The 115343-nt window shown below is 71.3% G+C and carries 100 protein-coding genes, 7 tRNA genes, 1 other RNA gene and 4 pseudogenes (1 of these 112 running past the window's edge); 52 read left to right on the top strand and 60 right to left on the bottom strand.

What is annotated here, in order from left to right; genetic code table 11:
• Positions 1-115 carry the 5' portion of a hypothetical protein gene (locus ABZ464_RS29955; protein WP_359281694.1) on the bottom strand. It extends 728 nt beyond the left edge of the window, so the window shows 115 of its 843 coding nt (coding positions 1-115); its start codon is at positions 113-115; its stop codon lies beyond the left edge, outside the window.
• Positions 116-359: 244 nt separating this feature from the next.
• Between ABZ464_RS29955 and ABZ464_RS29950 the strand changes: the two genes are divergently transcribed.
• Both ABZ464_RS29950 and ABZ464_RS29945 read left to right on the top strand, forming a co-directional pair.
• Positions 360-1454: a Glu/Leu/Phe/Val dehydrogenase dimerization domain-containing protein gene (locus tag ABZ464_RS29950; protein ID WP_359281692.1), complete on the top strand. Its 1095-nt coding sequence runs from the start codon at positions 360-362 to the stop codon at positions 1452-1454.
• 311 nt (positions 1455-1765) lie between these two features.
• Positions 1766-2023, top strand: coding sequence for a DUF3073 domain-containing protein (locus ABZ464_RS29945; RefSeq protein WP_359281689.1), 258 nt, complete (start codon positions 1766-1768; stop codon positions 2021-2023).
• Between the two features lie 105 nt (positions 2024-2128).
• On the opposite strand, the gene purM is transcribed toward ABZ464_RS29945, so the two are convergent.
• The 4 genes from purM to ABZ464_RS29925 form a co-directional block, all read right to left on the bottom strand.
• On the bottom strand, positions 2129-3193 hold the full coding sequence (gene purM, locus ABZ464_RS29940) for a phosphoribosylformylglycinamidine cyclo-ligase (protein WP_359281687.1): 1065 nt from the start codon (positions 3191-3193) through the stop codon (positions 2129-2131).
• A 46-nt stretch (positions 3194-3239) separates the two neighbouring features.
• Complete coding sequence (gene purF, locus ABZ464_RS29935; protein WP_359281686.1) at positions 3240-4766, bottom strand: amidophosphoribosyltransferase; 1527 nt, start codon at positions 4764-4766, stop codon at positions 3240-3242.
• Between the two features lie 220 nt (positions 4767-4986).
• Positions 4987-5784, bottom strand: a complete 798-nt coding sequence (locus tag ABZ464_RS29930; protein WP_359281684.1) for a sterol carrier family protein — start codon at positions 5782-5784, stop codon at positions 4987-4989.
• Between the two features lie 189 nt (positions 5785-5973).
• Positions 5974-6618, bottom strand: a complete 645-nt coding sequence (locus tag ABZ464_RS29925) for a helix-turn-helix domain-containing protein (RefSeq protein ID WP_359281681.1) — start codon at positions 6616-6618, stop codon at positions 5974-5976.
• 112 nt (positions 6619-6730) lie between these two features.
• Here ABZ464_RS29925 and ABZ464_RS29920 point away from each other — a divergent pair, with 112 nt between their 5' ends.
• Positions 6731-8194: an MFS transporter gene (locus ABZ464_RS29920; protein ID WP_359281678.1), complete on the top strand. Its 1464-nt coding sequence runs from the start codon at positions 6731-6733 to the stop codon at positions 8192-8194.
• Positions 8195-8284: 90 nt separating this feature from the next.
• Here ABZ464_RS29920 and purL read toward each other — a convergent pair whose 3' ends face one another.
• Genes purL through purS form a run of 3 tightly spaced genes read right to left on the bottom strand, consistent with a single transcriptional unit; the run spans position 8285 to position 11480 of the window.
• A complete protein-coding gene (gene purL / locus ABZ464_RS29915) occupies positions 8285-10543 on the bottom strand; it encodes a phosphoribosylformylglycinamidine synthase subunit PurL (RefSeq protein WP_359281675.1) in 2259 nt (752 codons plus the stop codon).
• The gene (gene purQ / locus ABZ464_RS29910) at positions 10540-11220 is read right to left on the bottom strand and encodes a phosphoribosylformylglycinamidine synthase subunit PurQ (protein WP_359281672.1); all 681 of its coding nucleotides are present in this window, start codon (positions 11218-11220) and stop codon (positions 10540-10542) included. Before purQ ends, purL begins: the two co-directional genes overlap by 4 nt.
• Positions 11217-11480 carry a phosphoribosylformylglycinamidine synthase subunit PurS gene (gene purS / locus ABZ464_RS29905; protein ID WP_015659417.1) on the bottom strand — a complete coding sequence of 88 codons (264 nt, stop codon included), beginning with the start codon at positions 11478-11480 and terminating at the stop codon, positions 11217-11219. Before purS ends, purQ begins: the two co-directional genes overlap by 4 nt.
• A gap of 362 nt (positions 11481-11842) precedes the next feature.
• Between purS and ABZ464_RS29900 the strand changes: the two genes are divergently transcribed.
• The 8 genes from ABZ464_RS29900 (at position 11843) to ABZ464_RS29865 (ending at position 16492) form a co-directional block, all read left to right on the top strand.
• Complete coding sequence (locus tag ABZ464_RS29900; RefSeq protein WP_055631821.1) at positions 11843-12160, top strand: Lsr2 family protein; 318 nt, start codon at positions 11843-11845, stop codon at positions 12158-12160.
• A gap of 187 nt (positions 12161-12347) precedes the next feature.
• A tRNA-Gly gene (locus ABZ464_RS29895) sits at positions 12348-12419 on the top strand.
• An 80-nt stretch (positions 12420-12499) separates the two neighbouring features.
• Positions 12500-12575, top strand: a tRNA-Gly gene (locus ABZ464_RS29890).
• Positions 12576-12709: 134 nt separating this feature from the next.
• Positions 12710-13663: an ABC transporter ATP-binding protein gene (locus ABZ464_RS29885; protein ID WP_359281669.1), complete on the top strand. Its 954-nt coding sequence runs from the start codon at positions 12710-12712 to the stop codon at positions 13661-13663.
• 92 nt (positions 13664-13755) lie between these two features.
• Complete coding sequence (locus ABZ464_RS29880) at positions 13756-14520, top strand: ABC transporter permease (RefSeq protein WP_359281760.1); 765 nt, start codon at positions 13756-13758, stop codon at positions 14518-14520.
• A gap of 29 nt (positions 14521-14549) precedes the next feature.
• Positions 14550-15788 (top strand): histidine kinase, encoded by a 1239-nt coding sequence (locus ABZ464_RS29875; RefSeq protein WP_359281667.1) that lies wholly within the window; start codon positions 14550-14552, stop codon positions 15786-15788.
• Positions 15785-16393: a response regulator transcription factor gene (locus ABZ464_RS29870; RefSeq protein ID WP_359281664.1), complete on the top strand. Its 609-nt coding sequence runs from the start codon at positions 15785-15787 to the stop codon at positions 16391-16393. The genes ABZ464_RS29875 and ABZ464_RS29870 overlap by 4 nt, the downstream gene beginning before the upstream one ends.
• Before the next feature lie 23 nt (positions 16394-16416).
• Positions 16417-16492, top strand: a tRNA-Gly gene (locus ABZ464_RS29865).
• A gap of 156 nt (positions 16493-16648) precedes the next feature.
• On the opposite strand, the gene ABZ464_RS29860 is transcribed toward ABZ464_RS29865, so the two are convergent.
• The 6 genes from ABZ464_RS29860 to ffs all read right to left on the bottom strand — a co-directional run bounded on the left by ABZ464_RS29860 (position 16649) and on the right by ffs (position 26019).
• Positions 16649-17548, bottom strand: coding sequence for a phosphoribosylaminoimidazolesuccinocarboxamide synthase (locus ABZ464_RS29860; RefSeq protein WP_359281662.1), 900 nt, complete (start codon positions 17546-17548; stop codon positions 16649-16651).
• 92 nt (positions 17549-17640) lie between these two features.
• Entirely contained in the window at positions 17641-19158 is a 1518-nt protein-coding gene (locus ABZ464_RS29855; RefSeq protein ID WP_359281659.1) for a N,N-dimethylformamidase beta subunit family domain-containing protein, read from the bottom strand.
• Between the two features lie 295 nt (positions 19159-19453).
• Positions 19454-21637 (bottom strand): hypothetical protein, encoded by a 2184-nt coding sequence (locus ABZ464_RS29850; RefSeq protein ID WP_359281656.1) that lies wholly within the window; start codon positions 21635-21637, stop codon positions 19454-19456.
• A 324-nt stretch (positions 21638-21961) separates the two neighbouring features.
• Positions 21962-23215, bottom strand: a complete 1254-nt coding sequence (gene purD, locus ABZ464_RS29845) for a phosphoribosylamine--glycine ligase (RefSeq protein ID WP_359281653.1) — start codon at positions 23213-23215, stop codon at positions 21962-21964.
• A 221-nt stretch (positions 23216-23436) separates the two neighbouring features.
• Positions 23437-25875 (bottom strand): DNA polymerase III subunit gamma and tau, encoded by a 2439-nt coding sequence (locus tag ABZ464_RS29840; protein WP_359281650.1) that lies wholly within the window; start codon positions 25873-25875, stop codon positions 23437-23439.
• A 45-nt stretch (positions 25876-25920) separates the two neighbouring features.
• Positions 25921-26019, bottom strand: an RNA gene (gene ffs / locus ABZ464_RS29835) — signal recognition particle sRNA small type.
• A gap of 96 nt (positions 26020-26115) precedes the next feature.
• On the opposite strand from ffs, the gene ABZ464_RS29830 reads away from it, so the two are divergent.
• The 3 genes from ABZ464_RS29830 to ABZ464_RS29820 all read left to right on the top strand — a co-directional run bounded on the left by ABZ464_RS29830 (position 26116) and on the right by ABZ464_RS29820 (position 28379).
• A tRNA-Ser gene (locus tag ABZ464_RS29830) sits at positions 26116-26200 on the top strand.
• Positions 26201-26376: 176 nt separating this feature from the next.
• Positions 26377-26727 carry an ATP-grasp domain-containing protein gene (locus ABZ464_RS29825; RefSeq protein ID WP_359281647.1) on the top strand — a complete coding sequence of 117 codons (351 nt, stop codon included), beginning with the start codon at positions 26377-26379 and terminating at the stop codon, positions 26725-26727.
• 179 nt (positions 26728-26906) lie between these two features.
• On the top strand, positions 26907-28379 hold the full coding sequence (locus ABZ464_RS29820; RefSeq protein WP_359281646.1) for an ATP-binding protein: 1473 nt from the start codon (positions 26907-26909) through the stop codon (positions 28377-28379).
• A gap of 373 nt (positions 28380-28752) precedes the next feature.
• Here ABZ464_RS29820 and ABZ464_RS29815 read toward each other — a convergent pair.
• From ABZ464_RS29815 to ABZ464_RS29795, 5 genes and pseudogenes are all read right to left on the bottom strand, one after another.
• A pseudogene (locus ABZ464_RS29815) lies at positions 28753-28866 on the bottom strand (restriction endonuclease); the annotation flags it as partial.
• A 659-nt stretch (positions 28867-29525) separates the two neighbouring features.
• Positions 29526-29942 (bottom strand): roadblock/LC7 domain-containing protein, encoded by a 417-nt coding sequence (locus ABZ464_RS29810; RefSeq protein ID WP_359281644.1) that lies wholly within the window; start codon positions 29940-29942, stop codon positions 29526-29528.
• 9 nt (positions 29943-29951) lie between these two features.
• Positions 29952-31919 (bottom strand): nitrate- and nitrite sensing domain-containing protein, encoded by a 1968-nt coding sequence (locus ABZ464_RS29805; protein WP_359281643.1) that lies wholly within the window; start codon positions 31917-31919, stop codon positions 29952-29954.
• A 40-nt stretch (positions 31920-31959) separates the two neighbouring features.
• Complete coding sequence (locus tag ABZ464_RS29800; RefSeq protein WP_359281758.1) at positions 31960-32655, bottom strand: helicase-associated domain-containing protein; 696 nt, start codon at positions 32653-32655, stop codon at positions 31960-31962.
• A 276-nt stretch (positions 32656-32931) separates the two neighbouring features.
• On the bottom strand, positions 32932-33108 hold the full coding sequence (locus ABZ464_RS29795; protein ID WP_359281640.1) for a hypothetical protein: 177 nt from the start codon (positions 33106-33108) through the stop codon (positions 32932-32934).
• 14 nt (positions 33109-33122) lie between these two features.
• Between ABZ464_RS29795 and ABZ464_RS29790 the strand changes: the two genes are divergently transcribed.
• On the top strand, positions 33123-33290 hold the full coding sequence (locus ABZ464_RS29790; RefSeq protein ID WP_359281639.1) for a hypothetical protein: 168 nt from the start codon (positions 33123-33125) through the stop codon (positions 33288-33290).
• A gap of 249 nt (positions 33291-33539) precedes the next feature.
• On the top strand, positions 33540-33749 hold the full coding sequence (locus ABZ464_RS29785; RefSeq protein WP_359281637.1) for an aminoglycoside phosphotransferase: 210 nt from the start codon (positions 33540-33542) through the stop codon (positions 33747-33749).
• 92 nt (positions 33750-33841) lie between these two features.
• On the opposite strand, the gene ABZ464_RS29780 is transcribed toward ABZ464_RS29785, so the two are convergent.
• Positions 33842-37195 carry a S8 family serine peptidase gene (locus ABZ464_RS29780; RefSeq protein WP_359281634.1) on the bottom strand — a complete coding sequence of 1118 codons (3354 nt, stop codon included), beginning with the start codon at positions 37193-37195 and terminating at the stop codon, positions 33842-33844.
• Between the two features lie 96 nt (positions 37196-37291).
• On the opposite strand from ABZ464_RS29780, the gene ABZ464_RS29775 reads away from it, so the two are divergent.
• From ABZ464_RS29775 to ABZ464_RS29755, 5 genes are all read left to right on the top strand, one after another.
• The gene (locus tag ABZ464_RS29775) at positions 37292-38254 is read left to right on the top strand and encodes a LysR family transcriptional regulator (protein ID WP_359281631.1); all 963 of its coding nucleotides are present in this window, start codon (positions 37292-37294) and stop codon (positions 38252-38254) included.
• A 435-nt stretch (positions 38255-38689) separates the two neighbouring features.
• Complete coding sequence (locus tag ABZ464_RS29770) at positions 38690-41497, top strand: DEAD/DEAH box helicase (RefSeq protein ID WP_359281629.1); 2808 nt, start codon at positions 38690-38692, stop codon at positions 41495-41497.
• Entirely contained in the window at positions 41494-42729 is a 1236-nt protein-coding gene (locus ABZ464_RS29765) for an SWIM zinc finger family protein (protein WP_359281626.1), read from the top strand. Before ABZ464_RS29770 ends, ABZ464_RS29765 begins: the two co-directional genes overlap by 4 nt.
• Positions 42730-42924: 195 nt before the next feature.
• Entirely contained in the window at positions 42925-44346 is a 1422-nt protein-coding gene (locus ABZ464_RS29760) for a DUF234 domain-containing protein (RefSeq protein ID WP_359281624.1), read from the top strand.
• A 71-nt stretch (positions 44347-44417) separates the two neighbouring features.
• On the top strand, positions 44418-44975 hold the full coding sequence (locus ABZ464_RS29755; RefSeq protein WP_359281621.1) for a DUF4265 domain-containing protein: 558 nt from the start codon (positions 44418-44420) through the stop codon (positions 44973-44975).
• A gap of 79 nt (positions 44976-45054) precedes the next feature.
• Here ABZ464_RS29755 and ABZ464_RS29750 read toward each other — a convergent pair whose 3' ends face one another.
• From ABZ464_RS29750 to ABZ464_RS29740, 3 genes are all read right to left on the bottom strand, one after another.
• The gene (locus tag ABZ464_RS29750) at positions 45055-46026 is read right to left on the bottom strand and encodes an EamA family transporter (protein WP_359281618.1); all 972 of its coding nucleotides are present in this window, start codon (positions 46024-46026) and stop codon (positions 45055-45057) included.
• A 579-nt stretch (positions 46027-46605) separates the two neighbouring features.
• Positions 46606-46893 carry a hypothetical protein gene (locus tag ABZ464_RS29745; protein WP_359281617.1) on the bottom strand — a complete coding sequence of 96 codons (288 nt, stop codon included), beginning with the start codon at positions 46891-46893 and terminating at the stop codon, positions 46606-46608.
• Between the two features lie 238 nt (positions 46894-47131).
• Complete coding sequence (locus tag ABZ464_RS29740) at positions 47132-48157, bottom strand: LacI family DNA-binding transcriptional regulator (RefSeq protein WP_359281615.1); 1026 nt, start codon at positions 48155-48157, stop codon at positions 47132-47134.
• 264 nt (positions 48158-48421) lie between these two features.
• Between ABZ464_RS29740 and ABZ464_RS29735 the strand changes: the two genes are divergently transcribed.
• Positions 48422-49204 (top strand): TIM barrel protein, encoded by a 783-nt coding sequence (locus ABZ464_RS29735; RefSeq protein WP_359281613.1) that lies wholly within the window; start codon positions 48422-48424, stop codon positions 49202-49204.
• A 192-nt stretch (positions 49205-49396) separates the two neighbouring features.
• Here the strand turns inward: ABZ464_RS29735 and ABZ464_RS29730 are convergent, their stop codons facing one another.
• The 5 genes from ABZ464_RS29730 to ABZ464_RS29710 all read right to left on the bottom strand — a co-directional run bounded on the left by ABZ464_RS29730 (position 49397) and on the right by ABZ464_RS29710 (position 55627).
• Entirely contained in the window at positions 49397-51334 is a 1938-nt protein-coding gene (locus ABZ464_RS29730; protein WP_359281610.1) for a copper resistance protein CopC, read from the bottom strand.
• A gap of 159 nt (positions 51335-51493) precedes the next feature.
• Positions 51494-52306 carry an SDR family oxidoreductase gene (locus ABZ464_RS29725; protein ID WP_359281609.1) on the bottom strand — a complete coding sequence of 271 codons (813 nt, stop codon included), beginning with the start codon at positions 52304-52306 and terminating at the stop codon, positions 51494-51496.
• Complete coding sequence (locus ABZ464_RS29720; protein WP_359281756.1) at positions 52303-52770, bottom strand: cupin domain-containing protein; 468 nt, start codon at positions 52768-52770, stop codon at positions 52303-52305. Before ABZ464_RS29720 ends, ABZ464_RS29725 begins: the two co-directional genes overlap by 4 nt.
• Positions 52771-52791: 21 nt before the next feature.
• Positions 52792-53424 carry a GNAT family N-acetyltransferase gene (locus tag ABZ464_RS29715; protein WP_359281753.1) on the bottom strand — a complete coding sequence of 211 codons (633 nt, stop codon included), beginning with the start codon at positions 53422-53424 and terminating at the stop codon, positions 52792-52794.
• Positions 53425-53524: 100 nt separating this feature from the next.
• Complete coding sequence (locus ABZ464_RS29710) at positions 53525-55627, bottom strand: penicillin acylase family protein (protein ID WP_359281606.1); 2103 nt, start codon at positions 55625-55627, stop codon at positions 53525-53527.
• A 98-nt stretch (positions 55628-55725) separates the two neighbouring features.
• Between ABZ464_RS29710 and ABZ464_RS29705 the strand changes: the two genes are divergently transcribed.
• From ABZ464_RS29705 to ABZ464_RS29680, 6 genes are all read left to right on the top strand, one after another.
• The gene (locus ABZ464_RS29705) at positions 55726-56436 is read left to right on the top strand and encodes a siderophore-interacting protein (RefSeq protein WP_359281604.1); all 711 of its coding nucleotides are present in this window, start codon (positions 55726-55728) and stop codon (positions 56434-56436) included.
• 499 nt (positions 56437-56935) lie between these two features.
• On the top strand, positions 56936-57529 hold the full coding sequence (locus tag ABZ464_RS29700) for an HhH-GPD-type base excision DNA repair protein (RefSeq protein ID WP_359281601.1): 594 nt from the start codon (positions 56936-56938) through the stop codon (positions 57527-57529).
• Between the two features lie 106 nt (positions 57530-57635).
• Positions 57636-57956, top strand: coding sequence for a hypothetical protein (locus ABZ464_RS29695; protein WP_359281599.1), 321 nt, complete (start codon positions 57636-57638; stop codon positions 57954-57956).
• 46 nt (positions 57957-58002) lie between these two features.
• Positions 58003-58131 (top strand): hypothetical protein, encoded by a 129-nt coding sequence (locus tag ABZ464_RS29690; protein WP_359281597.1) that lies wholly within the window; start codon positions 58003-58005, stop codon positions 58129-58131.
• 513 nt (positions 58132-58644) lie between these two features.
• Positions 58645-58941 (top strand): type II toxin-antitoxin system VapB family antitoxin, encoded by a 297-nt coding sequence (locus ABZ464_RS29685; protein ID WP_004943146.1) that lies wholly within the window; start codon positions 58645-58647, stop codon positions 58939-58941.
• A gap of 134 nt (positions 58942-59075) precedes the next feature.
• Complete coding sequence (locus ABZ464_RS29680; RefSeq protein ID WP_359281595.1) at positions 59076-59726, top strand: LytR C-terminal domain-containing protein; 651 nt, start codon at positions 59076-59078, stop codon at positions 59724-59726.
• A gap of 131 nt (positions 59727-59857) precedes the next feature.
• Here the strand turns inward: ABZ464_RS29680 and upp are convergent, their stop codons facing one another.
• On the bottom strand, positions 59858-60493 hold the full coding sequence (upp, locus tag ABZ464_RS29675) for a uracil phosphoribosyltransferase (RefSeq protein ID WP_359281592.1): 636 nt from the start codon (positions 60491-60493) through the stop codon (positions 59858-59860).
• 131 nt (positions 60494-60624) lie between these two features.
• Between upp and ABZ464_RS29670 the strand changes: the two genes are divergently transcribed.
• From ABZ464_RS29670 to ABZ464_RS29655, 4 genes are all read left to right on the top strand, one after another.
• Entirely contained in the window at positions 60625-60831 is a 207-nt protein-coding gene (locus tag ABZ464_RS29670; protein ID WP_359281591.1) for a hypothetical protein, read from the top strand.
• Positions 60832-61165: 334 nt separating this feature from the next.
• Positions 61166-61699, top strand: coding sequence for a hypothetical protein (locus ABZ464_RS29665; RefSeq protein WP_359281751.1), 534 nt, complete (start codon positions 61166-61168; stop codon positions 61697-61699).
• 50 nt (positions 61700-61749) lie between these two features.
• Positions 61750-62181 carry a tRNA adenosine(34) deaminase TadA gene (gene tadA, locus ABZ464_RS29660; RefSeq protein ID WP_359281588.1) on the top strand — a complete coding sequence of 144 codons (432 nt, stop codon included), beginning with the start codon at positions 61750-61752 and terminating at the stop codon, positions 62179-62181.
• A gap of 69 nt (positions 62182-62250) precedes the next feature.
• A tRNA-Ser gene (locus ABZ464_RS29655) sits at positions 62251-62335 on the top strand.
• Here the strand turns inward: ABZ464_RS29655 and ABZ464_RS29650 are convergent.
• A complete protein-coding gene (locus ABZ464_RS29650) occupies positions 62330-62584 on the bottom strand; it encodes a hypothetical protein (RefSeq protein WP_359281585.1) in 255 nt (84 codons plus the stop codon). The two genes, ABZ464_RS29655 and ABZ464_RS29650, sit on opposite strands and share 6 nt — an antisense overlap.
• A 200-nt stretch (positions 62585-62784) precedes the next feature.
• Here ABZ464_RS29650 and ABZ464_RS29645 point away from each other — a divergent pair, with 200 nt between their 5' ends.
• The 4 genes from ABZ464_RS29645 to ABZ464_RS29630 all read left to right on the top strand — a co-directional run bounded on the left by ABZ464_RS29645 (position 62785) and on the right by ABZ464_RS29630 (position 65574).
• Complete coding sequence (locus ABZ464_RS29645) at positions 62785-62961, top strand: hypothetical protein (protein ID WP_099054080.1); 177 nt, start codon at positions 62785-62787, stop codon at positions 62959-62961.
• 33 nt (positions 62962-62994) lie between these two features.
• Positions 62995-63288, top strand: a complete 294-nt coding sequence (locus ABZ464_RS29640; protein WP_359281582.1) for a Dabb family protein — start codon at positions 62995-62997, stop codon at positions 63286-63288.
• 179 nt (positions 63289-63467) lie between these two features.
• Complete coding sequence (locus ABZ464_RS29635; RefSeq protein WP_359281580.1) at positions 63468-64301, top strand: RNA polymerase sigma factor SigF; 834 nt, start codon at positions 63468-63470, stop codon at positions 64299-64301.
• 370 nt (positions 64302-64671) lie between these two features.
• Positions 64672-65574: an RNA polymerase sigma factor SigF gene (locus tag ABZ464_RS29630; protein WP_359281578.1), complete on the top strand. Its 903-nt coding sequence runs from the start codon at positions 64672-64674 to the stop codon at positions 65572-65574.
• Between the two features lie 721 nt (positions 65575-66295).
• On the opposite strand, the gene ABZ464_RS29625 is transcribed toward ABZ464_RS29630, so the two are convergent.
• Both ABZ464_RS29625 and ABZ464_RS29620 read right to left on the bottom strand, forming a co-directional pair.
• Positions 66296-66496 (bottom strand): hypothetical protein, encoded by a 201-nt coding sequence (locus ABZ464_RS29625; protein ID WP_359281575.1) that lies wholly within the window; start codon positions 66494-66496, stop codon positions 66296-66298.
• A gap of 115 nt (positions 66497-66611) precedes the next feature.
• Positions 66612-67250 carry a hypothetical protein gene (locus ABZ464_RS29620; protein WP_359281573.1) on the bottom strand — a complete coding sequence of 213 codons (639 nt, stop codon included), beginning with the start codon at positions 67248-67250 and terminating at the stop codon, positions 66612-66614.
• A gap of 173 nt (positions 67251-67423) precedes the next feature.
• Between ABZ464_RS29620 and ABZ464_RS29615 the strand changes: the two genes are divergently transcribed.
• From ABZ464_RS29615 to ABZ464_RS29600, 4 genes are all read left to right on the top strand, one after another.
• Positions 67424-67975, top strand: coding sequence for a MarR family transcriptional regulator (locus ABZ464_RS29615; protein ID WP_359281571.1), 552 nt, complete (start codon positions 67424-67426; stop codon positions 67973-67975).
• Positions 67976-67988: 13 nt separating this feature from the next.
• Positions 67989-70529: an MFS transporter gene (locus tag ABZ464_RS29610; RefSeq protein ID WP_359281568.1), complete on the top strand. Its 2541-nt coding sequence runs from the start codon at positions 67989-67991 to the stop codon at positions 70527-70529.
• A 75-nt stretch (positions 70530-70604) separates the two neighbouring features.
• Positions 70605-71426, top strand: coding sequence for a YceI family protein (locus tag ABZ464_RS29605; protein ID WP_359281566.1), 822 nt, complete (start codon positions 70605-70607; stop codon positions 71424-71426).
• Between the two features lie 66 nt (positions 71427-71492).
• Positions 71493-71963, top strand: coding sequence for a PPOX class F420-dependent oxidoreductase (locus tag ABZ464_RS29600; RefSeq protein ID WP_359281563.1), 471 nt, complete (start codon positions 71493-71495; stop codon positions 71961-71963).
• A 101-nt stretch (positions 71964-72064) separates the two neighbouring features.
• Here the strand turns inward: ABZ464_RS29600 and ABZ464_RS29595 are convergent, their stop codons facing one another.
• The 11 genes from ABZ464_RS29595 to ABZ464_RS29545 all read right to left on the bottom strand — a co-directional run bounded on the left by ABZ464_RS29595 (position 72065) and on the right by ABZ464_RS29545 (position 84653).
• A complete protein-coding gene (locus ABZ464_RS29595; protein WP_359281562.1) occupies positions 72065-72841 on the bottom strand; it encodes a TetR/AcrR family transcriptional regulator in 777 nt (258 codons plus the stop codon).
• 85 nt (positions 72842-72926) lie between these two features.
• Positions 72927-73823 carry an RNA polymerase sigma-70 factor gene (locus ABZ464_RS29590; RefSeq protein WP_359281560.1) on the bottom strand — a complete coding sequence of 299 codons (897 nt, stop codon included), beginning with the start codon at positions 73821-73823 and terminating at the stop codon, positions 72927-72929.
• A 30-nt stretch (positions 73824-73853) separates the two neighbouring features.
• A complete protein-coding gene (locus ABZ464_RS29585) occupies positions 73854-75062 on the bottom strand; it encodes an FAD-dependent oxidoreductase (protein ID WP_359281557.1) in 1209 nt (402 codons plus the stop codon).
• Between the two features lie 76 nt (positions 75063-75138).
• Positions 75139-76536: an MFS transporter gene (locus ABZ464_RS29580; protein ID WP_359281555.1), complete on the bottom strand. Its 1398-nt coding sequence runs from the start codon at positions 76534-76536 to the stop codon at positions 75139-75141.
• Between the two features lie 119 nt (positions 76537-76655).
• Positions 76656-78878: a glycosyltransferase family 39 protein gene (locus ABZ464_RS29575; RefSeq protein WP_359281553.1), complete on the bottom strand. Its 2223-nt coding sequence runs from the start codon at positions 78876-78878 to the stop codon at positions 76656-76658.
• Positions 78875-80398, bottom strand: a complete 1524-nt coding sequence (locus ABZ464_RS29570; protein ID WP_359281551.1) for a bifunctional glycosyltransferase family 2/GtrA family protein — start codon at positions 80396-80398, stop codon at positions 78875-78877. The genes ABZ464_RS29575 and ABZ464_RS29570 overlap by 4 nt, the downstream gene beginning before the upstream one ends.
• Positions 80399-80412: 14 nt before the next feature.
• Positions 80413-82047, bottom strand: a complete 1635-nt coding sequence (locus tag ABZ464_RS29565; RefSeq protein WP_359281548.1) for a HAMP domain-containing sensor histidine kinase — start codon at positions 82045-82047, stop codon at positions 80413-80415.
• Complete coding sequence (locus tag ABZ464_RS29560; RefSeq protein WP_062701118.1) at positions 82044-82784, bottom strand: response regulator transcription factor; 741 nt, start codon at positions 82782-82784, stop codon at positions 82044-82046. Before ABZ464_RS29560 ends, ABZ464_RS29565 begins: the two co-directional genes overlap by 4 nt.
• A gap of 156 nt (positions 82785-82940) precedes the next feature.
• Complete coding sequence (locus ABZ464_RS29555; protein WP_359281546.1) at positions 82941-83294, bottom strand: antibiotic biosynthesis monooxygenase; 354 nt, start codon at positions 83292-83294, stop codon at positions 82941-82943.
• Positions 83295-83401: 107 nt separating this feature from the next.
• A complete protein-coding gene (locus tag ABZ464_RS29550) occupies positions 83402-84283 on the bottom strand; it encodes a DUF2797 domain-containing protein (RefSeq protein ID WP_359281544.1) in 882 nt (293 codons plus the stop codon).
• The gene (locus ABZ464_RS29545; protein ID WP_359281541.1) at positions 84240-84653 is read right to left on the bottom strand and encodes an HGxxPAAW family protein; all 414 of its coding nucleotides are present in this window, start codon (positions 84651-84653) and stop codon (positions 84240-84242) included. Before ABZ464_RS29545 ends, ABZ464_RS29550 begins: the two co-directional genes overlap by 44 nt.
• Before the next feature lie 114 nt (positions 84654-84767).
• Between ABZ464_RS29545 and ABZ464_RS29540 the strand changes: the two genes are divergently transcribed.
• Positions 84768-85274, top strand: coding sequence for a MarR family transcriptional regulator (locus ABZ464_RS29540; RefSeq protein ID WP_359281539.1), 507 nt, complete (start codon positions 84768-84770; stop codon positions 85272-85274).
• Here ABZ464_RS29540 and ABZ464_RS29535 read toward each other — a convergent pair.
• Positions 85264-86415 carry a hypothetical protein gene (locus ABZ464_RS29535; protein WP_359281537.1) on the bottom strand — a complete coding sequence of 384 codons (1152 nt, stop codon included), beginning with the start codon at positions 86413-86415 and terminating at the stop codon, positions 85264-85266. The two genes, ABZ464_RS29540 and ABZ464_RS29535, sit on opposite strands and share 11 nt — an antisense overlap.
• Positions 86416-86700: 285 nt before the next feature.
• On the opposite strand from ABZ464_RS29535, the gene ABZ464_RS29530 reads away from it, so the two are divergent.
• Positions 86701-87498, top strand: a complete 798-nt coding sequence (locus ABZ464_RS29530) for a hypothetical protein (RefSeq protein WP_359281535.1) — start codon at positions 86701-86703, stop codon at positions 87496-87498.
• A gap of 239 nt (positions 87499-87737) precedes the next feature.
• Positions 87738-88604, top strand: a complete 867-nt coding sequence (locus ABZ464_RS29525) for an AraC family transcriptional regulator (RefSeq protein WP_359281534.1) — start codon at positions 87738-87740, stop codon at positions 88602-88604.
• A 142-nt stretch (positions 88605-88746) separates the two neighbouring features.
• Here the strand turns inward: ABZ464_RS29525 and ABZ464_RS29520 are convergent, their stop codons facing one another.
• From ABZ464_RS29520 to ABZ464_RS29505, 4 genes are all read right to left on the bottom strand, one after another.
• Positions 88747-89217 (bottom strand): NUDIX domain-containing protein, encoded by a 471-nt coding sequence (locus tag ABZ464_RS29520; RefSeq protein ID WP_359281533.1) that lies wholly within the window; start codon positions 89215-89217, stop codon positions 88747-88749.
• A gap of 156 nt (positions 89218-89373) precedes the next feature.
• Complete coding sequence (locus ABZ464_RS29515; RefSeq protein ID WP_359281531.1) at positions 89374-90477, bottom strand: M23 family metallopeptidase; 1104 nt, start codon at positions 90475-90477, stop codon at positions 89374-89376.
• Between the two features lie 645 nt (positions 90478-91122).
• Positions 91123-91195: transfer RNA gene (locus tag ABZ464_RS29510), tRNA-Arg, on the bottom strand.
• A gap of 196 nt (positions 91196-91391) precedes the next feature.
• Positions 91392-91485: transfer RNA gene (locus ABZ464_RS29505), tRNA-Ser, on the bottom strand.
• A gap of 163 nt (positions 91486-91648) precedes the next feature.
• Here ABZ464_RS29505 and ABZ464_RS29500 point away from each other — a divergent pair.
• The 3 genes and pseudogenes from ABZ464_RS29500 to ABZ464_RS29490 form a co-directional block, all read left to right on the top strand.
• A complete protein-coding gene (locus ABZ464_RS29500; protein WP_359281530.1) occupies positions 91649-92182 on the top strand; it encodes an SSI family serine proteinase inhibitor in 534 nt (177 codons plus the stop codon).
• A 340-nt stretch (positions 92183-92522) separates the two neighbouring features.
• Entirely contained in the window at positions 92523-96905 is a 4383-nt protein-coding gene (locus ABZ464_RS29495) for a PAS domain-containing protein (protein ID WP_359281529.1), read from the top strand.
• Positions 96906-97175: 270 nt separating this feature from the next.
• Positions 97176-97898, top strand: a pseudogene (locus ABZ464_RS29490) (hypothetical protein); the annotation flags it as partial.
• A 96-nt stretch (positions 97899-97994) separates the two neighbouring features.
• Here ABZ464_RS29490 and ABZ464_RS29485 read toward each other — a convergent pair.
• The 6 genes from ABZ464_RS29485 to ABZ464_RS29460 form a co-directional block, all read right to left on the bottom strand.
• Positions 97995-99674, bottom strand: a complete 1680-nt coding sequence (locus tag ABZ464_RS29485) for a long-chain fatty acid--CoA ligase (protein WP_359281527.1) — start codon at positions 99672-99674, stop codon at positions 97995-97997.
• A 117-nt stretch (positions 99675-99791) separates the two neighbouring features.
• A complete protein-coding gene (locus ABZ464_RS29480) occupies positions 99792-100340 on the bottom strand; it encodes a SigE family RNA polymerase sigma factor (RefSeq protein ID WP_359281525.1) in 549 nt (182 codons plus the stop codon).
• A gap of 158 nt (positions 100341-100498) precedes the next feature.
• On the bottom strand, positions 100499-101668 hold the full coding sequence (locus tag ABZ464_RS29475; RefSeq protein ID WP_359281522.1) for a lipid-transfer protein: 1170 nt from the start codon (positions 101666-101668) through the stop codon (positions 100499-100501).
• Positions 101665-102114, bottom strand: a complete 450-nt coding sequence (locus tag ABZ464_RS29470) for a MaoC family dehydratase (protein ID WP_359281520.1) — start codon at positions 102112-102114, stop codon at positions 101665-101667. The genes ABZ464_RS29475 and ABZ464_RS29470 overlap by 4 nt, the downstream gene beginning before the upstream one ends.
• Positions 102111-103010, bottom strand: coding sequence for an OB-fold domain-containing protein (locus ABZ464_RS29465; protein ID WP_359281517.1), 900 nt, complete (start codon positions 103008-103010; stop codon positions 102111-102113). The genes ABZ464_RS29470 and ABZ464_RS29465 overlap by 4 nt, the downstream gene beginning before the upstream one ends.
• 289 nt (positions 103011-103299) lie before the next feature.
• A complete protein-coding gene (locus ABZ464_RS29460; RefSeq protein WP_359281514.1) occupies positions 103300-103614 on the bottom strand; it encodes a hypothetical protein in 315 nt (104 codons plus the stop codon).
• A 368-nt stretch (positions 103615-103982) separates the two neighbouring features.
• Here ABZ464_RS29460 and ABZ464_RS29455 point away from each other — a divergent pair, with 368 nt between their 5' ends.
• Positions 103983-104936: a bifunctional DNA primase/polymerase gene (locus tag ABZ464_RS29455; protein ID WP_359281511.1), complete on the top strand. Its 954-nt coding sequence runs from the start codon at positions 103983-103985 to the stop codon at positions 104934-104936.
• Here the strand turns inward: ABZ464_RS29455 and ABZ464_RS29450 are convergent.
• Positions 104926-105603 (bottom strand): hypothetical protein, encoded by a 678-nt coding sequence (locus ABZ464_RS29450; RefSeq protein WP_359281509.1) that lies wholly within the window; start codon positions 105601-105603, stop codon positions 104926-104928. The genes ABZ464_RS29455 and ABZ464_RS29450 overlap by 11 nt on opposite strands.
• A gap of 300 nt (positions 105604-105903) precedes the next feature.
• Between ABZ464_RS29450 and ABZ464_RS29445 the strand changes: the two genes are divergently transcribed.
• Positions 105904-106107 carry a hypothetical protein gene (locus ABZ464_RS29445; RefSeq protein WP_359281769.1) on the top strand — a complete coding sequence of 68 codons (204 nt, stop codon included), beginning with the start codon at positions 105904-105906 and terminating at the stop codon, positions 106105-106107.
• Between the two features lie 220 nt (positions 106108-106327).
• On the opposite strand, the gene ABZ464_RS29440 is transcribed toward ABZ464_RS29445, so the two are convergent.
• Positions 106328-107521, bottom strand: coding sequence for a hypothetical protein (locus ABZ464_RS29440; RefSeq protein WP_359281506.1), 1194 nt, complete (start codon positions 107519-107521; stop codon positions 106328-106330).
• A 650-nt stretch (positions 107522-108171) separates the two neighbouring features.
• Between ABZ464_RS29440 and ABZ464_RS29435 the strand changes: the two are divergent.
• From ABZ464_RS29435 to ABZ464_RS29425, 3 genes and pseudogenes are all read left to right on the top strand, one after another.
• A pseudogene (locus tag ABZ464_RS29435) lies at positions 108172-109400 on the top strand (DUF3631 domain-containing protein).
• 82 nt (positions 109401-109482) lie between these two features.
• Positions 109483-109667 (top strand): annotated as a pseudogene (locus ABZ464_RS29430) (helix-turn-helix domain-containing protein).
• Between the two features lie 3 nt (positions 109668-109670).
• Positions 109671-110177, top strand: coding sequence for a hypothetical protein (locus ABZ464_RS29425; RefSeq protein ID WP_359281503.1), 507 nt, complete (start codon positions 109671-109673; stop codon positions 110175-110177).
• An 809-nt stretch (positions 110178-110986) separates the two neighbouring features.
• On the opposite strand, the gene ABZ464_RS29420 is transcribed toward ABZ464_RS29425, so the two are convergent.
• Genes ABZ464_RS29420 through ABZ464_RS29405 form a run of 4 tightly spaced genes read right to left on the bottom strand, consistent with a single transcriptional unit; the run spans position 110987 to position 114073 of the window.
• Entirely contained in the window at positions 110987-112165 is a 1179-nt protein-coding gene (locus ABZ464_RS29420) for a site-specific integrase (protein WP_359281501.1), read from the bottom strand.
• On the bottom strand, positions 112165-112383 hold the full coding sequence (locus ABZ464_RS29415) for an excisionase family DNA-binding protein (protein ID WP_359281499.1): 219 nt from the start codon (positions 112381-112383) through the stop codon (positions 112165-112167). Before ABZ464_RS29415 ends, ABZ464_RS29420 begins: the two co-directional genes overlap by 1 nt.
• A complete protein-coding gene (gene repSA, locus ABZ464_RS29410; RefSeq protein ID WP_359281748.1) occupies positions 112377-113750 on the bottom strand; it encodes a replication initiator protein RepSA in 1374 nt (457 codons plus the stop codon). The genes ABZ464_RS29415 and repSA overlap by 7 nt, the downstream gene beginning before the upstream one ends.
• Before the next feature lie 47 nt (positions 113751-113797).
• Positions 113798-114073, bottom strand: a complete 276-nt coding sequence (locus tag ABZ464_RS29405; RefSeq protein WP_359281497.1) for a hypothetical protein — start codon at positions 114071-114073, stop codon at positions 113798-113800.
• A gap of 239 nt (positions 114074-114312) precedes the next feature.
• Here ABZ464_RS29405 and ABZ464_RS29400 point away from each other — a divergent pair, with 239 nt between their 5' ends.
• On the top strand, positions 114313-115047 hold the full coding sequence (locus ABZ464_RS29400) for a GntR family transcriptional regulator (protein ID WP_359281495.1): 735 nt from the start codon (positions 114313-114315) through the stop codon (positions 115045-115047).
• The last annotated feature ends 296 nt before the right edge of the window (positions 115048-115343 follow it).

The following is a 115343-nucleotide window of genomic DNA, read 5'->3' as shown; positions in this document are numbered from 1 at the left end:
GGCGGCGGGCGTAGCGCGTCCAGTGGGTGCGCTCGGGCTCGGGGAAGGCGGCCAGCGGCTCGTACACGCGCAGGTAGGTCGCATAGGGGACGATCACCGAGGACACCTTGGGCACGCCTGCTCCCTCCCCCGCCACCCGGCCGGGAAACCTGATCGACCCGCGCGCGGGGGACACGGGAAATGCCGCCGAATCGTCGCACGGGCGTACTCCGGGAGGAGGTGATCCGGCATCCGGACGGAGGTGATCCGCACCGGTGCGCCTTCGGCGGGCGACGCAGGCTCTACGCTCGTCCCACAGGCCCCGCCACCCCTTGGGAGCCTGCGTCCCGACCGCCGCCAGTTACCCAGGAGTCACCACCGTGACCGACGTAGACAACGGCGTCCTGCACACCCTGTTCCACTCGGAACAGACGGGTCACGAGCAAGTCGTGCTCTGCCAGGACCGCAAGAGCGGCCTCAAGGCCGTCATCGCCCTCCACTCCACCGCGCTGGGCCCCGCGCTCGGCGGAACCCGGTTCTACCCCTACGCGACCGAGGCGGAGGCCGTCGCCGACGCGCTGAACCTCGCGCGCGGGATGTCGTACAAGAACGCCCTGGCCGGTCTGGACCACGGCGGCGGGAAGGCCGTGATCATCGGCAACCCCGACACGATCAAGACCGAACAGCTGCTGCTCGCCTACGGGCGTTTCGTGGCCTCGCTCGGCGGCCGGTACGTGACCGCCTGCGACGTCGGCACCTATGTCGCCGACATGGACGTCGTGGCCCGTGAGTGCCGCTGGACGACCGGCCGCTCACCGGAGAACGGGGGCGCGGGCGACTCCTCCGTGCTGACCGCCTTCGGCGTCTACCAGGGCATGCGGGCCTCCGCCCAGCACACCTGGGGCGACCCCTCGCTGCGCGGCCGCCGGGTCGGCGTCGCGGGCGTCGGCAAGGTCGGCCACCACCTGGTGGACCATCTGCGCGCCGAGGGCGCCGAGGTCGTCGTCACCGACGTGCGCGAGGACGCCGTACGCCGCATCCTCGACCGGCATCCGCAGGGGGTGACGGCGGTCGCCGACACCGAGACGCTGATCAGGACCGAGGGGCTCGACGTCTACGCCCCCTGCGCGCTCGGCGGTGCGCTGAACGACGCGTCGGTCCCGGTGCTCACGGCGCGGATCGTCTGCGGCGCGGCCAACAACCAGCTGGCCCACCCGGGCGTCGAGAAGGACCTCGCCGACCGCGGGATCCTCTACGCGCCGGACTACGTGGTGAACGCCGGCGGGGTCATCCAGGTCGCCGACGAACTCCACGGCTTCGACTTCGAGCGGTGCAAGGCGAAGGCGTCGAAGATCTTCGACACCACCCTCGCGATCTTCGCACGTGCGAAGGAGGACGGGATTCCGCCGGCCGCGGCGGCGGACCGGATCGCCGAGCAGCGGATGCACGAGGCGGCGCAGACGCGCGGATGGTGAGGCTCCGGCAACGGGTCCGCCGGAGGCGCCCCGAGGGTTTGGTCGGTACCGCCGGGTGGAAAGTTAGAGAGAACTCTCACTCTTCCCGGCGGGTCGGCCGCCGATAAGTGGTTAAAATCGCCACTGACCAGCGAGGACGGGGCGTCTCACAGGTCCTGCGCACACGCGCGTGCTACGGGCGACGTACCGTACGGGCGTGGGCTCAGGTACCGTGGGAGCCCTACGACGGGCTCTCCGAGGAGAGACCGTTCTGGATCATGAACGCGTGTCAACCTGGGGCCAGCGAGCCCCGTCGTTGAGGGGGTCGAGCCATGGGGCGCGGCCGGGCCAAGGCCAAGCAAGCGAAGGTCGCCCGCCAGCTGAAGTACAACAGCGGCGGGACGGATCTCTCACGCCTGGCCGAAGAGCTGGGCGCATCGCCATCGAACATGCCGCCGAATGGCGAACCGTTCGAGGACGATGACGATGAGGAAGACGACGACCCGTACGCACGGTACGCCGATCTGTACGGGGACGACGAGGACGACGAGGACGACGATTCGTCCCACCAACATCGTCGCGGCGCTTGACCTCGCTTTGAGCATCCACCCGGTCGGTGACTTCGGTCACCGACCGGGTCTTGTGCTGTGCACGGGATCCCGCGCCCGCCGGGGCACTAGCTCCCGCGCCGGGGCTCAGGCGTAGTCGCCCACCAGGTCCGCACCGGTGGTGTGTTCGCCACGCTCGGTGATCTCGCCGGCGACCCATGCCTCGACACCACGGTCGGCCAGGGTGGCCAGGGCCACGTCCGCCGACTCCTGAGGCACGATCGCCATCATGCCGACGCCCATGTTCAGGGTCTTCTCCAGCTCCAGACGCTCGACCGAGCCGGTCCTGCCGACGAGGTCGAAGATCGGGGCCGGGGTCCAGGTGGAGCGGTCGACCGTGGCGTGCAGTCCGTCGGGGATGACGCGGGCCAGGTTGGCCGCGAGTCCGCCGCCGGTGATGTGCGAGAAGGCGTGCACATCCGTCGTCCGGGTCAGGGCCAGGCAGTCCAGCGAGTAGATCTTGGTGGGCTCCAGGAGCTCCTCGCCGAGGGTGCGGCCCAGGTCGTCGATCCGCGCGTCGAGGGCGAGGCCCGCCTGGTTCAGCAGGACGTGCCGGACCAGCGAGTACCCGTTCGAGTGAAGGCCGGAGGACGCCATGGCGATCACGGTGTCACCCGTGCGGATACGATCCGCGCCGAGCAGCCGGTCGGCCTCCACGACGCCCGTACCGGCGCCTGCGACGTCGAAGTCGTCCGCACCGAGCAGGCCCGGGTGTTCGGCCGTCTCACCGCCGACCAGGGCGCAGCCGGCCAGCACACAGCCCTCGGCGATGCCCTTGACGATGGCGGCGACGCGCTCGGGGTGGACCTTGCCGACGCAGATGTAGTCGGTCATGAACAGCGGCTCGGCACCGCACACCACGATGTCGTCCATGACCATCGCGACCAGGTCGTGGCCGATGGTGTCGTAGACGCCCAGCTGACGGGCGATGTCGACCTTCGTGCCGACGCCGTCCGTGGCGGAGGCGAGCAGCGGACGCTCGTAGCGCTTGAGGGCGGAGGCGTCGAAGAGGCCGGCGAAACCGCCGAGGCCGCCGAGGACCTCGGGACGCTGCGTCTTCTTCACCCACTCCTTCATCAGCTCGACGGCGCGGTCGCCCGCTTCGATGTCGACGCCCGCGGCTGCGTAGCTGGCACCAGTTGTCTCAGACATGGCCAAGGAGAACTTTCGTGTCGTACGGCAGGTGTTACGGGCCGTCTTACGGGCGGCGGATCGCGTCGGCGGCGGCCGTGGCGGCCGGGCCGGCGGCCAGCTCCGTCTCCAGCAGCTGCTTGCCGAGCAGCTCGGGGTCCGGGAGCTCCATCGGGTACTCGCCGTCGAAGCAGGCACGGCAGAGGTTCGGCTTGGCGATGGTGGTCGCCTCGATCATGCCGTCGATGGAGATGTACGCCAGGGAGTCGGCGCCGAGCGAGGTGCCGATCTCGTCGATGGTCATGCCGTTGGCGATCAGCTCCGCGCGCGTGGCGAAGTCGATGCCGAAGAAGCAGGGCCACTTCACGGGCGGGGAGGAGATCCGGATGTGGACCTCGGCGGCGCCTGCCTCGCGCAGCATCCGCACCAGCGCGCGCTGGGTGTTGCCGCGCACGATCGAGTCGTCGACGACGACCAGGCGCTTGCCCTTGATGACTTCCTTCAGCGGGTTCAGCTTGAGGCGGATACCGAGCTGGCGGATGGTCTGCGAGGGCTGGATGAACGTACGGCCGACGTACGCGTTCTTCACGAGACCCGCGCCGAACGGGATGCCGGAGGCCTCCGCGTAGCCGATGGCGGCGGGGGTGCCGGACTCCGGGGTCGCTATGACCAGGTCGGCCTCGACAGGGGCTTCCTTGGCGAGCTTGCGGCCCATCTCCACGCGGGAGAGGTACACGTTCCGGCCGGCGATGTCGGTGTCGGGGCGGGCCAGGTACACGTACTCGAAGACACAGCCCTTGGGCTTCGCGTCCGCGAATCGAGAGGTACGGAGGCCGTTCTCGTCGATGGCGACGAACTCGCCCGGCTCGATCTCCCGGACGAAGCTGGCGCCACAGATGTCGAGGGCGGCGCTCTCGGAGGCGACGACCCAGCCGCGCTCGAGGCGGCCGAGGACCAGCGGGCGGATGCCCTGCGGGTCGCGGCCGGCGTAGAGGGTGTGCTCGTCCATGAAGACGAGGCTGAAGGCGCCCCGGACCTGCGGGAGGATCTGGTGGGCCGCTTCCTCGATGGTGAGCGGCTTGCCGTCCTCGTCGACCTGGGCCGCGAGCAGCGCGGTCAGCAGGTCGGTGTCGTTGGTCGCCGCGACGCGCGGGCTGCGGCCTTCCTGCTTGGGCAGGTCGGCGACCATCTCGGCGAGCTGGGCGGTGTTGACGAGGTTGCCGTTGTGGCCGAGCGCGATCGAACCGTGCGCGGTGGCGCGGAACGTCGGCTGGGCGTTCTCCCACACGGAGGCACCGGTGGTCGAGTAGCGGGCGTGACCGACCGCGATGTGACCCTGGAGCGAACCGAGCGAGGTCTCGTCGAAGACCTGGGAGACGAGGCCCATGTCCTTGAAGACGAGGATCTGGGAGCCGTTGCTGACCGCGATACCCGCGGATTCCTGGCCCCGATGCTGGAGGGCGTAGAGCCCGAAGTACGTGAGCTTTGCGACCTCTTCGCCTGGAGCCCAGACACCGAAGACGCCACAAGCGTCCTGGGGGCCCTTCTCGCCGGGAAGCAGATCGTGATTGAGTCGACCGTCACCACGTGGCACGCCATCGAGTGTAGGCGAGATCGACCACTGGTCCGAATTGGGGATACCTGCCGGTAACTGGATCTTCGTTGGTCCGATCCATCCATGATCGACTTGTTTGCGCAGGTCAGAAGCGCTATACGGCGGCCCTGTGACGACTGGTGACGCAACCCGGACCGGTCCGCGCGGTCGCGTTCCGTAGGCGCGAGTGAGGTGTCGCACACCATTGGGTGGGGGCGGGTCAGGACATCAGCGGCAGAAGCGCTCCCAGATCGGCCCGCTCGCCGCTCGCGCTGACCTTCGCCGCGTCCCTGGCCTCGGCCCAGGTCTGCCGTCCGGTCGCCAGCCTGATCCAGGTCAGCGGGTCGGTCTCGACGACGTTCGGCGGGGTGCCACGGGTGTGCCTCGGGCCCTCTACGCACTGCACGACGGCGTACGGCGGGACACGCACCTCCGTCGCGCCGCCGGGCGCCTTGACGGCGAGGGCGTCCGCGAGGAGCCGGGTGGTGGCGGCGAGGGCCTGACGGTCCACGGGGACGGCGAGGCCGGGCACGGCGGCGTTGAGGTCGTCGGTGTGCACGACCAGCTCGACGGCGCGGGTGACGAGGTAGTCGGCGAGCGGGAGCGCGCCCGCGTTGGTCTTGAGCAGCCGGGTCCCGGGGTGGGTGTCGAGCTGCTCGACGAGGTTGCGCTCGATGACGGCGAGGTAGCCGTCGAGGTCGGGGTGTTCCTCGGTCAGCCGCCGGGTGAAGGCGTCGATGTCCGCGGAGCTCGCGGAGGTCGCGAACGGCCAGTCGAGCAGCACGGCGTCCTGCTTCGGCGGCTCCGGCAGGGCGAGGGCGCGCTCGATGGCGGTGAGCGCCATCCCGATGTGCGCCACCAGCTCCCGCACACTCCACTCCCCGAGCCGCGTCGGCAACGCGAGCTGCCCGGCTTCAAGCCCGGCAACGGCCTCCCGCACATTCCCGAACTGAGCGAACACCGCGGCCCGCGTCTTGGAGGGCTCATAGGTCCGCACACGCTTCTTGACCGGGGGCATGGCGGTGAGCCTAACCGTGGGTGGGGGTGGGCGTTTCGTGGAGGGGTTGATGGGTGGGGAGGGCGGCGCGGTCTGGATAGAGGCGTGGTCCGGGTGGGAGCCGGGGTCCGGGTGGGAGCCGGGGTCCGGGTGGGAGCCGGGGTCCGGGTGGGAGCCGGGGTCCGGGTGGGAGCCGGGGTCCGGGTGGGGTCAGGGTTTGCGGGCGAAGTCCTGTAGGCCGCCCTCCACCAGGGCGAAGGCGCTGCGGGCGCGGGCGGCGGCGTCGGCGGCGACCGCGTCGACGGTTTCGCCGGCGTCTATGCGGCGGTGGTGCTCCTCGACGAGGGCGTTGCGGGCGGCGGTGATCGTGGCTGCGGCGATCACGGCGAGGGTGGCGTCGCCGGTCTCCTCGGTGAGCAGGTCGGCGAGCTCGCGGGCGCCCTTCTCCGACAGGAGGTAGGCGCGCTCCCGCAGCACCGGCGTGGCCATGACGACCGAGCGGATCCGGCGGGCGAAGGGCTCGCCGTGCAGGCCGACCGCCGGGTCACGGGCCTCCACCATCTCCAGGAACTGCCGGCGGACGGCCTCCACGGCGGACTCCCCGGACGGCCGCTCGCGCACGGCCCGGGCGGCGTCGAAGAAGTGCTCCTCCATGGGCCGGAAGACCAGGTCCTCCTTCGTGCCGAAGTAGTTGAAGACGGTCATCTTGGAGACCTCGGACGCGTCCGCGATCTCCTGCACGGACACCTCGTCGAAGCTCCGCTCCATGAACAGCTCCACCGCGGTTCGGTAGATCCGCATCGCGGTCTGCAGCTTCTTGCGCTCCCGCAGCCCCATCGTCGCCTCAGCACCCATGCCACCACTGTACCAAGCCTAATTTTAGGTCAAGAAGAAATTTCAGCCGGACACAAAAATCATCCCGGAAAAAACATTGACCGGGTACACATCTCAGGTCCATGGTGGTGGCATGACCGAGACCCAGCGCAGAATCGGCTTCCTCGTCTGCCTCGTGACGATCGTCCTGGCCGTCCTGGACATGCAGATCGTCTCCGCGGCCACCGTCCCGATCGTCCGCGACCTGGACCCCGACCACGGCATCGACAAGATCCCCTGGCTGGTCAGCGCCTTCGCCCTGGCCTCGGCCGCGGTCCTCCCGCTGTACGGCAAGCTGTGCGACACCCTGGGCGCGAAACGCGTGTTCCTGAGCGCCGTCGGGACCTTCCTGCTCGGCTCCGCGCTGTGCGGGGCGGCCCAGTCGATCGGGCAGCTGATCGCCGCGCGCGCCGTGCAGGGCATCGGCGCCGGCGGTCTGATGAGCGTCACCATGGTGGTGATCGCCCAGCTCAGAGGACCGGGCGAGAAGGACGCCAAGGGCGCCGGCATGGGCGGGATCGTGGCCGGCGCCGGCATGGCGGTCGGCCCCTGGATCGGCGGCCTGCTCGCCGACCACGCGAGCTGGCGCTGGATCTTCTACGTCAACCTGCCGCTCGGCCTCGCCGTCCTGGCCCTGGGCGCCCTCGTCCTGAAACTGCCCCGGCACACCGAGCGGCACCGCATCGACTTCCCCGGCGCGGCCCTCGCCGCCGCCTTCTCCGCCGCGCTGCTGCTGGTCACCGAGTGGGGCGGCAAGCAGTACGCCTGGTCGTCACCGCAGATCGTCGCGCTGACCCTGGCCGCCCTGGCCGCCCTCGGCCTGTTCCTGTGGCGCCAGGTCACCGCCGCCGAGCCGATCCTGCCGCTCTCCCTGTTCCGGGTGCCGGAACTGCGCCTGGGCTTCGCGATCCAAGGGCTGATGGGAGCGGCGATGGTCGGCGCGATGTACTACGTGATGGTGTATCTGCAGGTGGCACGAGGAGTCCCCAGTTCCTCGGCGGGGCTGTACCTCATCCCCATGGCGATCGGCATGACGGCCGTGGGGATCGTCTCGGGCAAGCTCGCCGCGCGGGGCCGGCCGGAGCGGACCCTCACCATCGCCGGCTCGGCGATCGCCACCGCGGCCTTCCTGCTGCTGTCCACCCTCGGCGCCCACACCTCCCTGTGGCTGCTGCGCACCGGACTCCTTCTGGTCGGCATGGGCTTCGGACTGCTCCTCGGCCGGCTCATCCAGCTCGTCCAGGAAGCGGCCCCACCCCATCAGCTCGGCGTCGCGACCACGGCCATCCGCTTCTTCCAGACCCTGGGGACAGCCCTCGGCGCGGCCCTCTTCGGCACGCTCATAGCCAGGCTGTACGACGGTCCCGGCACCCTCGCCTCCCTCTCGGGCCCGGCACGCACGGCGGGCATCGCGTCGTACGTCTCCGCGATGGACTCGGTGTTCCTGTGCGGGGCGGCCGTCATGGCCCTGTGCCTCGTCCTCGCCCTGCGGCTGCCCCGACCCCGCCCGGCGGCCGGTGGCTCCCCGGAGCCGGCACGGGAACCCGTCATGACGTGACGCCGCGTCGGCACGCGGGCAAGGTGAAGGCCCCGACCGTCCCAGCGGGCGGGGCCTTCACCGTCGTACGTCACCGTCGTACGGACTCGCCTACGCGAGCAGCGCCGGGATCGTCTCCTCGTGCGCCGTGCGCAGCTCCTCCAGGGAGAGCGTGAACTCGCCCTGGACGTCCACCGTGTCGCCGTCGACGACACCGATGCGGGTGACCGGGAGGCCCCGGGCGCCGCACATGTCGTTGAAGCGGACCTCCTCCGAGCGCGGGACCGCGACGACGGCGCGGCCGGCGGACTCGGAGAACACGAAGGTGAAGGCGTCGAGCCCGTCCGGTACGACCAGACGCGCGCCCTTGCCGCCGAGCAGCGCCGACTCCACGACCGCCTGGATCAGACCGCCGTCGGACAGGTCGTGCGCGGAGTCGATCATTCCGTCGCGGGACGCGGAGATCAGGATCTCGGCCAGCAGGCGCTCGCGCTCCAGGTCGACCTTCGGGGGCAGACCGCCGAGGTGGTCGTGGACGACCTGGGACCAGGCCGAGCCGCCGAACTCCTCGCGGGTGTCGCCGAGGAGGTAGAGCAGCTGGCCCTCCTCCTGGAAGGCGACCGGGGTGCGGCGGGCGACGTCGTCGATGACGCCGAGGACCGCGACCACCGGGGTCGGGTGGATGGCCACCTCGCCCGTCTGGTTGTACAGCGAGACGTTGCCGCCGGTCACCGGGGTGCCGAGCTGGAGGCAGGCGTCCGCCAGACCGCGGACGGCCTCCGCGAACTGCCACATGACGGCCGGGTCCTCGGGCGAGCCGAAGTTCAGGCAGTCGGAGACGGCGAGCGGCTTGGCGCCGGTCGTGGCGACATTGCGGTACGCCTCGGCGAGCGCGAGCTGGGCGCCGTGGTACGGGTCGAGCTTGGCGTACCGGCCGTTGCCGTCGGTGGCGATGGCGACGCCGAGGCCGGACGCCTCGTCGATCCGGATCATGCCGGAGTCCTCGGGCTGGGCGAGGACGGTGTTGCCCTGGACGAAGTGGTCGTACTGCGAGGTGATCCACTTCTTGGAGGCCTGGTTGGGAGACGAGACCAGCTTGAGAACCTGGTCCCTGAGCTCCTCGCTCGTCCGCGGCCTCGGCAGCTTGTTCGCGTCGTCGGCCTGGAGGGCGTCCTGCCAGTCCGGACGGGCGTACGGGCGCTCGTAGACCGGGCCGTCGTGGGCGACCGTGCGCGGGTCGACGTCGACGATCTTGCCGCCGTGCCAGAAGATCTCGAGGCGGTCGCCGTCGGTCACCTCACCGATGACGGTGGCGATGACGTCCCACTTGTCGCAGATCTCGAGGAACCGGTCGACCTTCTCCGGCTCGACGACGGCGCACATGCGTTCCTGCGACTCGCTCATGAGGATTTCCTCGGGCGAGAGGGTCGAGTCGCGCAGCGGGACGTCGTCGAGGGTGACGCGCATGCCGCCGGAGCCGTTGGAGGCGAGCTCGCTCGTGGCGCAGGACAGACCGGCGGCGCCGAGGTCCTGGATGCCGACGACCAGCTTCTCCTGGAAGGCCTCCAGGGTGCACTCGATGAGGAGCTTCTCCTGGAACGGGTCGCCGACCTGGACGGCGGGACGCTTGGAGGGCTTCGCGTCGTCGAAGGTCTCGGAGGCGAGGATCGACGCGCCGCCGATGCCGTCGCCGCCGGTGCGGGCGCCGTACAGGATGACCTTGTTGCCGGCGCCGGAGGCCTTCGCGAGGTGGATGTCCTCGTGCCGCATGACGCCGATGGCACCGGCGTTGACCAGCGGGTTGCCCTGGTAGCAGGAGTCGAAGACGACCTCGCCGCCGATGTTCGGCAGGCCCAGGCAGTTGCCGTAGCCGCCGATGCCCGCGACGACGCCGGGCAGGACCCGCTTGGTGTCGGGGTGGTCGGCGGCGCCGAAGCGCAGCGGGTCGACCACGGCGACCGGGCGGGCGCCCATGGCGATGATGTCGCGGACGATGCCGCCGACACCGGTGGCCGCGCCCTGGTAGGGCTCGACGTACGACGGGTGGTTGTGCGACTCGACCTTGAAGGTGACCGCGTAGCCCTGGCCGACGTCGACCACGCCCGCGTTCTCGCCGATGCCGACGAGGAGCGCGTCGCTCTGCGGGGCCTTCTCGCCGAACTGGCGCAGGTGCACCTTCGACGACTTGTAGGAGCAGTGCTCGGACCACATGACGGAGTACATGGCGAGCTCGGCGCCGGTCGGGCGGCGGCCGAGGATCTCCACGACCCGCTCGTACTCGTCCTTCTTCAGACCGAGTTCGGCCCAGGGCAGCTCGACGTCGGGGGTCGCGGCCGCGTGCTCGACCGTGTCCAGAGGCGTCCGGCTCATGCGTTGACCAGCTTCTTGAGGATCGAGGTGAAGAACGGGAGACCGTCGGTGCGACCGGACCCGACGAGGGGCTCGACGGCATGCTCCGGGTGCGGCATGAGGCCTACGACGTTGCCGGCCTCGTTGGTGATGCCGGCGATGTCGTTGAGCGAGCCGTTGGGGTTGAAGTCCAGGTAGCGGAAGGCGACCCGCCCCTCGGCCTCGAGCTTGTCCAGCGTGTACGGGTCGGCGACGTAACGGCCGTCCATGTTCTTCAGCGGGATGTGGATCTCCTGGCCGGCCGTGTAGTCGGTGGTCCAGGCGGTGTCCGCGTTCTCCACCCGCAGCTTCTGGTCGCGGCAGATGAAGTGGAGGTGGTCGTTGCCGAGCATCCCGCCGGGGAGCAGGTGGGCCTCGGTGAGGATCTGGAAGCCGTTGCAGATGCCGAGGACCGGCAGACCGGCCTTCGCCTGTTCGATGACGGTCTCCATCACCGGCGAGAAGCGGGAGATGGCTCCGGCGCGCAGATAGTCGCCGTACGAGAAACCGCCGGGCAGGACGACAGCGTCGACCTGGTGGAGGTTCTTGTCCTTGTGCCAGAGGGCGACCGGTTCCGCGCCCGCGAGGCGGATCGCGCGCTGTGTGTCCCGGTCGTCGAGGCTGCCCGGGAAAGTGACGACGCCAATACGAGCGGTCACTTCGCGGCCTCCGCGACTTCCTCCACCTTGACGGTGAAGTCCTCGATCACGGTGTTGGCGAGGAAGGATTCCGCAAGATCGTGGATGCGGGCGAGGGCGGCCTCGTCGACCGGCCCGTCAACTTCCAGTTCGAATCGCTTTCCCTGACGTACGTCGGAGATGCCTTCGAAACCCAGCCGCGGCAGTGCGCGCTGCACCGCCTGGCCCTGGGGGTCGAGGATCTCCGGCTTGAGCATGACGTCGACTACGACGCGTGCCACTGGCACTCCCGGTGGTGTGGTGCTGAGCAGGTTCCTGCGGTGTCTCCGACAGGTGCCTTCAGACTACCCGTACAAAATTTCTACGCGGGTAGAGTTGTAGGAATCTACGTGAGCGTCATCACGATCAGGTATCGGACCAGTGCCTTCACGAAAAGTTCAGGGAAAGATCCGGGGTGCACCTGTGTTCCCTATTGCGCTGGGACACGCGGAGAGATTTAGTCGGGCTTCACATTCGATTGCCGGGCACTGTACAAATGAATTGGCAATAGCCGATACTTTGCCCCATAACTGGCGGACAGTCGACATCTCCATGGCGTCTTGGCACGTCATCGCAGAGCTGTCGCACGAAGGGACCGATATTCGTGGCGCAGAAGGTCGTGGTCACGCTCTTTGACGACATCGACGGCTCGGAAGCGGCGGAAACGATCGCCTTCGGACTCGACGGCAAGTCGTACGAGATCGACCTGAATGAAGCCAATGCCAAGAAACTGCGTAAGGCGCTCGCGCCCTACGTGGAGGCCGGCCGCAAGCGGTCGAAGTCCGGCAAGGCGTACAAGCAGACGGAGGTCGCGCCCGACCCGGCGGCCGTGCGCGCCTGGGCCCAGGCCAACAAGATGGAGGTGCCCGCCCGCGGCCGCATCCCCAAGAAGGTCTACGAGGCGTTCGCCGAGGCGCAGTGAGGCCGTGAGGCGTGGCGCGGCGCGCCGCCGGACGGCGGGCGCCGCATCCGCCGGGTCCGCCCCGGCTCTCCCCGGGGTCCGTCAGCGGGCCCTGGGGACAACCGACTTGCGTTACCCCCCACATGGTCGGCTAATGTCTGGAGCACGCCGCCGGGCGGGGCCGAAAAGCCCAGCTCACGGAGGCCACGCGGGTGTAGTTCAGTAGCAGAACATCCCCCTTCCAGGGGGAAGGCGCAGTGTGCGATTCCTGTCACCCGCTCTGCATCGCCGTCCCGACCACGCTTGTGGATCAGGTAGGCTGGTGCTCGCGCCGATCGGTGAAAGCCGGTCGGAGGCAATGCGGACGTAGCTCAGTTGGTAGAGCGCAACCTTGCCAAGGTTGAGGTCGCGAGTTCGAGCCTCGTCGTCCGCTCCAGGGAAACCCCGGTCCAGTGGACCGGGGTTTTTTCGTGCGTACCCGTTCGGGTGCCGCCGTCACCTGACATTTGTCATACGGAGTGATGACACCTCGCACTGCCGTCGGCCCGCACCCGACGGGAGCCTTGAGGCATGGACACGAATGAACACGTGATTGAGGTCACCGACCTCCGGCGTGTGTACGGGGGCGGGTTCGAGGCGGTCCGTGGAATCTCCTTCCACGTCGGCCGCGGTGAGATCTTCGCACTGCTCGGTACCAACGGCGCCGGCAAGACATCGACCGTAGAACTGCTGGAGGGCCTCGCGCGCCCCGACGCCGGACACCTCCGTGTCCTGGGCCACGACCCGTACACCGAGCGGGCGGCCGTCCGTCCGCGCACCGGCGTGATGCTGCAGGAGGGCGGCTTCCCCTCCGAGCTGACCGTCGCGGAGACCGCGCGGATGTGGGGCGGCTGTGTGAGCGGCGCCCGGCCCGTCGGGGAGGCGCTGGCCCTGGTCGGGCTCGCGGGCCGGGCGGACATACGGGTCAAGCAGCTCTCCGGCGGCGAGCGGCGCCGCCTCGACCTCGCGCTCGCCCTGCTCGGCGATCCCGAGGTGCTCTTCCTCGACGAGCCGACGACCGGCCTGGACGCCGAGGGCCGTCGCGCCACCTGGGATCTGGTCCGCGCCCTGCGCGCATCCGGTACGACGGTGCTGCTGACCACGCACTACCTGGAGGAGGCCGAGCAGCTCGCCGACCGGCTGGCCATCCTGCACCAGGGGCTCATAGCCGCCTCCGGGACACCCGCCGAGGTGACCTCGGCCCAGCCGTCCCGGATCGTCTTCGAGCTGCCCGAGGGGTACTTCATCGGCGATCTGCCTCCGCTCGGCGAGCTGGGCGTGTGCGATCACGAGGTCGAAGGGCGCGTGGTCCGGCTGCGCACCCGGGAGTTGCAGCGGACGGCCACGGGGCTGCTGGTGTGGGCCGAGCGGGCGCGGGTCGAGCTGCGGGGGCTGGACGTGCGGTCCGCCTCGCTGGAGGAGGCGTTCCTGGGCATCGCCCGGGAGGCGTCGGAGCGTACGGAGGCCGAGGGGGCCGTGGCATGAGCGGGAACAGGGTGAACAGCGGGACCGGTGAGGACACGGTCGTGGATGCCGGAAGCTGGAACACGGGCGCCGGGAACGCGGTCAAGCGTGCGATGACGACCCCGGCGAGCCGGATGGCCGCCCTCGCGCGGGCCGAGCTGACCCTCCTGGGGCGCAGCAAGAGCACGCTGGTCACGGCGGTGCTGATGCCGCTCGTACTGCCGCTCAGTTTCGCGAACGTGATCAACGACATGGACGTCGAGGACGTCGGTCTGACGACCGGTCTGGTGCTGGTGCCGGCGGCGATCGGCTTCTCGCTGCTGTTCGGCGTGTACTCCGCGCTGACCGCCATCTACACCGCCCGGCGGGAGGAACTGGTCCTGAAGCGACTGCGCATCGGGGAGTTGCGGGACGCCGAGATCCTGGGCGGTTCCGCACTGCCGGTGCTGACCACGGCGCTGGTCCAGTCCCTGGTCCTGGTCGCGGGCTCCACGGTGGTGCTGCACATCCCCGCGCCGAAGGCGCCCCAGCTCGCCGTCCTGGGACTGCTGTTGGGTCTGGTGATGTGCGCGGCGCTGGGGGCGGTCACGGCGGCCCTGACCCGGAGCGTGGAGAGCGCCCAGATCACCACCGCGCCGTTCGTGCTGGTCTCGGTGATCGGCTCCGGAGTGTCCGTCCCGCTGGAAATGCTGCCGGATCGGGCCGCCTCGTTCTGCGAACTGCTGCCGCTGTCCCCGGTGATCACCCTGATACGCAGCGGCTGGACCGGCGACCTCTCGGCCTACGAGGCGCTGGGGGCGATATCCACAGCCCTGGCCTGGACCGTGCTGGCGGTGTTTGCTGTACGGCGATGGTTCCGGTGGGAGCCCCGGCGCTGACCTGCCGGGGGACGGGGGGAGACACGAGGATGCGCAGGCCGGACGGCTGGTGGCGACGCAAGAGCACACCGGCGAAGGTCGAGACCTACACACGGTGGTCGTTCCACTTCTTCGCGGTGGCCGAGTTCACCACGGTGGGGCTGCCCTTCACGGGGGCGACGTTGTGGACCGGGTCCACGCTCTGGCTGCCGGCGATGATGCTCGTGCACTCCACGCTCTGCGGCCTGACGGCGTCGCGGGCGCTGGACTGGACCCGAGGGCGCCGCCCCCGTCCCGTCCGGCTGCTGTGGGCCCTCGCCGCCGCCACCGTGGCCGTCGCCCTGGCCGCGATCTGGATCACGGAACACGGACCGGACCGGGAGGGCGTCGAGGCCGCCGCGGGCGCGGTGTTCGGCATCTCCCTGATCTTCGGAGCGGGCATCACCGCGCTCGGCATCCGTGAGCGGCACCGGGTGTTCGGGGTCGTCAACGGCTTCGCCGCCGCCGCCGGACTCATGGTCTACCCGATCACCCAGGACGGGCTCGGCACACTCATCGCGATCTCGGCGGTCGTGGTCGGCGGCGGGTTCCTCGCCTTCACCTGCATCTTCTCCGTCTGGCTGCTCGACGCCGTCTACCAGCTCGACGAGGCCCGCGAGACCCGGGCCCGGCTCGCCGTCGCCGAGGAGCGGCTGCGGTTCGGGCGGGATCTGCACGACGTGATGGGACGCAACCTGGCGGTGATAGCGCTGAAGGCCGAGCTGGCCGTGCAGCTGGCCCGGCGGGGGCAGCCGGAGGCGGTGGAGCAGATGGTGGAGGTGCAGCGGATAGCGCAGGACTCCCAGCGGGAGGTGCGGGAGGTCGTACGGGGTTACCGGGAGGCCGATCTCGCGGTGGAACTGGCGGGTGCGCAGGGGGTGTTGGCCGCCGCCGGGATCGACTGCGAGGTGCGCGGGGAGGCGGACGGGCTGCCCGGCGAGGTGCAGTCGGCGCTCGGCTGGGTGGTGCGGGAGACGACGACGAACGTGCTGCGGCACGGGGACGCGGGGCGGTGCTCGGTGGGGCTGTCGGTCGCGGAGGGACGGGTGATGCTGACCGTGGAGAACGACGGGGCCGAGGCCACGGGGCACGGCGACGGCAGGGGCGGGTCGGGGCTCGCGGGGCTGCGGGAACGGCTGCGGCAGGTCGACGGGACACTGGAGGCCGGGTTCGCCGGGCCCGGGGTGTTCCGGGTGGTGGCCGAGGTACCACTGAACAGAACGGGCGTTGTGAGCGAGGTCACTTCATGACGGTGCGGGTGCTGCTCGCCGACGACGAGCACCTGATCCGGGGTGCGCTGGCCGCGCTGCTCTCCCTGGAGGACGATCTGGTGATCGTCGCGGAGGCGGCCACCGGACCGGAGGCGCTGGCGATGGCGCGGGCGCATGAACCGGATGTGGCCGTGCTGGACCTCCAGATGCCGGGTGCGGACGGTGTGAAGGTCGCCACATCGCTGCGGGCCGAACTGCCCGGTTGCCGGGTGCTGATCGTGACCAGCCATGGCCGGCCGGGGAATCTGAAGCGGGCGCTCGCGGCGGGTGTACGCGGGTTCGTCCCGAAGACGGTGAGTGCGCAGCGGCTCGCGGAGATCATCCGGACCGTGCACTCCGGAAACCGTTACGTCGATCCGGAGTTGGCCGCCGATGCCATAGCGGCCGGGGATTCGCCGCTGACCTCGCGCGAGGCCGAGGTGCTCGAACTCGCCGCCGAGGGTGCGCCCGTCACGGAGATCGCCGAGCGGGCCGGGCTGTCGCAGGGGACCGTGCGGAACTACCTCTCGTCGGCCGTGTCCAAGCTGGGCGCGGAGAACCGGCACGCGGCGGTGCGTCTCGCACGCGAGCGGGGTTGGGTATAGTTGGCCTCGCGCCACGGCGCAGTGCGGACGTAGCTCAGTTGGTAGAGCGCAACCTTGCCAAGGTTGAGGTCGCGAGTTCGAGCCTCGTCGTCCGCTCCAGTGAAACCCCGGTCCGGTAGACCGGGGTTTTTGCATGCGGTTTTCGCCTGCACCCGGGTTTTCGCCTGCACCCGGGTTTTGGCCTGCACCCGGGTTTTCGCGTGCACCGGGGAGGCGGTCCGGGTGGGCCCCCGCAGGTCACGGGGGCCGTCCGGGTCAGGACCAGGCGAGGCCCGTCAGACGCTTGTAGGCCTCGATGTACTTGGCGCGGGTCGCGTCGACGATCTGCTGGGGCAGCTGCGGCGGGGGCTGCTCGCTCTTGCGGTCCCAGCCGGACTCGGGCGAGGTGAGCCAGTCACGGACGAACTGCTTGTCGTACGAGGGCTGGGCGCGGCCCGGCTGCCACTGGTCGGCCGGCCAGAAGCGGGAGGAGTCCGGGGTGAGGACCTCGTCGGCGATGACGAGGGTGTCGCCGTCGAAGCCGAACTCGAACTTGGTGTCGGCGAGGATGACGCCCCGGTCGCGGGCGATGTCGCGGGCGCGGCCGTAGACGGCGAGGGTGGCCTGGCGGAGCTGGGCGGCGGTGTCGGCGCCGACCTGACGGGCGACCTCCTCGTAGGAGACGTTCTCGTCGTGCTCGCCGACGGCGGCCTTGGTGGCCGGGGTGAAGATCGGGGCAGGGAGTTCGCTGCCGTCGACCAGGCCCTCGGGGAGCGCGAGGCCGCAGACCGTGCGCGACTCGACGTACTCGACGAGGCCGGAGCCGGTGAGATAGCCGCGGGCCACGCACTCGACGGGGAGCATCCGCAGGGACTTGCAGATCAGGGTGCGGCCGGCCCAGTCGGCGGGGGCGCCGGCGGGCAGTTCGGTGCTGAGGACGTGGTTGGGGATCAGGTCGGCGAGCTGGTCGAACCACCACAGGGAGAGCTGGGTGAGGACGCGGCCCTTGTCGGGGATCTCGGTCGGCAGCACCCAGTCGTAGGCGGACATGCGGTCGCTGGCGACCATCACGAGGTCGCCCGCCTCGTTCTGGTACAGCTCGCGCACCTTGCCGGTGTGCAGATGCACCAGGCCCGGCACCTGAAGGGGCTCGGGCTTTTCTACGAATCCGGACACGGTTCCTCCCCGTGGTTCTGTCCTAGGCCTTGATTGTCCCGTACATCGGGATTGATCAAGGACGGAGGGTCCGTCGACCCCGCGGGGAGGTGTCAGTCGCGCTTGCAGATGCGGTCGAGGAGATTGGCGGTGGCGCGCTGGACGCGGGGGTCGACATGGCCGGGGCGGTCCAGCGCGGGGGACCAGGCGAAGGTGCCGGAGGCGAAGACCAGGGCGCCCGAAGGGGCGCGGTAGAGGGAGGTCTCCTGGTGGCGCAGGACGCCGTCGCTGTCGGTGTACGGGGAGTGGGCGAGGAGGATGCGGTCCTCGTGGGGCGGGAGCGGGGTGCGCGGGAAGTAGCGGTCCGCCTCGCCCGCGACCAGGCCCTCGATGCCCTCGCCCTCATGGGTTCCGGTGGCCTCCCAGAGCCAGTGGTCGGCGTTGCGCACGATCAGCGGATGCGGATCGGGGACCCGGCCCGCGTACTGGATGCCGACCAGTTGCTGCTCGGCGCGGTCGATCTCCCGCCAGAGGACGGACTTGCCGGGGCCCTTGCGTTTGCGGCAGGTGAGCAGCCGGGCGGGCACTCCGGACGGGGAAGGACCCAGCTCCACCTGCCAGTACAGGCTGTTGGCGGAGAGGAAGACGAGGGAGGTGCCGCTGTCACGGGCGAGTTCGACCGTGCGGCGCATGTTCGTCGACCAGTACTCGTCGTGGCCGGGGAAGACCAGGCCCCGGTAGCGGGTGGGGTCGACCTGGCCGGAGTGCAGATCGCGGGCGTCGGCGTAGGCGAGGTCGTAGCCGTAGCGCTCGGCCCAGCGGATGACGTCGTAGGCGTGGCCGACGTGCAGGGGCAGGCCCGCGCCCGCGTACGGACGGTCGAAGGAGACCGTGGTCGCGGCGTCGGCCTCGCCGAGGAGGCGGCCCTTCCTGTCCCAGGCGTGGTAGAAGCTGGCCCCGGTGCGGCCGTCCTCGGGGTAGAGGTTGTAGGCCTGCCAGGTGACGTCGGGCAGGAGCAGCAGCAGGTCGGCGGGGTGCTGGTCGCGGACCGTGAAGGGGATGTGGGACCGGTAGCCGTCGACCGTGGTGAGGACGGCAACGTACGCGCCGACGTTCCAGTACGAGGGGACCTGCAGCCGCCAGGAGAGCCACCAGTGGTGGCAGGAGACCGTACGGTCGGCGGTCAGCGGCGGCGGCTGGACGATGCCGGAGAGCCGCGGGCTGGTGGTGATCTTGGCGGCGCCGGCGCCGTCGTAGTGGCCGATGCGGTAGATGTCGACGCTGAATTCCTGAGGCGGGTCGACCGTGATGTGGAAGTCGAGGGCCTCGCCGGGGGCGACCGCGCCGGTGGAGGTGAAGCCCTTGATCTGGCGGCGGACGTCGTCGGCGGAGCGGGGGAGGCCGGACGCGGACACCGGGGCGGACGCGGTGCGGGGGCCGGGGATCCTGGGGCCGCCCTCCCTGCGGGCGGGGGCGGGGTCGACGTACCAGGGGACGACCTGGCCCGTGTCGTCGAAGTAGGTCTCGCTGCCGCGCAGCCAGGGGACGGGCCCCTGGCCGAAGGGATCCGTCACGGCATGGGCCAGTGCTCCCGACTCCCAGCGGCGGATGTGCTCCGGTCCCGGTGCCATGGCGCTCCCCTCCCTGGTGCCCCCGTGATCGTCCGGCGGTGCGGTCGTTTCGCGCTGAACGCCGACTGACCGGCCGGCAGGTCGGCTGTCCTATGTCGCACGCCCATGCCATGGGCGCGATCGGTCCCAGCACATCACATAACGCGCGCAGACAGTCACTATTCGTTGCGAATTGGCCGAAAGTGGAACCAGGGGGTCCGTTCCGGGCGGGTGGGATGGGGTGGGGTGGGGTGGGAGAGGGTGGAGCCGGGTGGGGCCGGGTGGGGCCAGAGGGTGGTGTCGGCAGGTGGTGAGGTCAGCCGAGTCGTACCGGCTTCTCGGGGCGTATGCCCAGTTCCACCAGCCAGGCGCGCAGGGGGGTCGCGTCGCCGTCCTCCACGAGGCTGAGCACGCGGGGGGCGAGGTCGGCCACGCGTACGCCGTCGACGAGGAGGGTGGGGCCGTCGAGCCAGTCGAGACCGGGGGCCGCTCCGACCGTGTCCATCGCCGCGCAGCACACCATCGCCGTGACGTGGTCGGCGAGCAGTTCACGGTCGGTGCGTGGGGGCTGGAGCGGGAAGAGCGGAAGCGCGCCGTCCTCCCAGAGGGGGCCGTCGGGGCCGCCCTGACCGCTGGGCACGGGAGGCTTCGCCGCCGTCGCCTCCTCCCTCGCCACCTCCGAACCGAGCCGCGCGGCGAGCGCCGAGCAGCGGGGGTTGGGGGCGGGGAGGCCTTCATGGTCCCCGTCACCGTTCCCGTCGCCATCCGCGGTGTCCCCGACCTCGTCGTCCCCGTCGCCATCCGCGGTGTCCCCGGCCTCGTCGTCCTCGGCATACTCGGCGTACTCGGCGTCGGGTCGGGTGGGGGATGCGTCGCCTGCTGAGGTGCCGGGGGCGGAGGTGGGAGTGGGACTGGGGGCCATGGGGGCGGTGGAGGTCGTGGGGGCCATGGAAGTCGTGGGGGTCGTGGAAGTCGTAGGGGCCGTGGAGGTCGTGGAAGCGCTCCGGTTCGTGGGGTTCTCGGCCGGTGTCGGAGCGGCCCGGTCCGGCTGCGCAGCCCGGTCCGGCAGGGCGGCGTCGGTTGCCGGGGGGTCGTCGATCACCGGGGGGTCGTCGGTCGCCAGGGCTTCCCTGTTCGGGGTTCGAGCGGTCGTCGTCGGGCCGCTCGGGTGGGAGGCCGTCGCCGTCATGGCCGTCAGGTCGGTGTCGTCGGCCGTCAGGTGGTCCAGGACGCGGGCCAGGGTGGGGCCGGACGGGTGGTGGGACACGGGGTCGGGGGTGGGGCGGACGCCGAGGGAGTCGAGGACGCGGTGGAGGCGGGCCGCGTCGGTGCGCCATTTGCGGTCGACGACCTCCTCCGGGTACTCCTGCCAGTCCACCGGGGACCAGTCCGGGCCGGACTCCGCGGGCCCGCCGTGGAAGAGGCGGGCGGCGAGCAGCGAGGCGGCCTCGTCCACGGCGCCGGGCTCTTCGAGCAGGTCACAGGCGGGGCGCTCACCGAGGCGGGAGGCGAAACCCTCGGCCAGGCGGTCCCGGCGGGAGAGCTCGGTCAGCGCGGCCACGACACCGGCGTCCAGCCGGGACGGCCAGCGCCCCATCCGCCAGGCCGGCAGCGCGACCCGGGTCAGCAGCCGGTCCCAGCCCGCGTACGCCAGGCCCACCTGCTCCTGCGCGACGATCCGCAGCCCGTAGTCCACCGCCTGGGCGCGCTCGGCGGCGGCCGCGGCCACGCCCCGCTCCATCTCGGCGGCGTGCACCTGGCAGCTGCGCAGCATCAGCCGGCTCACCCAGCCGATGCCGGCGCAGACCAGACGGGCGGCGGGACAGCGCCCGCGGTCGGCGGAGACGGCCACCGCGGCGTCCAGCCCCCGTACGAAGCGCCGGGCCGCGGCTATGTCGGGGTGCGCCGAAGGGCCCGTACCGGCGACGACCGGGGCGAGGACTGCGCGCAGTTCGCCGACGCGCATCCACCACAGGAAGGGGGAGCCGATGACGAGGACCGGCGCCGTCGCCGTACGACGGGGCAGGTGGTGGCGGCTCGGGCCCGCACCGGCTATCTCGTCGCCGCGCCGGGGCGCGGGCGGGCCGTGGGCCGGGTGGGTGCGGTCCTCCAGCCAGCTGTCGCAGTCCGGGGTGAGCGCTATGGCGGAGGGCGCGGGGACGTCGAGGCGGTCGGCGAGGTCGCGCACCAGCCGGTACAGATCGGGTGCCGCCTCCTCGGCGACGGCGACCGTGGGGGTGACGGCGGGGCGGGCACGGGCGACGACCAGGCCCACGACACCGGCGGCGAGCAGGACGACGAGCGCGATCACGCCCACCACCCAGCGGGCGCCGTCCCAGCCTCGGCCCACGAGATGTCCCGTGGAACCACCGGCGAGCAGGATCACGGCGGCGGCCGCGGGCAGCAGCGCGACGGCGAGCGCCCGGCTGCGGACCCGCAGCACGGCCAGCGCCCGGGCCCGCGCGCTCTGCGCGCCCGTCTCCACTCCCATACCGGTCACGACCGGAACTCACCCCCTCACCGTCTCGCGGTCCTGGCTCGCCTGCTCTTGCTCACTCCCCCACTGTGGCACCCGCCACTGACATCGCAATGCCGGTGGGCCAAGTGCCGGAATGCTTGCGCCGCACCCTAGTTGGCGCTTCGGCCTCCGTCAGCCGGATAGCTCAGCGCTCACTCGATGGAATGGCTCTGGGGAAAGGTGAACGACGGTGGGCAACGATCAGGCCCCGGTTTCCGAGGGAGTCCGCGAAGGATTCTCAGGGGGCCGGGGCCTGGGTGGTCGGGTGAGTGGTTCAGTGAGTGATCAGTGGGCGGTTCGGTGGCGTTAGGCGCCCGCCGCCGCCTTCGCGGCGATGTCCGTACGGTGCTGGGAACCGTCGAGACCGACGCGCGCGACGGCCTTGTACGCCCGTTCGCGGGCCTCGGTGAGATCCGCGCCGGTCGCGGTGACGGACAGCACACGGCCGCCCGCGCTGACGACCGTCTCACCGTCCTTCTTCGTCCCGGCGTGCAGGACGTACGCATGCGGGGCGTCCTCGGCGGCCACCGCGTCGAGGCCGGTGATGGCGTCACCGGTGCGCGGGGTGCCGGGGTAGTTGTGCGAGGCGATGACGACGGTGACGGCCGCGTCCTCGCTCCATCGCAGGCGCTCGAGGTCGGCGAGGGTGCCGGTCGCGGCCGCGAGCAGGACACCGGCGAGCGGGGTCCTCAGCCGGGCCAGGACGACCTGGGTCTCCGGGTCGCCGAAGCGGGCGTTGAACTCGATGACGCGGACCCCGCGCGAGGTGATGGCGAGACCGGCGTAGAGCAGCCCGGAGAACGGGGTGCCACGGCGGCGCATCTCGTCGACGGTCGGCTGGAGGACGGTCTCCAGGACCTCCTCGACCAGCTTCGGGGCGGCCCACGGCAGCGGCGAGTACGCGCCCATGCCGCCGGTGTTCGGGCCCTCGTCGCCGTCCAGCGCGCGCTTGAAGTCCTGGGCGGGCTGGAGCGGGAGGACCGTCTCGCCGTCGGTGATCGCGAAGAGGGAGACCTCCGGGCCGTCGAGGAACTCCTCGATGACCACACGTTCGCAGGCCGCGGCGTGTGCCGTCGCCGCCTCGAGGTCCTCGGTCACGACGACGCCCTTGCCGGCCGCGAGACCGTCGTCCTTCACGACGTACGGCGCGCCGAACGCGTCAAGGGCCTCGGCGATCTCCTCGGCGGTCGTACAGACGTACGAGCGGGCGGTCGGGACACCGGCCCCGGCCATGACCTCCTTGGCGAAGGCCTTCGACCCCTCCAGCTGCGCGGCCTCCTTGGAGGGCCCGAAGACCGGAATCCCCGCCTCCCGTACGGCGTCGGCGACCCCGGCCACGAGCGGCGCCTCCGGGCCTACGACGACCAGCTCGGCGCCGAGCTCCAGCGCCAGCGCGGACACGGCCCCGCCGTCCAGGGCGTCGACCGGGTGCAGCTCGGCGACCTCGGCGATGCCGGCGTTGCCGGGCGCGCAGTGCAGCGCGGTGACGGCGGGGTCGAGGGACAGGGAGCGGCACAGGGCGTGTTCGCGGGCGCCGCTGCCGATGACGAGGACGTTCACAGGGGTCAGCCTAACGGGCGGAGACAGGGAGGCTTTGTGCGGGCGGCCGAGCGGTGGGGGCTCGGGAGTTCGTAGCTTTCGACGAAAGACTGCCGCGGCCGGGTGCTGCGGCGAGCGTTCCTGCTGCTTCCTGCTGTGTCCTGATGCGTCTCGCTGCGTCCTGCTGGATGACGCCGCCCGGCGCTGAAGCCTCGAAGCCTCGAAGCCTCGTACGGGCCTGCCTACTCGTTGGTGTATTCCTCCACCACCGTCGCGCCCAGCTCACGCACGATCAGCTCGTGGCCGGAGAGGGCCGACTCGTTGAGGTCGGGGTCGTCGTCCTCGGGGATGTCGTCCTCGGGGGCCACCGGCTCCGGGGCAGGGGGCCGCGGCGGGGCCGGGGCGGAGGCCGTGGGGGCCGGGCCCGCTGCGGAGCCGGGCTGGGACTGGGGTACGGAGGGGGACGGGGCCTGGGGGGTGGGGCCGGCGTGCACCGAAGGCGGGGCGGACGGGGCACCGCTGCCGTAGCCGCCACCGCCGCCGGGGCTGCCGTAACCACCGGCGGGGCTGCCGTAGCCGCCCGGTGCGCCGCCACCGCCGTAACCGCCGGTCGGCGCGGGGGCCGAACCGCCGGACGGGTCGATGACCGCCTCGATCTTCCACTGGACGCTGAACTGCTCCCCGAGCGCCTGTCGCAGCACGTCCTCACTGCCGCTGCTCGCGAAGTTGTCCCGGGCACCGGCGTTGACGAAGCCGAGCTGGAGGGTGGTGCCGTCGAAGCCGGCGACATGCGCGTTCTGGCTGAGGAGGATCCAGGTGAAGCGGCGGCGGTTCTTGACCGCCTCCAGGATGTTGGGCCAGAGCATGCGGGGGTCGAGGCCACCGGCGGGGGGTGCGTACGCCGCGGGCGCGCCCGTCGCGGCGGGAGGGGCCGCGGCGGCAGGAGCCTGGGCGGGGGCAGTCGCGGGGGCAGGGCCGGACGCCGCCGGGGGACGTACCGCTCCACCGCCCGCGGGGGTGGCCGTGGGCCAGCCGCCCGGCCGACGCCCGCTGCCCGCGGCGGTGGCGGTGGGCCAGGCGCCGGGGGCGGGAGCGGCCGAGGGCTGGGCGGGACCCGCGTCGGCGGGGGCCTGCGAGGGGGGTGCCGATGGGGGCCCTTCGGCCGGAGCCGGAGCCGGAGCCGAGGCGGGGGCGGCGGAGGGAGGCATGGCGGAGGGCTGGGCCGGCGGCTGAGCCGGGGGGTGGCCCTGGAATTGGGCAGGGGGCTGCCCGGCGTAAGGGGCCGCGGCAGCCGCGCCGCCGGAGCCGGAGCCTGCGCCAGAGCCGGACCCGAGACCGGCACCCCCACCTGCGCCTGCCCCCGCTCCTGCCCCCGCACCACCCCGCACCGCCGCCCGGGCAGCGGCCGCTCCGCTTCCCGGGGGGATGGGGGCGCCGCCGGTCGCGGCCGGGGCGCCATGGGCCTCGGGGCCGGGTACGTACCCCATGGCGGGCATGCCCTGGACTCCGCCGGCGGAGAAGTTCACGCCGCGCTCGATGCGGTCGAGGCGGGCCATGACGGAGCGCTCGTCGCCGTAGGCGGCGGGAAGCAGCACGCGGGCGCAGATCAGCTCGAGCTGGAGGCGGGGCGAGGTGGCGCCGCGCATCTCGGTGAGGCCCTCGTTGACGAGGTCGGCGGCGCGGCTGAGCTCGGCGGCGCCGAAGACGCCGGCCTGGGCCTGCATACGCTCGATGACGTCGGCCGGGGCGTCGAAGAGCCCCTTCTCGGCGGCGTCCGGGACGGCGGCGAGGATGACGAGGTCGCGCAGCCGCTCCAGCAGGTCGGCGACGAACCGCCGCGGGTCATTGCCCCCCTCGATGATCCGGTCCACGACCTCGAAGGCGGCGGCGCCGTCCCCCGTGGCGAAGGCCTCGACGACGGAGTCCAGCAGCGAGCCGTCCGTGTAGCCGAGGAGCGAGGTGGCCATGGCGTATGTCACACCGGCCTCGGTCGCGCCCGCGAGCAGCTGGTCCATGACGGACATCGAGTCACGCACGGAACCGGCACCCGCGCGCACGACGAGCGGCAGCACGCCGTCCGCGACCGGGATGTCCTCCTTCTGGCACACCTGGCCGAGGTAGTCCCGAAGCGTCCCCGGCGGTACGAGCCGGAACGGGTAGTGATGCGTCCGCGACCGGATCGTCCCGATGACCTTCTCGGGTTCGGTGGTGGCGAAGATGAACTTCAGATGCTCCGGGGGCTCCTCGACGACCTTGAGGAGCGCGTTGAAACCGGCCGACGTGACCATGTGGGCCTCGTCGATGATGTAGATCTTGTAGCGGCTGCGGGCGGGCCCGAAGAAGGCCTTCTCCCGCAGGTCACGGGCGTCGTCCACACCACCGTGCGAAGCGGCGTCGATCTCGATGACGTCGATCGAGCCCGGGCCGTTGCGCGCCAGGTCGCGGCAGGAGTCGCACTCCCCGCACGGGGTCGGCGTGGGGCCCTTCTCGCAGTTCAGGCAGCGGGCCAGGATGCGCGCGCTGGTGGTCTTCCCGCACCCACGCGGCCCGCTGAACAGGTACGCGTGATTGACCCGGTTGTTCCGCAGCGCCTGCTGCAGCGGGTCGGTGACATGCTCCTGCCCGATGACCTCGGCGAACGACTCCGGGCGATAGCGGCGGTACAGCGCGAGAGACGACACGCCTACGAGGTTATAGGCGCCCACTGACAACCGGGCCCGCGCCGGAACGCAAGCGCCCCCCACGCACCCGCCAGAGCCGACCTACCCTTGCTGCCTTCCGGCCCTGGGGGAGTTCAGTCAGATAGCGCCGCGTGAGGGGCTGCCCAAACAGTACCCGATGCCGACGGCCAGCAACGACCCCGCCGGACCGGCGAGGAACGAGTTCGCGAGCACTCCTCTCGGTCATGTAATGTTTCCGGCGGAGGATTCGCCTAGAGGCCTAGGGCGCACGCTTGGAAAGCGTGTTGGGGGCAACCCCTCACGAGTTCGAATCTCGTATCCTCCGCAGTCGCCTGAACAGGCGAAACGAAGAGCCAGACCGTGATCGCGGTCTGGCTCTTCGGCGTGCTTTGGTTGCAGTTTTGGTTGCATTTATGTCGGGCATTACGGTCATTTCACTCGGCCCGTTGGCCGCCGACCGGGTCGCCGACGGTCTGGGGCCGGGATTACTGGAGCCGTCGGATGGCTGCTGCGGTGTATGCCGACGGCTCCAGGCTTCCCCGCACGGGTGCGGGAGTGGGCCTGGGCATCCCGGTGCTGGTCTCCGTTGCGGTGACCTTCGCCGTCGAGTACCGGATGTTCGTGCTCGACCGGCGGACCGCGACCGGAAGCCGGTATGCCGCCTACGGGCGGCTGGACGCCGCCCCGCTCGACGGGGATCCGCGTGAGCGCGAGGTGCGCCGGTTCACCCAGGGACTCCTCGTCACGGTGCGGGAGTCCCTGCCCAGCGCGGTTACCGTCGATGTCGGCCTGATCCAGGACCCCGACACCGGTCATGAGCGCTGGGCCGTGGTGGAGGCCAACATGCCCTGATTCTCTCAACCGTTACGCGGCCCGGGCCGACACCGTGTTGGACGTCGTTCTGCGCGCAGCAGATCCTCGTGGGCAGGTTCCCCTTGCGATGCGCCGTTCCTCCGCGCGTCGGCAGCCTCGGTGCACATATAGGGGTACGTTTTATAGATACGTACTTCTATATCTACCCGAGGTGGCGTGTGGACAAGCCTGCCGAGATGTTCGATCGCGATTACGAGTGGTCGGCGCTGACCCGGTTCATCGGCGATGAGCAGCCCGGTGCCACGCTCGGAGTGGTCTCCGGTCGGCGCCGCCAGGGCAAGACCTTCCTGCTCGACGCGGCCTGCCGTGCCGAGGGGGGCTTCTATTTCGGTGCGACCGAGGCCGCTGACGCCGAGTCTCTGCGCCGGATCAGCACTGCACTCACCGCTCATGTCCGGCCCGCCAGCCCCTACCACTTCGCACATTGGGCCGAAGCTGTCGACGCACTCCTTGCCCTCGGCGCCGAGCGCCCCGTGCCCGTGGTGATCGACGAGTTCCCGTACCTCGTCAGAGCCAATCCGGAGCTGCCCTCCATCATTCAAGAGGCGTTCCGTCCGCTGCGGGAGCAGCGCACGGCCTCTCGTGCGCGGTTGCTACTGTGCGGCTCGGCCCTGTCCTTCATGGGCAAGCTGTTGTCCGGCAACGCACCGCTGAGGGGCCGGGCGGGACTGGAACTTGTCGTGCGCCCCCTTGACCACCGACTCGCCGCCGAGTTCTGGAACATCACCGACCCCCGGCTGGCCCTGCAGGTCAACGCGATCGTCGGCGGTACGCCCGCCTACCGGCGCGAGTTCGCGCGAGGAGACAGCCCCGACGGGCCCGACGACTTCGACGCCTGGGTTGTACGTACGGTCCTCAACCCCGAGACGCCGCTCTTCCGCGAGGCCCGTTATCTGCTGGCCGAGGAGCCTGATCTGCGTGACACCGCCCTGTACCTGTCCGTCCTGGCGGCCGTCGCCGACGGCAACGCGACCCGCGGCGGCATGGCCGGCTACCTGGAACGCAAGGCCACCGACATCGCGCACCCCATCAACGTCCTCGAAGACGCCGGGCTGCTGCACCGCGACGCCGACGCTTTCCGCGACAACCGCCCCACCTACCGCATCGCCGAACCCCTGATCGGCTTCTACCACGCCATCATGCGCCCGGTATGGGACCAGTTGGAGCGCCCCGGCAGCGCCACCCGGGTCTGGCAGGCCAGCCGCCGCCGCTTCACCAGCAACGTCCTCGGCCCCCACTTCGAACAGGTCTGCCGCGACTGGACCCTCCACCACGCCGACCCCGACCTGCTCGGCGGCCTCCCAGCCCGAGTCGGCCACGGCGTCGTCCATGACCCCAAAGCCCGCACCGGCCACGAGATCGACGTGGCGGTCGTCGGCATCGCGGACGGCGGCAAGCCGCCGCTGCTGGCCATCGGAGAAGCCAAGTGGAACGACACCATGGGCATCGCGCACATCGATCGCCTCCGGCACATCCGCGACCTCATCACCCAGGCCGGACGCTACGACACCACCCGTACTCAGCTCATCTGCTTCAGCGGGGTGGGCTTCAACGACAAGGCCCGCATCGCCGCCGACACCACCCCTGGCATCCAGCTGATCGATCTGGCAGCCCTGTACGGCCAGGCGTGACGCCAGCGCTGAGCATGCTGCTGCCTTGATGTAGATCGACCCGGGCGGGAATGCCATGATCCGGACCCGAAAGAGCAGGAATCAGTCGAATACGCGCCCAGGTAGAGCGGTTCGCGCCGCTGGCCGGTGACGATGGGCCCGCCGGCATGGCACGCCTCCGACCGGACAGAGGGGGACGAATGGGCAAACAGGTCAAGTGCGGGTCGACCCATACCAAGACCGGCAAGCGGTGCCAGAAACCAGCGATGATCGGTTACTCCCGTTGCCAGTTGCACCGAGGCGAGTGGAACCCGCCGCAGAAGAAGAAGACCAAGAAGCGCTAGCCGGAGGCTGCGTTGCGGTTCTCTGACGGGAAGTCCGGAGCCTGGTGAGTCTCAGCGTCCTTGTCTCCGGAGCCGCCGACGCGGCGGACGTCGGTGCAGCCGTCACGCCGGCAGAGAGCCGCGACCACCTCTTCGAATTCGGTGCCGGACATCTTGTCGACAGCCGCGCGGTGGCGAAGGTGGACCGCCTCTTGGCCAATAGCTCGAACCGGCCGCTGACCTGGGTGAAACGGGGGCAGCCTTGGTTGCAGTTCTGGTTGCATTCACCTCCGTTCAGCAGCGTCCAGAAGCCTCTGGCCGGACCATTCCACCGCAGGTCAGGACACTCCTGATCACTCCCGAACCCCCGGACGAACATTTGGAAAGCGTGTTGGGGGCAACCCCTCACGAGTTCGAATCTCGTATCCTCCGCAGCCGCTGACCAGCGGAAACGAGGGCCCCGACCAGATCTTGGTCGGGGCCCTCGTCGTGTTGTGATCTCAGTTGCCATTCCCTCCCACGGTTCCCCCGGCAGCCACAGCAGTCGAGTAGCCGGCCCGGCACGTAGTCCGCGGCCTCATCGCGCACACCGTCACCTACCTCCGCAGACCCCCGAGTGCCCTTCATGCGGGGCTGGCCATCACGGCCCGGGCTGCCACCAAAAAACACGGATCGTACTGCTGGGTAGCCACTTCAGGCGGCATGTCTCTCGAACGGGGAGGGCGCCTGGCCCGGCCGCTGGAGTGGCGACTAGGAAAGCAAGGCAGACGCCACTGGCTGGCAGCCAACGTTTCCCAGCGAGGGCCTCCACCAACGTTCCCCAAGGAGCGTGACTCCCTCTTGGTCAGCGCATCCCGGGCGCCTGCCGGAGTTCGCCGACGAGCTGAGGGGTGAGGAGCGCGCCGCCGCGATCGGAGAGGACGGCCATCTCGTAGCCGACCAGTCCGATGTCGCAGCCCTCCTCGGCGAGGACACCGAGGCAGGAGCCGTCGCGCATCTGGTTGACCATCATGAACCCATCGAGCATTTCGATCATGACGAGCTTCATGCCGCGGAAGCCGTGCGTCGTGGCGGCGTTCTGAGTGAGCGACGCGATGCCGGACACCACGGCGGCGAGGTGGTCGGCACGATCGCGGGTGAGGCCCTCGGAGGCCGCTATGAGGAGGCCGTCGGAAGAGACGGCAACCGCGTCGGTGACGCCGTCGGTGGTGCGGACGAAGTCGGAGACGAGCCAGGCGAAGTTCTGGTGCGCGGAGGTCACGAGTGGTTCCTATCTGGCTGCGGCGCGCGCGACGCCCGCCCGGAAGCCGTTGAGCATGGAGGAGACGTACTTCCGCCGGTCCGGCGGCGGGGCCTCGTCGGGGGCGAGGATCCGGGCGGGGAGGGTGACGAGAGCGGACACACCCCCATCGGGGGTGTCGGAGAGCAGGACCTCGACGCCGAGGCGGCGGGCGAGGCGGCCGACGACGTAGTGGCCGAGGTACCGGGTGGGTGCCACGAGAAACGCCTCCTCCCCGGCGATACGGGCGTTGGCGCGGTCGAGGTCCTCGGGGGACATGCCGACGCCGTGGTCGACGACGGCGATGCAGTACTCGTCGCCGTCCGCCCAGCCGTGGACGTCCACGGACTGCTCGGGCGGGGAGAAGGTGAGGGCATTCTCGACCAGCTCGGCCAGCAGGTGAGAGAGCTCGGCGACGGCGCGGCCGCTGATCCGGCGGGGCTCGATCTCGGCTATGGCGACCCGTCGGTACTGCTCGACCTCGCCCAGGGCGGACTGCACCAGTTCCAGACTGCTGGCGGTCGTGCTGCTGAACTGGGGGGTGCGTTCGTCGACGAGGACGAGCAGGCTCTCCGCGTTGCGGCGCATACGGGTCGCGAGGTGGTCGAGTTCGAAGAGCTCGGCAAGCGCCTCAGGGTCGAGCTCCTGCTGTTCGAGGGCCGTGATGAGGCTCAGCTGACGGCGGACGAGCCCCTGGTTGCGGCGGCCGAGGTTGGCGAGCGACTCGGTGGTGTTGCGGCGCAGTACGGCCTGCTCGGCGGCGAGTCCGATGGCGGTGCGCTCGACGTTGTGCAGGGCGGAGATGGCCCTCGTGATCTCCTGTGCACTGCTGGGCAGCCCCCGGTCCTCTTCGGGCGGGACGAGTTCGCCGGCCTGGACACGCGCCACGGTGTCGGGCAGGCGGCGCCGGGCGACGTCGTCTGCCTCGCGGGCGAGCGCGTCGAGGGGCCTGGTGATGGCGCGGCCGGCGAGGATCGCGGCGGCGACGAGGGCGGCGGCCATCAGCACGCCGAGGGCGATGTACCCGGCCAGGGCGGTGGCGGCGACGTCGCTGAGAGTTTTGGCGCGGGCCTGTACGTCGGTGTCGATCCGCTGCTGCGCCCGATACAGGGTGGCGTCAACGCGGCTCCCGTCGCGGGCGAACACTGCCGGGTCGGCGTGCAGCCGTGCCCCGTCGTGGGCCTTGAGGACCGCGTTCTCGAGGCTGTCGAGGCGCTGGATCACGGGCGAGGAGAAGATCTTCGTCACGTCGTCGCGCTGGGACGGAGTGGCGAGCTTGAAGAAGCGGCCAATTGCGGACAGGCGCGCAGCCCGCGCTTCGACGAAGTCGAGGAAGCTCGACCCCTTGAAGGAACCTGCGGCCAGAACGCCGGCGAGCAGGCTGCCTTCCTGGCTCTGGGCTTCCTTCGCCTCGGCGAGCGCCCCGAGGGCGGCCAGGTCGTCGCGCAACAGCCGGTCGCCGCGGGTGGTCTTGTCCGCGGCGGGGTCGGCGGCATTGAGCGCGCCGATCACGTCGGTGTAATAGCTCTGGGTCTTCTTGCGGTCGGCCGTGCCCGAGTCCACGGCGGTGCGGATCGAGTCGAGCTTCCCGAAGCGGCTCATCGCGCCGGCCGCGAGCGGCTCGTCACGCAGCTGACGGCGGAAGTCGTCGACCTGCTCGCGCTTGCCGGTGAGCTGTGTGCGGTAGCTGTTGTCGCCGGCGAGCAGGCCGTAGGTGAGGATGCGCTCTGTCTGCAGGTTGTGCGCGAGAGCCTGGATGCGCAGGCTCACCCCGATCTGCGACCTGGTGTCACGCGCGTCCTGGTACGCGTGGAGCTGGTTGTTGACGGCCACGCCGACCATCACCAGCAGCAGACAGGTCGGTACGGCGAGGATGAGCGCCATGCGTCCGCGGATGGTGCGCCAGCCGAATGCGTTGCCCATGGTCTGCGCCCAACGGCCTCGGACGGAAAACCTCATCTGCGACTCCCGCCTCGTCGGCCTCATCGACGGTCAGACATTAGCGATCTGCCCCTTTTAACTGGGTTTCTTTCGCGTAACGTATCGGACTCAGCCGTATCACCCTATTAATCCGTTGAGTGCCTGAATCGTTGCATGACCGGCCTTTCGGTAGCAGGCGGGCGGGCGGCGCAGGTGCCTCGCGCTCGGGGGGGGCACAGTGCCCACAGTCCCTTGGCCAGGGTGGGCAGGCCGCTGGTCTTGGGCGCCGCGAGGTCGGAGTGCGTTCCACCACAGCCGAGGAACTCATGAGGCCGCTCGCCGCGCCCGCGGTCAGGACCCCATCGCCACAGGCATGCAGCGAACGCGCCCTCTGCCAGTGATCAGCGGTCACGCGTCGAGTGCGCCCCGGCCCGAGATGCCCCGAGGCGGCTCTCCACGTGCCATCAGGCCAGCGGGCAGCCCAGGGCCAGGGCGGCCTTGCGGAACGCCGGCAGACGGTCGGGGAGACCGCGAGGTGGCGCTCACCGATTCGGGTACACAGCACGCGCAGGCGGCGGTCACTGATGATGAGGGCTGCCAGTGCCTCGTCCGCGCACTCGATGAGATGGGTCTGCCCTGTATCGCGGATTCGGCCGGCGCGGCGGCCGGTGTCGTCGAGCAGGGTGGTGACGGTCTGGGGCACGGGGTGCGAGGCAGCCTGGTGCAGGTAGCCACGGAGCTCGTCGAGGGTGTGCCCGCGGTCGAGGGCGTGCAGAAGACAAGCGCTGGTGAGCGTCCAGAAGGAGTGCGTCGGCGGAGGGCAGCCCGTCGATGGCCACGATGTCGAAGTTCGCCAGGACCGTGGCCCTGCCCGTCGGGACGGCCGAGGCGGGGGCCTGGGCAGGGGCGTAGTCGCCCGTGAGGCCGACGGCGTGGGCGCCCAGGGGATCGAGGCGGAGTGCAGACAGGCCGTCGTAGCGGCTGAGCTGGTCGAGGTAGTCGTCGCCCCAGTTGTCCCGGTAGTGGTCGAGGACGCCCGCCGGGGGGGAGGTTACTCGATGTCGATGAGGCCGAGCGTGGCGGCGTACTCGAAGAGCACCGCCAGGGTGTACCGACCCTGCGGGAGGGACCGGCCGTGGTGGCCGTCGTAGCCGGGGCTTCGGTATTGCGGATCCTCCGGATACAGCTTCCACAGGGCGCGTTCACTGCGGTTGGACGACTGGATCAAGACGGGCCGCGCGCATGTCCGTGAACAGGCCGTCGATGGGCACGCTGCTGGTCGAGTGGGCGAAGGCGACAAGACTGCTGCGGATCGCGGGCGGGCGCCTGTTGCCGGTGAAGAAGAACGCCAAGCTGCTGGACCGCCCCCACGAACTGTGTGGCGCGCTGCCGCACATCGGCCAGGCGTGACGGTCTCCGGCTGGTTGCAATCCCTGCTCTCGCACGCGTACGACCGCGGACTCTGCTGCAGCATGACGCATCTGCCGGGCCGGACCGTCCTCGACGACCGTGGCCTGGAGACTCGCGTCCCGCTGCCGGCCGGTCAGCGCGTGGCGATCCACGCGCTGCGGCCCGGCGAGCGGCCCCGGAAGTACGAGGAATGGCCTCTGTTCGACGTGGAACCCCCCAAGCCCGGCAGGTCTCCGGTGGCTGAAGGGCGTGGGAGGTGCCCCCAGCTCCACCAACCTCGCGCTGCTGCACGGCCCGGCGTGGGGTCTGCGGTTCGCCGAGGCCTACGAGGAGGCCGGCGGGGCGCCGGCAGCCGCCGCGAGCGAGCGGCTTCACCGGCGGCTGCTGGACGCCCTGGCGTTCGCTGCGGCGGTGCAGTGGGTCGCGCGGCCGTGGCAGGAAGCAGGCGGCCCGAGCTGACGACACGAGCCGTGGAGAAGCGGCTCGACGCCTACGACACGTCCTGATGGACGCCCTGGGCCGAGCCGCCCTCCAACAACCGCATCAGCCCCTCACCCCACCCGGTACCCCCGGATCACCCGGTACTCCACCGCACCCCCATCCGCGAACGCGGCACTCGCCCGCAGCGACACGTACGCCCCGGGCACGGGCCGTCCGGGCAGCGGCATCAGCCACGCGTCCCGTCCGGTCTTCGCCAGGCGCGCCTCCCGCCAGCTCTTCCCGTCGTCGTACGACACCTCGACCGACACCGAACGGACGGCCGAAGCAGCCGCCCCCGGCTGCCGTACCAGCCGCATCGGGACGACCGGCAGGCCGCCCGTGTTGTTCTGGTCGACGACCGGCGCGAAGTCGAACGCCGACAGGCCGAGTGCCGTTTGTCCGCCGCTGACCTCGCCCGAGCGGAAGGTCCAGGAGCCTCTGACGCTCGTACCGAGCCCGAAGTTCCCGCCCTTCGCACTGCGTTCGGCGGAGTACTCCAGACGGTAGGTCGACTCGGCCGCCGGGACCGTGCCCGAGGCGTCCGTCCACGGGTAGTCCAACTCCACGAGTTTCCGGTCGCCGTAGTAGAAGGCGACCCTGCTCGTGTCGTACGCCGAGTAGCCGGTGTGGCCGGACTGGTCGCCTGCCATCGGGACGTTGAAGGACAGCCGGTTGCCGTCACGGGCGACGATCGTCGTGCGGTTGAAGCGCGGGCCGGGTACCGCCTTCTGCCAGTCCACCGCGTAGCGCTTGCCGGGCTTGAAGGTCTCGTAGTCCGTCAGGAACTGTGTCTGGAAGGTGCCGTCGGCCGCGTACTGGTTGTAGCGCGTCTCCCACATCGTGTCGGCGGCCTTGTAGTAGACGGTCCGGGAGGGGCCCGGGGTGTCGAACCAGATGGCACCCGCCGACAGCGCGCTGCCGCCCTCCGGCGGGAAGCCGAAGTTGTGCGTGAAGGCCCTCGACCGCCCTTCCGCGTTCACCGAGTAGTACCGCTGCTTCACCGTCGCCAGTTCGCTCTGCCGCACCACCCGGCTGAAGTTCGTCGGCAGGTGCCCCCGCTCGAACCACACCAGCACGTATTCGTACGGCGAGTCGTCGTACGTGCCGGCCGCGTTCTTCTTCGCCCAGAAGCCGCGTACGTCCGCCACCAGCGCGCCCTCGCCGGGGCCCACGTCGTCACCCAGCGCGGCGGTGAACAGTTTGTCGTAGGAGTCGGCGATGGCCCGCATGCCGAAGCCCATCCCGTTGGTGAGTCGGCGGTCGAAGCCGACCGCCGCCAGGCGCAGACTCGCGTCCTTGCGCGGGAGGGTCGCCGAGACCGGTGTGCCCTTGCGCGCGTCGAGGACGATCTCGCTGTCGCCGGTCACCGTGAGGGTGGGGCGGACCAGCAGGGTCGTACTGCCGTCCGATGATGTGACGACCGACGCGTTCACCGTGTAGCGGCCTGCCGGGAGGGCCACCGTGTCCGAGCCCGAGGGGTACACGAAGCGGTAGACCGACCCGTCCAGGCTCGTGATGTCGGTCCAGTAGTCGGTGGCCGGGTTGCCCGCGCGGTCGATGACCTTGACCGTCAGGTTGTGGGTGGGCGTGGCCTTGGTGACGGTCAGGGGTACACGGACCGAGGTCTTGGTGGTCGCGTCCGTGCCGACCAGCGCGCCCTGGAACACCCCCGTACCGCTCTGTACGCGCGTGTCGGCGGTGACCGTCACCTCGACCGATCCGCCCGCCGGTACGGTCGCGCGCTCCGGGCTGACCGTGAACATGCCGGCCGGGGCGGGCGAGTCGCCCGGTCCGGACACCCGCGCCGCCAGGTCCAGGGTCACCGGATCCTTGCCGTCGTTCCGGTACGTCACCGTCCTGACGACCGGTATGTCGTCGTCCGCCGGGGCGGCCTGCGTGCCCAGGGGCAGGGACGTCGGCGTGGCGAGGACCGACTGCTGGACGGCCCTGGCGACGTCCACCCGGCCCGCACCCTGCGCGTTGACGTTCGCGCCGGGGGTCGGCGTCGCCGAGGCCATCAGGGCCGCCTTCAGCTCGGCCGCCCGCCAGTCGGGGTGCTGCTCGGCGAGCAGGGCCGCCGCTCCGGCCACGTGCGGGGTGGCCATGGAGGTGCCGGAGAGGGAGGTGTAACCGGGCTCGACCTCGATGTACTCGCTGCCCGCGTGCGCGGCGCGGGCGGCGACGATGTCGACGCCGGGTGCGGTGATCTCCGGCTTGATCGCGCCGTCCTCGCGCGGGCCACGGCTGGAGAAGGACGCCATCACGTCCTGCTTGTCGACGGCGCCCACGGAGAGCGCGGCGTCCGCCGTGGACGGGGAGTCGACCGAGCCGTCCGCGCCGCCGTCGTTGCCGGCGGCCACCACGAAGAGGGCACCGGTCTTCGCCGTCAGTCTGTTGACGGCCTCCTCCAGCACGTCCAGACCCGGGGTGTCGTCACCGGCGAGGCTCATGTTGATCACTCTGGCGCGAGGGGCGGCCCACTCCATTCCGGCCAGGATCGACGAGTCGGCGCAGTCGCGGTCACTGCACACCTTCCCGACGATCAGCGAGGCCCCGGGCGCGACTCCCTTGTACTTGCCGCCGCCGCCGGCCACCGTCGACGCCACGTGCGTGCCGTGCCCGACGTTGTCGTCGGTGTCGGGCGCGTCCGTGAAGTTCACGGCCTCCGTGACCCGTCCGGCCAGGTCGGGGTGCGTCGCGTCATACCCGGTGTCGAGGACCGCGACGGTCACGCCGCGCCCGTCGTAGCCCGCCTCCCAGGCCGTCGGCGCACCGATCTGCGGCACGCTCCGGTCCAGGGCGACCTGCCGTTTCCCGTCCAGCCAGAGCTTCGCGACACCGCTAGCGGCGCGCAGTCCGGTCGTACGGCTGCCCGCGGTCACCGCTTCCCAGAAGGCGCCCGCCGTCTCCTTGCCCACGGCCACCGCGGCGCCGTCGACGGCGGGCAGGGCACGGGTCACCCGTGCTCCGTCCGCGGCGCGCAGGCTGCGGTTGCCGAGCGCCGCGTCGGTGTATGTCACGATCACGGGCAGTTCGGCCGTACTGGCGTCGTCGTACCCGGCCGCGACCAGTTCCGTCACGTCGAACAGCCGCTGGTCCACCTGACCGCCGGTGACCAGGCGCAGGGCGTCGTTCGGTACGACGTACTGGTGGCCGTCGCGCTCGAACTGCTGGAAGCCCGTCGCCTCGCGGCCCGCTGCGGGCTCGATGGCGACACCGGCGCCCGACAGGTCCACGCGGTCGCCGGTGACGAGGGTGACGCGATGGGTGGTGGCGGTGGTGGCATCCTGCGGTCCGGTTCCGCGGGTCCAGGTGGGAACAGCTACGGTGTCCGTCGCGCCGGAGGCCGGCGTGGCCGCCGCGACTCCCTGCACCAATAAGGCGGTTACCAGTGCGCCGGCCAGTTTTCGAGACATGCGGGACATACGGCCTCCCCTTCGCCGGTGGTGACTCCGGTTGCGGTCGACTGTCCCGCCGGACGCGATCTTCCGGGTACTCCCAATGGCTCATAACATCGCGCTATGGACCTGGAGTTCCGCCACTTACGCGTCCTGAACGCGATCGCCGAAGCCGGCTCCATCACCCGTGCCGCGGCGGCCCTCGGCTTCACCCAGCCCGCCCTGACCGCCCAACTCCAGCGCATCGAGCGCACGTTGGGCGGTTCGCTGTTCGTACGCGACGGCGGCGGCTCCCGGCCCACGGCGTTCGGCGCGATGGTGCTGGCGCACGCGCACGGCATCCTCACGGCCCACGAGGACCTCATGCGTGACGTACGGCAGCGGGGCCCCGAGGACTCCGACCTGACCGCCCTGCGGCTCGGCTCGCTCCCCGGCCCCCTCACCGCCCTACTGGTGACCACCGCGCGGCAACTGCTGCCCCGGGCCGAGATCACCCTGCACACCTGCGACACGGAGGAGGAGCAGCTCGAACTGCTCGCCACCGGGCGGCTCGACTTCGGCCTGGTCGTGGACTACCCGGAGTACGAGCTGGCGTTACGCCCCGGGCTCAGCGACGCCCTCCTCGCCGTGGACCCCGTCTTCGTGCTGATCTCCGAACGGCACCCGCTCGCCGCTCGCTCCGACCTCCCTCTCTCGGCCCTCTCCGGCGAGGCCTGGCTCGTCGGAGAGAACAAGGACGTACGGATGCGAGCGCAGTTCCGGGCCGCCTGCCGACGGGCCGGGTTCGTCCCGCGCCGGGTGCAGCGGCTAAGCGCGAGCGTGGTGTTCCCACTGGTCGGGCAAGGGCACGGGGTCGCTCTCGCGCACCCGCTGGTGACCGAGCGCGAGGGTGTCGTCGTACGACCGCTGGCCGGGGAACCGATGGGTGTGCGGCAACGGCTGGTGTGGGCCGCCGGCAGTCCCCTCGCCGAGCACGCGCCCGCGCTGCAGGACGCGCTCACGAAGGCGTACCGGACGGAGGTGCGGCGGGCGGGGGTCTACCGGGAGTGGCTGGAGGGGAGGGGGCTGCTGCCCCCACCCCTCTGACCCTCTGAGCAAGCGCTCAAGAGGCACGGCGACAACGGGCTCGCGGGCGCAAGCGCGCGGATGCAGCGGCATCCGCCGTGTCACCGTGATGCGTGTGGTGTCAGCCATAGCTGTAGGCATACTGCGGTATGAAGCCACGTGCTCTCTGTTTGCCGCATTCGGTCCGGTCGGCGGCAGGGCCTCTTCGATCAATGCCTCCAGCGCGGCTGGGTCCCAGGTGCTCAGCGGCGTATCCGTCGTGGCGCCGTCGCCGGCGGTCAGGCCAAGGCCCACGGTTGCCAGAGTGTGACGTTGCCTGGTGGGGTTCGGTAGTGAGCGGGCCAGGGGAGGGTCCGGCAAGCGACAGGGCGGAAGAGAGTGGCACGAGTCGTCGTACGAGAGCCGAGTACGGGCGCGAGCGCACCGCCGCCGGCCCGGCAGGAAACATCCGCCTTCGTGAGGGAGCTGCTCGACGCCGGCTGGGCGGCTGTGTTCCTGCCCGGTGAGCCCGCCCGCGATGGGCGGCTGCTGCTGTGGAAGCCGACCGGGGCAGCAGCCGGAGGCAGTATGGCGCCCACCGGCCTTGAGACCGAGGCTGTGGAGCTGGTCCTGCCGCACGGCCGCTCGGTCAGGCGGCGCAGGGTCGAGGGTTACGCGGTGCCTGTCGCCGTCGCTGTCTCCGCCCTGGCCGATGCGGAGCCGACGCATCCCTCCGGCGCCGCCTGGCAGGCCGCCATGCGCTTCGCGCTGCGGCTGCTCGCCGACGGCCGCCTCCACCCGGCCCTCACCCCCGCCGGTTACGACACCTGGCAGGTGGGTCCATGTACCGCCGCCCAGCGCCGGACGCTGGAGGCCCTGGCCGCCGCCTTCCCGCCGCACGCCCACTGCCTGCCCGAGCCCGGCCCTGCGCCGGTACGGATCGCCGAACCGGCTGCGCTGGTACGCCAGTTCTGCAACGCGGTCGCCGATGATCTGGTCCGCACACCGGCCGCGCCGCTCGCCATGGGAGCGCTGCCGTACGCCTGGCGCGAGGCCCGTGCCGTGCCCACCTTGCGTGAATGGGCCGAGGAAACCCAGGCAGCGCTCACCGCCGAGGTCAGTGTCTCCCTGCGCGTCGACGTGCCCGAAGGACGCCGACGGCAGTTCCGGGCCGTCCTGCAACTGCACACCGCGGCGGACCCGGCGCTCGTCATCGAGGCCGCACAGCTGTGGAGCGAGCCGACCGAAGTGGAGCGGCTGCTCGGCCCGCGTGCCGAGACCGAGACCCTCCTCGCCCTGCGTCGCGGCGCCCGCGCCTGGCCCCCGTTGCGGAGGCTGCTCGACGATGCAGCTCCCGAACAGCTCCGGTTGACCGACGACGAAGCCTTCGAACTCCTTGGGGACGCCACGGACGCGCTGCGCGCGGCCGGTGTCGACGTGCACTGGCCGCGCGAACTGGTCAAGGCACTCACCGCGACCGCGGAGATCGGGCAGCGCACCGCCCCCGGTTCCACCGCGGTTGGCCTGCTGGACACCGAGGCTCTCCTCGAATTCCGCTGGCAGGTCTCCCTTGGCGGCGAGCCGCTCACCGAGGCCGAGATGGATGCCCTCGCAGAGTCACGCCGTCCCCTCGTCCGGCTCCGGGACCAGTGGGTGCTCGCCGACCCGAAGCTGGTGGCCCGCGCCAAGCGCCGCCGGATGGAGCCGCTCACCCCCATGGAGGCGTTGAACGCCGCGCTGACCGGCGAGGCCGAGCGGGACGGTAACCGGGTCCCCTGTGCGGCGGTCGGTGCGCTCGGCGACTTGGTCGCTCGTATCCGCGACCCCGAGTCCAGCACCTCCGTGCCCCAGCCCGCCGCTCTCCGGGCCACGTTGCGCGAGTACCAGAAGCGGGGCCTGGCCTGGCTGGCCGAGATGTGCGCACTCGGCCTCGGCGGCTGTCTCGCCGACGACATGGGCCTGGGCAAGACCATCACCTTGCTCGCTCTGCACCTGCACCGCCAGAGCGACCCCACCACCGCGGGCCCCACCCTTGTCGTCTGCCCGGCCTCCCTGCTCGGCAACTGGCAGCGCGAGGCCGCCAGATTCGCACCGTCCACCCCCGTACGCCGTTACCACGGCGGCGACCGCCACCTGGGGGACCTCGCCGGCGACGAGATCGTCCTGGTCACCTACGGGGTGCTGCGCCGCGACCGCGAAGTGCTTGCCGAGCCGGCCTGGTCGCTGGTGGCCGCCGACGAGGCCCAGCACGTCAAGAACCCCTACTCCGTCACTGCCCGCGAACTGCGCGCCCTGCCCGCCCGCGCCCGCGTCGCTCTCACCGGCACCCCCGTGGAGAACAACCTCTCCGAGCTGTGGGCCCTGCTCGACTGGACCACCCCCGGGCTCCTCGGCACACTCACCGCCTTCCGTGACCGGCATGCCCGCGCCATCGAGGCGGGCGAGGATCCCGAGGCGGCCGAGCGCCTGTCCCGTCTCGTACGTCCCTTCCTGCTGCGCCGCAAGAAGTCCGACCCCGGCATCGCGCCCGAACTGCCGCCCAAGACCGAGACCGACCGCGTCGTCCCGCTGACGGCCGAGCAGACCAGCCTGTACGAGGCACTGGTCCGCGAGACCATGGCGAAGATCGCGGAGTCCGAGGGCATCGCCCGGCGCGGTCTGGTGCTCAAGCTGCTCACCGCGCTGAAGCAGATCTGCAACCACCCCGCCCAGTATTTGAAAGAGCACGGCCTACGCCAGTCCACTCCCCTGCGGGGCCGCTCCGGCAAGCTCGACCTGCTCGACGAACTTCTCGACACCATCACCGCCGAAGGCGAATCCGTGCTGGTCTTCACGCAGTACAAACAGATGGCGGCTCTGCTGGAGAAGCATCTCGCCGAGCGCGGCGTCCCCGCTCTCTTCCTGCACGGTGCCACCCCCGTCGCGCGGCGCGAGGAGATGGTGGATCGCTTCCAGCGCGGTGAGGTGCCGGTGTTCCTGCTGTCGTTGAAGGCGGCGGGCACCGGACTCAACCTCACCCGCGCCACTCACGTCGTGCACTACGACCGCTGGTGGAACCCGGCCGTCGAGGACCAGGCCACCGACCGCGCCTACCGCATCGGCCAGGACAAACCCGTCCAGGTGCACAAACTCCTCGCGGAGGGAACCGTGGAGGACAAGGTGGCGAAGCTGCTCGAAGCCAAGCGCGCCCTCGCCGACGCCGTCGTCGGCTCCGGCGAGGCAGCCCTCACCGAACTGTCCGACGCCGAACTCGCCGAACTCGTCGCCCTGGGAAGGCAGTCATGAGCCCCGCCGTCCCCGGCCCGCGCCGTGCGCCCGCCCGGGGCAAGCGGGCCTTCGCCGCGACCTGGTGGGGCCAGGCATGGGTGGCCGCCCTGGAGGGCTCCACTCTGGACGCCGGACGGCTCTCGCGCGGACGAACCTACGCCCGCAAAGGCATGGTCGGCCCGGTCACCATCGTTCCGGGCCAGGTCAATGCCGCTGTTCAGGGCAGCCGCCCGCGCCCGTACCACTCCTCGGTCCACCTGCCCGTTCTCACCGACCCTCAGTGGGACACCCTGCTCGACACGATCGCGGCCCGCGCCAGGCATCTCGCAGCACTTCTCGACGGCGAGATGCCCGCCGAACTCGTCGACGACGCCCGCCAGGCAGGCGTCCCCTTCCTCCCGCAACCCAGCGAACTCGACCCCGAGTGCTCCTGCCCCGACTGGGGACACCCCTGCAAGCACGCCGCCGCGCTCTGCTACGCCATCGCCGCCACCATCGACGCCGACCCGTTCGTGCTCTTCGCGCTGCGCGGCCGCGGTCGCGAGGAGGTTTTCGCCCGGCTGCGCGCACTCCGTACGGCAGCGCAGAAGACCGCCGCCGCACCGGAGCCGGCCGGCATCCCGGCCGCCCTCGCGTACGCCCACTGGGCCGAAGAGCCCCCCGAACTGCCCGAACTCCCGGAACCCGCCGCCCACACCACGGCACTGCCCGTCGCCCCGCCCCCCGGCACCGGGCTGGCCGCCGCGGACCTGGAACGCCTCATGGCCGACGCCGCCGCGCGCGCCGCCCGGCTCATCGCGGGCGACACCGCCGACCTGCATCTGACTCAGCACCAGGACGCCGTCCGCATCTCCGCGAGCGACCCCGGACCCGAGTGGTTCCACCACCTGATCCAGAACACCGGCGCCGACCTCACTGCCTTCGCACGCCTCACCCGCGCCTGGCGCCACGGCGGCCCCACGGGCCTAACCGTCGCCGAACAGCCCCACAGCCCCGACCCAACGGTGATGAAGGCCACCCGCGCCGCCTTGGAGACGGCCCTCGCCGAGATGACCGACTCCCCCACTCACCTCAGAGCCTGGCGCAACCGCCTCACCCTCACCCACCATGGCATCCAGCTGCGCCTGGGCCCCGACGCCCGCTGGTACCCCTACCTCCAGGGCGACGACGGCGAATGGTGGCCCGCAGCACCAGCCGACACCGACCCGGTCACCGCGCTCACCGCGGCCTGGTCGCAGAACGGGGAGTAAGGAGGCGATTCCCCGCCGACCAGGAGCCACGAGCAGAAGCTGCGCCAGTGCCTCAGGGGGCACGATGTCGAAGGGCCCCACCGTTCGCGGTGGGGCCCTTCGACATGGAGCGGTCGAATTTTGGGGTTGCGTCCGCCGAATGGTATCGGTGGCGATAGTATCTCTGTCGATACTATCGCCACCGGGAGGCTTGCCGTGCGTCGTTTCATCGGGCGGGATCGCGAGCTGAACGTGCTCGGCAGCGCCTTGCGGGCGGTCCACGATGCCGTCGGGGCGGTGAAACCGGGGCAGTGCGTCCTCATGCGGGGAAGGCGGCGGGTCGGAAAGTCCAGCCTCGTCGAGGAGTTCCTCCGGCGTACCGGGACGCCGTACCTCTTCTTCACCGCTGCGGGCGGCACGGCGGAGGACGAGCTGACGGAGCTGCTCGACGCCGTCGCCAGATCCACCCTGCCGGAGCGGGCACTGTTCGCCGAGGAGACCCCGACGCAGTGGAACGCGGCCTTGCGGCTGCTCGCGGAGATCCTTCCCGACGACAGCCCGAGCGTGGTGGTCATCGACGAGGTTCCGTATCTCATGGACCGCATCGACGCCTTCGAGGGCATGCTCCAGCGGGCATGGGACCGGCTGCTCGGCCGCAAGCCGGTCCTTCTCCTCCTGGTCGGGTCCGATCTGTCGATGATGGAGGCGCTGAACAGCTACGACCGTCCCTTTCACCAGCGGGGGCGGGAAATGATCGTCGGGCCTCTGAACCCCGCCGACATCGGCGAGATGCTCGGTCTGTCTCCGGCGGCTGCGTTCGACGCCGCGCTGATCACGGGAGGTCTCCCCCTGATCTGCGCCGAGTGGCGGGCTGGAGCGGACCACTGGGAATTCCTCCGCGAATCGCTGGACAACCCGATCTCGGCGCTGCTGGTGTCGGCAGAGCGATCGCTCGCGGCGGAGTTCCCGCCCCAGGCGATGAGCAGGGAGGTACTGCGGGCCATCGGATCCGGAGAGCGGACCTTCACCAACATCGCGCGCGCGGCCGGCGGCATCGCCCACACCACTCTCACCCGAGCCACTGACGTCCTGACCGGGAAACGGGTCGTGGCCGCCGAACTGCCCCTCTCGCTGAGGCCGTCGAAGGAACGCCGCTACCGGGTGGCAGACCCCTACCTGCGGTTCTGGCTCGCGTTTCTGGATCCGCACATGGCGGAGATCGAGCGGATGCGGGGAGATCTGACCCTGAGCCGGATCAAGGAGCAGTGGACGAGCTGGCGGGGCCGCGCGATCGAGCCCCTGGTGCGGGAATCCCTCGCCCGCCTCCTGCCGGACGGACTCCTGCCCGCCGCCCCGGCGATCGGCGGGTACTGGACCCGCGGCAACGACGTCGAAATCGACTTGGTGGGCGCCGACCGGCAACCGGTGGCCAAGGAGTTGCTCTTCCTCGGCTCGGTCAAGTGGCTGGAGAACTCCGCGTTCGGCGGCCACGACCTGGCCGCACTGCACAAGCACCGGGCGGCGATCACCGACGAGCCGGTACCGCTCGTCGCGGTCTCCCGCAGCGGAATCGGCTGTTCCGGCCTTCAGGCGATGTACGGCCCCGAGGAGCTGCTCAGCGCTTGGCAGAGGGCATGACGAAGGGCCCCACCGCTGCACAGCAACGGGGCGGGCTCTCCGGATCGGGCTGCCTCTGCAAGCATGCTGCGATGAACACCGACGGCAACGAGGGCAACGAGAGCCGGCAGCAGGACGGCTACTGTCATGTGGCACTTCGGGTCGGCGTTGCCGGTTCTGGCGGGTCGGTGCTCGAGACGGTTCCTGCCAGGACGGTCGGTCCTTGCATCTATGAACTGACGGGTAGCCCCGGCATGGTCGAGGGCTGCGCGGCGGGGGACGTGCTGAAGATCGATGCCGATGGCGTGTTCCAGGTCGAGCGGCGAGGACCGAATCTGTGCGTCCAAGCATTCGGCGAGCCGCCCTTCGCCGCGGAATCGCTGGACTCCCTGGTCAGCGCCTTCGCCCCGCTCGGTGGCCTGGTGGAGGCGCCTGCCGACCGGCGCTTCATCGTGGTGACCGTGTCGGCCGCCGCCGGTTTCCCCGCCGTCGAGGCCGTCATGGAAACGTGGGCAGCAGGTGTGGGCGTGCTGGTCGAATGGGGGTTCAGCAATGTGTTCGGACCGGACGGAGAGCCGCTGAACTGGTGGCAGGAGCCTGGGGCAGGACCGGGCGTGGTGGCTGACACCGGCGGGTGTCTCGGTGTGTGATGACGGCTCGCCGTCGCGCGCCCGACTTCTCGGTGGGGCGGCGACGGCGAGGCGTATGGGAAGGCGGCCGTGACAGGGCCTAGCGGGTGCGGTCGGTCGGGAGGGTCAGGAGGGTCAGGGACAGGGCGAGGACGGTCAGGCCGGTCCAGGAGGCGGCCGGGAGGCGTTCGTCGAGGACGGTGACGCTCAGGACGGCGGCCACCGCGGGCTCGGCCAGGGTCAGGGACGTGGCCGCCGACGCGGACGTACGGCGCAGTCCGTGGCCGAAGAGGCGGTAGGCGAGGTAGACGGTGAACAGGGCGAGGTACACCGTCACGGCCGCGCCCCGTGGCGTGGCGATCCAGCGCAGGTCCACCGACCACAGCAGCGGCAGGACCAGCAGCCCGGCCGCGCCGAACAGTACGCCCATCACCGCGTCGGAGGAGTGCCCGCGGGTGATCAGGCTGCCGCCGATCAGGGAGTAGACGGCGTAGGACAGTCCCGCGCAGGCGGCGAGAGCCACGCCGGTCAGGTCGATCGGCGTGCCCGCTCCGGTGAACTCGGGGCCCAGCACCAGCAGGGCGCAGCCGAGCACGGCCGCCGCGGTGGCGGCCGTCCAGCGCGCGGTCGGGCGGGCCCGTCCGGTGAGCCAGGACAGCAGCCCGGCGAAGACCGGCGCGCTGCCGAGGGCGATCACGGTGGCGACCGCGACCCCCGTCCGGGCCACGGCCGGGTAGTAGGTGACCGGGTAGCCGGCCACCGCCAGCGCGCCCAGGACGAGCAGCCACCGCTCGCGCCGTGTGCAGGCGGCGGGCAGGGAACGGGCGCCCCGGGAGGTGAGGACCAGCAGGATGCCGCCGAGGGCGAGACCGGCGGAGCCGATGGCCACCGTGGGCGCGCCGACGGGTGCCAGGGAGCCGGCGGTTCCGGTCGTGCCCCACAGCACGGCCGCGATCAGGATGGGTGTGGGGCCGCCGAGAAGGGCGGTACGAGAGAGGAGGGCGGTACGAGAGGGGCGTGGGCCGGCGTCGGACGGGCGCGCGGGGGTCAGGGGGGTGGTGCGGTTCGGCACAGTCGTGAACTTCCGTCGTCGAATGCGTCAGGGACTCAGGGACTGGATCCGCAACGGGCGCACGACAACGACCCCTGACCGAGCTCGGCTCGGTGGGGCCAGGAATCAGGAGGCCGTATCAGGCCGCCGGTGTCCGCGCCCGTCAGGCGCAGAGAGGCGGCAGAACGACGTGCCAGTAGGTGTTCACCCGGCCGAGGATACCGGGGACAGCTCGCGAGCGACCAGGACGGCGAGCGCCTGGCTGCCGGACCTGCCGGACCCACCGAACCCACCGAACCCGCCGGACCTGCCAGACCCGCCGAACCCGCCGGGCCTGCCAGACCCGCCGGACCTGCCGGACCTGCCGGACCCGCCCGACCCGCCCGACCCGCCCGACCCACCGAACCCGCCGGACCCGCCCGACCCGCCCGACCCACCGAACCCGCCCGACCCACCGAACCCGCCCGACCCGCCCGACCCGCCCGACCCACCGGACCCGCCGGACCCGCCGGACCCGCCGGGCGGAGGGTCGCCGACCTCGGGCCCCGTGTCCCCCGGGCGACGGCTGAATGAACCAGCCCACCGGCGGTTCGGCCGACATCAACCTCTTGTGGCGTCCGCCCACTGCGCGATCTCCGCGGCACCCCGACGGACAGCAAGTGCCGGGTCCCGGGCGAGTTGCCCGCAGACGGTCGCGACGTCCGGCGCACCGTCCAGTCCCACGAGCGCGTCATGCACCCCGGTCTGCATCCATTCGGCCTGGTTGTCGTCGGCCCCGGCAACCGCGAGGGCGATGAGCCTCACCGCGGCCACCGTCCCCACCCGGACCAGCGCCTCTGCCGTCCGCCGGGTCACCGCCGTGTCCCCGGCGTCCAGCAGCAGCCCCACCAGCGCCTCCGCCGCCTCGGGAACACCGGCGAAGGAAGCGAGGTCCTGCCCGGCACGAACACGTTGCGACCACGAAGGAGACGAAGCCCCGGCAAGAGCCGCTTCCCACCCACTCATCATCTCCGTCACGGCCCGACGGTCTCATGCCACACGACGAGGATCGAGCCCGGACCGAAGCCGCCCACGCGCTTGACGAAGGACGTGAAGGAGAACGGGGCCGCCGCCATCCGCCGGGCCCTCACCCCACCGACGCCGTAGTCCCCCGCGTCACCAGCCGAGGCTCGACGACGTCCTCCCCGGCCCCGGTGCCGCCCGCTTCCAGGCGGGCGGTGACATGGCTGATCGCGAGCCGGGCCATACGAGGGATGTCCTGGGCGACGGTGGTGAGGTCGACGTGGGGCAGACCGGCCAGGCGGCTGTCGTCGAAGCCGACGACCGAGATCTCGCCGGGGACGGCGACGCCCGCGCGGAAGAAGGTGCTGAGCGCACCCGTGGCGCACGCGTCGTTGAAGGCCAGGACGGCGCTCGGCCGGGGGGCGGTGGCGAGGAGTGCGGTCGCGGCGGCCGCGCCGTCCTCCGCGGCGATTCCGCCGGGCAGGATGCGGACGCGGTCGGCGAGGCCGTGGCGGTTCATGGCGGTGCGGTAGCCGCGGCGCCGTTCGGCCGCGCCCGGCGCCCTGCCGCCGTCGATGTGGACGATGGCGCGGTGGCCGAGGGCCACCAGGTGGTCGACGGCCTGGCGGGCGCCCTTGTCGTCGGCCGTGCGGACCACGTGGACGCCCGGGACCACCGGTCGCAGTCGCCGGGCCACGGAGACCAGCGGCAGGAGCGCGGCGAGTTCGCCGAGCCGTGCGGCCGGGGCCCGGGAGCCGAGCAGGATCAGCGCCTCGCAGCGGTCGCCGAGCAGTGACTCGACCGCCTGGCGCTCGCTGCGGCCGGCGGCGACCGGGCTGAGGGCGATCTGGTAGCCGACGGACTCGGCGGCGGCATAGAGGTGTTCGACCAGGTCGGTGTGGAACGGCTCCTGGATCTCGAACTGCACCCCGATCAGATGGGTGCGGTTGCTGCGCAGCAGACGGGCCCGGGAGTCGGGGCGGTAGCCGATCGCGCGGGCGGCTTCGAGGACGCGTTCGCGGGTGGCCGCGCTCGCTCCCTTCGCGCCGCGCATCACGATGGAGACCAGCGCCGTGGACACGTCGGCGCGGGCGGCGACGTCGGCGAGCGTCGGCCGACGGCCGTCGGGGAGCCCGGGGGGCGGTGGCACGGCGGCCCTCCCTCCTCGAGTACGCGGTCAGCGTGGGGGTGCGTGTGTGGGTGCGGGTGCGCGCGCGTGTGCGTGTTCGGGTGTGGTGCGTGTGCGCATGCGCTGTCAGCCGACGATCGTAGACGAAGGCGAACGCTCAGGTCAGACATACTGCAACGTTCTAGACCGGATGTCTTGACATGGCCGCCCGGGCCTGGCGTACTGACCGCGGAGTTCTAGAACGTTCTAGCTTTCCGAGATCTGAGCCGAGAGGGGCGAACGACGATGTTCACGCTGGCGGTCTGCGCCGAGATGGTCTTCCGGGACCTGCCCGTCGACGAGCGGGCCCGACGGATCCACGACGAGGGCTTCCAGGTCGAGATCTGGGACTGGACCCGGCACGACCTCGACGCCCTGGCCCGCACCCCGGCCGCGTTCTCCTCGATGACCGGTTACATCCGGGGCAGCCTCACGGACCCCGACGGCGCGGCCGAACTGCTGCGCACCGCGCGGGAGTCCGTCGACGCCGCCGAGCGACTCGCCTGTCCCCGCCTCAATCTGCACGGCACCGGTCTGGACGGTGAGGGTCTGCCCGTGGCGCCGGTGAAGGGCGAGCCCACCGAGGAGATGTGGGCCGCCGCCCGCGACACCCTGGGCCGGATCGCCGAGCTGGGCGAACGCGCCGGTGTCGTCTTCTGCCTGGAGAACCTCAACACGGCCGTCGACCACCCCGGGGTGCCGTTCGCGCGGGCGGCCGACACGCTGGCCCTGGTCGCGGCCGTGGACCGGCCGGGGCTGCGGATGAACCTGGACCTCTACCACGCGCAGATCGGCGAGGGGAATCTGATCGAGCTGGTCCGCCGGGCCCACGGCCTGGGGCTGATCGGCGAAATCCAGGTGGCCGACGTGCCGGGCCGGTGCGAACCCGGCACCGGTGAGATCAACTACCCGGCCGTCGCCCGCGCCCTGGCCGACCTCGGCTACGACGGCACGGTCGCGATGGAGGCCTGGGCCTCCGAGGACAGCGAGGCCGCCCTGCGCCGCTTCCGCACCGCGTTCACCGTCTGACGGGCGGTACGGACGGCTGGGCGCCGCAGAGCTGATCACGCCGTAACCCGCGAAGGCCAGCCGTAGCCCGCGAAGGCCAGTGGACGCCGAAGGGCCGCGCACAATGACGTGCGCGGCCCTTCGGTCCGTCGTGCCGTGTCTTGTCTGGGTCTATCTTGTCTGCCCTGTCTTGTCTGGGTCTGTCTTGTCTCGTCAGCGGACGATCTGTACGTCCTTCGTCACGCTCACCTGGTCGATGTCCGTCGCCCGGATCGTCGTCTTCATCTCCCAGATGCCCTCGATGGGCAGACTGACCTTGTCGGAGGCCCAGTAGCCGCCCTTGTCGACCAGCTTGGCGTCGAGCGGGCCGACGTCCTGGCTGGGGAGGGTGAAGGAGATCCGCAGCTCGGGGACGGTGACGAAACCGCCGTCGGGGCCGTAGACGACGGCCTGGAGGGTGTTGTCGCCGACCGTGCCGGGATCGAGGGTGACCTGCACCTTGCCGCGCAGTCCGGGCTTGCCGAGGTCGAAGGGGACGATCGTCACGGAGGCGACCGGCAGTCCGGCGGACTGCTGGGTCGTCGCCGCCTCGGCCGCCGCCCGGCCCGGCAGGGTGCCCGTCAGGATCGTCGTCAGGACGAGTACGACGACGGAGACGGCGACCTCCAGGAGGACCGACCGCCGCAGTGCGCGGCTGTGGGCGGACTCCGCCGGGGTGAGACGGGGTTCGGCGGACGCCGGTCGCTTCGGCTGCGGCACGGAATGCTCCGGGGACTCCATCACGGGCTGCTCGGCGGAATCCGGCGCCGCCTGCTCGCCAGAATCCCGCGTCGGCTGCTCGGCGGACTCCCGCGCCGACGTTCCGCCCACGGTGGCCTTCTCCAGAACCTTGGCCTTCACGACCTGGCTCTCCGTCGACACCGCCGTCTCCTCCACCGCCTCCTCCGTCCCCACCGTCTGTTCGGTCCGTTCCTTCTGCGGCCGCGTCCTCTCCGTCGTGACCTTCGTCTGTCTCGTCACCGTCGCCCGTGACCACGCCCCGGCCGCCAGCAGCACCGTCACCGCCGCCAGCTTGGCGAGGAGGACCCTGCCGTACGTCGTGTCCGTCAGCGCCGAGACCGAGCCGAGGCCCCGCCAGGACTGGTAGACGCCCGTCACCACGAGGACCGTGACCGAGATCCCGGCCAGCCGGGAGAAACGGGTGACCACGCGGGAGGGGACGGAGGCGCGGGGCAGCAGGGTGAGCAGGGCGACCAGGCCGCCCAGCCAGACCGCCATGGCGAGCAGGTGCAGTACCGAGGAGGTCATCGCCAGCGGGACCTGGATGCCGGCCGAGGCGTGTTCGGCGCCCGCCCAGGTCAGTGCGAGGCCCACCGCGAGGACGGCGCCCAGTACGAGGGCCGCCTTCGACGGCTCGGGGCGGCCGCGCTGTCGTAGGAGCAGGGCCACCGCCGCCGCGAGCAGCAGCAGGCGCGCCAGCAGGGCGAGCCCGGGGCGGCCCTCCACGGTGCGGAGCAGCCCGGAGGGGTCGAGCGCGCCCGCCGGGCCGGTGCCGGCCTCGTAGGGGGCGCGGAGGAAGAACAGGAACACCGTCGAACCGGCCAGCGTCCAGCCGCCGATCAGCAGCGGCCGGCGCAGCGGGCGGGTGTCCGGCGGGCGGCACACGGCGACGAAGGCCGCCGTACCGACGAGGAGGGCCGCGGCGATGTACGCGAGGTAGCGGCCGATGTTGTAGAGGCCGTCGGTCGCCGGGTCCTCGGTGGCGTCGGACGGCAGGACGGCCAGGGTCGGGGAGGCCTTGCCCACGGAGAAGGTGAAGGCGCCCGACACCGGGTGGCTGTCGGCCGAGACCACCCGCCAGGCCACCGTGAAGGTGCCGGTGCCGAGCTTCTTCGGCAGCTTCACCCGCACGCTGTCCGAACGGCCCGTCACATGCCCCGCCTCGCCCAGCTTCACCCGCTGGTTCTCGGGGTCGAGGAGGCGGAAGGAGTCGTCGAGGAGGCCTACCGACTCGGTGAAGGTGAGGGTGATGCTCCGGGGACTGTTCTTGACGACGCTTCCGTCGACGGGGTCGGTGGAGCGGAGGGCCGCATGCGCCGAGGCCGGTCCGCCGCCGAGGAGGAGCAGGACCAGCACGGTGCCCAGCAGCACCAGCCCTTGAAGTCTCCTTCGTCCACTGCCGTGTCGTCCGCCATCGCGCCCTTCGCTCACGTCACCGCTCCGAACCACCCGGATTGCCCGGGACTCGAGTCTCGTGTGCTCGGGGATACATACGGATGGACACGGCATCCTTCTCACCCACTCGGCCCTCTACCAGGTCGGCCGGGCCGACACCCCGCCGTCCACCACCAGGTCATGGCCGGTGATCCAGGACGCCAGCCGTGAGGCCAGGAAAACACAGGCGTCGCCGACGTCCTCCGGGCGGCCCAGCCGGCCGACCGCGACCGCGTCCCGCCACCGCCGCACCCCCTCCGGCCAGGCCTCGGCGAGGCCCTCACGGTCGATCAGTCCGGGCGAGACCGTGTTGACGCGGATGCCGTGGGGGCCGTACTCCAGCGCCGCGGCGCGCGCGTGCATCACGACGGCGGCCTTGGCGGCGGCGTAGTGGGCGTGGCCCTCGGCGGGCATCCGGGCCTCCACCGAGGCGATGTGCGTGACGCTGCCGCCGCCCCGCTCCCGCATGACCTCGGCCGCCGCCTGCGTGACGGCGAACACGCTGGTCAGATTGGTGTCGACGACCGCCCGCCAGTCCGCCACCGGCATCCCGGGCAGCGCCCGCACCGGCTGTACGCCCGCGTTGTTCACCAGCGCGTCGAGCCGGCCGCCGCCCCACTCGGCGGCCCGCGCCACCAGCGCGCGGCACTCGTCCTCGACGGTGAGATCGGCACCCGGCAGGACGACGACCCGCTCGCCGGTCGCTCCGCCGATCTGCTCGGTCTCCTCGGCGATCTCTTTGGCGATCTCCTCGGCGATCTCCTCGGCGAGCGCACGGGCCGCCCCCGTGCTCGTACGGCAGTGCAGGGCCACCGCGGCGCCTTCCTGCGCGAACCGGCGCGCGATGCCGCGTCCGATCCCGCCGCCCGCACCCGTGATCAGGGCCACCCGGCCCGTCAGCAACGTCATGGCCGGCACAGTCCCGCGATCAGCGCGGCCCGGTCCGGATGACGCGCCGTCAGGGTGGTCGCGTCCCCGTGCTCGTAGTCCTCGTAGGTGAAGCCGGGGGCCATGGTGCAGCCGAAGAAGGTCCACGCGCCCCCGGTCCGCGCCCCCATCCAGGTGCGGGCGGGGACCGTGAGCTGCAGATGCTGTCCGCCGAGCACGTCCGGGCCGAGCACGGCCGTGCGGGAGCTGCCGTCGGGGGCGAGGAGCAGCAGCTCCAGCGGGTCGCCGAGGTAGTGGTGCCAGACCTCGTCGGTGGGCAGGCGGTGCAGGGCCGAGAAGTCGCCCGCGGTGAGCAGCGCGACGATCGCGGAACCGGCCGGGCGTCCGTCGGACGCCTCGGGTCCCGCCCAGGTACGGCGGAACAGGCCGCCCTCGCGGGGTATCGGCTCCAGTCGGTAGTGCGCGACGAGATCTTCCGGGGTCAGCGGGACTCTCACCCCGGAAGGCTACGAGAAGGGCGAGGGCTGCGGGAACAGCACCTCGCGGCGCAGGAACGCCAGTTGGGCCTTCTTCTCCGGCAGGTACACGTCCGGCAGGTCGATCTCGGGCAGGGTGACCTGCGGTCCGGCCTCGAAGCCCTGGCGCAGGAAGCGGGTGACGGCCTTCTCGTTGCGGACGTCCGGGTCCACCACGACCCGCCGCCGGTCGAGGCCGAGCAGGACGTACGCGGCGAAGGCCCGCAGCAGCGCCGCCGACCAGCCGGGACGCGCCCCCCGCGCACCGGCGGGCGCGAGCAGCACATGGACGCCGATGTCGCCGGGCTCCACCTCGTAGACCTCGCCGACCCGGTCCTCGGCGGGCTCGTACGTCTGGAGCAGGCCGACCGGGGTGCCGTCCAGTTCGGCGAGGAAGGCGTGGTGGGTGTCGAGGCCGGCCATGTGGGCGTAGATCTCGGCGACCTGGTCCCGGGTCAGACCGTTCATGCCCCAGAACCCGGCCCGTTCCTCGCGCACCCAGCCGTGCACGACGTCCGCGTCGCCCTCGGCGTCGAGGGGGCGGATGCCGACGGCGCCGAAGCCGTCGGCGTACTCCGTGTGGACGTATTTCTCAGCCGCCGACGCAGGCATCGCCTCAGGCATCGCCTCAGCCGCCGACGCAGGCATCGCCTCAGCCGCCGCCTCAGCCATCGCCTCAGCCGCCGCCTCAGCCATCGCCTCAGCCGCCTTCTCAGCGGTCTTCTCAGCCATCGCTCTCCTTCGTCAGCTGTGCCCAGTCGGTGACGACCGGGGCCAGCTCGCCCTTGAGCCACAGGGGCAGCTGGTCGTGGTGGTGGGGGCTGTCGGGGTGGCCGGACGCGCCGAGGGGGACCACCCAGAGGCTGTCCTCGCGGCGGGCCAGGTCCCAGACGTAACGGGCCGCCGGGCCGCGCGCCGCGAGGTCGGTCCAGCCGGGCACGGCCGTGGTGCACAGCACGCAGTCGTGGTCGCCCGAGAGCTCCGGTGCCTCGTACGACGGGTCGGGCAGGGCCCGCCAGGGGGCGAGGCGGTGGGTGTCGCCCCAGCGGGCGGGCGGCTGTACGGCGATCTCCTCGACGGCCTCGCGGACCAGCCGGGGCCGGTCGACGCCGTACAGCTCCTCGGCGCGCAGGAGGTGTTCGAGGGCGAAGCCGATCCGGGGCAGCAGGGCCAGCCAGGGGAGGAGCACCTCGGGGTAGGCGGGCGGGGCGGTGAGGGCGGCGAAGGCCGGGTGGGCGGCGAGGCGGCGGACCACGGCACCGCGCAGGGCCGCGTACCGGGCCGCGTCCTCGCTGTCGGCGTCCATGCGGCGGTTCCAGCGCAGGAGGCGGGCGCGCAGTTCGGCGGCGGGGCCGGTGAGACCGTCGAGGGCGGCGAGGTGGTCGAGGAGCGGTCCGGCGGAGGCGAGGTGGGTGTCCGTGTGGATCGCGGGCATGTCGGTGGCGGACCAGGTGTCCTTCCCGTCCAGCAGGGCGCGGATGCGGTCGGCGCGGTGCGGCGGGGCGAACTCGACGCCCAGGGGAGCGGCCGGGCCGCGCTGGTTGGCCATGACCGCGACGCCGTCGGTGAGGCCGGCGCGGGGCGTCTCGTGCCAGCCGGTCCACTCGTGGCCGGGCTCCCAGGCGGGCACCAGCCGGATGCCGTTGGCCTCGGCGCGCACGGGCACCCGGCCCGCGACCCGGTGCAGCAGACCGCCCTCGGTGTCGGCGGCCTGGACGACGTTGACCGGCTCGGCCCAGAGGTCGAGGGCGGCGTCCACGTCGGCGACGCGGCGGGCCCGCAGGAGGGGGAGCAGGGCGCCGAAGCCGAGGTCCTCGGTGACACGGGGCGGGTAGCGGAGGGCGAGGGCCAAGGGGACGGTCGGGTCGCAGGACGGAAACGCTTCCTGCGGGGGATCCGTCACCCCGCTCTCCAGCCCTTCCGGCCCCCCGGCGATCACCGGCCCCCGGTCGGTCTCGATCACCTCCACCTCGACCGGCTCCTCCCCGGCCACCTCGACGGTCTCGGTGTGCCGGGCGGCGCGGCGCCAGACGCCGTCCGGGCCGAGGGCCTCGACGCCGGCGCCGGTGCGGCGCAGACGTTCGCGGTAGAGGTCCTGGTAATCGGCCATGGCGTTGGTGATGGCCCAGGCGACCGTGCCGGTGTGCCCGAAGTGGGCGATGCCGGGGACGCCGGGCACGGCGAGCCCGACGACGTCGAACTCCGGGCAGGCGAGCCGGATCTGCTGGTAGACGCCGGGGTCCTCGATGAACCGGTGCGGATCGCCGGCGATGACCGCCTGCCCGGTGACGGTCCGGGCGCCGCTCACCAGCCAGCCGTTGCTGCCGGAGGTGCCGGGGCCGTCGGTGGCGAACAGGCCGACCGCGTCGGGGCCGAGGTGCCGTACGGCCTCCTCGCGCCACAGCTTGGCGGGGAACCCGGCGAACAGGAGGTGGACGGAGAGCCAGACCGCGAGCGGGGTCCAGGGCTCCCAGCGGCCGGGAGCGAGCCCGACCCGGGTGAACTCGGGGGTGACGTGGAGCCCTTCGTTGACGCCGTCGACGTACGCCCGTACCCACGCGGCGGTCTCCGGGTCCTCGCGCTCCAGCCGGGCGTGACAGCGGCGGGCGGTGTCGGCGAGGCGGGCCCGGCGGGCGAGGACGTCCCAGGCGACGGCCTCCGGGCCGAGGAAGGAGGCGGAGGTGCCCTGGGCGCGGTGCCGTTCGACCTCCAGCTGCCAGGCGCGGTCGCGGGCCGTGACCAGGCCCTGGGCGCGGGCGAGTGCGCGGGCGTCGGCCGCGCGCAGATGCGGGACGCCCCACGCGTCTCTGTGGATCTCGGTCGTCACGTCGTCACCCTGTGGCCCTTCTGTGACAGGGATTTGGCTTTAGGTTAGCCTTACCTAATCAATCGGTGCAGGAATCGTACGCGAGGGGTGAAGGGGCCATGGCGCAGGGGCGGGGCTGGGAGGGCGCGGTCCTCCGGCTGATGCGGGCGAAGGACTTCACGCTGACCGTGACCGGCGCGCAGGACGTCACTCCGCGCTTCCGTCGGGTGCACCTCAGCGACGGCGGGCTGCTCGCCGCGACCGGGGTCCACCCGACGATGTGGGTACGGCTGTGGTTCGACAACGCGGGCCGGCCGCACCAGCGGGCGTACACCCTGGTCGACCCCGATCCGGCGGCCGGCGCCTTCTCGCTGGAGTTCGCCCTGCACGAGGGCGCGGCGAGCGACTGGGCGCGGGCGGCGCGGCCCGGCGACACCGTCGAGGCGACCGTCCAGGGCACCGCCTTCGCACCGCCCGCCCCCGCGCCGGGCCATGTCCTCGCGATCGGCGATCCGGCCTCCCTGCCCGCGATCAACTCCCTGCTGGACGCGCTGGGCCCGGCCCCGGCGACCGTCTGGTTCGAGGGCGCGCCGGACGGCCTCCCCTTCCGCACCGACCCCACCCGGCACGAGCTGCGGCACGTCCCGCGCGCGGAGCTGATCGAGCGGGTCCGCGCCGAGCTGCCCGCACTGCTCACGACCACCGAACACCCGTACGTCTGGATAACCTGCGACACCCGCACCACCCGCACACTCGCGACATACGCCCGCAAGGAACTCGGCGTCCCCAAGGACCGACTGCACGCACTGGGGTACTGGCGCGCGGACTGAGGGGGGTGGGTGCGGGGGTATGGGCGGCGCGGGGCGAGCGAGGGCGGACACCCGGGGCAGCGACGGCCCGGGGCAAGCGAGGCGGATGCCGGGGCGTCGGCGCGGGGCGAGCGAGGGCGGATGCCGGGGCGTCGGCGGCGGCGCGAGGCGGGCAAGGGCGGACAACCGGGGCAGCAGCGGCGGCGGCCCGGGGCAAGCGAGGGCGGACACCGGGGCGGCGGCAGCCCGGGGCAAACGAGGCGGACACCGGGGGCAGCGGCGGCGGCCCGGGGCAAGCAAGGCGGACACCCGGGGCAGCGACGGCGGCCCGGGGCAAGCAAGGCGGACACCCGGGGCAGCGACGGCGGCGCGGGGCGAGCGAGGCTGATGCCCGGGGCAGCGACGGCGGCCCGGGGCAAGCAAGGCAGACACCCGGGGCAGCGGCGGCGGCCCGGGGCGAGCAAGGCGGATGCCGGGGGACCGGCGCGCGGGGCCGGGGGCGGCAAGGGATCATCGACGCATGGACGTCACCCTTCACCTCGCCCAGGACCCCGAGGCCGACGAGCTGCTCGGCCGTTCCCCGTTGGCCGCGCTGGTCGGGATGCTGCTGGACCAGCAGGTCCCGATGGAGTGGGCGTTCAAGGGCCCCCGTACGATCGCCGACCGCCTCGGCGCCGACGACCTGGACGCGCACGACATCGCCGCCCAGGATCCGGAGGCCTTCGCCGCGCTGCTCTCCGACAAGCCGGCCGTGCACCGCTACCCGGGCTCCATGGCCAAGCGCATCCAGCAGCTGTGCCAGTACCTCGTCGAGCACTACGACGGTGACCCCGAGGCCCTCTGGAAGGACGCCCGCACCGGCAAGGAACTGCTGAAACGGCTGGAGGAGCTGCCCGGTTTCGGCAAGCAGAAGGCCCAGATCTTCCTGGCCCTGCTCGGCAAACAGCTCGGCGTCCGGCCCGACGGCTGGCAGGAGGCCGCGGGCTCGTACGGCGAGCCGAAGTCCTTCCGGTCCGTCGCCGACATCACCGGCCCGGAATCGCTGACGAAGGTGCGGGCGCACAAGCAGGAGATGAAGGCGGCGGCCAAGGCGGCGAAGACCGCCAAGAAGTAGGGGCGTCCGGGGGGCGCGCGGAGCCGGAAAGGCGCCGTCCGCCGAACGGGTGCATCTCGCCTCCGCCGTGCTGAACCACGGGCGTGTCGCGGGCAGATGACCCTCCATGAGCACCGCAGCGCACCTCCCCCGCAGCCGCACCTGGCTGCGCGTGCTCGTGCCGCTGCTCGCCCTGCTCATCCTGCTTGTCCCGGGCGCACCCGCCGAGGTCTCCGCCGCGCCCGTCGTCGCCGGCGAGACCGTCGAGTACGACGCCGTGGACACCGCCGTCCGCCCCTCCCCCTGCGCCCGGCGCGCCGCCGCACCCCTGTGCCCCGCACCCCGGCCGGCCCCGGCGCCGGGCGCACCGGCCCCGCGACCGCGGCCCGCCCCGCCCGGGACGCCGTACGCCCCGCACACCCTGCGCACCGTGGTCCTGCGCTGCTGACCGACGCCCCCACCAGGTCCGTCAGCACGACGCAAGGAGCACAGCCATGCCCACCGACCCCTACGCCGTCCTGCGCGCCCTGCTGCGCGCGGAGGCCGCCCGCAGCACCGCACCGAAACCGCAGGTGAAGAAGGCCGAGCAGGAGCGGCCGCCCGTGGCGCAACAGGACCGCTGACCGGTCCGCGGAGGCGGGGCCGGTGAGCCACCGCCTCCGCCGGGCCGTACCGAAGAGGGAACGGGTGAGGGGAACGGGTGATCTCGCGGGTGTCCCGGGCCGGCCGCCCGTTCCTCGAACGCCGATTCTCTGTCCACAGCCTGTGCATATCGTTCGCCCCTCCCGGCCGAAGGTCTTCACGGCGGCCTCGAGGACCCTTCGGGAGCTGCGTGACGAAGAACACGCCGCCCCCTTTCGAGCGAATCACGGCCCAGGCCACGGCCCGCCCGCCGTCCCTTTCTCGCCGACTTCACCCGCCCACCCCCACACCCGGTCACTCGACGTACCCGCACCGAGAGCTGCTCCGCGATCAGCTGGAGCGTCTCGGTGACGCGGACCCGGCCGCGATCCCGTCGGCGCCTCGCACCGGCAGACCTCTCCCTCCCGTTTTGCCCCTGTTCATCATGGCTTTTCCGACGTCGCACTCGGCCGCCATGGCTGCGCCCGGAAGGTCTGGGCCGGTAGGCTTTCCGTGTGATCTTCAAGCGCATCGGAAACGGCAGGCCGTACCCCGACCACGGCCGGGAAAGCACCCGGCAGTGGGCGGACGTCGCGCCGCGCCCGGTCCGCCTCGATCAGCTGGTGACCACCAAGCAGCAGCTCGACCTGGAGACCCTGCTCGCCGAGGACTCGACCTTCTACGGCGACCTCTTCGCGCATGTCGTGAAGTGGCAGGGCGACCTCTACCTGGAGGACGGGCTGCACCGCGCGGTGCGGGCGGCGCTCCAGCAGCGTCAGGTGCTGCACGCGCGTGTCCTCGAGCTGGACTGAGGCACCGCTCAGGCCGTTCCCGCCGCGCTCCGGCGTGAGCGGGGTTGGCCCTTTCGGGTTCTTTACCCCGCCCCCGGGCGATGTCGGATGATCGTTTATTAGTCACGGCCGCCCGGGCGCACTACGCTGCGCCCATGAGCATGCTGACTCCCCCCGGCATGGGCGGCAAGTACCGGATCACGGGGGACAAGTACCCCCGCATGCGCCGTCGACGACGGCGCGGCAGGCTCGTCGTCGTGGTCGTCGCCTGCGGTGCCGCGCTCGGCGTGGCCGGCTGGGGCACGCTGCAGCTCATCGACGTCTTCACCGGGGGCGGAGGGACGGCCTCCGCTGCCGGTTCCAAGGCGTCCTGCGCGGTGAAGTCGGCCAAGGCGAGCCCCTCGGCCTCCGCCTCCCCGGCCGCGCTGCCCAGGCCCGCGCAGATCACGGTGAACGTCCTCAACGCCACCACCCGCGGCGGGCTCGCCAAGACCACCGCCGATCAGCTGGAGAAGCGCGGCTTCAAGATCGGCGAGGTGGGCAACGCGCCCAAGGAGTACGACAAGAAGGTCACCGGCGCGGCACTGCTGCTCGGGCCGACCGCCTCGCTCAACACCTCGCTGTCGGTGCTGTCCACGCAGGTCGGCGGCGCCGAGCGGCGGGCCGACGCGGGGCGCAAGGGGGCCGAGGTCGATCTGATCATCGGCAACGGGTTCCAGGCACTCAGCAGCGAGGCCGAGGCGGCGAAGGCGTTGAACGCGCTGGTGTCGCCACAGCCGACGGCGACCACGAAGAAGGCCTGCTAGCGCTTCGGGGCCGTTTGTAGGAGTGCGGGCCGGTTGTGGCCGGTGGCGCCCACGCGGCGGAGCCGCATGTCGCTACAGCCCCGCGCCCCTTGTGGAGCCGGGCCCACGGCCCGGGCTCCACAGCGGCCCTCCTACTCCGCCGCGCCGTAGAGGCGGTCGCCCGCGTCGCCCAGGCCCGGGACGATGTAGCCGTGGTTGTTGAGGTGGTCGTCGACGGCCGCGGTCACGACCGTCACCGGGGTGCCGGCGAGTTCGCGCTCCATGAGCTCGACGCCCTCGGGCGCGGCCAGCAGCACCACCGCGGTCACATCGTCGGCGCCGCGCTTGATCAGCTCGCGGATCGCCGCGACCAGGGTGCCGCCGGTGGCCAGCATCGGGTCGAGGACGTACACCTGGCGGCCGGAGAGGTCCTCCGGCATGCGCGTGGCGTACGTGGACGCCTCCAGCGTCTTCTCGTTGCGGATCATGCCCAGGAAGCCCACCTCGGCGGTCGGCAGCAGGCGGACCATGCCGTCCAGCATGCCGAGGCCCGCGCGCAGGATCGGGACGACCAGCGGACGCGGGTGGGAGAGCTTCACCCCGGTGGTCTCGGCGACCGGCGTGACGATGTCGACCTGCTCGGTGCGCACGTCACGCGTGGCCTCGTAGGCGAGCAGGGTGACCAGTTCGTCGGCCAGGCGGCGGAAGGTCGCGGAGTCCGTGCGGCGGTCGCGCAGCGTGGTGAGCTTGTGGGCGACCAGGGGGTGGTCGACGACGTGGAGACGCATGTCCACAACAGTAACCGGGCGCGACCCGCCCGGCGCCCCCGCACTCGCTGAGCCGGCTTGGGCCGTTCGCCGGGCATCAAACCGCCCGAGCGGGGGAAAGTGGTGGGAACGGACCCGGGGTGGTGAAGCCTGTGCCTGACCTGCCGAAGCGCGACGCGCCGGAGCCGACCGAGCTCTCGGGCGCGCCGCGGGAGACCGAAGCCGAGCGCCGTCGGCGCCGCGACCGCTTCCTGCGCGAGCTCGCGGAGGCCCGTGAACTACGCGACCGGGTCCAGCCCCGACGCGCCAGGACCGCCCGTCTGCGTCATGCGATGCGCATGCGCACATTCCGCTGGTAGCCGAACGATCCCGTCCTGCGCATACGGCACTTGGGACGTTCGGGGAAGATCGCCACCGTCACGGGTGGCGCCGGGGGGTGGGCGTGCGTGGGCGCACGGGAAAGCCGCGTACGATCCGCAGTGGCCGCAACGAGTGTGCTGGTGAGTTGCCTGCGGACGTAGTCACGGACGTGCGAGCAAAACCACCGGACACAGGGAGCCGAAGACGTCCCCTGAACGCCTTGTTTCTGCCACGATTCCGAGTGGGTGGGGCTCGGAGCACAGCTCTCTCCGCCCGTAACCTCCGCCGGGGGGACCCCCAACCGGCACGCCTATGACCAGTGGGAGAGTCACGGTGTACTTCGCCGCACTGCTCGCGCGCACCGAAGACGGGTGGGAAGCGAGCGACACAGAGATCGACGATGTGGAGACCCTGTCGGATCTGGCCGACCTGGCCCGGGAAGCCACTCCCGACGAGGACACGGTGCTCGTGCTCATCGAGCAGGAGGACTCGTGGTTCGGTGTCGTCCGCATCGATGGCGAGGAAGACCCTCGCATCTACGTCTCCGACGCCGCTGCCGCCGCCCGCAGCTCGTACGGCGAGCTGCTGCTCACCGACGAACTGCTCGGAAGGGAGCCGGGAGACGACGACGACCTGGACTCCCTCGACCTCGACGGCACTGAGGACGGAGAGGACGAGGACGATGCCGGTGGCGCCGACGGCGCCACCGGTTCCGGCGAGGCCGTGCCGCACGGCCCGGTCGGCGACGCCGCGATCCTCGACGACCTCGGCGTCAGCGAGAAGGAGCTGAAGTCGCTGTCCGAGGACGCCCTCAGCGAGATCGCCGACGCCCTGGGCGCCTCGGAGGTCCTGGAGACCGTCCGCTGACCGCAGCCGAGGCGCCGCCGGACCCGGTACGCGATCCCTGGCGGGCCGCCATGCGGCTCGCCCTGGACGAGGCCCGGCTGGCCGTCCGGGGCGGGGACGTCCCGGTCGGCGCCGTGCTGCTGGCCCCTGACGGCACGACGGTCCTCGCGGCCGGCCACAACGAACGCGAGGCCGGCGGCGACCCCACGGCCCACGCGGAGGTCCTCGCCGTCCGGCGGGCGGCCGCGCGGCTCGGCGAGTGGCGGCTGACCGGCTGCACGCTCGTCGTCACGCTGGAGCCGTGCACGATGTGCGCGGGCGCGATCGTGCAGTCCCGGGTGGACCGGGTCGTCTACGGCGCCCGCGACGACAAGGCGGGCGCGGTCGGCTCCCTGTGGGACGTCGTCCGCGACCGGCGGCTCAACCACCGGCCCGAGGTGGTCGAGGGCGTCCTCGCCGACGAGTGCGCGGGACTCCTCACGGAGTTCTTCCGCACCCGCTGACTACATCGCTGACGACCTCCTCGAATACCGATTTCAAACCACGCCCCGGCGTGCTGTAAGGTCTCCCTCGGTAGCGTGTCCGAGCGGCCGAAGGAGCTCGCCTCGAAAGCGAGTGTGGCGCAAGTCACCGAGGGTTCAAATCCCTCCGCTACCGCGCTTGAGCGAAGGGCTCGGTCCGCTGGACCGGGCCCTTCGCCGTGTCGGCTATCGGCTTCTTGCCGAAGTAGGTCCAGAGCAGGGCGGCGCAGACCGAGCCGTGGAGCAGGATCAGCAGCCACAGCAGCTTGGGCAGGAACCGCACGCGCTCACCGGGGGTGCGGATGCAGTCGATCAGCGCCCACAGCGTGATGGCGGCGACCAGGACGATCAGGACGAGGGTCGGCAGGTCCATCAGGTGCAGCATGTGTCGTCTCCCTTACTGGGGCAGTGGCCCGGTTCTGCGTTTCACCCCCTCATCGGACGAGGCCTGCCGATCGGTTCACGGATGCGCGAAAAAAAATCACGAGCACGCCGCACCCGCTCAAAAGCGGTGCGTAAATCGCACTTACGGTTACACTCGCCGCCGTCAACAGGGGCCTCAGCGGCCACGACAGGGGAGGCCAGGTGGCGGTGAACGCCAAGAAGATCGCCGTCTACATACTCGTGGTCTTCGCGCTGTACGTGATCATCACGGACCCGTCCCGAGCGGCGGACTACGTCCAGATAGGCTTCGAGGGCATATCGGACGCCGCCAAGGCCATCGGCGACTTCTTCACCTGGCTCGCCAACGGGGCCCACTGACGGCGAGCCCAGCAGCACGCATCGGGAGTGCCCATGATCCGCCACCTGGTCCTGTTCAAGCTGAACGAGGGCGTCGAGCGCGACGACCCCCGTGTCGTCGCGGGTGAGGCGGCCTTCCGGGCGCTCGGCGGGCAGATCGGGGAGCTGGCCTTCTGGGAGCTGGGCTGGAACATCAGCGAGCGGCCCATCGCCTACGACTTCGCGATCAACTCGGCGGTCGAGGACGCGGACGCCCTGAAGCGGTACCTCGAGCACCCGGCGCACCAGGCGGGCGTCGCCCTGTGGCGGGAGTTCGCCACCTGGGTGGTCGCCGACTACGAGTTCTGAGCCGCGCCCCCCGGACAGGAGAGCCCCCCGCCGGACGGCGGGGGGCTCTCGCGTGTCCTATGCCCCAACTTCTCCCTCAACACGGTGTTATGGGGTGCTTGCACACAGTGCACATGTCTTGTGATGCTATGACCGCTTTTGACGGATGAGTTGACCGATGTTGTTGACCTGACTAAGAGGTGGCGTTGACCGTGTCGGCCAGTACTGCGCCGCCTCAGGAAGAGGCACCGGCCCCGGGCCCCGAGCGGCGCCGGGGCGCCGACACCCGGGCGCTCACCCAGGTGCTCTTCGCCGAGCTCAAGGAGCTCCAGCCGGGCAGCCCGGAGCACAACCGGGTCCGCGGGGCGCTCATCGAGGCGAACCTCCCGCTCGTGCGCTACGCGGCCGCCCGCTTCCGCTCCCGCAACGAGCCGATGGAGGACGTCGTCCAGGTCGGCACCATCGGGCTGATCAACGCCATCGACCGCTTCGACCCGGACCGGGGCGTGCAGTTCCCGACCTTCGCGATGCCGACCGTCGTCGGCGAGATCAAGCGCTACTTCCGGGACAACGTCCGCACGGTCCACGTACCGCGCCGGCTGCACGAGCTGTGGGTGCAGGTGAACAGCGCGACCGAGGACCTGACCACCGCCTTCGGCCGCACCCCGACCACCGCCGAGATCGCCGAGCGGCTGCGCATCGGCGAGGACGAGGTCCTGTCCTGCATCGAGGCGGGGCGCTCGTACCACGCGACCTCCCTGGAGGCCGCGCAGGAGGGCGACGGGCTGCCGGGCCTGCTGGACCGCCTGGGCTACGAGGACCCGGCCCTGGACGGCGTCGAACACCGCGACCTCGTCCGCCATCTCCTCGTCCAGCTCCCGGAACGCGAACAGAGAATCCTTCTGCTGCGCTATTACAGCAATCTCACGCAGTCTCAGATCAGCGCGGAACTCGGCGTCTCACAGATGCACGTTTCCCGGCTACTCGCGCGTAGCTTCCAGCGACTGCGTTCCGCGAATCGCATCGAGGCCTGACGAAACACGGGGACGCGGGAGCACGGCCGTATGCACAGGCGCACAGGTGGGGCGCACGCATAGGGCGCACGGCTCTGGTTACGTCATCCGATGGGGGATCGCAAGCAAGAGCGAGAAGTCACCGGTGAGAGCGAATCCCCCACTGGGGAACTTCCCGACATAACTGCGCTGAAATACCGTCACACCCCCTGTTTCCAGGGCTGATTCGTCACTGTGATGTCGACATGTCACTACAGCGTGTTGCCGACATGTGACATTCTCCTGGAAGCGCGTTTGCCAGGGCTTCGGCTCCGGTATTCAGGTGAAGGCTGACGTTCTCCACTGGCGGAGAACGAACGCCGCGACCGTCCCGCGACCCAAAGGGGGTGGCATGTCCGCAGACCAGGGCAGCTCGAAGGTGCTCACGCTCACGAAGAGCGAGGCCGAGCCCGTCACGCCTGTCGAGCCCGACGTGCTCGACGACGTCACGGCCCTCGAGGCCGCGCCGGCTCCGGCCCTCCCGTCCTCCGGTGCCATCGACACCCGCACCCTGTCCCGCTCCCTGTTCCTGCGACTGGCCGCACTCGACGAGAACAGCCCCGAACGGGTCTACGTCCGGGACACCCTCATCGAGCTCAACCTCCCGCTCGTCCGCTACGCCGCCGCCCGCTTCCGCTCGCGCAACGAGCCGATGGAGGACATCGTCCAGGTCGGCACGATCGGGCTCATCAAGGCGATCGACCGCTTCGACTGCGAACGCGGCGTGGAGTTCCCGACGTTCGCGATGCCGACGGTCGTGGGCGAGATCAAGCGCTTCTTCCGCGACACCTCGTGGTCCGTCCGCGTCCCGCGCCGGCTGCAGGAGCTGCGCCTGGCCCTCACCAAGGCCAGCGACGAGCTCTCCCAGAAGCTGGACCGCTCGCCGACGGTCGCCGAACTCGCCGCGGCCCTCGGCGTCTCCGAGGAGGACGTGGTCGACGGCCTCGCCGTCGGCAACGCGTACACGGCCTCCTCGCTGGACTCCCCGGCGCCCGAGGACGACGGCGGCGAGGGCTCCCTGGCCGACCGCCTCGGCTACGAGGACACGGCGCTGGAGGGCGTGGAGTACCGGGAGTCACTGAAGCCCCTGCTCGCGAAGCTCCCGCCGCGTGAGCGCCGCATCATCATGCTGCGCTTCTTCGCCAACATGACGCAGTCCCAGATCGGCGAGGAGGTCGGCATCTCGCAGATGCACGTCTCCCGCCTCCTGACCCGGACCCTGGCCCAGCTGCGCGAGGGCCTGATCTCGGACTGAGCCCCGGGGGTTCCTTCCTGACGCACCGTCACACGGAACTCCGGCGCGATCACGCGGCCGTCGGCACACCCTGCGGGGCTGGCCGGCGGCCGTCGCCGTCGGGGCGGGCGCGGCGCGCATCGCCGGGGCGTACGTCGGCGCGGCGGGAGCGGTGGGCTTCCTCGGGGTGTACGACGGCGGCCGTTACGGCGCGGTGGCATCCTCGCGGCCTACGACGGCGGCTACGGCGCGGCGGGCATCCGCGGGGTGTACGACGACGGCAGGTGCGGCGGAGGGGCACGGCGCGGCGGGCATCCTCGGGGGCCTACGACGGCGGCCGGCGCGCGGAGGCTGCGGCGTGGGTGGCGCGGCGGGCGAGGGGGTGCCGCGGGAGCGGGCGCCGGAGGTGAGGTCCGGCGGGTGCTCGCGGGGGCGTACGGATGGCGCAGGCCGGTGAGCCGACGAGCAGCGCGCCCATCGGGCCGAGCGCCCCGGCCGTCCTCATCACGAGCGAGCCCGTGCCGCACCCCGCCGACCACCGTCCGTTGGTGCGAGGACGTGACGCCGATCTTCCGCAACCCCGGCGGCGCGCCGGTGCGTTCGGGCACGGGCGCGTTCGGGACGCGCGTCATCGACGCCCTCGGCATCGACTGGTCCGCCGTCGAGTCGACGGAACCACGGCCCACGCCGATCGGCCCAGGCACCCGCAAGGAGCGGACCTGGGCGGTGTGGGACCGCCGGGTTACTTCAGCGCCAGCCAGGCGACCGCCGCCACGATCGCCACCGCGGCGATGATGCCGACGATCAGGCCGATGCGGGGGCCGGCCGGCGCGGGCGCCTGACGGGAGGTGGCCTGGGGGCCGCCCTCGTCGACGAACGCGCGGAACATCTGGGTGCTGCCGGCGGGGTCGTAGTTGCCCTGCGGGCCCTGCGTGTTAGCCATGGCCCGAGACACTAGCGAAAACGGCGGCGACGGCCCAAGTGGGGGTCCCACAAGCCGGCCACGGGGCCCCTCGCGCGTGCCCTACAGCGTCCCCGGCACGTACCCCGCCCGCGCCCTACAACGTCCCCGCCTCCGGCCAGTGCGACCAGTGGGTGTTCGGCGGGAGAGTCGGCCGGTAGCGGGCCGGGTCACCCGAGTCCAGCACCTCCGCCAGCAGCCGGAACGTCTCGTGGCCGCCGGGAAGGGTGTCCCAGTAGTCGTCCGGCTGGTTCCACTCCTCCAGCCGCAGCAGCAGCGGCAGGTCGGTGGGTATCTCGTCCCGCAGTTCCCGCTCGTCGGCCAGCAGCAGCTCCCGGTGGGCGGGGACCAGCTCCCGGAAGAGCTCCTCCAGCGGCGTTCCGGGACCGGCGGTCACCGCCAGCGCGGTGCCGTTCACGACGAGCGGGACTCCGCCAACGTACTCCTCGGCGCCCTCGGGGTCGATCTCGTCCATGTTGTCCACCCGGTCCAGGAAGGCGCCGTAGCCGGGACCCGCGCCGGTGAGGCAGTTGCCGTAGCGGTACAGGACGCAGGACAGGCTTGCCTCGCGCGGGTTGTAGCCGAGGATCTCCACCACCATGGCCCAGCGCGCGGTGTCGCCGAAGAGGTGGAGGCGGACGTCGACCGGGTACACGTAGCCGTTGTTGAGGTCGGGGAACGTGCCGTTGCCCGCGTGCTGGTCGAACTGCCCCAGGATCGACGAGGTCGTCATCATGCGCCCACCCTAGGGCGGACCACTGACACCCCCGCAATCACGCCAGCCACCTGCACATTTACCCTCGCAATACTTGTCTTTGCCAAGTTTTTGCGGCCGTTCGCCCCCACTTTATTTGCCTGCAGCAACCAACCAGTCCTATGGTTGCCCTAAGCAACGAACAGGGAGGTGTGATGGCCGCGCAGGCGCAGTACGAGGAACTGGCGCGTCAGCTCAGTGCCTTCGGAGTCGTGAAGCGGGACCTCGGGCGGATCATGCCGGCCGACTGCTCCCCCGGCTCCGCCGCCGTGCTGACCCTCCTCGGCCGCCACGGAGACATGCGCATGAGCAATCTCTCCGAGCTGCTCGCCGTCGACATGTCGGTGACCAGCCGCCATGTCGCGCACCTCGCCGAGCGGGGCTGGATCGACCGCTCCCCGGACCCGGCGGACAAGCGCTCCCGCATCCTGCACCTCACCCCCGAGGGCCGCACGGTGCTCGCCGAGCTCTCCCGGCGCAGCGTCACCCTGCTGGCGGAGCGTCTGAGCGACTGGACCGACGACGAGATCGGCCAGCTGATCGGGCTGATGGGCCGGCTGCGCGACAGCTTCGGCGACTGCCGGAGCGCCGCGCACCGGCCGCCACCGCCACAGCGGCCACAGGGGCCACAAGAGTCACAGCAGCCATACCCGCCCCAGCCGCCACCACCTCCCCTGCTGCACGAGACCACCCGTACACCCGCGTAAGAGAAGGAAGTCCATGGCAACGACCACACCGGCCGGTGTGCGGGCCCACGCCAAGCACGGGGGCGGGCCCGACGCCCACGCCCCGATGACGCACCGGCAGATCATGGAGGCCCTCTCCGGCCTTCTGCTCGGCATGTTCGTGGCGATCCTGTCGTCCACGATCGTCTCCAACGCCCTCCCGGAGATCATCGGCGACCTCGGCGGCGGCCAGTCCGCCTACACCTGGGTCGTCACCGCCACCCTGCTGGCGATGACCGCGACGACCCCCCTGTGGGGCAAGCTCGCCGACCTCTACGACAAGAAGGCGCTCGTCCAGATCGCGCTGGTCATCTACGTCCTCGGATCGGCGGCGGCCGGCCTGTCGCAGAACCCCGGCATGCTGATCGCCTGCCGTGTCGTCCAGGGCGTCGGCGTCGGCGGTCTCTCCGCCCTCGCGCAGATCGTGATGGCCGCGATGATCTCGCCGCGGGAGCGCGGCCGTTACTCCGGCTACCTCGGCGCCACCTTCGCCGTCGCCACCGTCGGCGGCCCGCTGCTCGGCGGTGTCATCACCGACACCTCCTGGCTGGGCTGGCGCTGGTGCTTCTACGTCGGTGTCCCCTTCGCCGTGATCGCGCTGATCGTGCTGCAGAAGACCCTGCACCTGCCGGTCGTGAAGCGGGACGTGAAGGTCGACTGGGCCGGCGCGTTCTTCATCTCCGCCGCCGTCTCCCTGCTGCTCGTCTGGGTCACCTTCGCGGGTGACAAGTACGACTGGCTGTCCTGGCAGACGTACACGATGGTCGCGGGCTCGGTCCTGCTCGGCGCGGTGTTCGTGTTCGTCGAGTCGAAGGCCGCCGAGCCGATCATCCCGCTGCGGCTGTTCCGCAACCGGACCATCACCCTCTCCTCCATCGCCTCGATGTTCGTGGGCGTGGCGATGTTCTCCGGCACGGTGTTCTTCGCCCAGTACTTCCAGCTGGCCCGCAACGAGTCCCCGACCATGTCCGGGGTGCTGACCATCCCGATGATCGGCGGTCTGTTCGTCTCCTCCACCGTCTCCGGGCAGTTCATCACCCGTACCGGCAAGTGGAAGGCCTGGCTGGTCAGCGGGGGTGTGCTCATCACGGCGGGCCTCGGTCTGCTGGGCACCATCCGGTACGACACGGACTACTGGAAGACCGCGGTCTTCATGGCGCTGCTGGGTCTCGGCGTCGGCATGATGATGCAGAACCTGGTGCTGTCCACACAGAACCAGGTGGAGCCGCAGGACCTCGGTTCGGCCAGCTCGACCGTCACCTTCTTCCGTTCCCTCGGCGGTGCGATGGGCGTCTCGGCGCTCGGCGCCGTCATGGCCAACCGCATCACCGACTACGCCAAGGACGGCATCGCCGGACTCGGTCCGAAGTACGCCGCGCTCGCGTCCGGTTCCGGCTCCTCCAGCACGATCCCGGACATGGACAAGCTGCCCGCGCCGCTGCGCACGGTCATGGAGGACGCGTACGGCCACGGCATCGCGGACGTCTTCCTGATCGCCTCCGGGCTGGCCCTGCTCGCCTTCCTGATCACGCTGTTCATCAAGGAGGTCCCGCTGCGGACCAAGGGCGCCCTGGCCCACGCGGCCGAGGCGGAGGCCGAGGCCCGGACCCCGGCCGCGGCCGAGGCCGAGGCCGCCGTGCCGGCCGAGCGGCACACGCCCGGCTGGGCCGCCGCCACCGGCGACACTCCCGTCCTGGAGTCCGGCTCCGGCGACGGCACCCTGCGGCTCGCCGCCGCCGTCGCGGTGGCCACCGACGAGCGGCCCTCGGGCGCCGCGGGTGTCCCGGTCCGCGGTTTCGTCCGGGGCGCCGAGAGCGCGCCGGTCCCGCAGGCCGCCGTCACGCTGATCTCCCTGGCCGGACGGCAGCTGGGCCGGTCGGTCGCGCAGACCGACGGCGCCTACGCGCTGGACGCGCCCGGGACGGGGTCGTACGTCCTGATCGCCTCGGCGGACGGGTTCCAGCCGCAGGCGTCCACGATCGTCGTGAACGGCGAGCCGCTCGCGTACGACATCCTGCTCAGCGGGACCAGCGGGCTCACCGGGGCCGTCCGGGCCGCCGGATCGGGTGAGGGCGTCAAGGACGCGATGGTCGTCGTCACCGATGTGCGCGGCGAGCTGCTGGCCACCGCGGCCACCGGTGACCGGGGCGAGTTCGCCGTCACCGAGCTGGTGCCGGGTTCCGTGACCGTCGCGGTGAACGCCGCCGGGTTCCGGCCGCGCGCCCTGCCCATCGAGATCGGCGGGACCGGGGTCACCCGGGTGGAGGTCGTGCTCGACGCGGGCGCCCAGCTCCGGGGGGTCGTACGGGCGCCGCACGGGCCGCTGGCCGACGCACGCGTGACGCTCGTGGACGCGGCGGGCAACGTCCTCGGCACGGCGACGACCGGCGTGGACGGGGCGTACGCCTTCGCGGACCTCGACGGCGGCGAGTGCACGGTCATCGCGACCGGCTATCCGCCGGTGGCCAGTGCGCTGACGGTGGCCGGGGCCGGCGTGGACGGCCATGACATCGAACTCGCCCACCCCGGCGAGTGACCGACCAGTGATCCTTCCGGCCCGGTGCGGGGTTCGTCCCCGCACCGGGCCGGTTCCAGTCGAGGAGCATGTGAGATGGGACTGACCGCGCGGATCCGCACGCGGGACGGATGGGCCGTGTCGCACGCGGTCGTCACGGTGACCGACACGGCCGGTACGCAGGTGCTGCGGGCCGAGGCGGACGACGAAGGCGTCGTACGGGACGCGTCGGAGCTCGCGCCGGGGCCGTACACCGTGATCGTCACGGCCGTCGGGTACGGGCCCGTGGCGTCCACCGCGCTCGTCACCGCGAGCGGACGGGTGGACGTGGGCGGTGTGACGCTGGCCCGGCAGGGCGGGACCGAGCTGCCGCCGCCCGGGCCGTGGACCGTCGACCCGGCGCACTCCACCGTCGGCGCGGTCGCCCAGCACCTGGGCATCTCCAGTGTCCGCGGCCGGTTCACCGACTTCGCGGCGGCGATCGGGATCGCCCCGGACGACGTCACCGAGTCGCGGGTGGAGGCGGTGATCCGGGCGGACTCCATCGACACCGGCAACGGCACGCGCGACACGCATCTGCGGTCGGCGGACTTCCTGGACGCGGCGAACCACCCGGAGATCACCTACCGCTCGACGGGGCTCACGGTCGCGGGCCCGGACCGCTGGACGGTCCACGGCGACCTGTCCCTGCGCGGTGTCGTACGGCCCGTCGACCTCGACCTCGCCTACCTGGGCACCGGCGCCGACCCGTGGGGCGGCACCCGGGCCGCGTTCCGCGCGACGGCGGAGCTCCACCGCGAGGACTTCGCGATGAACTACAACCAGGTCGTCCAGGCGGGCATCGCCGCGATCGGTACGACCCTGAGGGTGGAGCTGGAGGTCCAGGCGGTGCAGGGTGAGTCGCTGCCCCGGGCGTAGTCGCTCCGCGGGCGTACGACCGGCAGGGTCACCTTCCGCCGCCCCGGGTCCGCCTAGGCTGACGGCATGGCACCGAACATCGCGACCAACACCGCCGTCTCGCTCGACGAGCTGCTGGAGTTCGTACGACCCCGTCACCGCGCGATCCTGCTCACCCGGCGGGGTGACGGCGGGCCCCAGGGGTCGCCGCTGACCTGCGGCGTCGACGACTCGGGGCGGATCGTGGTCTCCACCTACCCGGAGCGGGCCAAGACGCGCAACGCCAAGCGGGACGAGCGGGTGAGCCTGCTCGTGCTGAGCGACGACTGGGACGGGCCGTGGGTGCAGATCGACGGGACGGCGGAGGTGCTCGACGTGCCGGAGTCCGTCGAGCCGCTGGTGGAGTACTTCCGGAACATCGCGGGGGAGCATCCCGACTGGGAGGAGTATCGGGCGGCGATGGTGCGGCAGGGGAAGTCGATCATCCGGATCACTCCGGTGCGGTGGGGGCCGGTTGCGACCGGCGGCTTTCCTGCGCGGCTTGCTCCGCAGGGGTGAGCGCGTACTGACTCGGGGGCCTTGTCGTCTTGCGGGTGCGGGTGCGTTGTGGCTTGTCGCGCCCACGCGGCGGAGCCGCATATCGATACAGCCCCGCGCCCCTAGGGGGTTGCCGTGGACCTTCTTGCCATGGCTTCGATGCCTGCGGTCAGCAGGTCCAGGGCGTATTCGAAGTCCCGTTCCCACATTTCCTCGACCGTGTCGCCGCCTCGGGCCGCCATGATGTCCTCGCTCTCCTTGACGACGTCGGCGGCCTGGGGGGCCTGGGTCACCGTGGTCATGGCCTGGCGGAAGTAGGCGTCGGGGGTCAGGCCGACGGCCGTGGAGCGGGCGATGAAGTGGCCCTCGATCGTGCCGAAGCCGTACACGAACTGGAAGACGGAGGAGATGGCCGCCGCCAGCCCGTGGGTGGGCAGGCCGGTGCGGCGGACGACCTGCTGGACCGTGCGGGCGAACGCGAGGTTGTTCGGGCCGATGTTGAGGAACGTGCCCGCCAGCGGTGACACCCAGGGGTGGCGGACCAGCAGGGCGCGGTAGGAGCGGGCCAGGGCGCGCAGCTGGTCGCGCCAGTCCTCGTCCTCGTTCGCCGCGTCGGGCAGCTCCAGGCCCTCGAAGGCCGCGTCCAGGGCGAGTTCGAGGAGGTCGTCCTTGGTGTCGACGTACCAGTACACGGACATCGCCGTCACGTTCAGCTCGGCCGCCAGCCGTCGCATGGAGAACTTGGCGAGGCCCTCCGCGTCCAGCAGCCGTACGGTGACCTCGGTGATCCGGGTCCGGTCGAGCCCGGAGGGCTGGCCGCCGCCCCGGCCGCCGCGCCGCCGCGCCTTGCCCTCCAGCCACACGCTGTGGTGCGGGGTGTCCTCGGCGGTCTCGGCCATGGCAGGGCACCTTCCTCGTCTTCCGGTACGGGGATATATGTTCCGGTACTGGGGAAGATGCTAGGCCTGCCCGGGCCGTCGGTGTTCAGCGCAGGGTGAGCGTGGTCTCGGTGTCGACCCGGGTCAGTTTCTCCGGGTTGCGGACGTAGTAGAGGCCGGTGATGCGGTCGTCCTCGAAGCGGATCGCGACGACACCGTCGATCTCGCCGTCCACCCGCAGGACGAGCGCCGGACCGCCGTTGACCATGGTGAACTCGCTGGTGAGCGTCACCTGGTGGCGGCGGGCGCCGCCGATGATGAAGCGGGCCACCTTGAGGGCGCCGCTGATCGGCCGGGGCGCGGCCTGCCGGAGTCCGCCGCCGTCGCTCATCAGGACGACGTCGGGGGCGAGCACGTCGAGGAACCCCTGGAGGTCCCCGGTGGTGAGCGCCTGCTGGAACGACTCCAGGGCGGCCCGGGTCCTGCTCTGGGAGACCACCTCGCGCGGGCGTCGGGCGTCGACGTGCCGGCGGGCGCGGTGCGCGATCTGGCGGACGGCCGCGGGGCTCTTGTCGACGGCGGCGGCGATCTCGTCGTAGCCGACGTCGAAGACCTCGCGCAGGACGAAGACGGCCCGCTCGGTCGGGGACAGGGTCTCGAGGACGAGCATCAGCGCCATCGACACGCTCTCGGCGAGCTCGACGTCCTGGGCCACGTCCGGGGTGGTGAGCAGGGGCTCGGGCAGCCAGGGGCCGACGTACGCCTCCTTGCGGCGGGACAGGGTGCGCAGGCGGTTGAGGGCCTGGCGGGTGGTGATGCGGACCAGGTAGGCGCGCGGGTCGCGCACCTCGTCCAGGTCGGTGTCCACCCACCGCAGCCAGGTCTCCTGCAACACGTCCTCGGCGTCGGCCGCCGAGCCGAGCATCTCGTAGGCGACGGTGAACAGCAGGTTGCGGTGGGCGACGAAGGCCTCGGTGGCCGGGTCGGTGGTGTGATCGTCCATGTCAGGGTCCCTCCCCCGTCCGGGGGTGGCTCAGACCGCGTGTTCGGCGGTGGCCGGGGGCTCGGCGTGCTCGCTCCGCAGGAGCTGCTGCTGCCGCCTGGATCCTCCCGAGACCTTGTGCAGACGGTACGCACCGGGCTTGTGCCCCTCGCCCGCCAGGTGCTCGACGATGCCCTTGCACACGAACTCCTTGAGCTTCGCACCGGGACGACCGCCGATGTGGAACCCGACCGCCACGTCGTACCGGTGGGCGAACTGGAAGATGCCGGCGCCCCGGCCCAGGCTGATGCACTGGCCGGCGAACGCCTGGTTCAGGGTCGCGGGCCGCTCACCCGCGATCCGGCTGAGCACCGTGTCGGCGGCCCGCGCGCCCAGCGGGATGGCGGCCTGGCAGCTCATCCGCAGCGGCAGGTCCGAGGGGGCCGCCGAGTCCCCGGCCGCGACGATGTGCGGGTCGTCGACGCTGGTCAGCGTCTCGTCGGTGAGGAGGCGGCCGAGGGCGTCGGTGCTCAGGCCGCTGCGCGCGGCCAGGTCCGGGACGCCGAAGCCGGCGGTCCAGACGGTCACCTCGCTCGGCAGCTCACGGCCGTCGGCGAGCCGTACGGCGTCGGCCGTCACGGCCGTCACCTTCGTGCCGGGGCCGTCCAGGACGGTCACCCCGAGGGCGGCCAGCCGCCCGGCGACCGAGCGCCGGCCCCGCGCGTGCAGGTACGGGCCGAGGAGCCCGCCGCAGAGCAGGGTCACGGTGTGGCCCTGCTCGGCCAGCTCGGCGGCGGTCTCGATGCCGGTCGGGCCGGCGCCGACGACGGTCAGCGGGGCCTTCGGGGACGCGGCCTCGACGGCCGGGCGCAGCCGCCGCGCGTCCTCCAGGGTGGCGATCGGGTGGGCGAACTCGGCCGCTCCGGGCACGCGCGGGTCGGCGCTGCCACTGCCCACCGCGTAGACCAGGTGGTCGTAGTGGACGGTGGCGCCGCTCTCCAGCGTCAGGGCGCGGCCGGGCGCGTCGATCCGGTTCACGGTGTCGACGACCAGCCGGACGCGCTCGCCGAGGACCTTCCGGTAGTCGACGACCGCGTCATGGGTGCCGGCCACCAGCTGGTGCAGCCGGATCCGCTCGACGAAGGACGGGCGCGGGTTGATCAGCGTGACGTTCACGTCGTCGCGGCTCGTCAGGCGGTTGGCGGCCATGACGCCGGCGTATCCCCCGCCGATCACGACGACTTCGGTGTTCTCGCTCACGGTGTCTCCTCCGGTTCCAGGGGGTTCGGCCACAAGACACCGGGGTCCCGCTCCCTGTGACAGCATGTGATGCAGGTCACATGAGAGCGGGCTGTTCCTCCTTGTCCGCCCTGCGCAGCAGCCCCGCGGCCACCAGGCCTCCGCCCAGTACGGCGACGGCCCCCACCAGCAGCCCCGCGCCCAGCCCGGCCGACAGCGACTCGCCCGCCGCCACGGAGGAGCTGAGTACGGCGCCGAGGACGGCGACGCCGAGCCCGTTCCCGAACTCCGCCAGCGTGCCGTTGACGCCCGCGCCCACCCCTGCCTTCTCCGGCGGTATCGCGCTCATGACCGCGTGGGCCATCGCCGGGTTGGCGACCGCGCAGCCGACGCCGATGAGCACCAGACCGGCCGCGACACCGCCGTATCCCTCGCCGCTGAGCGCGATGGCGACGAGCCCGCCCGCCATCAGCACCATGCCGGCCGGCACCGCCAGCGGGGCCCCGAGCCGTGCGGTGGCCTTCGCCGCGAGCCCGCTGAAGTTCAGCACGACGACGGTCAGCGCCAGCGGCGCGGTGCGCAGGCCCGCCTCCAGGGGGCCGTATCCGAGGACGGACTGGAGGTGCTGGGTGAGCAGGAAGAGCGCGCCGCCCATGCCGAAGGTGATCAGGACCGCCCCGCCGACCGCGCCGGTGAACCGGCGGTCACGGAAGAACGCCAGGTCGAGCATGGGGTACGGGATCCGGTTCTCCCAGCGGGCGAAAAGCGTGAGGACGACGGCGGCGACCGCCGCGCTCACCAGTACCCGGGCCGAGGTCCAGCCGTGGGCGGGGCCGGAGATGATCGCGAAGACCAGCGAGGCCATGCCGATCGTGGACAGCAGCGCGCCGAGCAGGTCGGGGCGGTCGCCGTGCGGGTTCTTGGACTCGGGGACCAGGGCGACGACGGCCGCGAGACCGAGCGCCGCGACCGGCAGGTTGATCAGGAAGATCGTGCCCCACGCGAAGTGGTCGAGCACGAAGCCGCCGACGAGCGGGCCGGTGGCGAAGCCGAGCGCGTTCACCGCGGCCCAGATGCCGATCGCCTTCGGCTGCTCGTCGGGCGTGAAGATCTGCATCGCCACGGCGAGGGTGGTGGTGAGCAGCAGCGCGCCGCCCACGCCCATGCCGGCCCGGGCGGCGATCAGCTGGCCGGAGGTGGTGGCGAACCCGGCCACCGCCGAGCCCACGCCGAACAGGGCGAGGCCCGTGGCCAGCATCTTCTTGCGGCCGTAGAGGTCGGCGGCGCTGCCCGCGGCGAGCAGCAGACCGGACTGGACGAGCGAGTACGCGTTGATCATCCACTGGATGTCGGCGGTGCTCGCGTCCAGCGCACGGGTGAGGGAGGGGATCGCGACGTTCAGGATCGTGTTGTCGAGCAGCACGGTGAGCTGCGCGAGACAGATCACGGCGAGGATGAGCCAGCGTCGAGGGTGGGAGGTAGTCACGCTGTACACCGTAGAAGGACTCCCATACGGCGTACAACGGAGTTACAGAGCTACGGAGTCACAGAGCTACGGAGTCACGAAGAAGGGCGGTGGCTACAAGCCACCGCCCTTCACCCGCTACCGCCAGGTCAGCTGCTCGCCTTCTGCGTCAGGTCGTAGAAGGTGGACGAACCCACCGTCACCTTCTTGAAGTTGGCCTCGACCCAGGAGGTGATCTGCGAGGACGTACCGCTGCTGCTGCCGCCCATGCCACCGCCGGTGCCGCTGGAGATGAAGTAGTGGATCTTGCCGTCCGCCACGTACTCCTTGAACTGCGCCAGCGTCGGGGACGGGTCGGTGCCGTTGAAGCCGCCGATCGCCATGACCGCGTCGCCCGTGGAGAGCTGGTAGCTCGCCGCGTTCTGGGCGCCGATCGCCGCCGCGACCCAGGTGTACTTGCCGGAGTCGGTCTCCAGCAGCTTCTTGGCCTCGTCGGAGACGCTCGCGCCGTTCAGCAGGCCGCCGACGCCACCGCCGCCGCCCATGCCCCCGCCGTCACCGGTCTGGCCGCCGGGACCGCCCTGCCGGCTCTGGCCCTGGCTGTTGCCGTTGCCGTTCTGCTGGTTGTTCTGGCCCTGCTGGCCCGGCATGCCGCCGCCGAAGCCGTTGCCGTTCTGGGAGTTGCCGTTGCCGTTCTGCTGCTGGTTCTGACCCTGCTGGTTCTGACCCTGCTGACCCGGCATACCGCCGCCGTTGCCGCCGCCGAAGCCGCCCCGGCCGCCGCCACCGCCCATGCCGCCGCCCATCATGGACGCGCCCGACGGGCCCGCCGTGACGATGGAGCCGGTGTGGCCCGTCTGCAGGGTGCTGATCGTGTACGCGGTCGGGCCGGCCAGGGAGGCGACCAGACCGACCGAGGCCGCCGCGAGGGCGAGCTGACGGTTGATCCGGCCCGCGAAGACCAGGCCGAGCGCGGCGGCGAGGCCGCCGATCAGGACCAGCCACTTCAGCCAGGGCAGGTAGTCCGAGGTGCGGTTGAGCAGGACGTACGACCAGGAGGCCGCCGCCACGACCGAGGCCGCGAGGGTGATCGAGGCCCACAGCTCGGACCGCTTCTCCCACAGCAGACCGGCGCCCATGCCGATCACGGCCGCCATGTAGGGGGCGAGGGCCACCGTGTAGTACTGGTGGAAGATGCCCGCCATGTAGCTGAAGACGACCATGGTGATCAGCAGCGAGCCGCCCCAGACGAGGAGCAGACCGCGGGTGGCCGAGGTGCGCTTGAGCTTGCCGGTGGCCACCAGACCGGCGACGAGCAGGATCAGCGCGGCCGGCAGCAGCCAGGAGATCTGGCCGCCGATCTCGGAGTTGAACATCCGGTCCCAGCCGGTCTCGCCCCACTGGCCGCCGCTGTTGCCGCCACCGCCGCCGACGCTGCCGGTCTCCTCGCCGTTGAGGCGGCCGAGACCGTTGTAGCCGAAGGTCAGCTCCAGGAAGGAGTTGTTCTGCGAGCCGCCGATGTACGGGCGGGAGGAGGCGGGCCACAGCTCCACGATCGCGACCCACCAGCCGCCGGACGCGACCAGCGCACCGGTGGCCAGGGCCAGCTGTCCGAACCGCTTCTTCACGCTCACCGGCGCGCAGACCGCGTAGACGATCGCGAGCGGCGGGAGGATCAGGAACGCCTGGAGCGTCTTGGCGAGGAACGCGAAGCCGATCGCGACCCCGGCCCACACCAGCCACTTCGTCCGGCCGTCCTCCACCGCGCGAGCGGTGAAGTAGCAGGCCACGGCCATCAGCAGGGCCAGCATCGCGTCCGGGTTGTTGAACCGGAACATCAGCGCGGCGACGGGGGTGAGCGCGAGCACGGCGCCCGCGATCAGGCCGGCCGCGGCGCTGAACCGGCGGCGCACGGAGGCGTAGACGACGGCGACCGTGCCGACGCCCATCAGCACCTCGGGGGCGAGGATCGCCCAGGAGTTCAGGCCGAAGATCCTCACCGACAGGGCCATCGGCCACAGCGAGGCCGGGGGCTTGTCGACGGTGATGGCGTTGCCCGCGTCCAGCGAGCCGAAGAAGAACGCCTTCCAGGACTGGCTGCCCGCCTGGACGGCCGCCGAGTAGAAGGAGTTGGCGTACCCGGAGGCGCTCAGGTTGTAGAGGTAGAGGAGGAGGGTGGCGGCCAGCAGGCCGAGGAAGGCCGGGCGGACCCAGCGGGGGTCCTCGGGGCGGCCGCGCCAGAGTCTGCGGTGCAGGGGCTGCTTCGGCTCACCCGACTCGGGGGCCGGTGCGGCCGGCTGCTGCGGCTCCGTGGCCGGAGGGGCAGTGGGGGGCGGGCCCCAGGCCGTCGGTTGGTCGAGATGGGTGGTCATCGGGGGTCCCCCGGGTCGGTGTCGTGAGGGCGCACCGGCTGCAGTCGCATGGTGGCGTCCCTCCAGGTGCCGTCCGCGGCTTCGCCGGCGCGGAACTGGGTGGTCTCATGGGTGGCGGTGGTGTTCCGGTACGGCGAGGCGTACGCCGGCTCGGCCGGACGGGCCGGGTGCTGCGGCCCGTACGACGGTGCGGCCGGGTACGGCGACGCGTACGGCGTCGGCTGCGCCGGGAGGTGGGAGGCGACCACGGTCGATGCCGGGGCGTCGTCCTCGTCGTCCTCCCGTCGGTCCGAGAACACCCACGCGCGAAAGAGCAGGAAGCGCAGGACCGTCGCCGCGAGGTTGGCGGCGATCAGCACCGCGAGTTCGGTGGAGTGCGCGGGTTCGGTGGTCGCCGCGTTCAGGGCGACGAGCGAGCCGCTGGTCAGCGCCAGGCCGATGCCGAAGACGACCAGGCCCTGCGCCTGGTGCTTGACGGCCCCGCCACGGCCGCGGACCCCGAAGGTCAGCCGGCGGTTGGCGGCGGTGTTGGCGACCGCGGACACCAGCAGGGCGAGCGCGTTGGCGAACTGCGAGCCCGTGAACTGGCGGAAGCCGCTGTAGAGCAGCAGATAGAACAGAGTGGACAGACCGCCCACGACACAGAAGCCGACGAGCTGGCGGGCCAGGCCCTTGGGCACGTCCTGGATCTCGCGGTCGCGCGGGTCGTCGCCGAACGGGCGGGCGAGCCGGTCGAGCGAGAGGGAGCCGGTGGCCAGGGCCTTGCCCACGCGCCACACGCCCTTGAGGTCGTCGGTGGCCGTCTTCACGATGTGCACCGTGGAGTCCGGGTCGTCGACCCAGTCGACGGGCACCTCGTGGATCCTGAGGCCGGCCCGCTCGGCGAGCACCAGCATCTCCGTGTCGAAGAACCAGCCGGTGTCCTCCACCAGGGGCAGGAGCACCTGGGCGACATCACGGCGGATCGCCTTGAAGCCGCACTGGGCGTCCGAGAAACGGGCCTGGAGCGAGCCGCGCAGGATCAGGTTGTACGCGCGGCTGATGAACTCCCTCTTCGGGCCGCGCACCACGCGCGAGCTGCGGGAGAGCCGGGAGCCGATCGCCAGGTCGGAGTGACCGGAGATCAGCGGGGCCACCAGCGGCAGCAGCGCGTTGAGGTCGGTGGACAGGTCCACGTCCATGTACGCGAGGATCGGGGCGTCCGAGGCCGACCAGACGGTCCGCAGCGCACGGCCGCGGCCCTTCTGCTCCAGCCGGAAGTTCCTGACCTCCGGGATCCGCGCCTCCAGCCGGCGCGCCACCTCGGGGGTGGTGTCGGTCGACGCGTTGTCCGCGATCGTGATGCGGAACGTGTAGGGGAACGTACGCGTCAGGTGGTCGTGCAGTCTCTCGACGCACGGCTGGAGGTCCTTCTCCTCGTTGTAGACGGGGATCACTACGTCCAGGACAGGCGTACCGGCTATGGCGGCCGGGAGGTGCTCCCGCGCCGGCAGGGTGCCGGGAGAAGAGTCGGTTCGCATGCCAACGACTTTCGTCAAGCGCCCTGTTGCACCCATGTGGTGGCACTGTGCTCGACCTGTGAGTCCAGTTGCCAGTTCGTTTCGGGGGCGGGCTGGGGCACGGCGGGGGCAAGAGCGGGCAGATGCACCGTAAAGATGGTCTGCCCGGGCACGCTGTCCACCGTCACGGCACCGCCGTGCGCGGTCGCCACGGCCTGCACGATGGCGAGTCCGAGGCCGGTGGAGCCGGTGGAGCGGGAGCGTGCCGAGTCGCCCCTGGCGAACCGCTCGAAGACGTGCGGGAGGAGGTCGGGCGGAATGCCCTGCCCGTTGTCCTGGACGTCGACGCACAGCCACGGTCCGCGCCGCTGCACCCGTGCGGTGACGGTCGTCCCGGGCGGGGTGTGGGTACGGGCGTTGGCCAGCAGGTTGACGAGCACCTGCTGGAGGCGGGCCGAGTCGGCGGAGACGAGCGCGGGCTCGTCGGGCAGTTCGAGCCGCCAGACGTGGTCGCGTCCGGCCGCGCGGGCGTCGCTGATGGTGTCGATGACCAGCGGTACGAGGTCGGTCTGGTCGAACTGCAGCGGGCGCCCGGCGTCGAGCCGGGCGAGCAGCAGCAGGTCCTCGACGAGGAGGGTCATCCGGCCGGCCTCGGACTCGATCCGGCCGAGGGCGTGCTTGGTGTCGGGGCCGACCTCTTCCCGTCCGCGGCGGGTGAGCTCGGCGTACCCGCGGATGGAGGCGAGGGGCGTCCTGAGCTCATGGCTGGCGTCCGCGACGAACTGGCGGACCCGCATCTCGCTCTCCTGGCGGGCGTGCAGGGCGCCGTGGACGTGGTTCAGCATCCGGTTCAGCGCGGCGCCGACCTGCCCGACTTCGGTGTGCGGATCCGTCTCGGACTCGGGCACCCGCTCGCTGAGGTTGACCTCGCCGGTGTGCAGGGGGAGCTCGGAGACCCGGGTCGCGGTGGCGGCGACCTTGCGGAGGGGGCGGGTGGCGACGTTGACCATGACGGTACCGGCGAGCCCGGCGGCGATGAGACCGGCGACGGTGAGGCTGATCTCGACGATGATCAGGGTGTTGATGGTGCCGTCGACGTCGGAGGTGGGGATGCCGACGTAGAAGCTGCCGTTCTTGCCGGTGACGTACTGGACCATGTAGTTACCGAGACCCGGAATCTCGATGGTGTGGAAACTCCGGTCCTGCGCCACCGAGCCGAGCGCCTTCATCTGGGACTCGTTGAGGTCCACCGGGTTCGTCCGCATGACGCCGGCGGCGTCGTTCTTCTTGGTGGCGACCTTGGCGCTGGTGATCGAGCCGCCCTCCACCTTGGCCGCGACCGTCTTCTGCGGGCCCGGGCCCTGGACGACGTCGTCGAGTGTGTTCGTCTCCTGGGGTGCCTTGCCGCTGGTGGTGCCGTTGCCGGTCTTGGCGCCGCCCTTGTCTCCGAAACCTCCGGTCGGCCCGCCCGAGGCGCGCATGGCGGACTCCTTGAGAGAGCCTTCCAACTGGCCGTACAGATGGTCCCGGAGGACCAGCGTGGTGACCGTCCCGATCACCGCACAGACGACCGCGATCAGTGTCACGGACACGACGACGAGCCGGGTCCGCAGGGTGCGCGGCTTTCCCGCTCGTCTCTTCTGCGGACGCGGCCGTCGTCGCCCGCTCATGACGCGGCGGGCTTGATCAGGTAACCGGCCCCACGCCGGGTGTGGATCATCGGCTCCCGGCCGGCGTCTATCTTCCGGCGCAGGTACGAGATGTACAGCTCGACCACGTTGGCCTGGCCACCGAAGTCGTACGACCACACCCGGTCCAGGATCTGCGCCTTGCTCAGCACGCGCCGCGGGTTGCGCATCAGGAAGCGCAGCAGCTCGAACTCGGTGGCGGTGAGGTGGATGTTCTCCCCGGCCCGCGAGACCTCGTGGCTGTCCTCGTCGAGGGTGAGGTCACCGACGACGAGCACGGAGTCGGAGCGCCGGTCGGCGGCGCCGGAACGGCGGATGAGCCCCCGCAGCCGGGCCACGACCTCTTCGAGGCTGAACGGCTTGGTGACGTAGTCGTCGCCCCCGGCGGTGAGACCGGCGATACGGTCCTCGACGGCGTCCTTGGCGGTGAGGAACAGGACGGGGACGTCCGGCAGCTCACGGCGCAGCCGGCCCAGGACGGTCAGCCCGTCCATGTCGGGCAGCATCATGTCGAGGACGACGGCGTCGGGACGGAACTCCCGGGCGGTCTGGATGGCACCGGTGCCGTCACCCGCACTGCGGATCTGCCATCCCTCGTAGCGCAGGGCCATGGACAGCAGTTCGGTGATCGACAGCTCGTCGTCCACCACAAGCACTCGGACGGGGCTCCCGTCCGGCCTCAGCAGTTCGGTGCGCCCCTGGGGCGAGGTCGTGGTCATGGGGAACACCATGTCGGTGTCCTCTGAGAACACTCTTTCCAGAACCTGTGATTTCCCTGAGAAACTCACAGGAGCCTCTCAGGCAATGCCTGGCAACCCCTGACGCGGAGTTGATCTCGGGCGGCTCCGGCCCTGCTCACCGCCCGTCGTCCCCGATCAGCCGGTGCCGGGCCGCTCGAACCCGTGACTGTGTTCCACCTTGGCGATGTGCAGGGAGTACCGCTCGTACCAGTGTGCCCTGCCGTACTCCTTGGCGGCCCGGTGCTCCTCGTGTGCCCGCCACCGCTCGATTCCAGCCAGGTCCCGGAAGTAGGCGACGGTGATCCCGAGCCCTCCCGGGGTACGGGCCGAGTCCTCTCCCAGAAACCCCGGGACGTCCTTCACGAGGTCCCCGAGCCGCTCCGCCGTCTCGCCGTACCCCGGGTCCGGCTCGGCGCGCAGGGAGGTGAAGACGACGGCGTAGTACGGCGGCCGATGTGCGGGGACAGGAGTGATCCGCTGTTCGCTCATGTCGTCCACGATCGGCCGAGGGGCCGCCACGGGTCCAGGGACCTTGCCGAACGGGATCCGTCCGGGATCCAAGTCTTTACCCGAGGGCCGGCCCGGGTGGCACCCGCTCAGAACAGGCCGTCCTGCAGAGGCCCGCCCTCCTTGAACTCCCGCACGGGAACCCGCACTTCCGCATCTCCCCCAGCGCCTTCCGGAACCAGCTCCCACCCCCTCATCAACCGTGTGTCCAGCACGATCACCCCCTCCCCGCCCGCCAGATGAAGATCGGGCCCGGCCGCGGCCACCAGCTCCCCGCTCACCACGCCGCCGGCGACGAGCTCGCTCACCTCACCCCGGGCGGCGGGTGCCGTGTCCAGTCCGAACACCCGCAGATGGTCGACGCCTTCGAAGGGCGCGCGGGTCAACGACTCCGGCCACTGCGCCAGTTCCACGGCCCGCCCGTGCAACTCCCTGAGCTCACGGATCCGCTCCTCCCCGTCCCTCGGCAGGGCACCGCGCACCGCCCGCTTCTCGGCGTACGGAATCCGGTCCGGCACCCGCAGCGCCGCCCGCAGCAGCTCCTCGGTCCGCCGGGCGGCCATCAGCGGTCCGCCGCCCAGCCAGCTGAAGCAGACCGCCCCCTGCTCCAGCAGCCGCGCCGGCCCCCGCTCGACCGCCGTGATCCCGACCTTGACCAGCCCCGGCCCGAACCACGCCAGATACACCCGGTACGGCCGGGGGTCGTCGGCGACCCCGTCCGCGGCGACGGAATGCGCCCGGTCCAGCCGCGCGCACTCCTCGCACCGCGCCCCCGCACTCCTCCGCGACACCGCCGCCCGCACCGGGCACGCATGCCCCCGAGCCCCGACACACTCCCGTACACCCCCTTCCGCGACCGCGAAGGCCACCCGCTTCCCCCAGGACAGCGGGCTGCGCCGCCCTCCGTCCCACAGCAGCACGGGACCCTCAGTCGCCCACCGCAGCCCCGCGCACCTCCATGCCCGTACCATCGCCCACCACGCTAGCCCCCACCCCTGACAACGCGCCCTGAGCTGCGACTTCACGCCCGGCTTTCCGCGCGGCCGGCCGCGCGGCGAGCAGGCATCCGACGCACTCCGGATGACCGTCCCGGGCCGAGGTGTCCCGCACCCGCATCCCCCACTCCGCCCGCGGCCGCACCCCCGGCGGCTTGCCCCACCCGGTCAGGTGCAGCGCCCAGGTGACCAGCACGCTCACGGCCGCCACGGCACCCCCGCCGACCAGCAGAGCGGGGGAGACGGCACACACCCCGACCCCCATCACGGCGGTCCCGGCGGTCGCGATCCCGAAGCCGGTCCAGCCGGCGACCGTGTGCCCCTCGTCGTACTGATGACCTGCCACGCAATTCCCTCACCATCTAAGAGGTTGATGTTCTGAACCTCTTACAAGGTAAGAGAAACCGAAAGCAGATAACAAGGACCCAGCACGAACCCTCCGAGAGGAACCCTGCCCGCGATGACAGCGCAGCCACCCCGCCCCCGCCCCGCGGCGACGCCCGCCCAGGCGATCTCGGCCATGGACGACCTCATCGCGGCGAGCATGATCGGCCAGCAGGAGATGGCCCAGCGCCTCGGCCTGAACGTCACCGACCTGACCTGCTTCGCCTACGTCCTCCAGGCGGGCGAGGATCTGCTGACGGCAGGCGAGTTGGCGACCCGCGTACACGTCACCACGGGCGCGGTCACCGGCATCCTGAACCGGCTGGAACGCGCCGGTTACGTCACCCGGCGCCCCGATCCCCAGGACCGCCGCAGGGTCCGGGTGGCCGCCGTACCCTCCGCGGTGGCCCGGGCGTACGCGCTCTACCAGCCGTACTACGACCGTCTGAACGAGCTCTTCGCGGACTACTCCCCGGAGGAGACCGCGGTCCTGGCGGACTGGTTCACCCGGGCGACGGCACTGGCGAACGCGTACCGCGAGGAGCGCCGCGCCGACGAGGACGGGGAGCCCGTCACGGGGTGAAGGAGACGACCGAGGTGTAGTCGGAACCGACGTGGAACTCCACCCGCTGGGTCCCGCTCGGTGAGCCGATGCCCCGCAGCGGCAGCGTCCAGGTCCGGGTGGAGCCGCTGACCGCCATCGAGGGGCTGGTCCCCAGCTCGCTCCAACTCCACTGCGTCGAACGGCTCCGGTAGAGGCCGCCGTTCTCGATCATGTAGTCGGCGCCCAGGGCGGAGGGCGACGGATAGGGAAGCTGGTAGCCGGTCGAGGTGTCGCCGTCGGTGTCGATGAAGACGTGATAGTAGCTGTCCGAGGCGTGGAAGGAGGCCCGGAAGGTGACGGTTCCGGAGGACAGGCAGATCGAGTAGTCGGTGATGGGGCCGGAGCCCGCGCCGGAGGAACAGGAACTGCCGCTGTCGCCACTGCCCGTCCCGGTCCCGGTCCCGGCTCCGGTACCGGTTCCGGAACCGGTCCGCTTGGTGGCGGCCGGCTCGTCCTGGTCGTCCGCGCCGGACGACGTGCCGGCGGTGTCCGGATCCGTGGTCGACGACGCCTTCGGCGAGGCGCTCTTCCGGTCGGCCGACGGCGAGGCGGACACCGACGCGGACGCGGAGGCCGAGGCCGACCCGGGCACGCTCGGCGGCGGACCGTACGTCCCGCCCCCCTGGGTGTGATCCGGCCCGGCACCCGGCACGGCCGCCGAGGACCGGCTGTCACCGCCGTCGCGGACGACGAAGACACCGGCGATCAGCGCCGCGACGAGGACTCCGACGCCGGCGAACAACGCGGCCCGCGGCAACCGCCGCCGCAGGGCCGGTTCCGCCGCGGCCTGCCCGGGAGAGACGGTCCCGGCGCGATCGTCACCATCACGCGCCCCGCCGGCCACCGCACTTCGACGGACACCGCCCGGCCGCACCGCCGCACCGGAACGGCCGCCGCTCGCGGCCGCACCGGCCGCCGCTTCCGGTCCGCCGAGTTCCGCGACGAACGACTCGGCCGCCGAGGACATCACCGCAGGCTGCTCCTCCGCCTCCGGCTCACCGCCTGCCGCGCCCCGGGGGTCCTCCTCGGAACCGTCCCCGGCCCCCGGCCCGGCGCCCCGGGCGGACGCCGCAGCGATCGCCGACGGTCCCTTGGACCGGCGCGGCAGCGGACCCTGCACTGTCGGGGCGTCCTTCCACGAGAGCTACGCCGAACGCATCGGGCGACATGGACGGCGATGGGCGGCAGTGAAGGCACCGGGCCGCCGATCGTAACGGAGGCCGATCGTAACGGAGTTCGAACGCATCCAACCGGAAGGATGTTGTCGCCGGATTGCTTCGGACCGTATTCGACCGTTCGGCTGTTCGGCCCACGAAGCGGGATGCCGTGCAGGGCGTCGCGAGCGTCGCAGGCCCTTCACCTGTGACCATGAAGCGTTCATGGAAAGTGATCGCTGGGGTGATGTGTGAACTGGTTGACCTCGCTGCCGGCGGTGGTGCTGGTCGTGGGCGGGCTCCTGCTCGCCCTCCTGGGCACGGCGGCGGCGCGGGTCGGCGTCCGGGTGCTCGTACCGGCCGGGGAACACGACCGGGTGCCGCAGATCGCCATGCCCCTGATGTCGTCCCTCGGCGCCGCCTTCGCGATCTTTGCGGCGCTCACCCTGGCCAGCGAGGCCGGCTATCTGCGCGCGGCGGAGGCGTTGGTGAGCGACGAGGCGGCCGCGGCCTCCCGCCTGGCATGGGCGGCGACCAGTCCGCGCGTCCGTTCGGAGCCGATCCAGACGGCGCTACTGGACTACCTGCAGACCACCCGGGCCAGGGAATGGAAGGGCGCGGCAGCGGCGTCCGGTGACGACCCGACGACCGCTCGCGCGATCGCCCGCCTGGAGCGGAGTGTGCGCGCCGAGGCGGCCCGGCCCGCGGTGGGCACCACGACGGGAACGGAGCTGGTGGTGTCCCTGGACGGTGTCACCAGTGGTCGCCGCGCCCGCATCGCGGCGGCCTCGCGCGATGTTCCCGTGCTCTACGTCGTGACGCTCGTGGCCAGTGGGCTGGCCTTGATCGTGAACGCGGGCGCACTGGTCTTCCGCACCGGCCTGCGCACGTCCCTGCTCGTCGCGGGCTTGGCGAGCGTGGTCGGGCTGAGCCTGGCGCTGCTCTTCGCGCTCAGCGCGTCCTGGAGCGGAGCGTTCATCGTCAGCGGGCATCCGCTCGACGCCGTCGCCCATGACCTGAAGTCCGGCTTCTTCCACGGCGGCCCCTAGGGCCTGTCGTGTGGATCAGGCCGCAGACGCGGGGGCTCACCGGCACCGAACAGACCCGTCGATGTCCTGCGACCTGATCCAAACGACAGGCCCTAGCCGACGGACACGATCCGTACGGCGGCGCCGAGGCGTGCGGGTCGTCGGCCGCTTCTCGTACCCGACCGGATCGGGCACGGGAATGTCGGGTCCGGCAGGGTGGTCCGTTCCTAACGTGAGTGCTCGAAGGGAAGGGGGCCGGGGTGCTGGAACGGCTGAACCAGGCCATGGAGCACATCGAACGCCACCTTGATCAGCGGATCGAGGTGGCCGACCTGGCGCGGATCGCGGTGACTTCGGAGTATCACCTGCGGCGGATGTTCTCCGCGCTGGCGGGAGTGCCGCTGTCGGAGTACATCCGGCGCAGACGGCTCACGGTCGCCGGCGCCGAGGTGCTGGCCGGAGAGCGGACACTGCTGGAGATCGCCGTGCGGTACGGCTACACGTCGGGGGAGGCGTTCGCGCGTGCGTTCCGTGCCATGCACGGCGTCGGGCCCGGCGAGGCCAGACGGTCCGGTGCGCCTCTGCAGTCCCAGCAACGGCTGTCCTTCCGCCTCATCGTCGAAGGGAGTAGCAGCATGCGATACCGGGTCGTGGAGAAGGACGAGTTCCGTGTGGTGGGCAGGAAGGCGCGCGTTCCGCTGGTGCACGAGGGGATGAATCCCGCCATCGCCGACTTCATCCGGGGTCTCGGGCAGGAGACGCTGCAGCGGATGCGGGGCCTGTCCGATCAGGAGCCGGAGGGGATCGTGGGGGTGAGTGCGAACCTCGACGCGAGTCGGGCGGAAGGAACCGAACTCGACTACTACCACGGGGTGGTGACCGGAGCCGACGCGCCCGAGGACATGGACGCGCTCACCGTGCCGGCCGGGACGTGGGCCGTGTTCGAGAGCTCCGGGCCGTTTCCGCAGGCGCTGCAGTACCTCTGGCGGGACGTGTTCACCCAGTGGTTCCCGTCCAATCCGTACCGGAGCCGTCCGGGACCCGAGATCCTGCGGACCCGGCTGTCGCCGGATGCCGCGCAGGCGGACGCGGAGCTGTGGATCCCCGTGGAGCGAACCACGGCCTGAACGGGCGGGCCCTCGAAACGGTCACGGAGGTCGGGACTCCACCACGCGGCGCTCAATCGGCCGAATGGCCCCGGGAGACGATCTCCTGGGGCTCACCGTGATCGTCACCGTCCCAGGAGTTCGCGCGCTTCCCCTTCCGATGTCAACCGAGGTACGGCTGCTCATGATGTTCCAGAAAGTGCCGAATCCGTAGCCGCTGCGTGTGGTGCATGGGCAGCTTGCCCAGTTCCTCCTCCGAGACGAAGCGCAGCTCCGTGGATTCGTCGGAGAGAGCGAGTCCTCCGCCGACCACTCGGGCGGTGAAGCAGACATTGAACTGTCGACGCACCTCACCGTCCGTGTAGGCGATGACGTGGCGAGGGTCGGTGTAGGTCCCGACGAGCCCGGTGATCTCCACGTCCAGGCCCGTTTCCTCCTTCACTTCGCGGACGGCGGTTCCCGGCAGCGAGTCGGTCATCTCCATGCCGCCGCCGGGCAGCGCCCAGAGATCGTTGTCCCGCCGGCGCTGCAGAAGAATGCGGCCTTCGTCGTCGGTGACCACCGCGGACGCCGCGACGACCAGACTGTTGGGCTCCGGGGCGTCCGGATCGTCGTAGTACTCGGTACGGGCCATGCTCACCCTTCTCGGACCGGCGTCGCCCTGGGATGCCTGCCTCAGGGGTACGACTTCCCGTGCTCGTCTCCGCCACTGCCGGCGGGCTGTCGAGTCAGAACGGAACAGGAGCGTCTTACCCTGCGGCGGCCCGCGGTCGGCCCGACCGGAGTCCGGTCAGAACTCCAGCACCTCGCGGTCGAGCGGATACCGCGCACGATGACGGCCGTCGTACGGCGAGGGCGTGATCGGCAGGACGCCGGTCGGCTGCAGGCCCAGGTTGTCGTCCCAGATCCGGGGTTCGACCTGTCCGACGACGCGGAACTGCCGGAAGGTGAACGGCGGGCTGTCGGTCGGGAAGAACTCGGCTGTGGTCATCACCTGGAAGTGCAGGTGCGGCGTGGTCGAGTTGCCGCTGTTGCCGATCAGCCCGAGGACCTGGCCGGATTCGACCCGGTCGCCCTCCCGAACCCTGAGCGAGCCGGCCGTCAGGTGGGCGTAGAGCAGATAGCGGCCCGGCGCGACTTCCAGGGTGACGTGGTTGCCGACAGTGTCCTCGATCGGCGGGATGGGCGGCGTGAGGGGCGGCGGGTTGTCCGGGAGTCCGTCCTGAACCTCCACCACTCTGCCGCCGGCCGAGGCCACGACCGGCTGACGGTAGCTCAGGTAGCTGGTGAGCCGTGTGGGGTCGCCTTCCCAGGTCTGCCCTCGCTCGCCGACCCGGTACCAGTCGATCGCGAAGCGCTGCGGCACATAGAAGCGACCGTTGATCGGGGCGAGGCCGCGCCGGTGGTGCGTGTTGCCGCAGCACGACTCGCTGGAGTACCAGGTGCCGGGGCGGACCGGCGGGCGCAGGTTCAACGGCGCGGTGCCGGCGGTCCGGGTGGCCTGCACCGTCTCCTCGAACGCGGAGGGTCCGGACGGGGTCAGGACGGCACCCGAGAGATGGTGTTCGAGGACCTTGGGCGCCTGCCGACCGCGGTCGAGGGCCAGGTCGAGCCAGATGATCCACTGCTGGGAGCCCTGGATGACGGTCGGCGTCGGTGCCGGGGGCGGCGGGGTGTACCCGTCCGCACCCGGCAGGGGGTCGCCCACCGGATGGGCTGCCTCGGCCAGCGCCTGCCCGCTCAGCGAGCCGATGACCCGTTGTGTGCGGGCGTCTCGGACGTCGACACGGTCGAGCCGCACCTGCGTGCTGCTGGACAGTGCGTTCGTGGTGAGCAGTTCGTACGAGAGGTGCGTCTTGCCGTCCGTGGCGACGAACGGCGTCGGTTCGGTCATCACTGCCGCCGTCAACGGCGTGAACTGTGCGCCGGGCGCCGGAGTGGCCGCGCCGGTTCCGTGTCCGGTTCCCGCTGAGGCCACCAGCATGCCGGCCGCGAGCACGGCAGCGGCGAGCCCGCGAAGTAGCGGGCTGCGGCCAGTGCGGTTGCGAGGGTCGCGCTCTGCCATTGCGCTCTTTCATTCGTCGGATCCCGGGCCGCGAAGGACGCCGGCACGCCCCGCGCCGAGGCGCAGGCCCATGTAATCCGGCGGCACGCCGCTCCGGGCGGAGGGCACCGGAGTCGGACGCCGAACTGCACCCGTCCAGCCGCACCGCCCACCAAGCCCTCGCCTCACGGCGGCTTCGGGGCGCTGCACGTGCGGACAACGAGGTCCGCCGGGGTGAAGTCGACGGGCTCACCTGGAAGTCGATCGACTTCGAGACGGGTGAGCTGTACGTGGACCACCGGATCCAGCGGGCGGGCCGTCAGATCCACGAAGTACGGGACGCCCATCGAGCCTGGCAACCTCACCCGTGTTCGCCCTGCGGGCCCGCCGCGCCGGCCACCGGTGATCCCGCTTCGGAACACGCGCATCCTCCGGTACTCGCAGATGCCCCAAAACGCAAGAGGCCCCGGATCTCTCCGGGGCCTCTCACCTGTGTGCACTCGGCAGGATTCGAACCTGCAACCTTCTGATCCGTAGTCAGATGCTCTATCCGTTAAGCTACGAGTGCTTGTTATTCGGTTTTTCTTGTCTTCGATCCTTGCCCTTCCGGGCCGCTCTCGGCGACAGGAAGAACATTACATGACTGCCGCCGACATGTGAAATCCGTTTGCCATACCCCTTGTGACCTGCGGAAACGGCCTCAGAGGGGGTCAGAGGGGACGACGAAGCCCCGGGCCGTGAACGGACCGGGGCTTCGAGGGATCTGGCGGAGGCGGAGGGATTTGAACCCTCGATGGGCTTTAAGGCCCAAACCGCATTAGCAGTGCGGCGCCATAGACCGGACTAGGCGACGCCTCCAGCACAACCTCTCGCGTCTCGCGTGGGTGCGAGTGGTGCGTGCAGATGATGACACAGTCGAGCGTGCTGTCACCAATCGACGTCCACGGTACTAGGCAGTCGGGTCACAGGGCAAAGGGCTTCCCCTGCGGAACGTCCGGCGTGGCGCCGCGTTGGTCCGGGCATGTCGCAGGTCACCGCCATCCCGCTCAGCAGCAGCCCTCCCCCACGGCGCCGGAGCACCGTCGCCCTGTCCCTCGCCGTCGCCCTCGCCGTCGCCCTGGCCCTCGGCGCCCTCCTCCCCTCTCCCGCCTCCGCCGGCGCCGCCCTCGCGCCCCCGCCCGTCCGGGAGGAGGACCGGGCGGATCAGGATCACCTCGTCGTCACCGTCCGGCACGCGGGTGACCGGGTCGATGGGGTGTTCGAGGTGTGGTGCCGGCCCGGCGGCGGCCGTCACCCGGACGTGTCGGGCGCGTGCCGGACCGTGGAACGCGGCACCCGCTGGGGGCGGGACCCCTTCGCCCCGGTGCCGAGCGGTTCCGTGTGCACCATGCGGTACGGCGGAGCGGCCACCGCCCATGTCACCGGCCGCTGGGCCGGGCGGCCCGTCGACGCGACGTACGACCGCCGCAACGGGTGCGAGATCGAGCGGTGGGACCGGATGGTGCCGCTGCTGCCCGCACAGCCCGGCCTTCGACCCGCCTCCACCACCCCCTGACCCGTCACCCCACTCACCCCACTCACCCCACCCCTCACCCCACCCCCTGACCCGCCCCGCTGCCCCGAGGGCGGTAGCCCGGATTCCGTTCTGTCGCTGCCGTCCTGGGGCGCGTCCGCGTGCACAGGCCGCCCACGGCGGGTTCACCCGTCCCGTACATCTCCCACGAAGGTCATACGACGGTCACACGTTCTGTGTCACTTCGTCGTGCGAGCTCCCTCTCATCCGGGGCCTGTGACGGGGACCCAGCCCTTAGACTCCCTCGCGTGACACGCTGCGGACCGGTTGGCAAGATGGCCCGAGCGGTCGGCAAGGTGCGGTAACAGGGAGGAAGCGACTCGTGAGCAGCAGGCCATCCCGAGGCGCTGCTCGCCTCGCAGCCATACTCGACGCGCTCCCCGATGCGTTGTTGCTGGTCAACGCCAACGGGACCGTCGTCAACGCCAACACCATCGCGCTCGAGGCCTTCGAGACGCCCGGTACGGCTCTGGTGGGGCGGGGGCTGCTCGATCTGCTTCCGCAGTTCGATTCGAAGCTCATCCCGGGGTCCATGCGCCGGCCCGACCACATGGACCCGCGCGGGCGGACCAAGCCGACCCGGATGGTCGCCCGGCGCACCGACGGCTCCGAGTTCCCCGTCGAGGTCACCAGCGCCAATCTGGAGAACGGCCAGCAGGCCTACGACGGCTACGGCTACAGCGGCGACGAGCTGCTGATGCTCGTCGTTCGGGACCTGACCGGCACCGTCGACACCGAGGCCGAGCTGGCCCGGTCGCAGCGGCAGACCGAGATGATCCTGCGGGCCGCGTCCGAAGGCGTCGTCGGGACCGACACGGACGGGCGCATCGTGCTCGTCAACCCCGCCGCCGCGCAGATCCTCGGCTACCGCGCCAGCGATCTCGGCGGCAAGGAGCTGCACACCCTCATCGTGCACTCGCGCGCCGACGGCTCGCCCTTCCCGTACGACGAGTCGCCGCTCGCCGACACCCTGCGCTCCGGGCGCAAGCACCGGGTGCGCGGGCAGGTGCTGTGGTCCAAGGGCGGCGAGAAGGTCTCGGTCGACCTGACCACCGCTCCCGTGCGCGACGGGGACCAGCTCGTCGGCGCCGTGATGACCTTCACCGACCGGCGGTCGTACGACGATCTCGTCGCGGAGAAGGAAGGCGTCGAGAAGCGGCACGAGGACGAGTTGGAGCGGCTCTCCGAGGAGCACGCCTCCGACCTCACCGCGCTCCGCCAGCAGCACGTCACCGAGCTGGAGGAGCTGCGCGAGCAGCACTCGGAGGAGGTCGCCGACGCCGAGGAGCGCTACGCGGCCCTCGGTGAGCGGGAGAAGGACCGGTACGACGCCCTCGCCGGGCGGTACGACCAGCTGCTCACCCTCCTCGCGACCTCCCTGCGCGGCCCCCTCGACGAACTGCGCCGCGAGCTGGCCGCGCTCGCCGCGGACGACGCCGGGCAGCTGTGGCCCGAGGCCAACCAGGTGCTCCATCACCTGTCGGCCGGATATTCGAGGATCACCACCCTCATCGACAACGTCCTCGGCTACCAGCGCCTCGACGCGGGCGGCGAGACGATCGCCCGTACGAAGGTGATGCTCGACGCCGTCGTCGCCGCCGGTGTCGACGGCGCCGTCGAGCTCATCGGGCCCGGCCGGGTGCAGTTCGCCGTGCACGCGCCGCCCATCGAGGCCGAGGTCGACGCCCGGCTGCTCGCGACCGCGCTCGCCCATCTCGTCGCCGACGTCGCGGGCGTCGACGCCACCGGCAACGCGCCCGTCTCGGCGGGCGGTTACATGGACAACACGGTCGTCGTCGCGGCCGCCCAGCGGGGCGAGGTCGTACGGATCGAGGTGCGCGGGCCGTACAGCGGGGGCGACCCGGTGCACGAGCCGATCGTGCGCGGGATCGTGCGCGCCCACGGGGGCGTGCTCCAGACGCACGAGGTGCCGGGCATGAGCGGCAGTGCGTACGTCCTCGAGGTCCCCCTCGGGGGTGGAGCGGGCGCGGTCGCCCCTCCGGCGCCCGCCGCGCTGCCCGCCGCCCTGCCTCCGGCGCAGAGCGCCCCCGACGCCGGCGAGCCCGCCGAGCAGGGGCACGGACGCCGACGGGCGCGCCGGTCCTCCGTGGACGCCTTCCTGGAGGGCGAGGTGCCGGGCCCGGCCGAAAGCGCCGAGGCGGAGAACGCGCCGCCCACCGGGCGTCGGCGCCGACGCGGCCCCGCCGCCGACGAGACGCCCGGTGAGCTGCCCGAGGGAGCCGAGGGGGCCGAGGACGCCTCCGGCGGTTCCGGCCGGCGCCGCGGCCGTCCCGCCGAGAACCCGGGGAACACCGGGTACGCCGGGGCCCTCGAGGTGGCCGGTGCGGGCGTGGCCGAGGGCGCGGTGGTGACCGCCGCCGAGAGCGCGGCCGGTACGGCCGCCGCGGGCACGGGACTGGGCGGCACCGTTCCGCCCCAGGGCGTACCCGCGCCGCCCGGCGGACGACGGGCCCGCGACGAAGGACAGCAGAACGCCCTGCCCCCCGCCCTGCCCGCGGTCGCCGGTGCTCCCGTGTCCGCCGAGGATGCTCAGCCGACCGGGCGTCGGCGGCGCGCCCTCGCCGCCGCGTCCGAGCGTGCCGCCGCGCAGGAGTCGGGGCCGCGCACGGTGTTCGCCCTGCCGCCGGCCGAGGCGGACCGGGCGGCCGACGGTCAGCCGCAGGAGGGCGGGCCGGTTCCGGTGCCCGTGCCGATGCCCGGCCAGGCTCCGGTGGCCCAGATTCCCGCCCAGGGCACCTCCGAGGACGCCCTCATCGACCACGGCCGTCATGACGCCGTGGCGCAGGACCAGGCCGAGGACCACACCCCGCCCCAGCCGCACCCCACGAACGCACCCACCGGCCGCCGCCGTCGCGCGGTCGGCCAGCCCGGGGAGCCGGGGGCCCTCCCCGTCGCCCCCATGAGCACGGTCGCACCCGGGGGCGTCCCCGCCCAGGCCACGGCTCCGGCCCAGGCACAGCAGCCACAGCAGGCACAGCTGGCATCACAGGCACAGCAAGCGCAGCTGGCCGCGCAGGCGCAGCAAGCGCAGCAGCCACAGGGCCTGGGCCTGGAGGCCGTCGGGCAGCCGCCGGTACCCGTTGCCGGTCAGCCCGGCCAGCCGGTCCCCCCTGCCGGCCATCCCGTCCCCGGCCATCCCGTCCCCGGCCACCCCCTCCCCGCTCAGGCCCTGCCCGGCCGCCCGGCCCTCCCTCAGGCCGCCCCGGGTCAGCCCGTCCCGCCCCAGGCAGCCGCCGCCGCGCCCGCCCAACCGCAGCCCGCGAACGCGACCCCCGCGCAGGCCCGGCCGCTCCCCGCCGAGGCCACCCCCGGCGCCGCCCAGGGAACGCCCGCCGCAGGCGCCCAGATCGTCCCCACTCCGCCGACCGCCACCCCCAGCACAGGCACCCCCCTCCCGCCCGAGGCCCCCGTGGCGCAGCCGCTGCCCGCCGAGGCCGCGGCGCTGCCCATGGACCCGAACTCCACGCAGGGCCGGGCGATCAGTGTGCGGACACTGGGGCAGGGGGTCCCCTTCACCCGGCAGGCCGCCCAGGTCCAGCAGGCGCAGCCCGCCGCGCAGGCCACGGCCACTCCCGCCCCGCACTCACCGGGCGGTTCCGGGCGTCGCCGCAAGCTGGGCACCCCGCCGGACCCGGCGTCCCGCCCGGAGCAGACGGCGCGTCCGCATCCGCCGGCCGAGCAGCCCGTGGCGGGTCAGGCGCCCCTGCCCGCGCACCCCTCGCTCGCGGGACAGCCGTTGCCCCCGCAGCCGTCCCTCGCCGGACAGCCGCTGCCCCAGCCCTCCCTCGTCGGACAGCCGCGGCTCGTTCCGGGGGCGACCGAGGGGGCCGGGCGGTCGTACGCCATAGGGGCGCCGGACGAGAACGCCGCCGAGGGTCCCGAGCCGCTGGACGGTCCCGGTGGGGCCGTCGAGGTGGCGGATCCGCCGCGGCCGATGCCGATGGACGACGAGCTGCCGCCGGAGCCGCTGGACAACCCGCGCCGGCTGCTGGTGTGGCCCGCGCCGGACGTCTCCACCCAGCAGGCGCTCAGCGACAGCGGCTACCGGCCCGTCATCGTGCACTCGCGCGAGGAGGTCGACGCGCAGATCGCCGCGTTCCCGGCCGCGCTGTTCGTGGACCCGCTGACCGGGCCGATCACCCGTACCGCGCTGCAGTCGCTGCGCCAGGCGGCCGTGGCCGCGGAGGTCCCGGTGCTGGTCACGGCCGGTCTCGGGCAGGCGACGCGGGAGGCGGCCTACGGCGCCGACCCCGCCGTACTGCTGAAGGCGCTGGCGCCCCGGGACAGTGAGCAGCACCCGCCGCGCGTACTGCTCATCGAGGAGCACGCGGAGATCGCGCTGGCCCTGACGGCGACGCTGGAGCGGCGTGGGATGCAGGTGGCGCGGGCGGCCAGTGACGCGGACGCCGTGACGCTCGCGGGACAGCTGCGGCCGAACCTGGTGGTGATGGACCTGATGCAGGTGCACCGGCGGCAGGCCGGATTCGCCGGGATCATCGACTGGCTGCGGGTGAACGGCCAGCTCAACCGCACCCCGCTGGTCGTCTACACCGCCGCCGTCGACCAGGCGGACCTGCCCCGGCTGGCGTCGGGGGAGACGGTGCTGTTCCTGGCCGAGCGGTCGACCAGCGCCGAGGTGCAGGTCCGGATCGTGGACCTGCTGTCCCGCATCGGCACCAACTAGCACCCACCGGCGCCCGCTAGGGCCTGTCGTCAAATTCCCGTCGTCGCCCGAAGGGCGGCCCCGCGGCGTCTGGCGCGTGCTCTCGGCGTGCCGGGCGTAGACGCTCGTACTGGACGTACTTGGGTCTGCGCCCGGTGCGGCGAGTGGGGGTGCCCCCTCTGGGGGAGCGTGCCAGGCGTCGCGGGGCAGACGGGAATTTGACGACAGGCTCTAGGGGAGATCGGGCCTGATCACCCTGCGTACCGCCTCCTTGACGGAGGCCCGCAGGCGGTCGCGGCCCGGGTCCTCGGCGGACTCGCCGGTCAGGCCTTCGGCTGGCGGGCGGTGTTCCTGGGCGCGGCCGTGCTCACCGCCGTCCTCGGCCTGCTGACCGCCGCCGCCCTGCCCGTCGAACACCGCCGACCCCGCGAGGGCGGTCTCCTCAGCGGCCTGCGCACCATGCCCGGACTGGTCCGCCGCTCCCCCGACCTGTGGCGGGCCTGCGTACGACAGGCCGGCATGTACGGCGCGTGGAGCGCCCTGTGGACCTCGCTGGCGCTGCTGCTGACGGGTGAGCCGTACGCGCTGTCGACCGCGACGGCCGGGCTGTTCGGGCTGTTCGGGCTCGCGGCGAGCGTGGTCGCGCCGCTGGCGGGCGGCCTGGTCGACCGCTTCGGCGCCGCCAAGGTCGTCCGCAACGCCTATGTCCTCGCCGCCGTCTCCGTCCCGCTCTTCTGGCTGGGCGGGCACGCGCTCCCGGCGCTCTTCGTGGCCGCCGTCGCGATCCACGCGGCCCTGGTCGCCTCCCATGTCGCCAACCAGACCCTCGCCCTGACCACCACCTCGTCCCCGGCCACCGCCAACAGCGCCTACGTCGTCGCGGGCTTCGCCGGCGGCGCCACCGCCTCGGCCCTGGCGGGCCTCGCCTTCACCCACTTCGGCTGGGGCGGCGTGGTCACGGTGGCGGGGGTGTGGCTGGCGCTGGGGTGGAGCACCACGGCCGTACGACGGTGAACCACCAGGCCGTACGACGCTGAAACCGGCGCACGCCGGGCAGGTGCCGCGAGGTGACCTGCCCGACGTGCGCTTCCACCGTACTCAGAGCCGTACTCAGAGCTGGGTGATGTCCAGCGCGCCCTCGGCGTACTGCCGGCGCAGCACCTTCTTGTCGAACTTGCCCACGCTCGTCTTCGGGACCGCCTCGACGATCGTCCAGCGCTCCGGGAGCTGCCACTTGGCGATCTTCCCCTCCTCGGCGAGGAAGGTGCGCAGGGTGTCGAAGTCGGCGCTGGCGCCCTCCTTGAGGACGACCGTGGCCAGCGGGCGCTCGCCCCAGCGGTCGTCGGGGACGGCGACGACGGCCGCCTCGGCGACGGCCGGGTGGGCCATCAGGGCGTTCTCCAGCTCCACCGAGGAGATCCACTCGCCGCCGGACTTGATGACGTCCTTGGCGCGGTCGGTGAGGGTGAGGAAGCCGTCGGGGCTGATGGTGCCGACGTCACCCGTCTTCAGCCAGCCGTCCTCGCTGAACTTGTCGGCGGGGCGCAGGGCTTCGGCGCCGGGGCCGTTGTAGTAGGCGCCCGCGATCCACGGGCCGCGCACCTCCAGCTCGCCCGCGGACTCGCCGTCCCAGGGGAGGCGCTCGCCGCCGGGGCCGGTGAGGCGGGCCTCGACGCCGGCCGGGAAGCGGCCCTGGGTGAGGCGGTAGGCGAACTCCTCGGGCATGCCGACGACATGGGCCGGCGGGCGGGCGATGGTGCCGAGCGGGGAGGTCTCCGTCATGCCCCAGGCGTGGCAGACCCGCATGCCGAGGTCGTCGAAGGCCGACATCAGGGCGGGCGGACAGGCCGAGCCGCCGATGGTCACCTGGGTGAGGGAGGTGACGTCCCGCGGCTTGACGGTGAGCTCGGCCAGCAGGCCCTGCCAGATGGTGGGCACGGCGGCGGCGTGGGTCGGCTTCTCGCTCTCGATCATCTCGGCGAGCGGGCCGGGCTGCAGGAAGCGGTCCGGCATCAGCATGTTGACGCCGGTCATGAAGGTGGCGTGCGGCAGGCCCCAGGCGTTGACGTGGAACTGGGGGACCACGATGAGCGAGGTGTCCTGGTCGGTGAGGCCCATCGACTGGGCCATGTTGACCTGCATGGAGTGCAGATAGATCGAGCGGTGGCTGTAGACCACGCCCTTGGGGTCGCCGGTGGTGCCGGAGGTGTAGCACATGGCGGCGGCCGAGCGCTCGTCCAGCTCGGGCCAGTCGTAGTCGGTGGGCTTTCCGGCGATGAGGTCCTCGTACTCGTGGACCTGGGGGCGGACGCCCGCGAGGAGGGAACGGTCGCCGGGGCCGGAGACGACCACGTGCTCGACCGTCGGCAGGTGCGGGAGCAGCGGGGCCAGCAGGGGGAGCAGGGAGCCGTTGGCGATGACGACCTTGTCCGCCGCGTGGTTGACGATCCACGCCAGCTGCTCGGCGGGCAGGCGCAGGTTGAGGGTGTGCAGGACCGCGCCCATGGAGGGGATCGCGAAGTACGCCTCGACGTGCTCGCCGTTGTTCCACATGAGGGTGGCGACCCGGTCGTCGCCCTCGACGCCGAGGTCCTCGCGCAGGGCGTGGGCCAGCTGGGCGGTGCGGGCGCCGATCTCGGCGAAGGTGCGGCGCTGCGGGGCGCCCTCGCCCGTCCAGGTGGTCACCCGCGACGACCCGTGGATCCTCGTCCCGTGAGTCAGGATCCTCGAGATCAGCAGCGGTACGTCCTGCATGGTGCTCAGCACGGCGTCCTCCCTGGGCGGCGACATTGCCTACGCGGTGGTAACGGTTGCGCTGATTCTGCGCACATACCGCGTGGTATGTCACTAGGTAGCGATGATCGATCACCTCACTTAAAGCCCCGGTAAAACCACCACGTCGGCACGCTAGCGGACAAGCCCCAGCTCAGGGTCCTCGCGGAGCTTGCCGAGCGCCCGGGACACCGCCGATTTCACCGTGCCCACCGAGACCCCGAGGACTTCGGCCGTCTGGGCCTCGCTGAGGTCCTCGTAGTACCTCAGGACGACCATCGCCCGCTGGCGGTCCGGCAGCTTCATGATCGCCCGCCACATCGCGTCGTGCAGCGCCTGCCGCTCGGCCTGGTCCTCCTCGCCGGGCCCGATCTCCGGCTCGGGCAGCTCGTCGCAGACGTACTCGTCGACCTTGCGCTTGCGCCACTGCGAGGTGCGGGTGTTCAGCAGCGCGCGGCGGACATAGCCGTCGAGCGCCCGGTGGTCCTCGATCCGCTCCCACGCGACGTACGTCTTGGTGAGGGCGGTCTGCAGCAGGTCCTCCGCGTCGCTCGGGTTGGCCGTGAGCGACCGGGCGGTGCGCAGCAGCACCGGCTGGCGGTCTCTGACGTACGACGCGAAGGACGGGTACGGAGACGGCCGCCTCTGGCCGTGGGAGGCGCTGGTGCAGACGGGTGTGGTCATGGCTCCACGCTAGGAGTGAGCCCCTGTAATCCGGATCGCCCGCAGGTGCCGAAGACAGGTCCGCCTCAGGTTGTAGGGGTGGTGCTGCCTCCACCTCCTGTAGGTGGAGCGGAGGACGCCGAGTACTACGGGTCGACCCTGAGACGTACCGCCGGCGTTCAGCCGTCGGCGGTCAGGACCAGGCCGGACGTGGGCACTCCCGTCCCGGCCGTCACCAGGGTCCGGGCCGCGCCCGGCACCTGGTTGACGGAGGTGCCGCGCAACTGCCGTACCGCTTCCGCCACCCCGTTCATACCGTGGAGGTACGCCTCCCCGAGCTGCCCCCCATGGGTGTTGAGCGGCAGCCGGTCCTCCGCGACGAAACCGGCCGCCTCACCGGGCGCACAGAAGCCGAACTCCTCGAGCTGCATCAGCACGAACGGCGTGAAGTGGTCGTACACCACCGCCACGTCGACGTCGGCGGGCGCGAGCCCGGAGGTGCGCCACAGCTGGCGGGCCACCACGGCCATCTCCGGCAGCCCGGTCAGGTCGTCGCGGTAGAAGCTGGTCATCTGCTCCTGGGCCCGCCCGGCGCCCTGCGCGGCCGCCGCGATCACGGCGGGCGGATGCGGCAGATCGCGGGCCCGCTCCACCGAGGTGACGACCAGGGCCTGGCCGCCGTCCGTCTCCTGGCAGCAGTCCAGCAGCCTGAGCGGCTCGGCGATCCAGCGGGAGGAGGCGTGGTCGGCGAGGGTGATCGGGCGGCCGTGGAAGTACGCCGCCGGATTCGCCGCCGCGTGCCGGCGGGCCGTGACGGCGACCGGCCCGAAGGCCTCCTCCGGTGTCAGCCGGTAGGTGTGCAGATACCGCTGGGCCGCCATCGCCACCCAGGAGGCCGGGGTGAGCAGCCCGAACGGCATCACCCAGCCCAGCGCCACCCCCTCCGCCGTGGGCTCCCGGTGCCGTACGCCCGAGCCGAAACGGCGGCCCGAGCGCTCGTTGAAGGCCCGGTAGCAGACCACCACCTCGGCCACGCCCGCCGCGATCGCGAGCGCCGCCTGCTGGACGGTCGCACAGGCCGCCCCGCCCCCGTAGTGCACCCGGGAGAAGAAGGACAGCTCGCCCATCCCGCAGGCCTGCGCCACGGTGATCTCCGGGCTGGTGTCCATGGTGAACGTCACCAGGCCGTCCACGTCGGCCGCCGTCAGCCCCGCGTCGTCGAGCGCCGCCCGCACCGCCTCCGTGGCCAGCCCGAGCTCGCTGCGCCCCGAGTCCTTGGAGAACTCGGTGGCCCCGATGCCGACGACGGCGGCCCGGCCGCCCAGCTCGTCACGCGCGCGTACGCTCATCGCGGGTCGTCCTCCCGGAGGGTGACCGTCACGCTTCCGATGCCCTGGTGCGGGTCGGCCAGGCCCGGCGCGGTGAGCGTGACCGTGCCGGTGACATGCCGGCCGATGCCGTTGTCGCCGGTGATCCGCACCACGACCGTGTCGTCCGCGCCGACCTCCTCGACCGTGCCGCGCAGCACCATCGTGTCGCCGGGGTAGTTGGGCGCCCCCAGCCGGATGGCGACCTTGTGGATCCGGGCCTGCGGGCCGAACGTGTCGGTGAGGTAGCGGCCGACCAGGCCGTTGGTGGTGAGGATGTTCATGAAGACGTCCGGGGAGCCCTTCGCACGGGCCGCCTCGGGGTCGTGGTGGACGTCCTGGTAGTCGCGCGAGGCGAGCGCCCCGGCCACGATCAGCGTCCGGGTGATCTCGATCTCCAGCGGGGGCAGCGCATCGCCGGCGTTCACACCGTCACCGCCCGGAACACGGGAAGCGTCAGCTCGTCGTCGTCCCGCCGGAACTCGAGCCGTACCGGCATCCCGATCCGCACCTTGTCGTACGGCACTCCGACCACCTCGCTCACGATCCGCACCCCCTCGGCGAGTTCGACCAGGACGACCGCGTAAGGCGGCGCGAAGGCCGGGAACGGCGGGTGGTGCAGGACGACGTACGAGAACACGGTCCCCTCGCCGGACGCGTCCACGGTGTCCCACTCCGGGCTGCCGCAGCCCTGGCAGCCGGGCAGCCACGGGAAGCGGAGGGTCGCGCAGGCGACGCAGCGCTGGAGGAGGAGGCGGTGTTCGCGCACGCCCTCCCAGAAACCGGCGTTGTCGCGGTTGACCACGGGCCGGGGCCGGCGCTCGCGCGGTGCCGCTTTCCGGCGGGCCGGGGCGTACTTGAGGATGCGGAAGCGGTGGGTGCCGACGAGCTCGCGGCCGACCCTGACGTCCGTCCGGGTGGTGACGAAGTGGCCGGTGCCCAGCTTGGTGGTCTTCCGCTCCGACACCGACTCGATCACCGTGTCGAAGGCGACCTCGTCGCCGGGGCGCAGCGGGCGGACGTACTCCTGCTCGCAGTCGGTGGCCACGACCGCCGTGCAGCCCGCAGTGTCGAGGACGGCGAGCAGCTCCTCGTAGGCCGGGGCGCGACCCCCGTGTCCGCCGAGGCCGCCCATGATCCAGGCCTGGAGCATGGTGGGCGGGGCGATGGCGTCGGGCCCGGTGTACGCGGGGTTCGCGTCGCCCATGGCCTCGCACCAGTGGCGGATCATCGGCGCGTTGACGGGGTCCCGGCCGGTGCCGGCGACGGCGGCGGGCCGGCCCTCGTAGGCCTTCAGACGTGCGTGGAGCCCGTCGTCGTCCACGGTCGCCGCTCCCTCCGGAAAGTCACCGCTCGAAAATCACCGCTCGGGCAGGTTTCTGACTGTCCGTCAGATAGGGGGCGGTGTCAAGGTCACGGGAGGGCGGCCGGGGTGGCGTGGACCCGACGGCACGACAAGGGCCTGGACACGCCCGCGCGGCGGCCGCCCGGACACGACTGCGCGGCGGTGCCGAGGCACCGCCGCGCAGTCGCTGTCACACCCCCACGGAGCACATTCCGGCGGAGACCGGAGCCGGCGTCCCCGGTCTCCGCCGGCTCATCGGCTCACCGGCTCACCTGAAGAGCGGGGCGAAGGAGACCGCGGTGTTGCTGTTGCCCTGGTTGAGGGCCGTGTAGGCGGCGCCGTTGACCTGCCCGGTGTTGCTCTGGTTCGCGGCGCCCGAGCCGACGGCGTTCTGCTGGGTGGTCGAGGAGTTGCCGTTGTTGTCGCGTCCGACACCGCTGCCCACGATGCTCGCGACACCCGCGTTCGATCCGTCGTCCGCGAAGCCGCCGTTGTCCGCCACCGCGATGCCGGTGAAGAGCGCGGCGGCCAGCGGAAGGGCGGAGACGGCGGCGATGACGCGGGCGGTACGGATGCTTGCCATGTTGGTCCTCCAGAACCATCGGACTGTGCAGTGCGAAGCCTGAGCGGCTCGAACTGCGGCTTTCACCAGGTCGATTGGCCGACCGGCCCGGTGCGGTGACGACGTCGCGAGACCAGAGTTGCCCACCGGAACCCGCCGAACCACCTCGGAAGACCCGATTAGCACGCAAGCGTGATGACAAGTCGATAAACCCCCGACGGCACTTTTCTTCTTCCGGACGCTCTGGTCACGGGCGAGTCGGACCGCTGTCACGCAGGCCCCACAAGAGGTGAAGCGTTCCGCCGGATGTCCGGCCGTCGGCACGGCTCCCGGCGCGTCGCGACGCTCCCGCTCTTCCCTTTCTCGAACACCAGTACGACACTGAGTGCATGGCCACCACCGACCGGCACAGCACCCGCAACCCGGACCGCCGTCCGGGCCGGCACCCCCGGCAGGCCGCCACCCTGGCCCTCGCCCACGCCCTGTCGGCCGCCGAGCGCGGCCTGGCCGTCATCCCCCTGTCCCGCACCAAACTCCCGGCCCTGCGCTCCCCCCACCGCCCCGAGGACCCTCCGTGCCACGGCACCTGCGGACGCTTCGGCCACGGGGTGTACGACGCCTCGACCGACCCGGCCCGCATCCGCGCGCTCTTCGCCGCCGCCCCCTGGGCCACCGGCTACGGCATCGCCTGCGGCCTGCCCCCGCACCGTCTGATCGGCGTCGACCTGGACACCAAGTCCGGTACGGACGCCACGGGCGCCCTGCGCGAGCTGGGCCTGCGCCACCTGTTCAGCATTCCGCCGACGGTCGTGGTCGTCACCCCCTCGGGCGGGCGGCACCTCTGGCTCACCGGCCCGCCGGACGCCGTGATCCCCAACTCGGCCGGCCGACTGGCCCCCGGGATCGACATCCGGGGCGCCGGGGGATACCTGGTCGGCCCCGGCTCGCGCACGGCGCACGGGGTGTACACCACGGCACCGGGCACCGCCCACCTCGTACCGGCGCCCTGCCCACGGGGGCTGCTGAGGCTACTGGTAGAGAGGGCCGACTCCAGAGGCACTCCTGGTACTCCTGCCACTCCTGCCACTCCTGGCACTTCTGGCGCTTCTTCGGGCCGGGCGAGTGGTGCGCACGGCCGGGGCCTGCTCCAGTTCGTCCTGGCCGCGCACGAGGGCCAGCGCAACACCCGGCTGTTCTGGGCGGCCTGCCGGGCCTACGAGAACGGCATCGGCGAGGCGCTCGCCGACGCGCTCGTCGCGGCCGCGGTCCGCACGGGGCTGACGGAACGCGAGGCCCGCTCCACGGTCGCGTCGGCGGCGCGGATGTCCCGCCCTACGGCGTGAAGACCTGCTCCAGCCGGTTGATGGCGCCGTCGTCGCCGGTCTCGTACCGGAACACCAGCCCGGAGTCGGGGTGCGCGTCGACCCAGTCGATCAGCTCCTGCACGCCGATGCGCCGGTTCTCGGTGCTGTCGGTGATCGGCGTGACGGCGGTGACGTACGCGGCCTGGTCCAGCGCCCAGCGACTGTCCTCCCCGGAGACGACGAAGGGGGCGCCGTCGGTGTCCTCGCCGGGGCATCCCCAGGCCCCGTGCTGGATGACCAGGTTCACCTTGCCGGTGTCGGCGGGAAGCTCCTCGATCCGGAACAGGGCGAACTCGTCGGGGTCGTAGTCCTCGGGGGTTGGGGGCTTGTCGGCACAGGAGGTGGCGGATCCGGCGGGGGCGGCCGAGGTGGTGGCGGAGGGCTTGGGCTTGGGGGTGGCGTCGGATGTGCCGGCCGATGTGCCGGTCGATGTACCGGTGCCGGTGGATGTCGCTGTGGCCACGGAGCCGGCGGGTTCAGCGGCGGCCCCTGCGGTCGCGCCGGCGCTCTTCGCAGTGCCCGCGCCCGCGGCGGTCCCCCCGGCCGCGGCAGAGTCGCCGCCCTTGTCGCATCCGGTGAGTACGGCGGTCAGCGTGGCGGCGGCCATGAGCGCGCCGACGACGGGTCTGAGCCGGTTGACCTTCATCTGGGACGTCCCCCTGTGCACGGGCGGCCCAGTCGGCCGCACCCGAGCCGGGACGCTAACAACGTCCCTGGTCAGAGGGGGAGAGCAGCAAGCCCTTGCGTCACACAGTCGAGACACGGCTGTCACGGGGCGGGGACGGGTGTGACGGGGTGGGGTTGCGTGCGGCCACCCCCTCACCGATCTCGGGCGTCATGACACAGAGCGGGTCGTCGTTGCACCTGTCGGCGAGGACGACGGGCCGGACCACACCCTTCTGGCCTTGCCCGTAGTACACCCGCGCGCTGCCGCCCGGCAGCTGCAATGATCCGCAACCGTCGCAAGGCCTTCCTCGTCTCCGCCGCGCTCCTTGGCGGCGCCTTGCCGATGACGGCGTGCGACCAGGGCAGCGACGCCACCGCCGGCTTCTCCGACACGACGGACACGACGGCGGTGGCGAACACGTCCGACGCCAGGGGCGTCAGCGGCACGGGCACGATCTGCGGCGACACCTCCTCGGGGTCGTGATCGAGAACGGCATCGCCATCCAGATCACCGACGGCACGCTCCTCTGACCCAGCAGCCGGCAGAAGGGGTGTCCCGGGGTCGGGACACCCCTTTCGAACCGTTGCCGGACGGGACCTGTGGGGCGCAGATCTAGGCGTATGGCTACACCGCGGCCTTGTCAGGCTGGGCGGGAAGTGTTGCTTTTGCCACAACCGGTCCCACAAACTGCCGGTGCCGAGGCTCAGCCTCTGCTCTTTGCCGTCTTAACCGGAGGATCAGGCGGTTTCCCGATACCCGACAATGTCGTTTGAGCCTTTTGGTCAATAAAATGGGTCACGAGCTGCTGGGCCGCCCCGAAAACGACCGACCAAGCGAGAATCTGTATCGGTGTGTCGAGTGCGCTCAACCCAGGAAGAAATGCTCCCCGAATAAACAGAATTCCAACGAAAGCCGCTATCGCTCCGAGCGGAAACTTCAGAGTGGCTGCTGCTAGAGGGAGAGCGTAAGGGGAAGTATGGTTGTCACTTATTCTTCGCAGGGCGGCAATTGTTGTCAATGCGGCCCCCACGAGCCCAGCAAGTTCTACAGAAAGGACATCCAAGCGGTCAGCGTAGTCGTCAACGAAGCGTCGATTCTTGCTAATTATTTCCTCACCTGTAGGGCAAACGATCACGTCCTCTGGCTCTAGAGGCGGATTCCCGTTACCGGTAATCAAGTCCCCCTTCTGGGGATGCTCGAAGCACAGGCTCAGAGTCTGTGGATCGAAGGCGCCCCAAATGGCAAGCGCCGCAGCACCGAGAAACGTAAGTCCAGTTGCAAGCCATAGCATGTTGGCAAAGATTCGAACCCGCCGCAGTCTGCCGTCAAGAGCCGCGTACGATATACCTAGCGCTTGAACTATTACGATGCGATCCCGTTTCGATACACTCTCTTCTTTTTGAGCTCCATTCAAGATTGACTTGATGGTCGCTTCTGCCCCTATGCGCTGCGGGCTATCCTTGTGTATGTACTGCTGGACCATTGCTTTTACGAATCCACAGCGGGCAGTTAGTTCTTCGTCGGAACTCTGCGCTAGCAGATTCACATCAGCAGCTCTTATGTTTGCCCATATTCGCTCTAGCCTATTCGCCTTCCTGAATCGATTGAGCCATCCATGTTTTTCCATGCATGCCATTTCGGCGATCCTGAGATGCCCCCTAGCTCCGGTGAGAAGTTTTTCCCGCTCGCACTTCCCATTTTCATCTCCTATGCATTCCTGAATGCTGAGCTCTGTTCGCAAGTAGCGAATCCAGGCAAGGGGTAGTTCTATCCATGGAGGTTTAGAGTCGGTCTGTTTCAGTGAGTTTTCGACAGCTCGCTCCACAGCCTTTTCGGCAGCGCGTTCCGCGACATTTTCCGCTTCGAATCCAGGACTGGATTGAGGGTTCTCGGTCATAGCAGTCACCTCATCCGGCAACAGCAAATCTAACGGTGGTCCGTAGCAGCGGGTTGCAGCAGAAATTGCCGAATATGGCAGCAAATTGGAGACAGCCGCTCGAGTCCCCATGGGGATGAGTTGCGCAAGGAGGAGCGCAAAGGCGGTCTGCGCTCAGGCGCTAGGTCAACTTGCCATTTGAGGAATCCGACTCTTGTAGTCGAATGGTCAATTAGGGCAGAACCCGATCTGAATTCTCAGGATACGCCTGTTGACTGTGGGGCGCCGAGCTCAAGGTTCCTGCTGGCCGCCCAAGCCGCGATGTACCCCTGCCAAGGCATCAGGTGGCTGATTGTTGTGTGCGTGGCCCAACCGGCCTGCCCGCCGCTCCACAGCCTGTGGACCGTGCGGCCGTATGCGGCCGAAAGGCGTCGCCGAAGGCGTCCCACTGCTGTTCCCCCTGCCCCGCGCCGTGGTGACGGCCGGTACCCGGTCGCGTGGCTGCACATCGTGGCCCCGCGCGGAGCGATTCCCATCGCCACGTCGCGGTGTGCGTGCGGCCGGGACCGCAGCGCCATCGGTAAACCGCGTGTGCTCGCCCTGATCACCGACCACGAAGCCCACCGCACTGCTTGTCCACTCCGCACCCACGAGGAAGGGAGGGCCGCCGCATGACCGACACAATCGACGGGACCGCGCTGCTCAACGAGGTGGAAGCCTTCCACGCCGCTTCAACGTCTTCCCGACCGAAGCCGCGTTCGTCGCCGTCCACGCTGTGGGACGCGCACGCCCACTTGCTCGACTGCTTCGACTCCCCCCGTCTCGCGTTCCTCTCGCCCGAGCCCGGCTCGAGGAAGTCCCGCGCGCTGGACGTGGTCGAAACCCTCGTGCCGCGCGCCACGGCGGCTGTGGACGCTTCCGCCGCAGCGCTGTTCCGGTCCGTGTCCGGCATCGACGGCGGCCGGCCCACGATCCTCTTCGACGAGATCGACACGATCTTCGGCCCCAAGGCCGGGGACAACGAGCAGCTCCAAGGGTTCATCAACGCCGGTCACGCACGCGCGCGTCCGATGTACCGGTGTGTGGGGGATGGCTCCAACCAACAGGTACAGGGCTTCCCCTCGGTCTCGGTCGCCGGTCTCGGCTCCCTGCCGGACACGATCATGACCCGGTCCGTGGTCATCCGCATGCGCCGCCGGGCCCGAAACGAGAAGGTGGAAGCCTTCCGCACCCGCATCCACGTGCGGGAAGGCAACCGGCTCCGAGACCGTCTCGCCAAGTGGGCCGAGAACGCGCAGGAGCGCATCACGAGTGCTTTCCCGGAGATGCCCGACGGGGTCACCGACCGGCCGGCCGACGTGTGGGAACCCCCGCTCGCCATCGCGGACGCGGTCGGCGGCGACTGGCCCGAGCGGGCCCGCGCCGCCTGCGTGACCCTGGTAACCGCGTCCAAGGTCAACGACAAAGGCAGCATCGGAATCCGGCTGCTGGCCGACCTGCCAACCACGTCATGGTCGGTATCGACCGCTTGCCCACCGTCGCCATCCTCGCCCGGCTCAACGCCCTGGACCACGCCCCCTGGGCCGACCTGCACGGCAAGCCGCTCGACAACCGGCGCCTGTCCCGGATGCTCGCCGAGTACATGACCGGCGACACCGAGCCCATCACGTCCCGCAACATCAAGACCGCCGGAAGCGTCCTCAAGGGCTACTACACCGCCTACCTCCGGGACGCCTGGGCCCGCTACTGCCCCCTCCCCGCCCCCGGAAAGTCCGCTACCTCCGCTACCCGGCACCGAAAACCTGGCCTGACCAGCAACAACGCGGTAGCGGCAACCGGCCAAGGTCGCCGCTCCCGCCCCGCTACCCATCCGCTCCCGCTACCTCCAACAGGCCCATGACCTGCGAGGTAGCAGCGGTAGCGGAAGTAGCGGCCCTCAGAGAGACCTCCCGAAGGACCGACCCCGAGAAGGAGTCACCACCTTGGCTGGCACCGAAAAGCTCAAGCTCGCCGAAGTCCTCAAAGAGATCAAGACGAGCCGCGCCGCGCTCTACCGAACGCGCGCCCGCGGCAAGGCCCGAAACGCATCAAGCTGTCCAATGGTCAGCTCCGCTGCCGCCGCAGCGACTTGGACGCGTGGTGGGCAGAACACGAGACCGCAGCCTGACCATTGACCGACCCCAAGCCGTACGAGGAGAGGCGGCTTAAGCACCGGGCCCACCGTGCAGTGCGGCCCGTTCCCATCCCGCCGGTACTGGTCGCCATCCTGCGCGCCCACATCGAAGCGTTCGGGGCGTCCACCGACGGCCGGCTGTTCAGCGCGGTGCGGGGCGGGCCCGTCCGGTCGCAGGAATACGGCGCGGTGTGGAAGGAGGCTCGGCGGAAGGCTCTCACCGCCGCTCAGGTGGCTTCTCCGCTCGCCGCCATCCCGTACGACCTGCGGCACGCGTGTGTCTCGTTCTGGCTCCGCTCCGGGGTGAGCCTGGCCGAGACCGCCCGGCGGGCGGGGCAGAGCGTCGCCGTGCGCCAGCGCTACTACGCCAAGGTGCTGGACGGCGAAGAGGCCAGGATGAACGCGCTCATTGAGCGACCTGCTGAACTGATGTTGCCGCTGGGCACCGGTTTACGGAGCGGCTTCCAGCGCTCTACTCGCTTCATCCGCGAAACGGGTTATTGAGTGAGTGAGCTCCGCCGCCTTGAGGGTGTGGCGCTCGATGTACTGGACGAGGGACTCAGGAGCCGATCGGTGAGCAAGGCGCCAGGTCACCAGGTTGTTGTTGACTATCTGCAACGCGCTGAGCACAGCGTCCGCAGCCGCTGCTACGTCTTTCGGACCTTCCAGGTACAAACGAGCGCAAGAGGCCCGAATCGCGTGAATTAGCTCGTCAAGTCGTCCTAGCAATCGCTCCACATCGGTTCCCGTGTCCTCACGGACAAGGGCACGGGATGCCTGGCGCGCGACCTCGCGTGCCTCAGTGATCGGAACAAGCGCCGCTGTATAGGCGTCGCGGCGGACCTCGCGTCGCCATCGTGCGTGATCCATGCGGGCTTGGTCGCGTGACTGCTGGCGTGTGTGCCAACCGGTGAGCATGGAAGTCGTGGTAGCGCCGACGACTCCGACGAACGCCCCAAGCAAGGCGGCAAGTCCTTGGTCCACGCCAAGGATTATCGGACGGTTCCCTGCGTCTGGGCGGCACAGTGCCGCCTTTCACGATGTGCGTTCCGCCACCCAGCGAGGTACATTCCGTCGGTTTCCATCCTGGCCGCAGGTTGGCCGCACGCGCTGGTCAGAGGTGGGATACCGGCGAATCAGGGTGAGACACGGTGCACGCAAAGGGAGTGCCCCGGTGCCTGGGGCACCCCCTTTGACCTGCGCTGTCTATGACCTGCGCGGAGACGGTGGGATTTGAACCCACGGTGACATCGCTGCCACGACGGTTTTCAAGATCTCTCGGCGATACGGCTGCGGGATGACTCCGCCGCAGGTCAGGCGGGTACGAGAGCCCCGGCGGAGCCGTCGTCATCGTCCTCGTGCCCGCTACGTGCCCCCGGCTCGTGATCGTGCCCGCTGAGCCAGGAGTCGGCCGCTTCGGCGACCTGGTCGTCGCGACCGGCGACCGGCCGGGCGTAGTGCCGGGTGGTGACACTCGCGTTGGAGTGGCCGAGGCGATGAGCGGCGGTCATGACGCCGTACCGGTCGGCGACCCACGTCCCGTGCGAGGCCCGGAGATCATGCGGGGTGACGTCGGTCAGCCCGGCCGCCAGGACGGCGGGGTCGAAGCAGGCCTTGCGCCACTGGTTGTAGCGCAGCGGCTTGCCGCCCGGGGTCGTGAACAGGAGCGCGTCCTCCCCGCCGGGCAGAGTCTCCAGGTGCCGGCCGAGCCGCTTGGAGAGCGACGGGCCGACGCGGAGGAGCCGCTTCTGATGGGACTTCGGGGTATCGAAGACCAAGGTGCCGTTGGCTTCGGCGAGGTTCTCGTCGACCAGGACGAAGCCGCCGGAGACGTCGATGTCCGCACGCCGGAGGGCGAACGCCTCGCCGACTCGCAGGCCCGCGTACGCGAGGAGCGCGATCAGCAGGTCATGAGGCTTGGCCGCACTCCGCACCATCCGGGAGGCTTCGAGCGGGGTCAGGATGTGCGGTTCGGTCTGCGGCATCCGAGGCAGCTTCACGCCCCGGCAGGGGGTCTGCGGGATCATGTCGTTGTCGACGGCAGCCCGCATGACCTGGGACAGGACTCGGTACGCCTGGCGGATCCGGGAGGCGCTGAGCCCCCTGGTCCTCATCCCTCCCACCCACTCGGCAACCGTGATCGGCCGGAGGCTGGACAGCTCCCGGTCCCCGAGGGCCGGGTTGATCAGGGAGTTGATCAGCGACCGGTACGACGCCTGTGTCTTGTGCTTGAGCTGCGGGGAGACGGCCGCGAGCCACCGGGCCGCCCAGTCGCGTACGGTCGTCTGCCCCTCGGCAGGGTCCAGCCAGTGCCCCTCCTCGATCTCGATGCGCTTCCGGGCGAGCCAGCGGTCGGCGTCCGTCGAGGTGGCGAACGTCCGATCCGCAGGGCGGAGGACTCCATCAGGCCCCGGGTACCGCGCTTGGAAGCGCCCGGAGGGGAGCTTGCGAACCCGGCCGAAGGCACGGCGGGACTTGCGCTTGCCAGCCATCAGGCGGCCCTCCTGAGCGCGTTGGGCCGCAGGGCGATCGGCTGCACGGTGTTCTCGGCCACGTACGCCTCCAGAGCCCATTCCGGGATCCGCACGTGTCGGCCGACCTTCACGAAGGTGATGCGACGTTCTTCAACAAGCCGACGGGGGAACCTCACGCCGGTACCCAGCCGCTCGGCGACTTCTTGCACGCTCAGCAGTCGATCCACACTCACCACTCCCCCTCAGCCTCAAGATCGGTCAGGTCGGCCAGGGCTTCACGGGCCGTCTCTCGGTTCAGTCGGATCTCCTTTGCGATCGATGCGGCGAGCCAGGATTCGCCGGGGGTGTGGCCGTGCCCGGCGTAGGACCAGTGGGCGAGCACGAGTGTGGAGCCCTCCGCGTCGTCCAGGTCCTCGGGCAGCCCGCGCTCCCGACGCTCTTGCCGCGCACGGAAGTCGGCGCGGACCTGGCGACGCTCGGCGAAGGTCGAGGAGTAGCGCCGGGACTTGGTGAGGAAGTGGCCGCGGAAGCCGAGCATGTGAGCCCAGGCCCAGAGCTTGCGGTCCGGGTAGTGCCGGTCAAGGGCATGACAGGCTCGAATCAGGCGCCGGGCGTGGTCGGGAAGGTCGGGCCGCTTGTCGAGTTCCGAGAGCTCCCCGACGCGGCGATCAACGGTGCCGGTGGACTCGGCGGCCTTGGTGGCGTACTTCGCCACGTACGCGGCCACGGCTTGCTCGGTGAGCTCCTGGCCGTCGGTGCCGATCCCGCGCACGTCGACCTGATCACCCCAGCGCAGGACCCGCGCCGGAACATCGTCGGAGGCCGGTACCGGGACGCGAACACGGGTGGCAGCAGCGCGGATCGCGTCGCCGAGGAGGGCCGTACTCGCCCACTCGGGCGGGATGTCGTCGGGACCGGCCGGGCCGTCCAGGCGCACGATGGCATGGAAGTGAATGGCCCCGCGCTTCTGGAACTCGGCGACCTTGCCGAAGGAGATCCGGCAGACCTCCCGCAGCGCGCCCTGAGTCACTCCGGCGTGGGCGGCGATCTCGCGGCGGAGGTAGATCGTGAACCGGCGCCAGAGGTCACCGGCGTGGTTGTTCCAGAGGACGGCCCCGGCGTAGTCGTACGTCGTCGGATCGAGCGCCGTGCCGAGTTCGGGGGCGTCCTCGGAGTGGGCGACACCGCAGCGGCAGCGGCCGTTCTCGGGGCGGTTGTGGACCGGCCCGAAGGAGGGCGCGGTGAGCGTGGCGAACACGCCGGGGTGGATGCGTACGCCGTCAGGGATGCCCATCCTCGGATCCCCGGTGAGCCCGGCGCGTATCAGGTGGTAGGCGTCGCCCGCGTACGTCCAGGCGCAGGACGGACAGCGGGAGGCCCGCCGGTTGCCGCAGGCGACTCGGAGACGGCCGCCCGGCTCCTCGCCCGTGGAGTACGAGTACAGGACATCCCCGGTCCGGGTGTCACGGGTGACGGTCGTGCCGGTCAGGTGGATCGGGTCCGAGCAGCCACCCGTACGGCGTACCTGCTCACGCCAACGGTCGAAGCCGGGGGCCGAGGCCACCCGGAGCAGATCAGCCACGGTCACGGGGTCAGTGCCCATGGTGGCCGCCGCACCGGCCACGGCCTCAGGGGCGACGGGGAACACCGTCACTCGACCACCCCCGGAGCGTCGACGATCACGACCTCCAGGACCTTCGCGCCGCCGCAGTCGGGGCAGTAGAGCTGGAACCCGGTGGTGTCGTAGCCGCTGCCCGCGCAGGCCGGGCACTCCAGCCACTCGGTGGTGCCGAAGGCCGTACGGCAGGCGTTCGCGTCCTGGCAGCGCGTCTTGCCGCACACCGCGCAGCTACGGGTCGTACGCCGGACGATCCTCGGTGCTGAGGCCCCGGTCCGTCGGCCGGGGTGGATCAGCGAGACAGGCATGATGGAGGCTCCCTTGGAAGAGGGGTGGGGCGGCGCATCTGCTTGGCGGTAGGGGCGCCGCCCTTCTTCAGGGAGTCTTCACCTCCCTAGGGAGATTGAAACCAAACCTCCCTAGGGATGTCAACGAGACCTGCTGATGGAGGTGCGTTGGAGAAGTGATCGGGTACGCGTTCGTGCGTCCGGAAGGGGGTGGCAGGTAGTCTGACCACCCTAGGGAGCATCGAGGAGTGGGAGAGACAATGCCCGAGACTGCGCGGCAGATCGCCGACGATCTCCGGGCGCGGATCGAGTCCGGTGACCTACAGCCGGGCGATCGGTTGCCCGGTGAGCCGTCGTTGGTGAAGACGTACGGCGTCGCCAAGATGACCGCGAACCAGGCGCTGAAGATCCTCGTGAGCGAGGGCCTGGCGGTCGCGCGGCCGGGATCCGGAACCTACGTACGGGAGTTCAGGCCGATCCGCCGGGTCGCGAACGACCGCCTCTCCAAGACGCGCCGAGACGCAGGGCAGTCCATCTGGTCAGCCGATGTGGCCCAGCGCCCCCTGGTCACCGACGTCCAGGTCTACGAGGCCGAGGCCCCGCGCCAGATCGGGCGCCTGCTGAACCTTGAGCCCGGAGCGGCCGTCATCGTGAGGAGCCGGAAGTTCGTGGTCGAGGACCGCCCGGTCCAGATCGCAACGTCGTACCTCCCGGCGGACCTGGTCCGGGACACGGCGATCGCCCAGCCGAACACGGGCCCGGGAGGCAGTTATGCCCGCCTGGCCGAGCTTGGCGCGGAACCTGTCCTCTTCTCCGAGGAACTTCGGGCGCGGATGCCGAGCGAGGAGGAGCGCACCGCCCTGGCCCTCGCGGCCGGCACCCCGGTCCTGGAGATCTGCCGCACCGCCCTCACCGAGGACGAGCGCCCCGTGGAGGTCAACCAGATGCTGCTGGACGCCGGTTCGTACGTCCTGGAGTACCGCCTGAGCAGCTGAGAGCTGTTACAGGAATCTCTACCTCATCAAGCACCCGTCGTCGCTTCGCTCCTCCGGGCGGGCGCGGGCCGTCGTCCGCGCCCGCGCTCATGTCTCCGCCCCGCTCGGCACGGCCGACGACCCCCGCCCGCCCAAGAGGCAGGCACACAGGAGCATGAGGTCAGAACCCGTCGTGGCTGGGGCGGTCGGCTCCACGGCTTTAGAGGTCGTTCTCTTTCCGAACCTCGTGTGTGGATTCCGCTGGTCAGACATGAGATCGCTGCTGTCGCGGAAGTCTCGGCTCGTTGCCGGTCGGG

The organism is Streptomyces sp. NPDC005820, assembly GCF_040630255.1.
Lineage (GTDB): Bacteria > Actinomycetota > Actinomycetes > Streptomycetales > Streptomycetaceae > Streptomyces.
The sequence above is the reverse complement of the archived record's forward strand: the minus strand, read 5'-3'. Positions and strand labels throughout refer to the sequence as shown.

Coding starts and splice junctions, on each gene's coding strand:
- purL (WP_359281675.1), bottom strand. CDS start 10,543: ATGAGCCGGACGCCTCTGGACACGGTCGAGCACGCGGCCGCGACCCCC.
- ABZ464_RS29630 (WP_359281578.1), top strand. CDS start 64,672: ATGTCCGCAGACCAGGGCAGCTCGAAGGTGCTCACGCTCACGAAGAGC.
- ABZ464_RS29690 (WP_359281597.1), top strand. CDS start 58,003: ATGCCCACCGACCCCTACGCCGTCCTGCGCGCCCTGCTGCGCGCGGAG.
- ABZ464_RS29595 (WP_359281562.1), bottom strand. CDS start 72,841: ATGGCCGAGACCGCCGAGGACACCCCGCACCACAGCGTGTGGCTGGAG.
- ABZ464_RS29550 (WP_359281544.1), bottom strand. CDS start 84,283: ATGGTACGGGCATGGAGGTGCGCGGGGCTGCGGTGGGCGACTGAGGGT.
- ABZ464_RS29930 (WP_359281684.1), bottom strand. CDS start 5,784: ATGCCCCCGGTCAAGAAGCGTGTGCGGACCTATGAGCCCTCCAAGACG.
- ABZ464_RS29640 (WP_359281582.1), top strand. CDS start 62,995: ATGATCCGCCACCTGGTCCTGTTCAAGCTGAACGAGGGCGTCGAGCGC.
- ABZ464_RS29925 (WP_359281681.1), bottom strand. CDS start 6,618: ATGGGTGCTGAGGCGACGATGGGGCTGCGGGAGCGCAAGAAGCTGCAG.
- ABZ464_RS29485 (WP_359281527.1), bottom strand. CDS start 99,674: ATGTCGCCGCCCAGGGAGGACGCCGTGCTGAGCACCATGCAGGACGTA.
- ABZ464_RS29515 (WP_359281531.1), bottom strand. CDS start 90,477: ATGACCGAACCGACGCCGTTCGTCGCCACGGACGGCAAGACGCACCTC.
- ABZ464_RS29565 (WP_359281548.1), bottom strand. CDS start 82,047: ATGAGCGGGCGACGACGGCCGCGTCCGCAGAAGAGACGAGCGGGAAAG.
- ABZ464_RS29790 (WP_359281639.1), top strand. CDS start 33,123: ATGTCCGTGAACAGGCCGTCGATGGGCACGCTGCTGGTCGAGTGGGCG.
- ABZ464_RS29780 (WP_359281634.1), bottom strand. CDS start 37,195: ATGTCCCGCATGTCTCGAAAACTGGCCGGCGCACTGGTAACCGCCTTA.
- ABZ464_RS29480 (WP_359281525.1), bottom strand. CDS start 100,340: ATGACCACACCCGTCTGCACCAGCGCCTCCCACGGCCAGAGGCGGCCG.
- ABZ464_RS29500 (WP_359281530.1), top strand. CDS start 91,649: ATGTCGCAGGTCACCGCCATCCCGCTCAGCAGCAGCCCTCCCCCACGG.
- ABZ464_RS29700 (WP_359281601.1), top strand. CDS start 56,936: ATGGACGTCACCCTTCACCTCGCCCAGGACCCCGAGGCCGACGAGCTG.
- ABZ464_RS29680 (WP_359281595.1), top strand. CDS start 59,076: ATGAGCATGCTGACTCCCCCCGGCATGGGCGGCAAGTACCGGATCACG.
- ABZ464_RS29920 (WP_359281678.1), top strand. CDS start 6,731: ATGACCGAGACCCAGCGCAGAATCGGCTTCCTCGTCTGCCTCGTGACG.
- ABZ464_RS29405 (WP_359281497.1), bottom strand. CDS start 114,073: ATGCCTGTCTCGCTGATCCACCCCGGCCGACGGACCGGGGCCTCAGCA.
- ABZ464_RS29825 (WP_359281647.1), top strand. CDS start 26,377: ATGGCTGCTGCGGTGTATGCCGACGGCTCCAGGCTTCCCCGCACGGGT.
- tadA (WP_359281588.1), top strand. CDS start 61,750: ATGCGGCTCGCCCTGGACGAGGCCCGGCTGGCCGTCCGGGGCGGGGAC.
- ABZ464_RS29695 (WP_359281599.1), top strand. CDS start 57,636: ATGAGCACCGCAGCGCACCTCCCCCGCAGCCGCACCTGGCTGCGCGTG.
- ABZ464_RS29610 (WP_359281568.1), top strand. CDS start 67,989: ATGGCAACGACCACACCGGCCGGTGTGCGGGCCCACGCCAAGCACGGG.
- ABZ464_RS29775 (WP_359281631.1), top strand. CDS start 37,292: ATGGACCTGGAGTTCCGCCACTTACGCGTCCTGAACGCGATCGCCGAA.
- ABZ464_RS29540 (WP_359281539.1), top strand. CDS start 84,768: ATGACAGCGCAGCCACCCCGCCCCCGCCCCGCGGCGACGCCCGCCCAG.
- ABZ464_RS29600 (WP_359281563.1), top strand. CDS start 71,493: ATGGCACCGAACATCGCGACCAACACCGCCGTCTCGCTCGACGAGCTG.
- ABZ464_RS29945 (WP_359281689.1), top strand. CDS start 1,766: ATGGGGCGCGGCCGGGCCAAGGCCAAGCAAGCGAAGGTCGCCCGCCAG.
- ABZ464_RS29885 (WP_359281669.1), top strand. CDS start 12,710: ATGGACACGAATGAACACGTGATTGAGGTCACCGACCTCCGGCGTGTG.
- ABZ464_RS29870 (WP_359281664.1), top strand. CDS start 15,785: ATGACGGTGCGGGTGCTGCTCGCCGACGACGAGCACCTGATCCGGGGT.
- ABZ464_RS29590 (WP_359281560.1), bottom strand. CDS start 73,823: ATGGACGATCACACCACCGACCCGGCCACCGAGGCCTTCGTCGCCCAC.
- ABZ464_RS29455 (WP_359281511.1), top strand. CDS start 103,983: ATGGCCACCACCGACCGGCACAGCACCCGCAACCCGGACCGCCGTCCG.
- ABZ464_RS29855 (WP_359281659.1), bottom strand. CDS start 19,158: ATGGCACCGGGACCGGAGCACATCCGCCGCTGGGAGTCGGGAGCACTG.
- ABZ464_RS29520 (WP_359281533.1), bottom strand. CDS start 89,217: ATGGCCCGTACCGAGTACTACGACGATCCGGACGCCCCGGAGCCCAAC.
- ABZ464_RS29715 (WP_359281753.1), bottom strand. CDS start 53,424: ATGCCTGAGGCGATGCCTGCGTCGGCGGCTGAGAAATACGTCCACACG.
- ABZ464_RS29765 (WP_359281626.1), top strand. CDS start 41,494: ATGAGCCCCGCCGTCCCCGGCCCGCGCCGTGCGCCCGCCCGGGGCAAG.
- ABZ464_RS29615 (WP_359281571.1), top strand. CDS start 67,424: ATGGCCGCGCAGGCGCAGTACGAGGAACTGGCGCGTCAGCTCAGTGCC.
- ABZ464_RS29805 (WP_359281643.1), bottom strand. CDS start 31,919: ATGAGGTTTTCCGTCCGAGGCCGTTGGGCGCAGACCATGGGCAACGCA.
- ABZ464_RS29555 (WP_359281546.1), bottom strand. CDS start 83,294: ATGAGCGAACAGCGGATCACTCCTGTCCCCGCACATCGGCCGCCGTAC.
- ABZ464_RS29875 (WP_359281667.1), top strand. CDS start 14,550: ATGCGCAGGCCGGACGGCTGGTGGCGACGCAAGAGCACACCGGCGAAG.
- ABZ464_RS29625 (WP_359281575.1), bottom strand. CDS start 66,496: ATGGCTAACACGCAGGGCCCGCAGGGCAACTACGACCCCGCCGGCAGC.
- ABZ464_RS29735 (WP_359281613.1), top strand. CDS start 48,422: ATGTTCACGCTGGCGGTCTGCGCCGAGATGGTCTTCCGGGACCTGCCC.
- ABZ464_RS29725 (WP_359281609.1), bottom strand. CDS start 52,306: ATGACGTTGCTGACGGGCCGGGTGGCCCTGATCACGGGTGCGGGCGGC.
- ABZ464_RS29705 (WP_359281604.1), top strand. CDS start 55,726: ATGGCGCAGGGGCGGGGCTGGGAGGGCGCGGTCCTCCGGCTGATGCGG.
- ABZ464_RS29650 (WP_359281585.1), bottom strand. CDS start 62,584: ATGCTGCACCTGATGGACCTGCCGACCCTCGTCCTGATCGTCCTGGTC.
- ABZ464_RS29450 (WP_359281509.1), bottom strand. CDS start 105,603: ATGAAGGTCAACCGGCTCAGACCCGTCGTCGGCGCGCTCATGGCCGCC.
- ABZ464_RS29445 (WP_359281769.1), top strand. CDS start 105,904: ATGATCCGCAACCGTCGCAAGGCCTTCCTCGTCTCCGCCGCGCTCCTT.
- ABZ464_RS29400 (WP_359281495.1), top strand. CDS start 114,313: ATGCCCGAGACTGCGCGGCAGATCGCCGACGATCTCCGGGCGCGGATC.
- repSA (WP_359281748.1), bottom strand. CDS start 113,750: ATGGGCACTGACCCCGTGACCGTGGCTGATCTGCTCCGGGTGGCCTCG.
- ABZ464_RS29880 (WP_359281760.1), top strand. CDS start 13,756: ATGACGACCCCGGCGAGCCGGATGGCCGCCCTCGCGCGGGCCGAGCTG.
- ABZ464_RS29420 (WP_359281501.1), bottom strand. CDS start 112,165: ATGGCTGGCAAGCGCAAGTCCCGCCGTGCCTTCGGCCGGGTTCGCAAG.
- ABZ464_RS29475 (WP_359281522.1), bottom strand. CDS start 101,668: ATGAGCGTACGCGCGCGTGACGAGCTGGGCGGCCGGGCCGCCGTCGTC.
- ABZ464_RS29440 (WP_359281506.1), bottom strand. CDS start 107,521: ATGACCGAGAACCCTCAATCCAGTCCTGGATTCGAAGCGGAAAATGTC.
- ABZ464_RS29755 (WP_359281621.1), top strand. CDS start 44,418: ATGAACACCGACGGCAACGAGGGCAACGAGAGCCGGCAGCAGGACGGC.
- ABZ464_RS29570 (WP_359281551.1), bottom strand. CDS start 80,398: ATGCGAACCGACTCTTCTCCCGGCACCCTGCCGGCGCGGGAGCACCTC.
- ABZ464_RS29605 (WP_359281566.1), top strand. CDS start 70,605: ATGGGACTGACCGCGCGGATCCGCACGCGGGACGGATGGGCCGTGTCG.
- upp (WP_359281592.1), bottom strand. CDS start 60,493: ATGCGTCTCCACGTCGTCGACCACCCCCTGGTCGCCCACAAGCTCACC.
- purM (WP_359281687.1), bottom strand. CDS start 3,193: ATGTCTGAGACAACTGGTGCCAGCTACGCAGCCGCGGGCGTCGACATC.
- ABZ464_RS29575 (WP_359281553.1), bottom strand. CDS start 78,878: ATGACCACCCATCTCGACCAACCGACGGCCTGGGGCCCGCCCCCCACT.
- ABZ464_RS29560 (WP_062701118.1), bottom strand. CDS start 82,784: ATGACCACGACCTCGCCCCAGGGGCGCACCGAACTGCTGAGGCCGGAC.
- ABZ464_RS29620 (WP_359281573.1), bottom strand. CDS start 67,250: ATGATGACGACCTCGTCGATCCTGGGGCAGTTCGACCAGCACGCGGGC.
- ABZ464_RS29460 (WP_359281514.1), bottom strand. CDS start 103,614: ATGGCAAGCATCCGTACCGCCCGCGTCATCGCCGCCGTCTCCGCCCTT.